The sequence below is a fragment of the Nocardioides solisilvae genome, from assembly GCF_003194625.1.
In the GTDB taxonomy this organism is placed as follows: Bacteria; Actinomycetota; Actinomycetes; order Propionibacteriales; family Nocardioidaceae; genus Nocardioides; species Nocardioides solisilvae.
The window spans coordinates 1,011,002-1,103,360 of record NZ_QHKX01000002.1 but is presented as its reverse complement, the minus strand read 5'-3'; the positions used below and the strand labels follow the sequence as shown (position 1 = coordinate 1,103,360).

The window sequence follows — 92,359 nt, the reverse complement described above, 5'->3', positions numbered from 1 at the left end:
CGCAGCTCCTCACGGTCGGCGTCGGTCTGACCGGGACGCCGGCCGTCTTCGATGTCAGCCTGCTTCATCCAGTTCGCCAGGGAGCCTTCGGAGATGCCGAAGTCCTTCGCGATCTGCTTCAACGAGGACTGGCCCTGACGGGCCACGGCCACGACGTCGTCGCGGAACTCTTGGGGGTAGGGCTTTGCCACGGGGACATCCTTCCAGCGAGGAAGATCCTCACAGGTCAGGTGTCAACCAAACTCGGGGCAGACCCGCCTACGGTCTCGAACGCCTTGCGGTTGTCCTCAATGACGCCGACGTCGACGAGGTCGGACGTCCCGAGGTGGGCCTGGGCGGTAGGCGTAGAGCCGGTCCTCCAGCGCCTTGACGACGGTCTCGTTGTCCTTGGCGGACATGCCCGGCACGTTGTAGCCGGTGGTCATCTGGTCACCCCCTGTGGTCGTTGTACGACGACCGCAGTACCCAGTGCCGCGCCCGCTGAAGGAGGACGATGGACCGCGCGATCGAGAAGGCGACCCGGCAGCCGCTCGCCGTAAGAGGCGGATTGCACGATTCAATACCTGTCGGTCCGACATCCAAGGCGGCTACGACACGAGCCCAACTCGTGCAAGCGGTCGCATCGTGCCGCGATACCCCGTCGGTGGCTATCGGATCTTCAAGGCGATCCACAGTGTCGGCGTGACATAACGTTCTTAGTGACGGCAACGACAACTTGCTTCCGCAGCAACAAGAAGGCGCCACATCCAACGCAGAGCAGCATGCACAAAGCGCTCACGGCGATCCTCGTGAGCGCATGACTACCATAATCGGTCAAGAATACGAGACACCCAGCGGTCACCGCTAGGCAGACACTCAAGCGACCCAGGACCTGGAGTATTTCAGGCAGCGCCAAGTCCTCTTGGAGTCCTGCACGGCGCGCCGACCACGTGCACGTCAGTATTACAGCCACGAAGGCGCCGAAAACTTGAGCGCCTGCAACCCCCAGCGCTCCGAAATGGCGACCGAGAACAACAGAGAGCACCACCGTGATCATCGCATCCGCCAATGGAGGAAAGATCACACGATGATGGGTGCCTCGCGCAATAAAGGCCATGCTTAGGGGCGTCATTGTCAGCCGAATGGTCATAGCTAAAGGGACAAGAAGAACGGTAGCAATCGAAGTCTGCGTCGACGCAAGGCCATCGCTCCCAGCCAGAACGAATAATCCGATCGCCCAACTGCCGACGCAGCACGCCAAGAGCAGAAGCGCGTTGACACGCGTCGACTGGGCGAGAAGCTTTCTAAACCCTTGCCGGTCCAATGTAGAACTCAGTTCTGGCAACAGAGGAGCGATCGCCGCGTTAGAGAAGCCCGATACCGCCAAAGCCATCGAGGTCGCTACCGCAAACGTCGCAACGCCGGCGAAATCCAGTGCGCCCACGAGGCTTGTTCCGAGCCCGTTCACCGCCAATACGCAGGCACTCCAGACGATCAAGGGACCCGAGTAGCCAAGGATCACGCGAGAAGATACGCGTGCTGGGTCTTGGTCGGCACGAAGGGACACGCCCTGCCGCACTCTCCAATACTTGGCAGTCAAAAAGACCGTTCCCAGAATGCTGGGAAGGGAGTAGGCGGCGGCCAGAATCGCGAGGTCTGCGGTAAACAGAGTTGATCCCAAGACGCATGCCATAGACAGAAGTCTGCTAGCAGTAGCGACGATAGCGGGAAAAGCCGACTGCTGCAGGCCCGCGAAGTAAGAGGACACTCCGTTTAGAACCAGCAAGGATGCCTGGCCCGCCACCAGTATGACTAGCGCGCTTGCCGGTTCAGCACGGCCGTTGTCATCAATTTCGGGGAAGACGTAGTAGAGGAATGGCGCCAAGAGTATAGAGGCGGATACTCCCAGTGCGGCAACAGACGCCAGGACCCTGTTTCCCGCATCTGCCCACGCGACCGCTCGAGTCGGGCTTCCTTCAGAATGCGCCCTAGCGACACGCGCGCGAACGGTGGCATAAAGACCTAGATCGAGGTAGAGAACGATAGTGCTTGTCGAGAAGACGATCGCCCATGTGGAAAAGGCGGTAGTTGGGAGTAAGAATACTAGAAGAATGGGTAGCGCCACGACCACGGCACTGTTGGACACCGCCCTCAGCAAGTTCCATAGCGAATTTGAAACGAGAAGGCGTGACCGGGATTCATTCATCGGTGTCAAGAGTCGAAGGACTTGATCACCCGTGCAGGCGCGCCGACCGCAATAGAGTTAGGAGGGATGTCGCGGGCGACTACCGAATTGGCGCCGACGATACTATTCCTCCCGATGGTAACATTGGGAAGAATTACAACATTCGCTCCGATGAAAACCCTTTTCTCGAGCCGCACGTATGATGTCCCTGGCGCCAACTGCCTGGCGCGATTCCCATCCGCAGCGGTCCCGACCGGATGGGTTGCATCCACAATGGTGACGCGGGGAGCAATGGCCACTTCGTCATCAAGGTGGACCTCGCAGGAGGCAACAATATGAGCGCCTTGTTCAATTGTGACATTGTCGCCGATCCAAAGGTGCCCGGGTTTCTCGTTCGGACGGTTAACAACCTCAAGGCGCGCGCCATCTCGAATCATGCAATGCCTCCCGATGTGAATCTGCTTCGGGTAACGGAGCAGTAGCGGCTTGCGAATCCAACTGCGGCGGCCCATCGAACCAAAGCGCCGGGTATACCAAAGGACAGACATAGCTTTCCAGTACAGGTTTCCCAAGCTCACGCTTAAACTCCATCCCATTGTTCTGCCCAGCGCCCTTCGTCGTGTGGCCAAGATTCCAGGGAGGGTGGCTGGAATACAGCTAATTGCAATCCCTCAAGAAAGGCTCTCACTCGATTCGTAGTAGCGGAGATAGGGTCAGCCCTTACGAGCAGACGCGCCAAAGTCCATACCGTCATGTAGCACAGGGCGCTGAACTGTTGCACCCTAGAACAGTGGATGCGACACGCGAGAACCCAATTTCTAGTGATCCATCGGGTCGAAAAAGGGCCTGTGTATTCACCCGTCAGTGAACTCGCTTTGTGGAAGAACACGGCGGAACCAGTCGACCACAGTGACAGCCCTGCCCGGCGTGCGCGTATGGCGAAGTCAACATCATCACCGTAGACGAAGAATTGGGGATCCATGAGCCCGACATTCTTGAACACGGAACTGTGAACGAGCAGAACACAAGTCGAGGCATACGAGACAACCTTCGTCTCCCTAGGGACAGCCGAGAGTGGTCGGCCCATGCCCACGTGCTTGACCTTCGCCCCTCTCCATAGGTAAAGATGAGCATCGGTATACCAGACTGAGTGCGGGGGCTCCTCAGCTTCGATGAAGGGCGAAATTATCGAGGCCCCCACGCGCTCGGCCTCTCGGACTAGTGAATGAAATGCTTCGGCATTGAAGCAGGTGTCGTTGTTGATCAGCAGAATCCAATCAAAGCCCTCCTTGAGGGCCGCAACAATCCCTTGATTGTTTCCGAACGCGACCCCCCTATTGCCGGAATTGCGAATGATTTCCGCCGGGCGAGATTCGGAGTAGGTGGACAGAACGTCTACGGTGGTGTCCTTTGACGCGTTATCTATCGCGAAGAGTTTTGTCTTGACGGGATCTAGCTCGGACACGCTGGTCAGAAAGTCTGCCAGAACGTCTTCGCTGTTATAGGTGACGGTCACAAGCGCAACTCGCGGCGAACTCACGGCAGTTCCTTCTCGACCCAATCGAGCACCTGAGACAAACCTGCAACGAGAGTCACCGAACTACTGTGCCCCAGGACGTCTCGCGCCCTTGTGACGTCCGCGCTGGCTGCGCGCACGTCTCCAAGCCGGTACTCATTCGTGACATGGGGTTCAGGGGCCCCTGCAATCTCGGCGATCTGTCGAGCTACGTCTAGAAGAGTCGTGGATCGTCCAGAACCAACGTCAAATCGGTCCTCAAGAGAGCCTCGTGCATCAATTGCATTTCTAATCGTTCGTGCTACGTCCGACACGTGAACGAAGTCTCGGATGATGTTACCGCCCTCAAAGACTCGAATTTGTTCATTCGCTATCGCTTGGCGCGCAAAATATGTGAGGACGCCGGTATAGCTATTCTTGACCGATTGTCCAGGTCCGTATACGTTCTGCAACCGCAAAATGCACAGATCCACTCCCAAGGCCGAGCACCATGCGCTCATGAGATGCTCTTGCGCCAACTTCGTCGCAGCGTAGATATTGCTGGGTCGTGGCTCTACCGTTCGTGCATCCTGTGGCAAGGGTGTCCCCGCAGCGCCATTCTTGTCCACTGGTTCCCATCGTGCAGAAGCAAGATGCTCGACACGTCGGGGCGGCGCGTAATACGTGGAGCCGTCTAGGTGTTGCCACTTGCCTTCCCCGTAGACGGCCCTGGAGGAGGTCAGGATCATTCTGTCGGGCATCCAGCCGGATCCTGAAATCGCATCGAGCAACGTCGCCGTCCCATTGACGTTCACGGATGCGTGACGAGAAGACTGAAGTAGGGACTGTCCGGTGCCAGTCTCGGCTGCAAGGTGAACGAGTGTATGCGGCTTGAATCGCGCCGCTCGATCGACCACGTCCGGATCCGTGATGTCACCTTGTAGAAACTCGACTCTAGCTGGACTGTCGGCTGACCAATGGTCCACCGAATGCACCTGCGGATGCAGATTATCAACCACAAGGACCTTGTCGGATGGGGCCAGCTGCTTAAGCAGGGTGGAACCGATGAAGCCGGCTCCGCCGGTGATGAGCAGGCGTCGCGACATGGTGTCTCCTGTTTGCTTGCGAGCTGTCGGTTGGCCGTTGGACGCGGCGCCGATGACGTTACATCAAGCACCGGATGCCTCCAGTTGATGTGCGGTATGGGCGCGGACGACGAGACGGACGGTCAGCGCGGACTGCCACGTAGGGCGCCTCTGCGCTCGTAGAACGAGCCTCGGCGCACATGGATCGTCTCGGGTGTTGCCACCCCTCCCGCTCCGAAGCAGGCGCGCGCGGGGTGGCGGTGGGAGGGCGATCCCTCAGATCAAGCCATGGAGGGACGTGCGAGGGACATCGTTTCAGCGGCTACGGTTAGAGCAAGTCTAGGTTGGCGACGCTGTCGGCCGGCGGACTCGGTACCTGAGCGTCGAAGGGACAGTCAGAATGGATCGGCAAGAGAGCATTCGGGTGATTCATATCATCCGAGCTCCCGTAGGTGGCGCCTTCCGACACGTGCGAGACCTGATCAAGGGACTAGGGGCGCTCGGGGATACCAACATTCTTATCACCGATCCTAGGCATGCCCAGAAACTGGGCGTTCAGGTATCCGGCGATGCGGCCAGCGTTCTCTTCGCTCGCATGGGGAGATTGCCAGGTCTAGGCGACCTGCTTTCCCTCGCAAGAGTTCGAAAACTCGCTGCTCCGCAACGGGCGCAAGTGCTTCACTGCCACGGCGCCAAGGCAGGACTATACGGGAGATTGATTGCTCCTACTCTGCGACCCAGACCGCTGGTCATATACACGCCGCACGGCGGGGTCTCGCATATTCGAGGGTTAAAGTCTCGCGTGCTTGGCCTCGTCGAGCAGATGCTCCTGCCTCTGACGCACAGGATCATTTTTGTCTCCGCGGCGGAGAAGGAGATGTTCAACGAGTCAGTTTCTCGAATCCCCAGCGGGCGTGCGGTCGTTGTGTACAACGGCCTGTGGGAGTCTGAATTTGAATACTTTGGCAGCCTCAGCGAAAAGGACATCGACGTCTTGTTCTTGGGGGAATTGCGGCACATCAAGGGCGTCGACGTGTTGCTGCGTGCACTCGCACACTTGAGCGATAAGGGCGTGCAGTTGCGGGCGGTAATCGCGGGCCCGGGGGACCCTCGCAGTCGAGAATATTTCGTGGACATGGCCCATTCGCTCGGGCTTCGAGAAGTAGCGTTTCCGGGATGGGTTGAGGCGGAAGAGACGCTTCGGCGCTCGCGTCTCCTTGTGTTGCCCTCGCGGGGAGAGGCCCTGCCATATGGCGTCCTAGAAGCGGTGGCGCACGGCGTTCCGACGGTAGCTAGTCGGGTCGGCGGAATTCCCGAGGTCATTCTGGACAACGAGGATTTGGTTGATCCAGACGACTGGTTGGGTCTCGCGAATGCTATTGAGCACGCGACGACTCACTACGGCGAGGCACTCCACCGAGCCGCCAAACGGCGGGAGAGGGCTAAGGAACTCTTTCGTGCTCAAGATTGCGTGGCCGCCACCCGAAGGATATATTCGGAATGTGCCTACGAGTAGCCAAGAATGTTGACATAATCTCTCAGTTGGGGCTGTAACGAGAGTACGTAGGCGGAACGTCACCCCCGCCAGTCACACCGTATAAGTCTAAGGGGAACTGTGAAGATTGTAATGGTCACCAACCAGGTGGCGCCCGACAAGATGGGTGGCCTGGAGCGGTACGTCCGCGAGTTGTCGTCACAACTCGTCCTGGACGGGCATCATGTGTCGATAATTGCGAAAAGTGCCGTGGCGACTTTCGCGGATGCGGAGGTGATGAGAGAAGACGATGGCGTCGAGGTCATCCGGTACGCAGCACCTGCAAAGACGAATCCGCTCTTCGCCGCCGCCTACCCTGTGTCGGTTTATCGAAGCGTGCGTCAAGCCTTCGCGCTGGCTGGACTGGATGACAGTCGCGCCGCGAGGGATACGGTGGTGCACGGGCACTTTCCCATCCCGATTCTCCCTGCCATTGCCAAGAGCCTGCCCTACCTGTACACGTTCCACGCGCCGTTGCACAAGGAGATCCTAGGCGAACGACAGGACTCCTACCTCCTGCCGCGGCCCGTCCAGAGGCCCGCCACTGCAGCAGTTAAAATGCTTGACGCACTCGTACTGCGGAGGGCCCGCCGCGTTACTACCTTGAGTGAGTACATGCGTGGTGAGGCGCTGAGTCTGCTACGCAACGGCGATGAAAAGATTCGAGTTATCCCAGGCGGCATGGACACGTCTCACTTCTCGCCAGACTCCAGTCAGGCAATGCCTCGGATTTTACCGGCAGGGCCAGTCATCTTGACTGCGCGTCGACTTGTTGAGCGGACTGGGGTAGAAAATCTGGTACGTGCGATGCCGCAAATCCTGGGCCGCATTCCGACGGCGCAACTGGTGGTCCTGGGAGAGGGGCCGCGTCGCCCCGCGATCGAAGAGTTTGTAGCCCGACATGGACTGGATGCGTCCGTTCACCTGCTTGGCCGCGTCTCTGAGGAGGAACTGCTTGGGTGGTACCGGTCCGCCACTATTGCGGTGACTCCAACCTATGAGCTAGAGGGCTTCGGCCTCGCAACCGCCGAGGCTCTTGCTTGCGGAACGCCTGCGCTGGTCACGCCCGTTGGCGCGAATCCGGAAGTCGTATCGGGTCTCGGCCGCGACTTCATCACCAACGGATACGAGGCCGACGAGATAGCGGCCGCAGTTACCAGTCTGCTGTCCGCACCCGAGAGGCTTGCGGAAGCAGGTGGTCGGGCTAGATCCCTAGTCCATCCTGCGTTGGGTTGGCCAGAGGTCGCCGACCGAATGGTCAGTCAGTACGACGAGTTGCTCGCTGGGCGGCACTGAGACGATCTCTATGTCCAATAGGCGAACCTCTGTCGGCGATCGCGCCGCCTGTCCGACCGCGCGTATGGTCGAGCCCAGCATTGGCGTGCAGGCCCGTTCCTATGAGTGTCCACAAAATGGGAGACGTGAAGTCGGCAATGGAGATGAAAGAGGCCGTCAGTAGGGCGGTCAGCGCCGCCATCTCCGCAAGGTTTCGTGCCCGCATACCATTGCGAAGGGCGAGGTAGCACAAACCAACGAACGTGCATACCCCCACCACGCCGATGGTTGAGGCAAGCATCGCGAGCATTGATGACGCCCGGTTGCTGCCTAGCCCAACGCCGAGACCGTACGTTTGAGCCGTGAGCTCCAGCGCGTGGAGGTCCGCAAAACTCCGGGTCGTGAGAGACATAGAGCCCTGTTTGGAGGCCAAGATGTTAGACACGAAGTCATACCCTGGTTGGCTCAGGAATAAGGCAATTCCCGTTCCTAAAGAAATGGCGACGAAACCCGGCAAAGATAAACGTCCGGTGCTAAGAGTCCGAATAGTCGCCGCCGCGAGAAGCAACGAACCTCCCACTGCAGCTCCAAGTACCGCTGTCCCAGCCTCTGAAAGATAGAGCGTGAGGGCGGCGACGGAAGCCATAAGGATATCACGGAGTCGATTGCCTGCGCTGCTCTGTGTCAGTGCACTAACGGTGAAGAATGCTAGTGCCGTAAGGCTGAAGGCTCCCAAGTGCGAAGGCTCGGATAGGTGTCCCCTCAGGCGAGTGTCCAACTCGGCATAGAAGAAGCGGGGATTTGTATCAAATAGTTCGTGCGGATAGTTCGCCCCGAGCAACGTAGCAGCGGCAGCCATTCCTCCTGCAAATGTCCCAGTTGTCAGGGCTACTCGGATGACGTCGCGACCTATCCCGAGGCGTTTAAGTACGAACGTGACAAGAATCAAGTTCACCGCGAGGTACATGACTTGCGCCACATTGGACGCCGAGTACGTCAGTTGGGACTGAAAGCGAACCTGCTCATCGAGCCCTGTCCCCGATGCCAGTACCGATAGCCCCGAGAATAGCCAAGGGGACGCAGCGGTCGTCAAGACTGAAATGCCGGCGAGGAGCAGGCACAACACCTCCCCGCGTGTCGTCGGGGTGCCAGGGCTCCTGAAAGTGGCCGCGAGCAGAATAAGGGCAATAATTCCGAGGTAGTGGGGAGCAACGCCGAACGGCCCAATGGTCAGAGCCGCGGAATCGTAAAACGGAAAACTTATGGCAGCTGCGACGCCGACACGCTTCGTTCTAGCTCGCGCATCAGGGCTGGGACTAGCAGCTGCCATCACTAGAAGGAGGGCAAAGACCCCTCCAAGGGGTGTGATGGACATGCGCCTTTCCTTAACGCCTTGTTGACTGAAGCGTAAGTCCGACCAGCAGCAATAGACGCGCGAGGAGCAGGTCAATGATGGATTGGCGCCACGTGGTTACCGTGCCCAAAGGACAGTCCTTCCGTTAGTGGAGAGAGAGAACCGTCTCGCCGCAGGGTTATGATCAGGCGCCGGAGTTGATCATCCCCGCTCCGACCGTCACCCCTGTGGCCTCGTCGATGAGGATGAAGGATCCGGTGGTCCGGTTCTTGGCATAGGGGTCGCACAGCAACGGCACGGTCGTGCGCAGCTGCACCCGACCGATCTCGTTGAGCCCGAGCTCCCTGGTGTCCTGGTCGCGGTGCAGGCTGTTGACGTCCAAGCGGTACTGGATGTCCTTCACCATGGCGCGGCCGGTGCGCGTCGTGTGCTTGATCGCCAGCTTCTGGCGCGGGCGCAGCGGCTCGTTGGTCATCCAGCAGATCATCGCGTCGATGTCCTGGCTCGGCTTCGGCGCGTTGTTGACGCGGGCGATCATGTCGCCGCGGCTCACGTCGACGTCGTCGGCGAGGCGGACCGTCACCGACATCGGCGGGAAGGCCTCGGAGATCTCCTGGTCGAAGAGGTCGATCCCCTCGATGGTGGAGGTCATGCCGCTGGGTAGGACGATCACCTCGTCGCCAGGCTTGAGGACGCCGCCGGCGACCTGACCCGCGTAGCCACGGTAGTCGTGGTAGGCGTCCGACTTGGGGCGCACGACGTACTGCACGGGGAAGCGGACGTCCTGGAGGTCGCGGTCGGAGGCGACGTGGACGTGCTCGAGGTGGTGCATGAGGGTCGGTCCGTGGTACCAGGGCGTGTTCTCGCTGCGGGTCACGACGTTGTCTCCCTGGAGCGCCGAGATCGGGATGACCTCGAGGTCCGGGATGTTGAGCTTGGTGGCAAAGGCCGTGAACTCGTTGTGGATCTTCTCGTAGACGGCCTCGTCCCAGTCGACGAGGTCCATCTTGTTGATGGCGAGCACGAGGTGGGGGACGCGCAGCAGCGAGAGCAGCACCGCGTGACGGCGGGACTGCTCGGTGAGGCCGTGACGGGCGTCGACGAGCACGAGGCCCAGGTCGGCGGTCGAGGCGCCGGTGACCATGTTGCGGGTGTACTGGATGTGCCCCGGGGTGTCCGCGATGATGAACTTCCGCGTGGGGGTCGCGAAGTATCGGTAGGCCACGTCGATGGTGATGCCCTGCTCGCGCTCGGAGCGGAGACCGTCGGTGAGCAGCGCCAGGTCGGTGTAGTCGTAGCCCTTGGACTGGCTGGTCGACTCCACCGCCTCGAGCTGGTCCTCGAAGATCGATTTGGAGTCGAGCAGCAGGCGACCGATCAGCGTCGACTTGCCGTCGTCCACCGAGCCGGCGGTGGCGAACCGGAGCAGGTCCATGGGAGCGCGGCCCTCGTGCTTCTCGGCGACGGGGGAGATCTCGGGGCTCATCAGAAGTAGCCTTCCTTCTTGCGGTCTTCCATGGCGGCCTCGGAGAACCGGTCGTCGCCGCGGGTCGCCCCGCGCTCGGTGACCCGGGCGATGGCGATCTCGTCGATGATCTCGGCGGTCGTCCTGGCCTCCGACTCCACGCAGCCGGTCTGGGACTTGTCGCCCACCGTGCGGAAGCGGACCATCTTGGTCTCGACCGTCTCGCCCTCCCTGGGCTGGACGGCGTCGGAGAGACTCAGCCACATGCCGTCGCGCTTGATGACCTGGCGCTCGTGGGCGAAGTAGATGGAGGGGATCTCGATGCCCTCGCGGTCGATGTAGTGCCAGACGTCGAGCTCGGTCCAGTTGGAGATCGGGAAGATCCGCATGTGCTCGCCCTCGTGCAGGCGGCCGTTGTAGAGGCTCCAGAGCTCGGGGCGCTGGTTCTTCGGGTCCCACTGTCCGAACTCGTCGCGGTGGGAGTAGACGCGCTCCTTGGCGCGAGCCTTCTCCTCGTCGCGGCGACCACCACCGAAGGCGGCGGTGAAGCCCTCCTCCTCGATGGCGTTGAGCAGGGTGCCGATCTGCAGGCGGTTGCGCGACGTCTTGCCGTCGTCGACCACGACGCCGTTCTTGATGGCGTCATCGACGCTCGCGACGATGAGGCGCACGCCGAGGCGGTTGACCCAGTTGTCGCGGGTCGCGAGGACCTCGTCGAAGTCGAGACCGGTGTCGACCTGCAGCACGGGGAAGGGGATCTTCGCGGGGAAGAACGCCTTCTCGGCGAGCCGCATCATGACGATGGAGTCCTTGCCACCGGAGAACATCAGCACCGGCTTCTCGAACTCAGCAGCGACCTCGCGGAAGATGTGGATCGACTCCGCCTCCAGCTGGTCGAGCTGACTCAACTGGTAGTCGGGATGGGTCTGGGTCATGACTGACTAGCGCCTCTCGTCGGAACAGCAAGCCCACATGCTAGCCGTGCCCTCGGGGGAGCCCGACATCGTGGTCCGGCGTGGGAGCCGTGTTAACAGTTGATGACGATGTGTCCAGAAAGCGTCGTCGATGTGCACGATCCAACCGGGTCACGTAAGGTCACGTCCAGACATCGCACCACCCACAGACTCTGACGCCTTTCACATGGGGGAGACGTACACATGAAGAAGCTCATCGCCGGCGCCGCTGCCGCGGGCCTGCTGACCGCTGGCCTCGTCGGCACCGCCGGGACCGCCAACGCCGCGCCCTACCCGGGCTCCGTCGTCACCGACACCAAGACCCAGGCGCCGCTGGTCATCAAGCGCAACAAGGTGAAGATCAAGGTCGACGTCGGCGTCGACGGCAATGTGACCCCCAAGGGCAAGCTGATCTTCATCGTCAAGAAGCCCAACGGCAAGAAGGTCAAGCGCGTCCAGCGCACCTACAAGGGCAAGAAGCGCTACAGCACCGGCGACCTGCCGCGCGGCAAGTACAAGATGGTCGTCAAGTTCGTCCCGAACAACAAGAACTCCGTCTACAAGCGCTCGCGCGACGTGGTCAAGTTCAAGGTTCAGCCGAACTGACCCCACTGTCTCATCCAGAAGGCCTCGTCTCCCTCGGGAGACGGGGCCTTCTGGCTACGCTGGCCTCTGCTCTTCCCCGACGAAGGAATCTGAGTGTTCACCCTGCGCCGTGTCCTGGGCCTGCTGGTCGTCGTCCTCCTGATCGCCCTCGGGGTGGTCGGCTGGGTCGGCTGGCAGCTGAAGAGCGATCTCGAGGCCGCGGAGGGGCATGCGCGCGACCTCCAGTCCGCGCTGCAGTCCGACGACCGCGACGCCGCTTCGGACGCCGCCGACGACCTCGAGGAGGCGAGCTCGTCGGCCCGGGAGCGTGCGGAGGGCGCGGTGTGGAGCGGCGTGGGACTGCTTCCCGTCGTGGGTGACGACGCGAAGGGGGTGCGGGCCCTGGCGCGGTCGTTGGAGGTCCTCTCCGCGGACGCCGTGCCCCCGCTGCTCGAGACCTCCGAGCTGCTCGGCGAGGTCAGCCGCGGAGACGGCGCCAACCTGTCGGCCGTGCGCTCCCTGCGCTCCCCGGTCGAGCAGGCCGCGACGGCCCTCGGGGCGGCGCGGGACGAGGTCACGGGCCTCGACAGCGCAGGGTACGTCGCGGCGCTGCGCGACCCGTTCGACGAGTACGCCGACCTGATCACGCAGGCGGACCGCGGCTTCGCCGCGGCGACCACCGCCACCGAGCTGCTGCCCGGGATGCTGGGCGGCTCCGGCAATCGGGACTACCTCGTGGTCTTCCAGAACAACGCGGAGGTGCGGGCGACCGGCGGGTTGCCCGGCGCCTGGGCCCACGTGCGGACGGATCGCGGCAGGGTCGAGATGGTCGAGCAGGGCTCGACCGCGGACTTCCCCGAGCGGGACGCGCCCGTCCTGCCTCTGACCCCCGCGGAGCGCAAGGTCTACGACGTCCAGCTCGGCACCTACTGGCACGACGCCAACTTCACCCCGCACTTCCCGCGCGCGGCCGACCTCTGGCGCGCGCATTTCGAGGAGACCCGGGAGACGGAGCTCGACGGCGTGCTCAGCCTCGACACCGTGGCCCTGGCCTACCTCCTGGAGGGGACCGGGCCGGTGAGTGCTGCCGGGGTGACCATCGACTCCGACAACGCCGTGGACGAGCTTCTCCACCAGACCTACCGCGAGCTGGAGGACCCCGCCGCCCAGGACGCTCGCTTCCAAGCCGTGTCCACGGCCGTCTTCGAGGCCGTGACGGGCGAGCCGCAGTCGCCGATGGACCTGGCCGCCGGCTTCGGCCGCGCCGGCCGGGAGGGGCGTTTCCTCGTGCACTCGTTCCGCTCCCAGGAGCAGCAGGAGCTCGCCGGCACGGCTGTGGCGGGGGAGCTCCCCAGCAACGACGAGGCCACCCCGTACGTCGACGTGACGCTCGACGACGCGACCGGGTCGAAGATGTCCTACTACCTGCGGCACGGGGTCAAGGTGCGGGCGGAGTCCTGCACCGGCGACGTGCAGCGGCTGGCCGGCTCGATGCGCCTCGGCTCCACGATCTCCGCCGACGAGGTGGAGGACCTGCCCGTCTACATCTCCGGGGGCGGCACCTACGGCACCGAACCCGGCTCCCAGCTCGTGGTCGTGCGGCTCTACGGCCCGGTCGGCGGCGAGATCAGCGACGTGAAGTTCGACGGGGAGCCGGTGGACGCTGAGACGATCGACCTGGACGGCCGGCCGGTCGCCAACCTCGTGGCGTTCCTGACGCCCACGGACAACGTCGACGTGACGTGGCGGATGACCACCGGCGAGGGCCAGACCGGCGACGGGGTGGTCGGGGTGACGCCCAGCATCGTCTCCGGTGACGCCGACACGACGTTCGAGTCCGGCTGCTGAGTCAGGCTTCCGCCGTGCGGCCCCGACGACCCTTCTTCGGCTGGACCTCGACGTCAGGGGCGTACCCGTAGCCGTAGCCGTACCCGTAGCTGCCCATCCCCTTGCGGCGCGGGACCATGTTGAGCACGAGGCCCACCGTGCGGGCACCGACCGCCTCGAGCCGGTCCACTGCGTGGGCGAGCTGGTCGCGGGTGGTCTTGCCGTGACGGGCGATCAGCAGCGCGCCGTCGGCCTGGGCGGCGATCAGCGCGGCGTCCGTGACGGGGAGCAGCGGCGGGGCGTCGATGATCACGAGGTCGAAGCGCGAGCGCAGGTCGGCGAGCAGCTCCTCCATGGCGTGCGACTGCAGCAGCTCCGACGGGTTCGGAGGCACCGCGCCGCTCGGCAGGACGGTGACGCCGGAGTCGTGGTCCTGGAGCGCGTCGTCGAGGGAGACCTTGCCGACCAGCACGGTGGTGAGCCCGATGGTGTTGTCGACGCCGAGCGCCAGGGCGAGCCGGGGACGCCGTAGGTCGGCCTCCACCACGACGACCTTCTGCCCGGTCTGCGCCATGGTGAGCGCGAGGTTCGCCGAGGTGGTCGTCTTGCCCTCCCCGGGCACAGAGCTGGAGACGACGTAGACCCGGCCGCCCGCCTGGTCGACGTCGACGAACTGCATGTTGGTGCGCAGCACGCGGAAGGCCTCGACGCGCGGCGCGTGCGGCTCGAGCGAGGTGACGAGCGGCCGCTTGGGGGCCTGGCCGTCGAAGGTGATGGAGCCGAGCACGGGGGCCTTGCCGGCCGCCGTGGCGTGCTCGGTGGTCTTGACCGTGTTGTCGAGGACCTCCCGCAGCACGGCGATGCCGAGGCCCAGCAGGAGGCCCAGCACGCCGGCGAGGCCGTAGTTGCGCACCGGCTGGGGGGAGACGGGGTTGTCGTTGAAGGAGGCGTCGTCGACGACGGTGGCCTTGACCGGGGCGCGGCTCTCGCCCGACGGGGTCTCGAGCTCGCGGATCAGGTCCTGCAGCTCCTCCACGTAGGCCTGCGCGAGGCTCTGCGCGGCGCGCGCGTCGGGGTCGGTGGCCGTGATGGAGAGGATGACGGTCTCGGGCACCACCGAGGCGGCCACCCGGTCGGGAAGCTCGCTGATCTGGTCCTCGTCCAGGTCGAGCCGCTGGCCCACGACCTCGGCGAGCTCGCGGCCGCCGACCAGGTCGGCGTACGACGACACCCGCTGGGTGGCGAAGAGGTTGCCCTGGTAGGCCTGCGAGGTGTCCGACTGGCTGGTCGAGACGAAGAGGCGGGCGGTCGAGGAGTACTGCGGCGTCGCGTTGAGCGTGAAGAGCGCGGCGATGCCCAAGCAGACCGCGATCGTCGCCAGGATGAACATCCAGCGGCGTTGGACGATGCGCCAGTAGTCGCGGAGTTCCACGGTTCCCCTTAGTCGTGGCAGACGATGTGCCCGGTCAGCCTAACGGCCCGGGTCCCTTTTCATGCCAACGAGACCGGGGCGGTAGGACGGGTCCTCCAGCTGGGCGACGGTGGGAGAGCCGAACATCGGCAGACCGGTCGTCCGGCGGATGACGCCCCAGACCAGCGGCACGAGCACCACCATGACCAGGCCCACGCCGGCGACGAGCATCGGCGACGTCTCGTCCTCGCCGGCGCCCAGCGGCGCCCAGCCCGCCTTGTCGAGCAGGGCGACGCCCGACATCGTCAGCACGACGACGATGGCCCGGCGGATCAGCGACTGCGGGACGCGTGGCGCCAGCTTGCTGCCGAGAATGGTGCCGGGCACCGAGCCCAGGACCAGCGGGATGAGGATCCCCCAGTCGAGGCCGTGGATCGCGATGTTGGAGATCGCCGCCGCCAGCACGAGCGGCACCGCCTGGACCAGGTCGGTGCCGACCAGCTTCACCGCCGAGAGGCCGGGGTAGAGCATGAGCAGCGAGATCATGATGACCGAGCCCGAGCCGACGCTGGTGACACCGACGAGCAGCCCGCCGGCCATGCCGACGAGCAGGGTGGGGATCGGACGGATGGTCGGGTTGTCGTCGACCTCGTGGCGGCCGGCGCGCACGCGGAGCAGGTTGATGTAGAGCCGGAGCGCGTAGGTGAGCGCGGCGAGGAGCAGGGCGAAGCCGATGCAGAGCTTGAGGGTCCGGTCGAGGTCCTCCGGACTGTCGGTCAGCCACTTGATGAGGTAGGGCCCGAGCAGGGCCGTGGGGACCGACCCGATGATCAGCCACATCGCCAGCTTGAGGTTGGGGGAGCCCTCCCGCTTGTGCACGATGGCGCCGCCGGTCTTGTAGACCGCGGCGGCCGTCAGATCGGCGGTGACGACCGTGGCCGTCTCGCCGACGCCGAGGAAGATCAGCGCCGGGGTCATGAGGGCGCCGCCGCCCATGCCGGTGAGGCCGACCACGACGCCGACGATGAACCCGGCGGCCAGGATGCCGAAGAAGGCCCCGGTGAGGACGTCGAGATCCATCAGGCGCCCCTGCTCTCGGTGAGGGCGGGGACCACGACGTCGAGGTGACGGTCGATGAGGTCGGCGCAGGCGCGAGCGGCCTCGGGGCCGCGACGGTAGGGGTCGGGCACGTCCAGGGAGGCGTCCGGGACCGCCCGGCGGCGACCCAGCTCCTCGACCAGGGCGCGGCCGCGCAGGTCGCTCTGCTTCGCCGCCTCGGCGAACTGGCCGATCGTGAAGACCTTGCGGAAGGCCTGCGGGTGCTCCTCGAGCAGGAACGCCCGGTGGGTGCTCTCGGCGGTGAGAATCACGTCGGCTCCCTCGACCACGTCGCGGGAGAGCGGCCGGCTGGCGAAGGCGTCGTACGTCGTGCCCTCGGCCAGCACCGCGGCCATCTCGGCGTTCAACGGCTCGCCGTCGTGGCCGTGGGTGCCGGCGCTGGTGAACTCCAGGTCGGTGCGGTCGCCCAACAGACGGCGGGCGGCCACCTCGGCGTAGGCGGACCGGCAGATGTTGGCCGTGCAGACGAAGAGCACCTTGAGCGGGCCGGGGGTTGAGGAGGGCGTGCTAGCGCCCGTCGGTTCCTGAGGAGGTTGCGCAGCAACCGTCTCGAAGGGCTCGAAACCACCGCCGGTTCGGGTCAAATCGAGGTGACCGGTCCTCGCCAGCGCCACCAGCACGTCGTCCAGCGCCTCGTCGATGCTGCGCCCGGTGGTGTCCACCCGGACGGAGGCGTCCTCGGGCTCCTCGTAGGGCGAGGAGATGCCGGTGAACTCGGGGATCTCGCCGCGGCGGGCCTTGGCGTACAGCCCTTTTCGGTCGCGGCGCTCGCACTCCTCGAGCGGGGTGGCTACGTGGACGAGGAAGAACTCGCCGCCGGCGTGCTCGACCATCTCGCGCACCTGCTGCCGGGTGGAGTCGAAGGGGGCGATGGGGCTGCAGATGGCGACGCCGCCGTGGCGGGCGATCTCGGCGGCGACCCAGCCGATCCGGCGGATGTTGGTCTCCCGGTCCTCCTTGGAGAACGTGAGACCGGCCGAGAGGTTCCGGCGGACCACGTCGCCGTCGAGGGAGGTGACGGTCCTCTCGCCCTGCTCGAGCAGACGGTCCATCAGGGCGCGGGCCAGGGTCGACTTGCCGCTGCCCGAGAGGCCGGTGAAGAAGAGGACCAAACCCTGCCGGCCCGGGGCGGGGCGGTCGAAGTCGACGATCGCGGCGACCTCATCCGGCCTGTCCTCGCTGGTGTCGGCGACCAGGGTGTGGACCGGGTCGCCCTGCGCGTAGTTGTCCACCACGGTGACGGAGAGCTCGTGATCGAGGTCGGCGTCCCCGTGGGAGGGGAACGGGACGACGACCACGGCGGCGTCGGGCAGCAGTCGGGCGGCGGCGAGGCTGGCGCGGACCAGCCCGACCGGGGAGAGCGACGGGGTGCCGTGGCCGGCCAGCGCGAGCAGGACCAGCGGCCCCAGCCGCTCGAGCTCGGCGAGCTGGGCGCTGGTGAGCGCGTCGGTCACCGGGACGAAGGTGCGGCCGGCGAACCGCTCCCGCGTCTGCGCGGGGGTGAGGTAGTGGTCGCGGAACGGGCCGAACTGGGCGTGGGTCAGGGGCTCGATGCGGAGGGGTGGTTTCGAGACAGGCGCTAGCGCGCCTTCCTCAACCACCGAGTCGGTCCCTGAGGAGGGCGTGAAGCGCCCGTCTCGAAGGGCCCGGGCGAGGGGAAGGCCCTCGGGGTCGACGAGCTCGACTGCCTCGGCCTCGCGCAGCGCGGGAGGCAGGGTCAGCGTGATTGCGCTGCCCGGCTCGTTGAAGCCCGTCGTCGGCGCGTAGGCGCCCGACACGAGGAGCTCGAGGTCGTCGAGCTCCACCGGGGTGGGGCAGTGCTGGGGCAGCGAGGTGTCAGGCACGCCCGGCATCCTCTCAAATGTCGAGTAGTTAGCCTCGACAACATGTCCAGTGTTGCTGTCGTGGCTGAGGTCGTCCGTTCCGGGTTCGTCGAGGGCCATCATCGCGGGTCCGTGGTGGCCTTGGCCGCCGACGGCTCCGTCGACTGGTCGGTGGGCTACGTCGCGAGCCCCGTGCTGCCACGCTCCTGCAACAAGCCGGTCCAGGCTCTCACCATGGTCCGGCTCGGTCTCGACCTGCCGCCCGACCTCCTCGCGCTGTCCAGCGCGTCGCACTCGGGGGAGCCCTTCCACCTCGAGGGAGTCCGCCGGATCCTGGCTGGAGCCGGGCTCGCCGAGGAGGCGCTGCAGACCCCCGCCGACCTCCCGCTCGACGACGCCGCGAAGGAGGCGGTCCTGCGTGAGGGCGGCCAGCGGACCCCGGCCCGGATGAACTGCTCAGGCAAGCACGCGGCGATGCTCGCCACCTGCGTGCAGCGCGGCTGGGACACCGCGACCTACCTCGAACCCACCCACCCGCTCCAGGTCGCGATCGCGGAGACCTTCGCCGAGCTGACCGGGGAGCCCGTCGAGGTGACCGCGGTCGACGGCTGCGGCGCGCCGCTCCTCTCCGCGTCGCTGACCGGGTTGGCCCGGGCGTTCCGGACGCTGGCCGTCGCGACCTCGGGACCCGAGCGGCAGGTCGCGGACGCGATCCGTCAGCACCCGACGTACGTCTCCGGCACGACGCGCGACGAGGCGGCGCTGCTGCGCGCGCTGCCCGGCGCCATCGGGAAGGCGGGGGCGGAGGCCTGCTATGCCGTCGCGCTGCCCGACGGGCGCGCCTTCGCGCTCAAGATCGACGACGGCGGCACGCGCGCCCGGCCCGTCGTCATGGCCGCGGCGCTGGAGAGGTCCGGCGTGCTGGAGATGGACGGCGTGGACGGTGACGCGGTGCGTGAGACCGGGAAGCACGTGCTGCTCGGCGGTGGGCGGGTGGTGGGAAAGGTGCGGGCTCGGCTGTAGTCCCTTCGAGACGGTTGCTGCGCAACCTCCTCAGGGACCTGGGGGCGGTGCTGGGCAACCTCCTCAGGGACCGAGGGACGGTGCTGCGCAACCTCCTCAGGGACCGAGGCGTACCCAGTTTGGGAGTGGTTGGGCTCACGCCGGATCTGCTTGCAAGTGCTAACTCTTGCAAGCACACTGGAGGAGTGGCCAAGGGAAAGATCGGAGGGCTCGGGGACTACCTGAGGGAGCAGCGGCTCGCATCCAAGCTGTCGCTCCGCCAGCTCGCAGACCTCGCGGGCGTCTCGAACCCCTACCTCAGCCAGATCGAACGCGGTCTGCGCAAGCCCTCGGCCGACGTGCTCCAGCAGATCGCCAAGGCGCTGCGGATCTCGTCGGAGCAGCTCTACGTGCAGGCCGGGATCCTCGACCCGCGCGAGGGGCTGGAGGGCACCACCGAGACCGCGATCCTGGGCGACCCCAGGCTCACCGAGCGGCAGAAGCAGTCGCTGCTCGACGTCTACACCTCCTTCCTCGCGATGAACGCGGGGGAGGGCACAGCTCGACCGCCGGAGACTCCGACCGCCGAGGCTCCATCCACCGAAAGGGAGTGAACGAGATGGCCAAGACCACCACGAAGTTCGACGTACGCACCGGGGCCGCGAAGGTCTTCTACGCCGGGGTCGGCGTCAACGACCTCGCCGTCGAGAAGGTGCGCACCTACGTCGCCGACGTGCAGACCAAGGTCGCCGACGTCCAGAAGGACGTGCAGGCGCGGGTCGCCAAGGTGCAGAAGGACGTCAGCGGCTTCGACCTCGACCTCAACGCCCTCCGCGCCCGCATCGAGGCCCGTGTGGCCGAGCTGCAGGCTGACGCCGCGGCGTACCCGGCGAAGGTCCAGGCCCTGCTCGACGAGAACGTCGACACCGCCACCGCCACCTACGCCGACCTCGTCAAGCGCGGCGAGGTCCTCGTCGGCCGCATCCGTCGCCAGCAGTCCACCCAGGCCACCGTGAGCCAGGCCAAGGCGACCACCACCAAGGCCAAGACCACGACCACGCAGGCCAAGAAGACCGGCAGCGCGGCCAAGAGCACCGCCAAGAAGGCCGTCAAGAGCACCCCGGCCAAGAAGAAGGCGGCCACCACGAAGTCGTCGGCCAAGGCCACCGCCACCACCGCCGCCAAGACCGCGTCGGCTGCGACCACCGCCGTCGCGGACGCCGCCCAGAAGGTCGGCGACTGAAGGACGGGTGACGAGGGGCAGATGACGCTCTTCTAGCCGGACCCCGCATCGGGACAGCCCCGGACGCCCCGGCGTCCGGGGCTGCTGCGTGCCTGCCCGTATCCTGAACGCGTGGACTTCTTCGCGTTCCAGGGCGGCGTCATGCTCCTGGTCTTCTTCGCCCTGCTGCTGGTGAAGGGCTTTGTCTTCGTCACCGCGCTGATGTTTCCCGCCGAGGCCTACGAAGCCGCCGGGAAGCTGACCAAGGTCGCGTGGTGCCTCATCCTCGGGCTCGGTTTCGCCGCCGCACTCGTGCTGCCCGGTGTGCTGGGGCTCATCAACATCGCCTTCACGATCGCCGCGTTCGTCTATCTCGCCGACGTCCGGCCGGCCCTGCAGAGCCTCACCAGGCGTCGCTGAACGGATTCAACCCGGACCGCCGGCACGGGATACGGTTGTCGCTGTCATTGTCATCTGACGACGAACGAAGCGGGGAGAGACAGATGCTGGCATCCGAGGAGCGCCCCTGGGGCTCGTGGCACGTCATCGACGACGGCCAGGGCTACAAGGTCAAGCGAATCCACGTGAACCCCGGCCAGCGGCTCTCGTACCAGACCCACGAGCACCGCTCCGAGCACTGGGTCGTCATCTTCGGCATGGCCACGTGCGTCATCGACGGTGAGACGATCGTGGCCGGGCCCGGTCACTCGGTCGACGTGCCCCAGGGCGCGGCTCACCGAATCACGAACATGCACTCCGAGGAGCTCGTGATCATCGAGGTGCAGCACGGCAACTACACCGGCGAGGACGACATCTGCCGACTCGAGGACGACTACGGTCGCGAGGAGCCGGCCGCGGCCGACGCCTGACCGACCCTTGCTGGTTGAGGCTTGGTCCCTTCGAGACCCTCGCTGCGCTCGCTCCTCAGGGACCGGTGGTGGCATCGAGACGGCGCTGGCGCGCCTCCTCAACCACCGAGGGCCGCAGGTGGCACCGCTGGTTGAGGAGGGCCGCCAGGCCCGTCTCGAAACCGGCACTTCTCCACAGCCGTCCCCGCTCACCCGGCGGGCGACGCCATCCTCGACGCATGCCCTACGCCTACCTCCTCCGCTGCGCTGACGGCAGCTACTACGCCGGCAGCACTCGCAACCTCGAGCGCCGACTCTGGCAGCACAACCACTCGCCTGAAGGTGCGGCCTACACACGCCGCCGGCGGCCCGTCGTGCTCGTCTGGTCGGCGGAGTTCGAGCACATCGGGGAGGCGTATGCCTGGGAGAAGCGGATCCAGGGGTGGAGTCGTGCGAAGCGTGAGGCGCTGCTCCGTGGGGATCTCGACGCGTTGGTGGGGTTGTCGCGGCGGCGGGGGTAGGTGGTTTCGAGACGGCGCTGGCGCGCCTCCTCAACCACCGGAGTGGGTGGTTTCGAGACGTTCGCTGTGCTCGCTCCTCAACCACCTTTGGTCGGCGGTTGAGGAGGGCCGCCAGGCCCGTCTCGAAACCGAAGCCGCTCAGCCGGCCAGGTAGCGACGGAGGGCCTCGGAGGCGTCCTCGGGCTCGAAGCCGGTGGCCCGGATCTTGGCCAGGTCAAGCGCGCTGTTGAGAGGGCGCGGGGCGATCCCGTCCTTGCTCGCGAAGTACTCCTCCGTCGTGGTGCCCGAGACGTCGTCGCGGCTGCGGCCGGAGAGCTCGAAGACCTGCTTGGCGATCTCGCACCAGGAGGCGGCCGGACCGCCGTTGGAGAGGTTGTAGGTGCCGTGGTCGGCGCCGGTCTCCAGCAGGTGCTTGGTCGCGCGGGAGAGCTCGGTGGTGAAGGTGAGCCGACCGACCTGGTCGTCGACGACGCTGGGGGACACGCCCTTCTCGGCGAGCGACCGCATGGTGCGGACGAAGTTGTTGCCCTCGCCGATCACCCACGAGGTGCGGAGCAGGTAGTGCTTCGGGGCGAGGCCGACCGCGATGTCGCCCGCGGCCTTGGACTGCGCGTAGACCCCCAGCGGGGAGAGTGGCTCGTCCTCGGAGTGGCCGGGGTCGAGCGGGGCGGTGCCGTCGAAGACGTACTCCGACGAGTAGTGGACGAGCGTGAAGCCGTGCTCGCGCGACAGTCGCGCCAACGTCGCCGGGGCGCTCGCGTTGGCCGCCCAGGCGGTGACGCGGCCCTCGGGAGTCTCGGCGGCGTCGACGGCCGTGTAGGCCGCGGCGTTGAGCACGACGTCGTACTGCTCCCAGGGCCACGCTGAGACCTGCTCGGCGTTGGTGACGTCCAGCTCGTCGAGGTCGACGAGGTCGGCGCCCGGGAAGTCGGCCTGCAGCGCCCGGCCGAGCTGGCCCTTTGCGCCGATGATCAGCGTCTTCTGCCGCGCGATCGCGGTGCCGCGGTCGAGCTGAGGGTTGTTCTGGTCCTTCTCGGAGATGATCGCCTCGGCCAGCGGGATCGGCCACGGGATCGCGACCGTGGGGTCGTCGAGCGCGAGTGCTGGGTAGGTGATGCCCGGACGCCAGTGCTGGTTGACCAGGTAGGTGTACGCCGTGTTGTCCTCGAGGGTCTGGTAGCTGTTGCCGACGCCGCGCGGGACGAAGATCGCCACCGAGGGGTCCATCTCGAGGGTGAAGGTCGCGCCAAAGGTGTCGCCCTCGCGCATGTCGACCCAGGCGCCGAAGATGCGGCCGGTGGCCAGCGAGACGAACTTGTCCCACGGCTCGGTGTGGATGCCGCGGGTGACGCCCCGCTCGGAGTTGAAGGAGACGTTGTTCTGCACCGGCCCAAAGTCGGGGAGCCCGATGGCGAGCATCTTCTCCCGCTGCCAGTTCTCCTTGAAGAAGCCGCGGGCGTCCTCGCGCAGGTCGAGGCGGACGACGACCATGCCCGGGATGGGGGTGGTCTCGAGGGCGGGGAGGGACATCAGGCTCCTTGGTTTCGACAAGCTCAACCGGCGGTGGCGGGGGCGGCGGGGTGGTTTCGAGACGCTCGCTGCGCTCGCTCCTCAACCACCAGGGGTGGGGCTACTGGCCCTTGGCCGCGTAGGCGGCCTCGGTGGCCTCCTTGGCGGGGCGCCACCACTCCTGGTGGTCCTGGTACCACTCGATCGTGCGGGCGAGGCCGTCCTCGAAGTCCTGGAACTGCGGCGTCCAGCCGAGCTCCTCGCGCAGTCGGGTCGAGTCGATCGCGTAGCGCAGGTCGTGGCCGGCGCGGTCGGTGACGTGGTCGAAGTCGTCCTCCGAGCGCCCGAAGTGCTTGAGGATCATCTGGACGACCTCGAGGTTGTTCTTCTCCCCGTCGGCGCCGATCAGGTAGGTCTCGCCGATCTGGCCCTTGTTGAGGATGGTCCAGACGGCCGAGGAGTGGTCGTCGGCGTGGATCCAGTCGCGGACGTTCTCGCCGGAGCCGTAGAGCTTGGGACGGCGGCCGTCGATCACCTCGGTGATCTGGCGGGGGATGAACTTCTCGATGTGCTGCCACGGGCCGTAGTTGTTGGAGCAGTTCGACAATGTCGCCTGCACCCCGAAGCTGCGCACCCATGCCCGGACCAGGTGGTCGGAGGCTGCCTTGGAGGCGGAGTAGGGGCTGCTCGGGTTGTAGGCGGTGGACTCGGTGAAGCGCTCCGGATCGTCGAGCTCGAGGTCGCCGTATACCTCGTCGGTGGAGATGTGGTGGAGCCGCACGCCGTGCTTGCGGACCGCCTCGAGGATCGTGAACGTCCCGATGATGTTGGTCTGGATGAAGGGGCTCGGGTCGTGCAGCGAGTTGTCGTTGTGCGACTCGGCTGCGTAGTGGACGACCGCGTCGTGCTCGGCGACCAGCGGGTCCACCACCGCGGCGTCCGCGATGTCGCCGACGACCAGCTGAACCCGGCTCTCGGGGAGCCCGTCGAGCGCCTCGCGGCTCGCGGCGTAGGTCAGCTTGTCCAGCACCGTCACCGAGGCGTCGGTGTGCTCGAGCAGATAGTGGACGAAGTTGGAGCCGATGAAGCCGGCGCCGCCGGTCACGAGAAGACGCTGCATGGGCAGGGAGTCTAGAGGGAGAGGATTTCGCGACGCTCGCTGCGCTCGCTCCTCAGTCCTCGGAGTGTGGACGCTGTGAGCACAGGGTGAGCCTCGGATTCCTCTAGGGTGGCGCGCATGCGTGGAATCATCCTGGCCGGTGGGACCGGCTCGCGGCTGCACCCGATCACCCAGGGCATCAGCAAGCAGCTCGTCCCGGTCTACGACAAGCCGATGATCTACTACCCGCTCACCACGCTGATGCTCGCGGGCATTCGCGACGTTCTGGTGATCACCACCCCGCACGAGGCCGAGGCGTTCCAGCGGCTGTTGCGGGACGGTTCGCAGTTCGGCATCAACATCACGTTCGCCGTCCAGCCCAGCCCCGACGGCCTCGCCCAGGCGTTCCTCATCGGCGAGGAGCACATCGGCTCCGACACCGCCGGTCTCGTGCTGGGCGACAACATCTTCTACGGCACCGGTGTCGGCCACCAGCTCTCCGAGTTCGCGGAGATCGACGGCGCTGCCGTCTTCGGCTACCACGTCGCCGACCCCACCGCCTACGGCGTCGTCGAGTTCGACGATCAAGGCCGCGCCATCTCGCTGGAGGAGAAGCCCACCGAGCCGAAGAGCTCCTACGCGGTGCCGGGCCTCTACTTCTACGACAACGACGTAGTCGGCTACGCCAAGGAGCTGATGCCGTCGCCACGCGGAGAGCTCGAGATCACCGACCTCAACCGGCGCTACCTCGAGGAGGGCCGGCTGCAGGTCTCGGTGCTGCCGCGCGGTACGGCGTGGCTCGACACCGGGACCTTCGACTCCCTCAACGACGCCTCCAACTTCGTGCGCACGATCGAGAGCCGGCAGGGGTTCAAGGTCGGTGCGCCTGAGGAGGTTGCGTGGCGCATGGGGTGGCTCAGCGACCAAGACCTCCTGGAGTGCGCCGAGCCGCTGCGCAAGAGCGGCTACGGCGCCTACCTGGCCGGGCTGCTCGACGACCGATGAGGTCGGAACTCAGTAGGCGCCGTCGGAGCCGAAGACGGCCTTGACGGTGCGGGCCAGGATCGACAGGTCCTGCACCATCGACCAGTTGTCGACGTAGTAGAGGTCCAGCCGCATGGCCTCCTGGGCCGTGAGGTCGCTGCGGCCCGAGACCTGCCAGAGGCCGGTCATCCCGGGGCGCACGCGCAGGCGGCGGATCATGCCGCCCTCGTAGAGGTCGACCTCGCGCTGCACCTGCGGGCGGGGCCCGATCAGGCTCATGTCGCCGCGCAGCACGTTGAAGAGCTGGGGCACCTCGTCGACCGAGAACCGGCGCAGCCACTTCCCGGGCTTGGTGATCCGGGGGTCGTCCTTCATCTTGAACAGCAGCGCCTGGGCACCCTGCTCCTCCTGGAGCTTCGCGACGAGGGCCTCCGCGTCCACCACCATCGTGCGGAACTTGAGGCACTGGAACGGCACCCCGTCCTTGCCGATCCGGGTCTGGGAGAAGAAGACCGGACCCCCGTCGTGGAGCTTCACCCGCAAGGCCGCGAAGAGCAGGACCGGACTCAACGCCAGGATCAGCATCAGGGAGCCGAAGAAGTCGAAGGCTCGCTTCCCGCTCCGGGTGGCCAGGTGACCGCGCGGACCGTCCACGTGGATGAGCGGCAGGCCAGCGACCGGGCGGAAGCGAATTCGCTCCCCGGAGACGTCGGTGAGGCTGGGCGCCACCACGAGCTGGATGTCGTGGTTCTCGAGAGCCCAAGCCAGCTCCTTGAGCTGGGTCGCCGTGCCGAACGCGCCGCCCGCGATGAAGACGACGTCGGAGCCGGACTCGATGGCGATTTGAGCCAGGTCCTCGATGTCGCCGAAGACCGTGATCCCGCTCCGGGTGGTCTCGTTCATGTCGTAGGCCGGCGTCACGGCGCCGATGACCCGGTAGCCAAGGCGCTTCTCGCGGGTGAGGTTGAGCGCCAGCTCGTCGGCGTGGGAGCGGGAGCCGGCGATCACCACCTTGTGGTGGAGGTGACCCCGCTTGCGGAGGGCGTAAGCGACATGCCGCAACAGGAAGCGACCGAGGAGGAGGACGACCACGCCGCAGCCGAAGGCCAGGACGAAGAATCCGCGGGAGAGGTCGTACTTGAAGAGGTAGCACCCGATGCCGACCACGGCGGCCGCCATCAGCGTGCCGCGGGAGACGCGCTTGTACTCGTCCAGACCGGTGTCGAACACCTCAGGCCGGTAGCCGCCCAGGAACGCAATGCCCCCGAGCCACCCCATGGCGATCAGCGGCGCCAACCACGTCACCTCGTTGGTGATGTTGCTGTCGATGCCCCACGTGACGTGGTCGCGGAAGACGGCCGCCGAGACGAGGACGAGCGAGATCAGGAGCGCGTCGACGAGGAGGACGAGGTAGGGGATGGCGCGGATGAGTTGGCTCTGGCTTTTCACGCGCCACCGGCGAGGACGGCTCCGTTCGCCGTTCCGCGCGCGTGGCACGCGCTCTGGCCGCGCGTCAGTCACGACGACTTGCGACTGTCCCATGTGGCATCCCCCGCCGCTGATTCCCGAGAACGATCAGCCTTTCGTCCAGAATTGTCGCCGAAGTTTCGGCCAGTACCACATGCATGCCTATCACTACTCGCGGGTAGCGCACATCGCGAAGCACATCATGCGAAACGGTGAGCGTCAGCGCGGGCGGAGATCGCTTTCAACCATGGCCAAGATCACATCTGCGAATGCCTTGGTCGGTCGCCACCCGAGCGCGCTGCGAGCCCTCGTGCTGTCTCCTCGGAGGTCGGCCGCGTCGACCGGACGCACCAGGGTGGGGTCGATCCTGACTCGGGACTCCCATCCGGTGACCCCCGCTGCGGCAAACGCCGCCGCGACGAACTCCCGCACCGAGTGGCTCTCGCCCGTGGCGACCACGTAGTCCTGCGCGAGGTCATGGCGACCGGCCAGCACCATCGCCCCCAGGTGGTCGGGAGCCCAACCCCAGTCGCGTCGTGCCTCGAGGTTGCCGAGCACGAGCTCGTCGGCCTCGCCGCGGGCGATTGCTGCGACGGTCCTGGTGATCTTGCGGGTCACGAAAGTCTGCGGGCGGCGTGGTGACTCGTGGTTGTACAGGATCGCGCTGACCGCGTGCAGGCCCCGCTCCCGGGCCTCGCCGACGGCGAGGTGGGCGCGGGCCTTCGCCTCGCCGTACGGGTTGGTCGGCGCGATCGGCGTGGACTCGTCCTGCGGTGCGGTCGCGGGGGAGCCGAAGATCTCCGCGCTGGAGGCCTGGACGAGCCGGACGGGTCGGCCGGTCCGGTCCTGCAGGGCGAGTGCGGAGTCCATGAGGGCGGTCGCGGCGTCGCCGTTGACGGCCCGGACGAGCTCCGGCTCCTGCCAGGAGCGGGCCACCGAGCTGACGGCCGCCAGGTTGTAGACCTCGTCGGGCGCCACCTCGAGGAGGAGCCGTCGGGTGGCGTCGTGGTCGGTGACGTCGCCGGGGTGGAGCACGACCTCGGGCGGGCAGAAGGGCGGGCGGACCGGCGTACGGATCAAGCCGTGGACCTCCAGGCCATCGGCGAGGAGCTGTTCGGCGAGGTAGGAGCCGTCCTGGCCGGCGAGACCCGTGATGAAGGCGCGCGTGGGGTGGTTTCGAGACGCTCGCTGCGCTCGCTCCTCAACCACCGGGGGTGTGGGGCGGTTTCGAGACGCTCGCTGCGCTCGCTCCTCAACCACCGGGGGAGACGCTCGCTGCGCTCGCTCCTCAACCACCGGGGTCACTTCCAGCCGGCCTTGAGCGCCTCGACGTCGGCGTCGACCATCATCCGCACCAGCGCCGGGAAGTCGACCTTCGGCTCCCAGCCCAGCCGCTCGCGCGCCTTCGTCGCGTCCCCGACCAGGGTGTCCACCTCTGCGGGGCGGCGGAAGCGCTCGTCCTGGCGGACGAAGCGGGACCAGTCGTCGATGCCGATGTGGGCGAACGCCAGGTCGACCAGGTCGTGGATGGAGTGCGAGACCCCGGTGGCGATGACGTAGTCGTCGGGCTCGTCCTGCTGGAGCATCAGCCACATCGCCTCGACGTAGTCGCCGGCGAACCCCCAGTCGCGGCGGGCGTCGAGGTTGCCGAGCACCAGCTCGTCGGCGAGCCCGAGGTGGATCTTCGCGACCGCCTTGGTCACCTTGCGGGTCACGAACTCCTCGCCCCGTCGCGGGGATTCGTGGTTGAAGAGGATCCCCGAGGAGGCGTGCATGCCGTAGGACTCGCGGTAGTTGATCGTCATGTAGTGGCCGAAGACCTTGCTCACGCCGTAGGGGGAGCGGGGCCACAGCAGCGTCGTCTCCCGCTGAGGGGTCTCCTGCACCTTGCCGAACATCTCCGAGCTCGACGCCTGGTAGAAGCGGACCCGGCCCGGGTCGTCACCCGTGTGGAGCCGCAGTGCCTCGAGCATCGTCAGCACCCCCTTGCCGGTGACGTCGGAGGTGAGGGCGGCGTTCTCCCACGAGTAGGCGACGAACGAGATCGCGCCGAGGTTGTAGACCTCGTCGGGCTGCGCCTCGGTGAGCGCCCGCATGAGGCTCGACATGTCGGTGAGGTCGCCGTTGTGCTGGTGGACCTGGGGGACCAGCTGCTCCACCAGCTCGCGGCGCGGGTTGTTCTGGCCGCGGATCACCCCGTGCACCTCGTAGCCCTTCGCCAGCAGGAGCTCGGCGAGGTAGAGGCCGTCCTGTCCGGTGATGCCGGTGATCAGGGCGCGGGGCTTCGTCATGGGCGGAAGTCTCCCAGTCGCGGCGCGGAGGGAGTGCTCCGGCCCGATAGTGTGCGGGACCATGAAGATCCTCGTGACCGGCGGCGCCGGCTACATCGGCACGATCACCTGCAAGGCGCTCGAGCAGGCGGGCCACACCCCCGTCGTCCTCGACTCCCTCTTCAGCGGCCCGCGGGTCTTCGTGGGTGACCGGATCTTCTACGAGGGCGACATCGCCGACCGCGAGCTGCTGCGACGGGTCTTCGCCGACCACCCCGACATCGAGGCGACCATCCACATGGCGGCGCGGATCGTCGTGCCGGAGTCGATGGAGGTCCCCTACGAGTACTACCGCGACAACGTCGCCAAGTCGCTGGAGCTCTTCGACGAGCTCGTCGCGCTCGGCAAGCCGCGGGTGCTCTTCTCCTCCTCGGCGTCGCTGTACGCCGAGAAGGCCGACTTCGAGGTGACCGAGCTCGACCCGCTCGCGCCCGCGTCGCCCTACGCCCGCACGAAGCGGATGATGGAGCAGGTGCTGGAGGACATGGCCGAGGCGACCTCGCTGCGCGCGATCATCCTGCGCTACTTCAATCCGGTCGGCTCCGACCCCGACCTCGAGTCGGGCATCTACGTCCGCGAGCCCTCCCACGTGCTCGGCCAGCTCGTCATGGCCGCCCGCGGGCTCAAGGACGCCTTCACCATCACCGGCGTCGAGCACCCCACCCGCGACGGCACGGGCATCCGCGACTACATCCACGTCTGGGACCTCGCCAAGGCGCACGTGCGCGCCGTCGAGCGGTTCGACGCCGTCCTCGCCGAGGAGGGCACGCCCAGCACCGTCATCAACGTCGGCATGGGCCAGGGGACGACGGTGCGCGAGCTCGTCGCCTCCTTCGAGCGGGTCTTCGGCCAGGAGGTGCCCGTCCGCGAGGCGCCGCCGCGGCCCGGCGACGCCGTCGGCGCGTTCGCCAATGTCGACAAGTCCTCCAGGCTGCTGGACTGGAAGACCGAGCTGACCCTCGACGACGCCATCGCCTCCGCGCTGGCGTGGGGCGAGCGCCGCAAGGAGATCCTCGGCTACGAATGAGCCGTCGCGGCGCGCGGTTGGGGGGTCGGCCGGGTCTCCTTGGCGACGGCCCGGTCGAGGTAGTCGGCCAGGAGGACGGCCACGAACCCGATCAGGCCGGTCCACGGACTGAGGAAGTCCGGGTCGTCGATCGCCCACCACGCGTAGACGAAGAGGAGACCGGCCGCGAGACCGCCCGCCCAGCGCATGGTCCTCCGCAGGAGGACCGGTTGGTGTGCCACGGCCGCCAGCCCCAGGGCATGACTGCCCGTGATCACGAAGACGTAGTGAGCCCCGAGGGCCGTGGCGATGTTGGTGCCCCAGAAGGTCGGCGGAAGGACCGCTGCCAGGATCGGGAGCGACGCAAGGAGCAAGAAGGCGAGGAGGACGTGACCCTTCTCCCTGCCACTGAGCTCCCCTCGGGGCCCGATGGGGTGAGCCAACTTCACGATGAGGAAGGCGGCGACGACGAAGAACGCCGCCCCGGCGATGGGCACCTGCTCGTTCATTTCTCTCCTTGTGTCGGGTCGTCCCGTGCGGTCAGCGGACGAGGGTGGGGCGGGCCTCGAGCACGGTCAGCGTCTGTTCAGTGCCGGTGATGGTGCGGGTGGGCTCGATCTCCTGCCAGGGGCCGTCGCCGACGCGGTACCTGCCCGCGTAGGTGACGTCGAGGCGTGGGTGGACCTTGACGCCGGCGCGCGTGTAGCGGTGGGTGATGGTGTGGCGGGGGTACGCCGCCCCCCCGTGGTCGGTCCTGAGTTCCGTGGTGTCGGCCGGGGTCGCCCGCCCCTTCTCGGCGTCCTCGTCGGAGGCCCAGCGCCAGGTGAAGGTCTGGGGTGTGGCCTCGATCGTGACGTCGCGCCCGAGCAGCTCGACCGACTGGCTCACCGGGGCGGTGGAGTCGGTGTGGAAGATCGTGTCGAGATTGACCAAGGTCTCGCCGTCCCGAGGCTGGATGAGCAAGGTGGCCGCCGGCCAGTCGAGCTCCTCGAAGGCCCGGGCGGCCATCTCGCCGCTGATCTGTCGGCCGTCGATCTCGAGCTGCTCGTCGCGGCCGAGGCAGACGGTGCCCACCACCTCCCACTCGGTGTCCGGGCCCGCGCTGCGGAGGCGCCGCTCGAGGCGGTACTGGAACGTGTCGGGCGGGGCGACGCACTCGAGCTGTGCCTGGATCGCGACGCAGGCGTTGTTCTGGTCCATCTCCTTGCAGATCGGGTGGTAGGCGTACTGGTAGAGGGCGACCGTGCGGTCGATCTCGGTCTGTGTCTCCTCGAAGCCGCTCTTGCATTCGAGCGCTGCGACGTTGAGGTCAAGCGTCTCCCCGCAGTCCGCAGCGACTGGGAACGTGTCGGGTGGTGCGGACGGAAGCAGAACGGCTGTCGCAAACGACAGGATGAGCGCTGCTGTCTTCACAGTGGACGCTGCGCGAGGTCGACCAGGACGTAGCCGTCGCCCGAGTCTGCCAACACCAGTTGGTATTTGACGCGCCCGCCCGGCAAACGCTTCTCCGATGCGGACGCGGAACGTCGATAGCGGGTGGGTTTCGACGTCGTCCAGACATCAAAGGCTCCTCCGGACAGCGTCTTGATGCGTTCAACAGTCATACCGCCCCACTCGACTGATCCACCCGCGGCGTAGATGCCGGAGATGTTGTCTGCTGTGTCTTGGCACGGCCTACACCCCTTGGTGATAGCCAGGTATGCCTCGGTGTCGCCTGTGTTCTGCATGTCGGTGGAGAGTTCGGCCCAGCGGCGGATGAACTCCTCGGGCGTCTCGGCCGCAGCCTGCGTGGCCGACTCGGAGGGTGAGGCACTGGCCGCCTCGGTCGGCTCGGCGAACTTCGGCTCCGGGTCGTCGGCGCAGCCGGCGAGCAGGAGGAGCGCCGCCACGAGCGTCCCGACCCCGGCGGCGGGTGAGTGTCGCGCGGACGCCCGCGGTCGTCGTACGGACATGGTGTGTCTCCCCCCGAGAAGCCGTGCGTCGGCGACGAGAGTAGGGGGACCGCCCTCCCCGACAGGCGGTTGTCCACAGGCGTCCGCGGGCCGGTGCGGCACGGATCGCGAAGATCCCCCATCTGGGGGACGGGATGGCCGTGCGGGTTGTGCTCGACGCCCATCTTCTCCACAGTGTGTCTCGTGCCTGCGTCGATCCGTGCCCGACTCGTCCGCCTCACCGCCGCCGTGGTGACGGCGGCCCCGGTGGCGGTCCTCGGCGCCACGACCCCCCACACGGCGACCGCGGCCGGGCCCGCTCCCACCGTGACGGCCCGCCTCTGGGAGCCCCCCACGGACCTCGAGCCGCTGGACGCCGCGCTGGACCAGCGGCGTACCAAGCCCGTCCGCCTCGTCTTCCTCGGCTCCTCGACGACGCAGGGCCTCGGCGCGAGCGACCCGGCGAGGGCCTACGCCGCCCAGGTCGTCTCGAGGCTGTCGCTGGTCAAGCCGACCTACGGCGTCGCCGACAGCACCGTGGCCCTCGGGGCGGCGCCGACCGCGAGCAAGGGGATCGAGGGGTTCAACGGCGGCCAGGGGGGCACGTGGGTCGGCAACTACCTCTCCGACGCGGCCCTCCAGTCCATCGCCGCCACGCGCCCGGCATGCGTCTTCCACATGATCGGCTCCAACGACTCGGTGCTCGGGGTGTCGCCCGCCACCTACGAGTCCTACCTGCGCGCCAACCTCGCCCGGATCGACCGCGCGGTCGACACCCCCGTCTGCCACGTGCTGGTCCACACCTTCCGCCGCGACGGCGTGGCGCCCGAGGTCTGGGCGGAGTTCGGCACTGCCCTCGACCGGATCGACGCGTCCCACCCGCGGGCCTTCGCCGTCGACGCGTCCAGGGTGTTCGCGCGCCGCGGCGTACCCGGAGCGGACCCGTTCGGCCTCCTGGCCGCCGACGGCGTGCACCCCAGCGACGCCGGGCACGCGCTGCTCGCGCGGGTGGCGGTCGGCCGCGTCGCGAAGCGGCTCGCCCTCACCCGATGACCTGACCGAGCGGACCCGGTGCGGGGCTGTCGGGGGCCTTCCCTAGGCTGAACCCCGTGAGCGATCCCGAGCTGTTGGTGACCAAGGCGGACGGCGTCGTGACGGTGGTCTTCAACCGTCCGCAGCGCCACAACGCCTTCACGAAGGCCATGTACGCCGACCTGCGCGACCTCTGCGACGAGCTGCAGGCCAGCCCCGACGTCCGGGCGCTGGTGCTCCGCGGCGCGGGCGGCCGGGCGTTCGCGGCGGGCAACGAGATCTCCGACTTCCTCGAGGCCGACGCGGTCGCCTACGAGGAGTGGATCCGCGAGCTGCTCGGCAAGCTCTTCGCCGTCCCGCAGGTGACGATCGCCGCGATCGACGGCTTCTGCGTCGGCGGCGGCCTCGCGGTGGCGACCCACTGTGACATCCGGATCGCCACCCCCGAGTCGCGCTTCGGCTACCCGATCGCCAAGACGCTCGGCAACGCGCTGGCCGCCCCGGTGGTGCACCGCTGCGCCGCGGTCTTCGGGGAGTCGCTGACCCGCAAGATGCTGCTCACCGGCCGCCTCGTCGACGCCGACCGGGCCTACTCCGTGGGCGCGCTCACCGAGATCACCGAGGACCTCAACGGCACCCTCGACGAGCTCGTCGACGAGGTCCTCGCGGCCTCGGCGACCACCCAGCGCGCCACCAAGCGGCAGCTCAACGCCCGCGCGGTCGAGCAGGAGCGGGCCCCCGACTTCGACGACGACCTCCTCCGCGAGGTCTACACCGGCGCCGACTTCAACGAGGGGGTCCGGGCCTTCCTGGCCAAGGAGAAGCCGAGCTTCGCCACCCACGCGCAGGCCGACGCCGCGGACGAGGAGTAGGACGATGGACAGGCTGGTCAACCTCCGCGACCTCGGCGGCCTCCCGGTCGCCGGCGGCGGCACGACCCGCCACGGGATGCTCTACCGCAGCGACGCGCCGCACCCCGACGACCGCGACCCCGACCACGTCGCCCACTGGCCCCCGGCCACCGTCGTCGACCTGCGCATGGAGCGCGAGGCCAACCGGGTGCCCTACACCCTCGAGGGCGCCGACCGCATCCTCCACCCGCTGCACGAGGCCGCTGCCCCCGAGAACATCCGCGACGCCGCCATCGGCGACCTCTACCGCCACATCCTGGAGACCGCCGCCGACCGGGTCGCCTCCGCGGTCGAGATCGTCGTGACCCGACCGGCGCCCGCGCTGGTGCACTGCACCGCCGGCAAGGACCGCACGGGCATCGTCGTCGCCTCGCTGCTGCTCAGCGCCGGGGTGACCCGCGAGGACGTCGTCGCCGACTACGCCCGCACGGGCGACAACATGGACGCCGTCGTGCAGCGGATCAGCAAGCACGCCAACCCCAACAAGCCGGTCAACCCCCAGTGGCTGCTCACCTCCGCCGAGGCGATGACCGAGGTGCTCGCCGTGCTCGACGACCCCGCCCACGGCGGGGCGCACGGCTGGCTCGTGACGCACGGCGCCACCGAGTCGGCGCTCGAGGACTGGGTGGGGCGCTTCACCGAGGCCTGAGCCGGCCCACACCCGGTGCCTCAGACGAGCCTGATGGTGCGCTTGACGGTCTGCTTGTTGCCGGCGGCGTCGGTGATGGAGAGGGTGAGGACGGCCTTGACGGCCAGTTTCTTCTGTTTGGCCTTGGGGGCGTTGCGGTAGCGGGTCAGGGCCTTGAGGACCTGTGCGACGAGCTTCTTGCTGGTGACCCGGAGGGTGAGGCGGGCCTGTTGTCCGGGGGCGGCCTGGGTGGGATTGCCGCGCAGTGCGATGGGCTTCTTGGAGCCCTTGAGCTTGATCTTGCCGGTGGCCGTGGCGGTGATGGCCTCGTCGGCGCCGACGCGAGTGGTGAGGGCGACCTTCTTGCGAATCTTCTGCTGCTTGGGTGCGGCAGCCTGGACGCCGGTCACGGCGGTGTCGGGGTCGGGGGGTGGCGCGGTGGTGGGTCCGGCCGTCGGGCCGGCCGTGGGCGCGGTCGTGGGCGGCGCGGTGGGGGCTGCCGTCGGCCCCGACGTGGGGCCGGGGGTGGGTCCTGACGTGGGGCCGGAGGTGGGCGTCGGCTCCGCGGACGGGGTGGGCGGATCTGAAGGGTCAGGGGCCTCACCCCGTGGCACGACCGACCACAGTTCCTTGCCGCGGAGGGCGTCGTCGAAGGTCAGGAGGAGGGTGTCGGCTCCGCTGTGCATCTCCAGGTCCCTGGAGTAGCGCGGCGGGTCCGGCAGGGCGACGAGCTCCCGTGTGCCGGCCCGGCTGCCATCGGTGCGCCACAGCGCGCGGTTGTCGTCAGCGTCGGTGACGGTGAAGTAGAGCCCTTCGCCGAAGGAGGTCAGGTCGTTGGGATAGCCCACGCTCGAGATCCCGAGGTCCGTCGTGCCGGCCGTGGTCCCGTCCGAGGCGAACAGCGAGTACCGTCGCTCAGCGGTACGGGCGCTGAAGAAGAGCGTGCCGCTCACCACGGAGAACTGGCGGGCGTAGCTGGGCTCAACGGTTTGGTTGGTGTCCACCAACAAGGACGTGCCTCGTGCGGTTCCGTCGGTCCGCCAGAGCTCGCGCCCGTGCGTCCCGTCGTCTGCCGTAAAGAAGAGGGTGCCGCCGATGGACACCCCTTGGTTCAGGTACGGATCGCTGTCGCCGGTCCCCGGCAACACGTCGGCCACCATCCGTGGGTTGGCCCCGCTCGCCTCGACGTGCCAGAGCTCGCGTCCGTGAGCGGCGTCCCCAGCGGAGAAGAACAGGCCACCTGCCACCTCCGTCAGGCTCCAGGGGGCGTTTGCGTCGTACGTGGAGAACGGGGAAGAACGGAGCGCGACTTCCAGGTCGGTCACCCGCGTGGTCCCTGCGGCCGTCCCGTCCGACCGCCACACCTCGCTGCCGTGGACGCCGTCATCTGCCACGAAGAACAGGGCGTCGCCGACCTTTGTCAGCTGTTCGGGAAAGCTCGAGGACTCGCCTGCTCGCAGGTCGATCACTCTCTCGGTGCCGGCCATGGTGCCGTCGGAGGTCCACAGCTCGCGGCCCATGCCCCCCGGTCCGTACGCGGCGAAGAACAAGGTGTCGCCGACCGCCGCCAGCTGGGACGGCCAGTCCTCCGCGTAGCCGGACTGCAGGTCCGACACCCGCCTGGTGCCCTGCGTCGTGCCATCAGTAGCCCAGACGTCGAGCGTGCCGTTGGCCGCTTGAGCCGTGAAGAACAGGGTGTCCCCCGCCACGGTCATCTGACGCGGCCAGCCCGCACCGGGTCCCGGCTGTAGGTCGGCCACCAAGCGTGTCCCGGCCGAGGTGCCGTCGGTCGCCCACAGCTCGTCGCCGTGCACCCCGTCGTCAGCGGCGAAGAAGGTGGTGCGGCCGATCGTCACGAAGGCGTAAGGGTCGCTCCCCGTGGGACCTGCGTTGATGTCGCCCACAAGGGCGAGGTCCACGGGGGGAGTGTCGACAGCTTGCGACTGCACGGGCACCGCGAGGGCGACCGTGCCGACCAACGTTCCAGTAACCAAGACCTTCCCGCGGACCGACCGCGCCCTGCTGGTCGCCGCTCTGCGGCGCCGGAGACGACGTTGCCGTTGCCGAGCAGTCATGGATGTTCCTTCCCGAGGGCGGGGAGCTGGTCTCAGACGAGCCTGATGGTGCGCTTGACGGTCTGCTTGTTGCCGGCGGCGTCGGTGATGGAGAGGGTGAGGACGGCCTTGACGGCCAGCTTTTTCTGCTGCGCCTTGGGCGCCTTGCGGTAGCGGGCGAGGGCTTTGAGGACCTGGGCGGCGAGCTTCTTGCTGGTGACCCGCAGGGTGAGGCGGGCCTGCTGTCCGGCGGCTGCCTGGACCGGGGTGCCGCGGAACGCGACGGGCTTCTTGACGCCCTTGAGGGTGATCTTGCCGGTGGCTGTGGCGGTGATGGCCTCGTCGGCGCCGATGCGGGTGGTGAGGGCGACCTTCTTGCGGATCTTCTGCTGCTTGGGCGCGGCAGCCTGGACGCCGCTCACGATGGTGTCGGGCCCGGGTGGTGGCGCGGTGGCGGGGCCGGTGGTGGGGCCGGTGGTGGGCCCTACGGTCGGGTTCGTGGGCGGCGGCGAGGTGGGTGTCGCGGTGGGCCCGGACGTGGGAACCGGGACCGTGGGGGTCGGGACGGGCGGAGTGGGTGTCGGCGGCACGTAGCCGCTGGCACCCACGCGCCACAGCTCACGCCCGTGCGTGCCGTCCTGGGCGGTGAAGAAGAGGACGCCGTTGCTCTCGGTGAGGTAGTAGGGGTTGCTCCCGTAGACGCCGGGTCGGACGTCGCCGACCATCCGGGTGCCTCCGGCGGTGCCGTCGGACGTCCACAGCTCCCTGCCGTGCTCCGTCCGGGAGGCAGTGAAGTAGATCCGCGAGTCGGTGCCGATCGCTTCCCGGGGAGACAGCCCCGCGACGTTCGCGACTCGCTCGGTGCCGGCCGCCGTGCCGTCAGAACGCCACAGGTAGGTCTCGTAGGCCTCGTCGTAGGCGGCGAAGAACAGGTCGTCGCCCGACGCCACGAGGGAGCGCGGGTAGCTGCCGCCGGGCCCCGGGTAGAGGTCGGTCACCTGCTGGGTCCCCGCGGCGGTGCCGTCGGTGCGCCACAGCTCGTCGCCGCTGACGCCGTCGTTCGCGGTGAAGAAGAGGGTGCCGCCGACCTCCGTCAGCTCCTGGGGGTAGCCGCTGTCCGCCCCGCGCAGGTCCTGGAGGGGAGCAGTGCCGGCGACGGTGCCGTCGGAGGCCCACAGCTCCCTCCCGGTGGCGGTCTGCTCGGTGATGAAGACGAGGCGGTCACCCACGGCCGTGAGGTCGCTGAAGAGGCTGTACTCGGTGTCCACGTCGACGTCGGTCAACCGGCGCGTCCCTGCGGCGGTGCCGTCGGAGCTCCACAGCTCGCGGCCGTGCACACCGTCGTCGGCGGTGAAGAAGAGGGTGTCCCCGACCCCGGTGAAGTCCCGCATGTAGGCGCCCCCCTCGGAGGCCCGCACGTCCGCGACCGGCCCGGTTCCGGCAGCGGTGCCGTCCGACCGCCAGAGCGCCTCCGAGTCCCCGACCCCGCGGGTGAAGAAGAGGGTGTCGCCCGCGCCGGCCAAGCGCGAGATGTAGGAGTATTCGTAGGCGTCGTCGAGATCCGTCACCTTCCGGGTGCCCGCTGCGGTGCCGTCGGAGCGCCACAGCTCCTGCCCGTCCTCGTCGTAGGCGGTGAAGAAGAGCGTGCCGCCCACCGCGGTGAGCTCGTCCGGGTAGCTGCCGGAGTCCCCCGGGACGATGTCGATCGCGCGGGTGCCCCCCGTCGTCCCGTCGCTCACCCAGAGCTCGCGCCCCACGCTGCCGTCATCGGTCGCGGTGAAGAACAGGTGCGAGCCGGTGGACGTCAGGTTGTCGGGCTCGCTCGAGAGCGCGCCGGGGCGGATGTCGCGCATCATCGAGGGTGCGCCGGGGTCGACCGGGTCAGCTGCCTGGGTGGCCACCGGCACTGTCAGGGCGGCGACGCCCAGCACGCTCCCGGTGACGAGGGCGCGACCGCGCCGGGGGCTGGTGCGAGCCTGGGCTGCGGCCGCCTTGCGGCGACGGAGACGGCGCTGGCGCTGACGAGTGGTCACGACGGACCTCTTCCCCCTAGAAGTGACGGAGCGACACTAGGGGGCCTGGAGGTCGCGGGGAAGACGGTTCACACACTCTTTACCGAGGAGGTCACCGACCTTCGATCAGGGGGAACCGGGCACGAACCACGACGTCCGGACAATCTCGCTGCCCGGCTCCGCGACCTCGGGAAATCTCCTCCCCGCGAGCACGGCGACGTCGAAGACCTCCTGGATCCGGTCCTCGAAGCGAACGGAGCCCAGGACCCGTCCGGAGTCGAGGTCGACGGCCCAGACCCCGCACTCGCGACGGGGGAGGGCGGCGACGGGCAACCCCCCGAAGGTGGCGGTCTCCCGGACCTGCGAGGTGCCCACGAAGGCCGTGCGACCGGAGAAGGAGAGCCCTCGGGTGAAGCCGGGCAGCTCGGCGACCGTGCGGGTCGCCCCCGTCGCTGGGTCGACCTCGAGCAGCCGGCCGCGACCCGACTCCAGCACGTGGAGACGCCCGTCGTGCCATCGCGGGGAGTGCGGCATCGAGAGCCCCTCGACCACCACCCGCCCGCTCGGGACCTCCATCAGCACGCCGCCCGTGGCCTTGTCGGGACGCCACCCGCCGGGCTCGTCGGAGACGCCGAGGGCCGTCACGTAGCGCGGCACCCCGTCGACCAGTGCCAGTCCGTTGAGATGGCAGCGGTCCTCCGGCGCGAGCCGGGAGACGAACGGCGGGCGCCAGCGCGGCACGAAGCTGTGGACGGTGTCGAGGGTGGCGAGACAGCTGAAGCTCGTCGCCACCACCCACAGGCCGTCGCGACCCACGGCCAGGTCGTGCACGGCGATGTCGCCCGTGACGTGGGAGTTGCGCGGCACGAAGCAGGCGTCGTGCCTGCCCTTCGGCTCCAGGGTGGGCGCCACGCCGGGGAAGTCCCGGTAGTCCAGCACCTCGGTGCGGACGCCGAGCGCGAAGCCGTCAGGAGTCGGGGCGATCCCCATCGGGCGGTCGAAGGCGCGCAGGTGCACCCCCAAGCCACCCCCGTCGGCCCGCAGCACGACCAGCCGGTTGGACTGGTAGGTCGAGACCGCGAGCGAGGAGCCCAGCCGGCGCAGCATGGCCGCGAGGCCGTGGTCCACGGCGGTCAGGCTGCCCGGCGGGGTCTCCGGGGCCAGGCTCGGCTCGATCCGCAGGAGGTGGGGGCGGACCCGCTCGGCCAGGACCAGGTCGTCCTCCGTCGCGTTCTCCTGCGCTGCCTCCTCCGAGCGGGCCGGAGCAGCGCTCCGCGCGGCCTCGCGCCACGGGCGCGAGCAGCCGGAGTGCCAGCCCAGGCCGAGGACGCCGAAGACGGCCTGGAGCCCGTTCTCCGGCTCTGCGAGCAGGTCGGCCTGGGCCACCACGACCCTGCGCTCAGGCGGAAGGACGGCCAACGCGTCGAGGGTCGCCTCCGTCGTGGCGCGCCAGTTGGCCGTCGGGTCGTCTCCTTCGTCCGGCTCCCGGTGTAGCAGGACGAAGTGGGCGTGGGGGTACGCCGCGGCCAGCGCCGGAGCCTGTTCGACGGCGGTCAGGACGGCGACCGCCCGGGGCTCGGCGCGGACGGCGACCGCCGGAGGCGCGTAGCGCGCGAGAAGGTCGCTCGCGTCGGTTCCGTCTCCGGCTGCCGCGTCCCAGACTCCCGCGTCCCACGCGCCGGGAGCAGCCAGCAGCGAGGCAACGAGCGTCGTACGTCCCGCACCCGGCGGGCCGAGCACGACGACGGGACGGGCGAGGGGCGAGGGCTGCTCGGTGGCGTCCACGGCGGGATCCTTGCACGCGACGAGAACGGCGGGATGGCCGCCGGACGCAGGGGAGACTAGGCCCCCTGGCACAGCCCGGGTGATGGCTGGCCGCAAGTTTTGCCGTCACAGTCGTTCGAGGGGCGCCGAAACCGCACGGACCGAGCCCCGGCATCCCTACGCTCCCGACGTGAAGCCCTCCTCGCGCGCCCGTCGCGGCGCCGCACTCCTGGCCCTCTCGCTCGTCGGCGCGGGGGTCTCGGTCGTCACCGGCCCCCTCGCCCAGGCGGCCCCCGCCGCGGAGAAGCCCCGCCCCGGCGACGTCGCGGCGGCGTCCGCACCGCTCCTCGACAAGCCCCTGCGGGGGCGCAAGGCGTTGCGAGGGCTGGGTGACCGGGTCGCCGAGGCCGCCGCCCGCAACGACCTCACGACGTCCGAGCTGCGCACGCTGCTCCGCGAGGACGACACCGTCTGGGTCGACCAGAAGGGCTCGGTCTTCTTCGTGGACCCCGCGCCCGCACCGCAGACCGGCACCCCCGAGCCCGCCGTGGCGTCGGCGCCGCTGGCGGAGACCTTCGCCCTGCACAGCAACCCCGACTCGTCGCTCACGATCCTGCTCGACTTCGACGGCGCCCAGGTCTCCGGCAGCCCCTGGAACAGCAGCCCGTACAACGTGACCCCCGGCGCCCACCCCGCCTGGGACCCCGACGGCAACGGGGCCGCCTTCTCCGACGCCGAGCTGCGGAAGGTCCAGCAGGTCTGGGCTGCCGTGGCCGAGGACTTCGCGCCCTTCGACGTCGACGTCACCACCGAGGACCCCGGCACCGCCGGGCTGGTCCGCAGCTCGCTCGCCGACGGCGAGTACGGCATCCGGGTGCTCGTCACCCCCAGCGACGACCCCTTCGCCAAGATCTGCGGGCGCCAGTGCGGGGGCGTCGCCTACCTCGACGTCTTCGCCCGGGTGAACAGCGTCGCCCAGCCCGCGTGGGTCTTCCCGCAGGCGCTGGGCAACGACCCGAAGAGCGTCGCGGAGGCTGTCTCGCACGAGGCCGGGCACAACCTCGCCCTGGACCACGACGGCACCGCCAACAGCGGCTACTACCTGGGCCACGGGCTCTGGGCGCCGATCATGGGCGCCGGCTACAACAGGCCGCTCTCCCAGTGGAGCGCCGGCTCCTACACCGACGCCGACAACCAGCAGGACGACCTGTCGATCCTGCGGAGCCGCCTCGGCTCACGGGCCGACGAGGCCGGCGACGCGGTCGCGACCTCCTCGCCCCTGCCGGCCGGGACGGCGTACATCGGGACCACCGACGACGTCGACAGCTACCTGCTGGGCACGTGCGAGCAGGGCGCCCTGGTGGACGTGCAGCCGCCCGGCGCCGCGCCCAACGTCGACGTGCGCCTCGCGGTCCACGACGCGACCGGGACGCGCGTCTCCACGCACGCGCCGGGCTCCTCGATGGTCAACCGGACCACCGCGGCCGGCCTGGGCGCGACGATCGCCGTCCCGGCGGCGGGCTCGGGGTGGGTCCTCACGGTCGAGGGCGTCGGGCAGGACACATGGGCGACCAACGGGTACGACGACTACGGCAGCCTCGGCGCCTACACCGTGCAGGTGACGGGGTGCGACGGCGCGCCCGACACCGGCGTGCCCGGGGCGCCCGGCGGGCTCACGACCGACGGCGGCGCCGCGACCACCTCGCTGACGCTCTCGTGGTCGGCCCCCGCCGACCCGGGCGACGGGCCGGTCACCGGCTACGTCGTCGGCAGGCTCGGCACGGCCGACATCGTCACCGTGGGCCCCGAGGTCCGCAGCCACACCTTCACCGGCCTCGAGGCCGGCACGACCTACGACCTCTCGGTGCGCGCGGTCAACGCCGCGGGCACCGGTCCGGCGGCCTGGGTGAGCGCCCGCACCGCCGAGCCCGGCCCGCCAGCCAACGACGCGGTGGCCGACGCCGAGGTGCTCGTCGGGGACGCGGGCAGCGTGGCGGGCGACAACACCCGCGCCACCGGCGAGGCGACCGACCCGACCCCGCCCAGCAGCTATGCGGCGGGCGGCCACTCGGTCTGGTACGCGTGGACCGCGCCGGCGCGCGGCTCCGTCAGCATGAGCACCTCGGGCGGGGACGACAACCGCGACACCACCCTGGGCGTCTACACCGGGGTCCCCGGAGCGCTCACCGAGGTGGCCGGCAACGACGACGCCGACTCCGGTGGCCTCCACGCGGCCGTGACCTTCGACGCGGTCGCCGGCACCCGCTACCTCGTGGCCGTCGACGGCTTCGAGGAGCTGGCCGGGGGCAGGGGACCCTTCACCCTCGGTTGGTCGCTCACGAGGACCCGGACCGCACCCGCGGCGCCCCACGACGTCGTCGCCCACGCCGGGGACGGGGCGGCGGTGGTCAGCTGGGGCACTCCGGACGACAACGGGTCGCCCCTCACGTCGTACGCCGTCACCCTGCGCGCCGACGGCCAGCCCGACCGCACCGAGACCGTCGACGCCTCCCGGACCGGCACCAGCGTCACCGGGCTCGCCAACGGCACCACCTACCGGGTCACGGTGCGCGCGACCAACGACGTCGGTACGTCGCCGGAGTCGGCCGCGGCCACCGTCGTGCCGGTGGCCCCCGTCTCGCCGTCGCCGTCGCCGTCGCCCACGCCCACGGAGACGCCGACGGCCGGGCCGACCGAGACCCCGGCGCCCACGGCGGGACCGACCATGGGGCCGACCGCTGGGCCGACCGCTGGGCCGACCGTCGGGCCGACCGTCGGGCCGACCGCAGGACCGGTCATCCCGTCGCCCGGGAAGCCGCGGCCCCCGAAGGTCCGGGTGCGCGGGAAGCGGGTGACCCTCACGTGGGCGGTCGTGCCGGACGCGCCCGTCACCTCCTGGGTGCTCGACCTCGCCAAGGGCCGGGACCGGAAGGTGAAGGGCAAGGTCAGCAGGGCCCAGCTCAAGCTGAAGCCCGGACGGCACAAGGTCCGGATCGGTGCCGTCACCGCCGGGGGGAAGGTCTCCTGGAGCCGGTGGGTGAAGGTCCGCGTCCGCTGAGCCAGGACGCGGCCTCCACCCGCCGCCTCAGATGGTGGCGCTGAGCCCGCCGTCGACCACGAGGGACTGACCCGTCATGTAGGACGACGCCGGGGAGGCGAGGAAGAGGAGCGCGGAGTCGAGCTCCTCCTGCTCGCCGAACCGGCCGAGGATCGACGTCTCGGCGACCATCGTCCGCAGGTTGTCGGCGCCCTCGGCCGAGGTGATCTCGGAGTCGAAGAAGCCCGGGCAGAGCGCGTTGACCCGGATGCCGCGGCGCTGCGACCACTGCTGCGCCAGGTCGCGGGTGAGGCCGATGACGCCGGCCTTGCTGGCGCTGTAGCCGGCCTGCGGGTAGCGGCTGGCCGCCCACCCCAGCACGCTCGCGACGTTGACGACCGAGGAGCCCTCGGGCATGTGGGGCGCGCAGGCCCGCGCCATCCAGTAGGTGCCGTTGAGGTTGATCTCGATGGTCCGCCGGTAGTCGTCGGGGTCCTGGCGCAGCGCGCTGCCCGCCACCCCGATCCCGGCGTTGTTGACCAGCACGTCGATCCGGCCGAACTCCTCGACCGCCGCGGCCGCCAGGGCGTCGCAGTCCTCCAGGACCGAGACGTCGGTACGCCGGGTGAGGACGGCGGTGCCGCCCGCGCGGAGCTCGTCGGCCAGCGCCTCGAGCCTGTCCTCGCGGCGCGCGGCCAGCACCAGGGTGGCGCCGACCGCGGCGCAGGCGCGGGCGAAGCCGACGCCGAGGCCCGAGCTGGCGCCGGTGACGACGACGACCTTGTCGTCGAGGCGGAAGCGGTCCAGGGGGTTGGTGCTCGCGGGGTTGCTGCTCACGGTGCTGGTCACGGGGGCCTCCTCAGCCGACGTAGGGCGGGGTCTTCTTCATCTCCACGCGGGCGACTGTGCGGCGGTGGACGGCGTCGGGGCCGTCGACGATCCGCAGCACCCGGGCCCAGGCGTAGAAGTAGGCCAAAACGGTGTCGTCGGAGACGCCCATCCCGCCGAAGACCTCGATCGCGCGGTCGATGACGGTGGTGGCCATGGCGGGGGCGGAGACCTTGATCTCCGAGATCTCGGACCGGGCGCCCTTGGCGCCGTGCTGGTCGATCAGCCAGGCGGCGTTGTAGACGTGCAGCCGGGCCATGTTGATGTCGATGCGGGACTGGGCGATCAGGTCCTGCACGTTGGCGTAGTCGGACAGGTGCTGGCCGAAGGCGACGCGGGACTTGGCGCGGTCGACCATGAGGGCCAGGGCACGCTCGGCCATCCCGATGGCGCGCATCGCGTGGTGGATCCGGCCGGGGCCGAGGCGGGCCTGGGCGATCTTGAACCCGTCGCCCTCGCCGGCGAGGAGGTTGCTGACCGGGACCCGGACGTCGCGGAAGACGATCTCGCAGTGGCCGTGCTGGTCGTTGTAGCCGAAGATCGGCAGGTTGCGCACGATCTCCAGGCCGGGGGTGTCGCGGGGAACCAGGACCATCGACTGCTGCCGGTGGGGCTCGGCGTCGACGTCGGTCTTGCCCATCACGATGAAGACCTCGCACCGCTCGTCGGCGACGCCGGTGATCCACCACTTGCGGCCGTTGATGACGTAGTCGTCGCCGTCGCGGGTGATCACGGTGGTGATGTTGGTGGCGTCGGAGGAGGCCACGTCGGGCTCGGTCATCGCGAACGCCGAGCGGATCTCGCCGCGCAGCAGCGGCTCGAGCCAGCGCTCGCGCTGCTCCGGGGTGGCGAAGAGCTCGAGGGTCTCCATGTTGCCGGTGTCGGGGGCCTGGCAGTTGATCGCCTCGGGGGCGATCACCGGCGACCAGCCCGAGATCTCGGCCACGGCGGCGTACTCGAGGTTGGTCAGCCCCGAGGTCTTGGGGAGGAAGAGGTTCCACAGGCCTCGGCGCTGCGCCTCGGCCTTGAGCTCCTCCATCACCGGCGGGTGGGAGTTCTCGCCGTGCTCGCGCAGCTGGGAGGCCCAGACCGGCTCGGCCGGGAAGACGTGGGAGCGCATGAAGTCCCACATGTTGTCGCAGGTCTCCTGCGCCTTGGGGGAGAGGGCGAAGTCCATCGGTCGTGCTCCTTGCTCGGGTGGTGAGGGGGTGTGTCGGGGTCCGGGATGGTCAGAGGAGGGCCAGGCCGGCGTGGCCCAGCTCGCGAATCTCGTCGTCGAGGTCGCCGAAGTCCTGACCGCCCATGGCGCCCGACTTGGCCCGGACCTGGACGCCCTGGGCGATGGCGGCGAACTTGAAGTGGGAGAACGCCAGGTACCAGTCGATCTCCCCGAGGTCGGCGCCGGAGGTGGCGGCGTACCGCTCCAGCAGGTCGCGGCGGGTGGGGAAGCCGGGCAGGTGGGTGACGCCGGGGATCAGGCTCATCGTGGTCTCGCCGGGCTCGGTCCAGTAGAAGGTGAGCAGCGCGACGTCGGTCAGCGGGTCGCCGAGGGTGGAGAGCTCCCAGTCGAGGACGGCGTTGATCCGGCCCGGGTCCTCGGCGGCGAGGACGACGTTGTCGAGGCGGTAGTCGCCGTGCACGAGCGTGGTGCGCGCCTGGGGCGGCACGGTCTCGGCGAGCCGGCGGCCCAGCTGCTCCATCTCGGGGACCTCGTGGGTGCGGCTCGCCTCCCACTGGCCGGTCCAGCGCCGCACCTGCCGGGCCATGAACCCCTCCGGACGGCCGTAGTCGCCCAGCCCGACCGCCTCGTGGTCGACGGCGTGCAGGTGGGCGAGGGTGTCGGCGAAGGCGAACCCGAGAGCGTGCCGCTCCGCGGGTGTCGCGGCGTACGACGGGGGGAGCTCGCCGCGGACGATGTGACCGGGGACCTTCTCCATCACGTAGCAGCGGATCCCGACGAGGTCGCCGTCGTCGACCAGCACGACCGGGGCGACGGGCACCTTCGTCCCGGCCAGCGCCTGCTGGACCCGGGCCTCGCGCGCCATGTCGTGGGCGCTCGGCAGCAGCTCGCCGGTGGGCGGGCGGCGGAGCACGAGCTCGCCGGCCTCGCTGCGGAGCAGGAAGGTGAGGTTGGACTTGCCGCCGGAGATCAGCTCGACCTCGGGGGCGGCCCAGCGGTCGTCGCCGGTCGCCGCGACGAGGGCGGGACCGAGCCGGTCGGTGGGGACGAGTTCCGAGGTCATGGTGCTCCTTGCGGGCGGACAGGATGCGGCTGGACGGGCTACCGAATGCTCGTACGGTAACTGTTCAGCATGCGGGCTGCAAGCGTGCGAGTGTGTGCGCGAGACGCCCGCTCGGCGTACGCTGTTTGACATGACTGAACATGCGGCGAGCGTCGGCCAGGCCGTGCGGCAGGCCCGCGAGGCTCGCGGCATCTCCCTGCGCCGGGCCGCCGCCGAGCTGGGGGTCAGCCCCGCGACCCTCAGCGCCGTGGAGCGCGGCCGCACCCCGATGACCCTCGCCCGGCTGCACGAGCTGGCCGACCTGCTCGGCGTCCCGGCCGCGCGGCTGCTCGCCGGCCAGGGCGCCGAGCCGGACGCCGGGGATGACGCCGCGGGCGGGGACGCCGGTCGGCCGGGCACCGACGCGACCTCCGGGGGAGCGGCGGGTCAAGCCGACGCGCACGGCGACTGGCGCGACTTCTCCGGCATCGACACCGGGCCGATCCTCGAGGCCGCCACCCGCGTCTTCGTGCGGCGCGGCTTCCACGCCGCCGGGATGCGCGAGGTCGCCGCCGAGGCGGGGCTCAGCGTCGCCGGCGTCTACCACCACTACCCGAGCAAGCAGCAGCTGCTCGCTGCGCTGCTCGACGTGACGATGGACGAGATCGGCTGGCGGATCGCCGCCGCCCGCGACGAGGGGCACGACCCCGTCGAGTCGTTCTCCCTCATGGTCGAGGCGCTCGCCCTCTTCCACGCCGTCCGCGGCGACCTCGCCTTCCTCGGCGCCAGCGAGATGCGCGGGCTCGAGGGCGAGGAGCGGAAGCGGGTCGTCGCCCTGCGCGACGGGGTCCAGCACGCGCTCGACGCCCAGGCGCGGGTCTGTCTCGACGCCGGCCTCTTCACCTGTGAGGACCCCCGCACCGCCGGGCGCGCGATCGCCACGATGTGCACCGCGCTGCCGAGCTGGTTCCGCCTGCACGGGCCGCTCACGCCGCAGCAGGTGGCCAGGCAGTACGCCGCCTACGCGCTGGCGCTGATGGGTGCGGCCCCCGTCGCCGAGCGGCCGGGTGCGGAGTGGTCACGCGGATCCGGAAGTGGTCAGCCGGAGGGCTCTCGGAGGGCTCTCAACCCCTCCGAGTGACCACTTCGTTCCCCGCGTGACCGGATCCGCCTTCCGGCGATGACAGGGGCCGAGTCCGGGTGCAGGCCCGTCGCCGACCCGCGGCGCGGGAGCACGCCTCACGCCAAGGCGAGCCGGGCCAGCTCGGTGCCGGCGAGCAGCGCGACGCTGAGCGCGAGGGCCAGCGGCGCGCGACCCCCGCGCGGCCGCACCCGGCCGCGGGCGCCGCTGTCGTCGTCGTACCGGCGGCGGCTCTCGACGAAGACCCACACCGCGAGCAGGCAGGAGGCCAGCAGCGGCAGGCTGCCGGCCGGCCCGAGGTCGGACCAGCCCAGCCGCGCGACGACCCCCGCGCCCGCGACGAGCGAGAGCGACGTGCGCTGCCAGGCCAGCGCCGTCCGCTCGTCGGCCAGGCCCTCGTCGACCTGGCCCTGGTCGGTGGCGGCCGCGCTCACCGCAGCGACCCGATCCCGACGGCGACGAGGACCAGCCCGACCCCGACCACCACGAGGGTGACCACGGCGGCCAGGCCCAGCGACGGGAGCGGCTCCCGGCTCCGCATCGCCCGCTCGGCGCTCGCCCAGCGCAGCCACGCCGCGAGGGCCGCGACCAGGGCCGCCGCGACCAGCACGAGGGCCAGCACGTGCTGCGCGGTGTCGGGGACCGACAGGTCGACCACGTCGAGGGCGACCCCGGCGGCCAGCAGCGCCAGCGAGGTGCGGACCCAGGCCAGGAACGTGCGCTCGTTGGCGAAGGAGAACCGGTAGTCGGGCTCCTCGCCGCGGGCGTAGACCCACGCCGGCCAGCGCCGGCGCGCACCGGTGCGCTCCGTCCTGCTCATCCGCCCAGTCTGGCCCACCGTAGGCTGGCGGGGTGATCGAGGACTGGTTCGCGCGGCACACCCACCGCTGGCAGGACTGGTCGCTCCCCGAGCTGCGCGCCGCCAAGGGCGACACCCGGGTCAGCCTGGTCGTGCCGGCCCGCAACGAGGCCGCCACCGTCGGCGACGTGGTCTCCCGCTGCCGCGAGGTGCTGATGGAGACCGCCGCCCTGGTCGACGAGGTGGTGGTGGTCGACTCCGACTCCACCGACGCGACCTACGACGTGGCCGCCGACGCCGGCGCCGTCGTCCACCGCAGCGCCGAGATCCGCCCCGACCTCGGCACCCGCCCCGGCAAGGGCGAGGCGATGTGGAAGTCGCTCTTCGTCACCACCGGCGACGTGCTGGTCTTCATGGACGCCGACCTCACCGACTGGGACACCCACTTCGTGCCCGGCCTGCTCGGCCCGCTCCTCACCGACCCCGAGGTGCAGCTCGTCAAGGGCTTCTACCAGCGCCCCGGCGGCGACGCCTCCGGCGCGGTCGGCCCCTTCGAGGGCGGCCGGGTCACCGAGCTCGTCGCCCGCCCGCTGGTCGCCCTGCTCTTCCCGCCGCTCGCAGGGCTGGTGCAGCCGCTGGCGGGGGAGTGGGCGGTGCGCCGCGACCACTTCGCCGGGCTCGAGGTGCCGACCGGGTACGCCGTCGAGCTCGCCGCCCTCGTCGACACCTGGCGCGCCCGCGGCCTCGACGCGATCGCCCAGGTCGACCTCGGCCGCCGCGCCCACCACCAGCAGCCGCTGCTCGACCTCGGCGCCATGGCCACCCAGATCCTCACCACCGGCTGGGCCCGCTCCAGCCACAGCCACCACGCCGACGCGATCGCGCTCACCCAGTTCCTGCCGGCCGGCGACCGGCCGGGCGGCGGGGGCGGCGTACGCCCCCATGTCACGCGCGTGCCGGTCGACCAGCGGCCGCCGGCGCGACCGCACCTCGAGGCCGGCCCCGACACAGGAAGGCAGGCCTGATGCTGCGGCTGCGCTCCCGCGACTTCGACGACGACGCCACGCTGATGATGGCGATCGTCAACCGCACGCCCGACTCGTTCTACGACAAGGGCGCCACGTGGGCGGAGGACGCCGCCTTCGAGCGGGTGGCGCTCGTCGCCGGGCAGGGCGCCGAGATCGTCGACATCGGCGGGATCAAGGCCGCCCCCGGCGTCGAGATCTCCGAGGCCGAGGAGAAGGCCCGGGTCGTCGACTTCGTGGCCCGGGTGCGGGATGCCTTCCCCGACCTCGTGATCTCGGTCGACACCTGGCGGGCCTCGGTCGGCGACGCGGTCTGCGAGGTCGGCGCCGACGTGCTCAACGACGCCTGGGGCGGCGCCGACCCCGAGCTCGTCGACGTCGCCGCCCTGCACGGCGCCGCGCTCGTCTGCACCCACACCGGCGGGGTGCAGGTGCGGACCCGGCCGCACCGGATCGAGTACGACGACGTGGTCGCCGCCGCGATCGCCGACACCACCGCCTACGCCGAGCGGGCCCTGGCCGCCGGGGTGGCCGCCGAGTCGCTGGTGATCGACCCGGCCCACGACTTCGGCAAGAACACCTTCCACTCCCTCGAGGTGACCCGCCGCCTCGGTGAGATGGTGGCGACCGGCTGGCCCGTGCTGGTCTCGCTCTCCAACAAGGACTTCGTCGGCGAGAGCCTCGACCTCCCCGTCGGCGAGCGGCTCACCGGCACGCTGGCCGCCACCGCCGTCTGCGCGCTCGCCGGGGCGCGGGTCTACCGGGTGCACGAGGTCGTCGAGACGCGCCAGGTCGTCGACATGGTGCGCACCATCGCCGGGCTCCGGCCGCCGGCCCGCGCGATCCGGGGGCTCGCATGAGGTCTCGACAGGCTCGACCGGCGTGGGAGTGGCTGGCATGAGGATCGTCGTCGCCCCGCCCGCGCCCGCGCTGCTGCCGGCGTACGCCTCCCTCGTCGACCCGGTGCCGCGGCTGCGGGCCGCGACCCGGGCCGCGGTCGACTGGCTCGGCCCGTCGGTGAAGGTGCTCGCCGACGACCTCGACGACCAGCGGGTGGCCGAGAGCCTGCTGGGTCGGCGCTCCGACCTCGACGGCCACGACCTGCTCGTCATGGCCAACGGCAGCGCCCGTCGCTCCGAGAAGGCCCCGGGCCACCTCGACCCGCGGGCCGCCGGGTACGACGAGTGGCTGCGCCAGCTGCTCCGGCTCGGCGACCTCGAAGGGCTGGCCTCCCTGGACGTCGACGAGGGCGAGGACCTGCTCGCCGCCGGGCTGCGCTCCCTCGCCGTGACCGCACGACAGCTCGCCGACCGCGGGGTGACGGTCCGCGACGTGCAGGTCGACCACGACGACTGCCCCTACGGCGTGCAGTACTGGGTGGTGAGGTGGCAGTGCGGGTCCTGATCCCCTCGCCCGCCCTGGTGGTCGAGGAGGGCGCGCAGCGCCCGTCTCGAGACCCCTCCGACGAGGAGCTGGCCGCCCTCTACGCCGCCCCGCGCCTGCCCTGGCTGCGGGTCAACATGGTCTCCACCCTCGACGGCGCCGCGCAGGGCGACGACGGGCAGAGCGGCGGCATCAACAACGCCGTCGACAAGCGGGTCTTCCACGCGCTGCGCCGGCTGGCGGACTGCGTCGTCGTCGGCGCCGGGACCGCCCGGACGGAGGGCTACGGCCCGGCCGACGTCCCCGTGGTCGTGGTGAGCCGGTCGGGTTCCGTCCCCGAGACGCTGCGTGGGGCCGAGCCGGGCCGCGTCGTGCTCGCCACCGCCGCCTCGGCGTCCGGCCTGGCGGAGGCCCGCGAGCTGCTCGGCGCCGACCACGTCTGGACCCTCGGCGAGGAGACCGTCGACCTCGTTGCGCTCCGCGAGCGGCTCGTCGCCCGCGGGTGGCGCTCGATCCTCGGCGAGGGCGGACCCGGGCTGCTGCGCGACCTGCTGGCCGTGGGCGTGGTCGACGAGCTCTGCCTCACCTGGGTGCCGCGGCTAATCGCCGGGGACCACCTGTCGATCACCGCGGGCGGCCCCGTCGACGTACCCCTCGAACCACTGCTCCTCCTCGAGGAGGATGGGACGCTCCTCGGTCGCTGGGCCGTGCGCCGCTAGGTTTCCGGGCATGACGACTCCCTCGACCCGACCTGCCCGCGACGTCGCCGCGCTGGCCGCCCTCTTCGCGACCTCGGGCACCGTGCACCTCGTGAAGCCCGAGGTCTTCCTCCCGATCGTGCCGAAGTCGCTCCCGGCCCGGCGCGAGCTGGTCACCTGGTCGGGGGTCGCCGAGCTCGCCTGCGCGGCCGGGCTGCTCCACCCCCGCACCCGCCGCGCCTCGGGCTGGGCGAGCGCCGCCCTGCTGCTGGCGGTCTATCCCGCCAACGTCAAGATGGCCAAGGACGCCCAGCGCTCCCGGCGTACGGCGCTCAAGGTCGGCACCGTGCTGCGGCTGCCCCTGCAGGTGCCGATGATCCGGACCGCCCTGCGGGCCGCCCGCGCCTGACCGCCCGCCACCGGAGCCCGACTCGGTACGAGTGGTCGCGGAGAGGCAGGAGTGGTCACGCGGAGACGCAAGTGGTCACTCGGAGGGGTTCTGGGGCCCTGGAAACCTCTCCCCGTGACCACTTCCGTGTCGGTGTGGCCGGGGGTGGCGCCCGTCCCGCCGCGGCCGGCCGGGATCAGCGCAGGGTGCGGCGGACCGTGGAGGCCAGCACCCGGGGCCGGCCGACGGAGGGCAGCAGGACCAGGCTGGTGAGGGCGTGGGAGCGGGTGCCGATCGTCATCGAGTGCACGGTGACCAGCAGCCAGCTCCCGCCGTCGACGGCGACGAGGAAGCGTCGCTGGTCCGCGTCCGGCCACGCTACGACCTCCGGCGGGTAGAAGAGGGGCACGAGCTCGTCGCGCAGCGCCTCGGTGAGGTCGTCGACGATGAGCTCGGCGGAGGAGCCGTCCTCCCACCAGGCGTCGACGAGCTCCGCGGCCGCCGCGCCCGCTTCGAAGGCCGCGCGGTCGACGGGCTCGGGGGAGGGGTCGGGCTCGGGGACGACACCCCAGCCGACGTCGACCGCGGCCGTGGCCAGCCACGGCTCGGCGAACCGCTCCCGGGTGAAGACGACGAGCTGGCGGCCCCCGCCCTGCTCCTTGACCTCGACGGCGCCCCACATCGGGTAGTCGCGGAAGAGCGGCGCGTGCACCGCCTCGGCCGCGAGCACGGGCCGCGGGACCGGGGTGTCGTTGCGCTCGATCCGGTCGGCGATCGCCTGCCACTGGGACGACGCGACCAGCGACCCCGTCTGCGCCTTCACCCAGAGTGCCCCGTCGTAGCGAGGAGCGCTCGCCCGGCGGGCCGCCCGGGTGCGGCGGGTCGTGTAGTCGGCGAGCAGCTCGTCGACCACCCGCGGCTCGAGCCCCGGCTTCTGGTCGGAGTCGTCGCCGTCGGGGGCGAGGCCGCAGCCCCCGAGCAGTAGGGCGAGCAGGAGGAGGAACGTCGTCCCGCGTCGTCGGGCGCGCCGCCAGCGGACCCAGCCGCCCAGGGCCAGGGCCGCGACGCCCACGGCGACCCCCGCGCCCACCGCGGGGCTCGGGCGGGCCTGGCCGGGCGCAGGCCGGTGCGCGGGCGGCGTCGCGGCCGCGGGCTCGACCACGGGCACGGCCGCGGGCTTGGCTGCGGGCACCGGCTCGGCCGCGGGCAGCGACTCCCGCTCCGACTCCGGCTCCGGCTCGGGCTGGGGCTCGTGCTGGGGCTCGGGGTCGGGCACCGGCTCCGGCTCGACGGCTGGGACCTCGCCGAGGTGGTCAATGTGTGGGGGACTATCGACTGAAGGGACGCCGCGGGAGGCGCGGCGACCGAGGGCCCAGAGCAGCACGAGCCCCAGGCCGAAGCCCGTGATCGCCAGCGCCTTGGTGAAGATACCGTCGACGTGGACGCCGAGCGACATGGTCACGGGCGCCCGGGGCTCCACGGGGACGGCAAGCACGTCGACCGGCGGGCCGTCGAGGTCGACGCGGACCTCCCGGACCCCGGTGCCCGAGGAGCGCTCCCACCAGCCGAGGAGCGGGTCGGGCGCCAGCGCCACCTCGAAGCCCTCGACGAAGGTCGGCTCGCTCATCCCGAGCGAGTCCTGCTCGACGTACCGCAGCCCGTCGAGCAGGTCGGTCACGTCGACCCGGTGGGTGGCCCCGAGGAAGAGCCCGCCCGGCGCCTCGGCGCGGACCACCAGCTCGGCCCCGCCGAAGGCGGTGGAGACCGGGTGCACCACGGTCGGCAGGCCGGCCGACGGCGCGGGCTGCACCTGCTCGCCGAGCATCACCGTGTCGTCGGGGCCGTGCACCAGCGCCCCGAGCGCCCCGAGCACGGCCATGAGGACGCCCACCACCAGGACCGCCCGCCGGTGGAGGTCGGCGAGCCGCGGTCGCGGAAGTCGCGGCATGGCGTCCCCCCCTCGAAACGGCCGGTGGACCGGTACGGCGGACCGTCCCTCCCGGCGCCGCCTGACGGGGCAGGCTAGCGCAGCGAGGCCGGCGTCGCGGATCGTGGTGGATCCGGCGCACCAGGTGCGCCACAACCACCACGATCCGGGGCCCGGGGGCGGGGCTAGGGGGTGCGGAGCCGGGACAGGACGTCGTGGGCCTCGAGGAGCGAGGGGCCGTACCAGGTGACCAGCCGCCCCTCGACCAGCTCGGTCGGGGTGCGGGTGAAGGCCTCAGGTCCGTCGTCGGGGCCGAAGACGTAGGGCTCGTCGGGCAGCAGCACGAGGTCGGCCCCCGCCGCGTCGAGCTCGTCGACCGGCACGGCGGGGTAGCGGTCGGCGTGGCCGGCGTACACGTTGGGGAGCCCGGCGCGGGCCAGCAGGTCGCCGGTGAAGGTGTCCCGGCCGACGACCATCCACGGGTCTCGCCAGATCGCGGTGACCGTGCGGGCGCGCGGCGGCAGCGGCTCGCCGCACCACAGTTCGCGGGCCTCGCCGAGCCAGGCGGGGCGCTCCCAGCCGAGGGCGACGTCGAAGAGCCGCTCCATCGAGGCCACCGCCTGCGGCACGCTCTCGATGTCGGTCACCCAGACGGGTACGCCGGCCTCGCGGAGCCGGCGTACGTCGAGCTCGCGGTTCTCCTCCTTGTTGGCGACCACGAGGTCGGGCTCGAGGGCGACGATCGCGCGGGTGTCCGGGTTCTTGGTGCCCCGGACCCGCGCGACGCCGGCCGCGTCCGCCAGGTCGCCGGGGTGCGTGCACCAGTCGGTCACGCCGACCAGCGCGCCCCGGTCGACGCTCGCCATCGCCTCGGTGAGGGAGGGCACGAGGCTGACCACCCGGCGTACGACGGCGGGCAGGGGCGTCTCGACGCCGAGGTCGTCGGTCGCAGGCATGCCGCAACCCTGCCACGATCGTCCGCGGGGCGGCCGCCGAGGTTTCGGGGTGGAGCCGTCGGGGCAGGAGCAGCCGGTGTCACGGGGGAGGGAGCACGACGTGCGAGGACGACGGGGGAGGCACGCCCTGCGGGGCGGGCGCCGGGCGAGGCGGGCGTCGTCGTGCGCCGTGCTCGCCCTTGTTCTGGGCCTGACGCTCGCAGGTTGCGGCGACGACGGGCCCGGCGGGCTGGGCACGGTCGACGACGACGCCGCGTGGCGCACCAGCACCGACCCGGTGACGACGGAGGGGTTCGCCTGGGCGACCGGCGAGACCGTGCACCTGGGCGACGGGACGACGATCGACACCGGCGTCCCGGTGGGGGCCTTCGTGGTGGCCGGGGACGGGGTCTTCGTGGTGCCCGGCGAGAGCGATGACGGCAGCCCCTTCGCCGGCCCCGGGCTCAGGTTCGCGGCGCCGGGCGCCGACCCGGTGGACACCGGGCTGCTGGTGGGCCGCGACGGCCTCGTCGCCACCGAGGACGGCAGCACCCTGGTCGTGCTCGAGGCCGACTACGACACCGGAGCCGCCGCGATGCGCTTCTTCGACCTCGCGACCGGGGAGGCCCGCACCTCCACCGACGGGATGGAGCACGAGAGCAGCGACCCGGTCAACGAGCTCCTCGAGTCGGAGGCCCAGATCTGGGGGATCGACGGGGAGACGGTCCACGTCGCCACCCTCGACGGGGACTACGTCTACGACGTGACCACCGGCGAGGGGCGCAAGGACGAGGGGGACCGGGCGGACTGGCCGTTCGGCACGCCCGACGAGCCCGAGGTGAGTCCCGACGGCCGGTGGCGGATCGTGGGGTCCGCCGAGGAGGGCTTCGGGGTTGTCGGGTCCGACGGCGAGCCGGTCGCGCTCGACGTGGAGGGGGAGCGCTGGAGCCTCAGCTGGTGGGTCGACGAGCAGACCGCCGTGGGCTCGGTCGCCGAGGGGCCGGGGGAGGGCCCGCGGATGGTTGCCGGTGACACCGCCACGCTGCTCTCGTGCGTGGTGCCCTCGGGCGAGTGCACCCTGTACCCCGAGTCCAGCGCCCGTCTCGTCTCCTTCCCGGTGGGGTTCCCCGTCGGCGGTCTCGACCTCCGAGGGGTGACCTCGTGACCGACCCGGAGATCGAGTACCGCCGGCTCGTGGGCGGGGATCCCGTGGGCGACGTGGTGACGAAGGTCGTCCGCGCCACCTCACGGGCCGCCCGGACCGGGGGCACGGCGGTCAGCGCCACGACCGACCTGCTGCGCTCCAGCGCCCAGGACTACCGCCGGGTGGACGAGGGCGTGGGCGGCGGGATGCGCCGGATGGGCCCCGGCTGACGGGGCGACCTGAGAGGATCGGCCCCGTGGAGTTCGCCGACGTCCTCGCCGCCCGCCACAGCTGCCGCGCCTTCACGGGCGAGGAGGTGCCCGAGGAGACGCTGACCGAGCTGTTCGCGCTGGCCCAGCGCACCCCCTCGTGGTGCAACACCCAGCCGTGGCAGGTCCACCTGGTCTCCGGGCAGGCGGCCAAGCGGTTCTCCACCGAGCTCACCGAGCACGTGCTCGCCCAGCCGCAGAGCCACGACCTCGAGATGCCGGCGGGCTACTCCGGGGTCTACGCCGAGCGGCGCCGCGAGTCGGGCTACGCCCTCTACGAGGCGGTCGGCGTCGCCCGCGACGACAAGCTCGCCCGCGGCGCGCAGGCCCTGCTCAACTACAGCTTCTTCGGCGCCCCGCACGTCGCGGTGATCACCACCGACCGCGACCAGGGGACCTACGGCGCCATCGACTGCGGCGGGTACGTCGCCACGCTGACCGCCGCTGCCACTTCGCTGGGGCTCGGGTCGATCGCCCAGGCCGCGCTCGCGATGTACTCCGACAAGGTGCGCGACTTCCTCGGCCTGCCCGACGACCGGCTGGTGGTCTGCGGGGTCTCGCTGGGGTACGCCGACCCCGAGCACCCCGCGAACCGGTTCCGGACCTCGAGGGCCTCGGTCGGCGAGGTCGTGACCCGGGTCGACGAGTGACCGCCCGGGTCGACGAGGTCGTGACCCGGGTCGGCGAGGTCGTGACCCGGGTCGGCGAGTGACCGCGGACCCGGGCCTCGGGGCGTGCCCTGCTACGCCTCCTCGCCGGCCGCCAGGTCGGCGTGGGCGGTGCGCAGCTCGCGCTTGAGGATCTTGCCGCTCGGGTTCTTGGGCAGCCCCTCGGCGATGACGACGTACTTCGGCGCCTTGTAGCCGGCCAGCCGGCCGCGGGCGTGCGCGACCACCTGCTCGGGGGTCAGCGTCGCGCCCTCCTTGGGCACCACGACGCAGGCCACCGCCTCGACCCAGCGCGGGTGGCTCACGCCGAAGACCGCCACCTCGGCGACCCCCTCGAGCTCGTAGACGGCCTCCTCGACCTCGCGGCTGGCGACGTTCTCGCCGCCGGTCTTGATCATGTCCTTCTTGCGGTCGACCACGTAGAGCCGGCCGCCCTCGTCGACGTAGCCCAGGTCGCCGGAGTGGAACCAGCCGTGGCGGAACGCCTCGGCGGTCTTGGCCTCGTCCCGGTAGTAGCCGAGGGTGGCGTGCGGGGAGCGGTGCACGATCTCGCCCACCGTGCCGGCCGGCACCTGCTCGTCGTTGTCGTCGACGATCCGGGTCTCGACGTTGAGCGCGGCGCGGCCCGCGGAGCCGGCGTACTCCATCTGCTCCTCGGGGGTGAGGATCGTGGCGAGCGGCGACATCTCGGTCTGCCCGTAGAAGTTCCACAGCCGCACCTCGGGGAGCCGCTCCTGGATCTCCTTGAGCACCTCGACCGGCATCGCCGAGGCGCCGTAGTAGCCCTTGCGGAGGCTGGAGAGGTCGGTGCGGTCGAAGTCGGGGGAGCGCAGCAGGCCGATCCACACGGTCGGCGGCGCGAAGAACTTCGTCACCTTGTGCTTCTCGATCGCGGCGAGCACGGCCGCCGGGTCGGGGCCCGGCAGCACGATGCTGGTCGCGCCGAGGTAGACGTCGGGGCCGAGGAAGCAGTCCAACTGGGCGCAGTGGTAGAGCGGCAGGGTGTGCAGCTCGACGTCGTCGCCCGACATCCCGCCGTCGACGGTGCAGGAGACGTACTGCCACATGAGCGAGCGCGAGGAGAGCAGCGCGCCCTTGGGTCGCGACTCGGTGCCGGAGGTGTACATGAGGCGCAGCGGGTCGTCGTCGTCGACGTGGACCTGCGGCGAGGTGCCCGTGTGCTCCAGCCAGTCGCTGAGCGGCTGCCAGCCCTCGGGGGTCGCGCCGCGGGTGATCGCGAGGCGGCGTACGACGCGACTCTCGGCGGCAGCCTCGACCGCGGCGTCGGCGGTGCCGCAGAGCGCCTCCTCGGCGACCAGCGTCTCGGCGCCGGAGTGGTCGAGGATGTAGGCGAGCTCGTCGGCGCCGAGCATGAAGTTCATCGGCACCAGCACCGCGCCGATCCGCGCCGAGGCGAAGACGAGGACCGCGAACTCCCAGCAGTTGCGGGAGAGCAGGGCGACCCGGTCGCCCTTGCCGATCCCCGCCCCCGCCATGGCGGCGGCGGTGCCGTCGACGACGGCGTCGAGCGCCGCGAAGGTCAGCACCTTGTCGCCGTCGACGAGGGCGACCTTGTCGGGGTGGCGCAGGGCGGTGCGGCGGGGCAGGTCGCCGACCGACTGGCTGCGGGCGTGCTGGACCAGGGGCGTGGACCCGGTGGTGTCGTGGGGGGCGTCGTTCCTCATGGAGCCACGTTAGGTCGTGGCTCGGACGGGCGGGAGGTGTGGGCGCCGTCACCTCGCCGTCTGCCGCGGGCTATCGTGGTCGGCGATCACCCCGGCGCCTCCATGCCCGGGGGGAGTCGGACCCGGATTGGGGCGACGGATCGACGCGGCGACTGCCCGCGCCCCGTCCCTGCACGCCTGCCCGGAGGTCCTCCCGCATGTCGCCCGCCCCGTCCCGCCCCTCGCTGCGCCCCTCGCTGCGCCGTGCCGTCCCGGCCGGCCTCGCCGTCCTCGCGCTCGCCCTCGCCGGCTGCGGCCAGTCGGACGCCGACGCCGACACGGGGGCGTCGAGCGGCTCCGCCGGCTCTGAGACCGAGGGCTACCCGGTCACCGTCGACAACTGCGGCATCGAGGTCACCCTCGACTCCGCGCCCGAGCGGGTGGTCGCGATCAAGTCCACCTCGGTCGAGCTGATGCTCGCGCTGGGGCTCGGCGACAACGTCGTCGCCCACGCCTTCCCCGACGGCCCGGTCCCCGACGAGTGGGCCGACGCGGCCGCGGGGATCACCCTGCTCTCGGAGAAGGCGCCGAGCCAGGAGGTCGTGCTCGAGCAGGAGCCCGACCTCGTCCTCGCCGGCTGGGAGAGCAACCTCGCCGCCGACACCGCCGGCGAGCGGGACGACCTCGCCGACCTCGGGGTCGCGACGTACGTCTCCCCGGCCGCCTGCCAGGAGGCGCCGTACGCCCCCGACCCGATGACCTTCGGCCTGCTCTTCGACCAGCTCGAGGAGGCCGGCGCCGTCCTCGGCGCCCCCGAGGCGGCCGCCGAGCTGGTCGCCGACCAGCGCGCCGAGCTCGAGGGGGCCGGGCGGGCCGCCGACGGCACCACCGCCCTGTGGTGGTCCTCGGGCACCGACACCCCGTTCGTCGGCGGCGGCACTGGCGCGCCCCAGATGGTGATGGAGGCCGTCGGCCTCGACAACGTCGCGGGCGACGTCGACCAGGCCTGGACGTCGCTGGGCTGGGAGTCGGTGATCGAGGCCGACCCCGACGTCCTCGTCCTCGTCGACGCCGACTGGAACCAGGCCGCCACCAAGATCGACTTCCTCGAGTCGAACGCCGCCACCAAGGAGCTGACCGCGGTGAAGGAGAAGCGCTACCTCACCGTGCCGATGCCCGCCGCCGAGGCCGGGGTCCGGTCCGTCCCGGCGGTGCTCGACCTGGCCGATCAGCTCGGCGCGCTGGGGCTGCTCGCGGGCGACGGGGAGGGCGACGACGGGTGAGCCTCCTGCAGCGCAGCACCCTCGACCCGACCCGGACCCCCGGGCCGGGCGGGGGAGCGGTGCCCGCCCGGCGCCGCAGGCCCGACCCGTGGGTGCTCTGGCTGCCGGCCCTGCTGGTCGTCCTGCTGGCCTCGATGAGCTGGACGGTCACCCTCGGCGCCGCCGACCTGTCGGTCCGCGAGGTGTGGGGCGTCATCGGGGAGCGGCTCGGGCTGGGTGGGGTGCTCGGCGACAGCGGCCTCACCGTGCTGCGCGAGGGGATCGTCTGGGAGCTGCGGCTGCCGCGGGTGCTCACCGCCGCCGCGGTCGGCGGGGGGCTGGCGCTCAGCGGCGCGGTGATGCAGGCGCTGACCCGCAACCCGCTCGCCGACCCCTTCCTGCTCGGCCTCTCCTCGGGCGCCTCGACCGGTGCGGTCCTCGTGCTGCTGCTCGGCCTCTCGGTGGTGCTCCCGGTCGCCGCCTTCGCGGGCGCGCTGGCGGCGCTGGCGGCGACCCTGCTGCTGGCCCGCTCCCTCGGCGAGATCACGCCCAGCCGCACGGTGCTCGCCGGGCTCGCCGTCTCGTCGTTCGCCGGCGCCGTCACCTCGATGCTGGTCTTCTGGCACGCCGACGGCGACTCCTTCCGCGAGGTCCTCAACTGGATGCTCGGCTCGCTCGCCGGCGCCGACTGGGCGGCCGTGGCGATCGCCTGGGGCGCGCTGCTGCTGGTCGGGCTGCCGGTGCTGCTGCAGGGGCGGGTGCTCGACGCCTTCGCCTTCGGCGACTCCGCGGCCGCCGGGCTCGGCGTCGACGTCGGCCGCACCCGCTGGCTGCTGCTCGGCGGCACCGCCCTGCTCACCGGCGCGATGGTCTCGGTGAGCGGCGCGATCGGCTTCGTCGGCCTCGTGCTGCCCAACGCCGTCCGGCTCGTCGTCGGCTCCCGGCACCGCCGCCTGCTGCCGCTCTCGGTGCTGACGGGCGCGATCTTCATGGTCTGGGTCGACACGGTGGCCCGCACGCTCTTCGAGCCGCGCGAGGTGCCGGTCGGGATCATCACCGTGCTGGTCGGGGCGCCGGTCTTCGTGCTCGTGCTGCTGCGGCACCGGGGCCGCGCGTGAGCGTGCTCAGCGTCCGGGGCCTCTCCCGGGTGGAGGGGCGGGCCGTCCTGGTCCACGACGCCTGCTTCGAGGTGCCCACCGGCGGGGTGGTCGCCCTCGTCGGCCCCAACGGCGCCGGCAAGTCGAGCCTGCTGCGCCTGGTCGCCGGGACGGCGTCCTCCGACCGGCTGCCCGCTGGCTCGCCCACCGACGGCGGCCGGGACGGCGTACGCCCCGCCGTCACCCTCGACGGCGTCGAGCTGCTCGGGATGCGCCGCCGCGAGCGCGCCCGGGTGGTGGCGACCGTCGAGCAGGAGGCCCGCGCGGAGTTCCACCTCACGGTCCGGCAGGTGGTGGCGCTCGGGCGGATCCCGCACGAGTCGCCCTGGGCGGTGGCCGGCGCCGACGACGCCGGCGTCGTCGACGCCGCGATGTCCCGGACCGGGGTGACCGACCTCGCCGACCGCTCGCTGGCCACGCTCTCGGGCGGCGAGCAGCAGCGGGTCCAGCTCGCCCGGGCGCTGGCCCAGCAGCCCCGGCTGCTCCTGCTCGACGAGCCGACCAACCACCTCGACGTGCGGGCCCAGCTCGACACGCTGGGCCTGCTCCGCGAGGTCGCCGCCACCGGGATCACCGTCGTCGCCGCGCTGCACGACCTCAACCTCGCCGCGGCCCACTGCGACCACGTCGTCGTCCTCGCCGGCGGGCGGGTGCGGGCCGTCGGCGCGGTCGACGAGGTCCTCGTGCCGAAGCTGATCGAGGAGACCTACGGCGTGGTGGCCGACGTGGTGGCCCACCCGCGAACCGGGCGGCCGCTCATCGCCTTCTCCTCGGCGAACCTAGACTGACGCGCAGCCCGCGCCCACCCTCGCGCGCGGGGGCGTCGGGACGGGAGGCAGCGTGTCGGAGCAGCGGACGCAGCGCACGCAGGGGCCCGCCGCCGTCGCGGGGCGCGTCGGGTACGTCGTCCCGGTCGACGGCGTGACCCCGCGCGAGGCCGTCGACCTCGCCGTCCTGGCCGAGCACTGCGGCTTCTCCGGCACGATGGTCGCCGACACCTTCCAGCCCTGGCTGCCCGGGCTGGGGCAGGCGCCGCACGCCTGGACCCTGCTGGGCGCGCTCGCCGAGCACACCACCGGCGACTTCGGCGTCGGGATGGCCGCCTCCGGCGGACGGATGCACCCCGCCTCCCTGGCCCAGGCCTCGGCCACGCTCGGCGCGCTGCACCCGGGTCGGCACTGGGTCTCCCTCGGGGTGGGGGAGGCGCTGCACGAGCACGTGGTCGGCGACTACTGGCCCGAGCCGCCGCAGCGGGTCGCGCGGCTCTTCGAGGCAGTCGAGCTGGTCAAGCGGTTGTACGCCGGCTCGGCCGCCGGGCGCGACGTCCGCTACGACGGCAGCCACTTCCGGCTCGAGACCTCCCGGCTCTGGACGATGCCCGAGCAGCCGCCCGGGGTGCTGGTGGCGACCAGCGGGCCGCAGACGGCGCGCCGGGCCGGTCGCAGCGCCGACGGGCTGCTGGCCGTCGCCGTGCAGCCGCAGCAGGCGGCGCTGCTGCTCGAGCGGTTCCGCGAGGGCGCGCAGGAGGCCGGCAAGGACCCGGCCTCGATGCCGGCCTGGCTGCACCTCAACCTCAGCTGGGCGCCGACCACCGAGGAGGCCGAGCGGCACGTCGTCGAGCGCTACCCGATGGCCGCGATGCGGTTCGCCCGCGGCGACCTGCGCTCCCCGCACGTGGTGGAGCAGATCGCGCGGCTGGTGCGGCCCGAGGACTTCGCCGGGCGGCTGCCGGTCTCCGCCGACCCCGCCGTCCACCTCGCGGAGGTCCGCGCCTACCTCGACCTCGGCTACGACCGGGTGCTGCTCCACCAGGTCGGGCCCAGCCAGGCCGCCTTCCTGCGGTGCTTCGGGGAGCACGTGCTCCCGGCCCTGTCGTGAGGGGCGCGGGCACCCCCGTCTGGAGGGGCGCGGGCACCCCCTGTCGGCGCCGGCCAACCCGGCCTATAGTGAGCGAACGCTAAGTAGCCGCACCCACCACGCCCAGGAGGCGCTCGTGACGTCGTTGTTCTCGCTCGAAGGAAAGAAGGCCCTGGTCACCGGGGGAGGGTCGGGCATCGGCCTCGCCATGGCCCGGGCGCTCGCGGAGGCGGGAGCCGAGATCACGATCTGGGGACGCAACGCCGAGCGGCTCGAGGCGGCCCGCGCCACCTTCGCCGACGGCGCGACGGTGCACACCGACGCGGTCGACGTCGCCGACCCCGACGCGGTGCGCCGCGGGGTGGCAGCCGCCGTCGAGCGGATGGGCGGCCTGCACACGGTCGTGGCCAACGCCGGCACGGGCGGGGCGATCAAGCCGGTCCACGAGGTCGACGACGACGAGCACCGCCGGGTGCTGGCCACCAACGTGGACGGCGTCATGTGGACCGTCCGCGAGACCTCGAAGGTGATGGTGGAGCGGGCGAAGGCCGGCGAGCCGGGCGGCTCGATCATCGCCATCGCCAGCCTCGCCGCGATCGAGGGCGCCGGGCGCAACTCCTCCTACGGCGCCTCCAAGGGTGCCGTGCTCGCGCTCTCCAACGCCGCGGCGGTCGACCTGGCCCGCTACGGGATCCGGGTCAACACGATCCTGCCCGGCTGGATCGCCACCGACATGACCGACGACATGCAGGACTCCGAGGCCTTCGAGAAGCACGTGATCTCGCGGGTGCCGGTGCGGCGCTGGGGCCGCCCGGAGGAGTTCGGCGGGGCCGCGGTCTACCTGGCCAGCGACGCCTCGACCTACCAGACCGGCAGCCAGCTGGTCATCGACGGCGGCTACGCCATCTTCTGACCCAGCGGCAGGGGCGGCGGCAGGGGCAGCGGGGGCCGGCCCTGCGCGGCCGGCCCCCGCTGCCGTCTTCTGTCCCGGGTCCGGGTTCAGCCGACCAGCTCGGCCATCGTGCGCAGGGTCTCGGGCGAGGAGCCCGAGACCAGCAGGGTGGTGACCAGGGAGTCGTCCCAGGCGGCGAGCTCGTCGGCGACCTTGGCCCGCGGCCCGACCAGCGCGACCTTCTCGACCAGCGAGAGCGGCACGGCCCGCACCGCCTCGTCCTTGCGGCCCGCGAGGTAGTGGTCCTGGATCCGGGCGCACTCCTCCTCGAAGCCCATCCGGGCGAAGACCTCGTAGTGGAAGTTGACCCCACGGGCGCCCATCCCGCCGATGTAGAGGGCCAGGTGCGGGCGGACCCGGTCGGCGGCCGCCTCCACGTCGTCGTCGAGCTCGACGGTGACCATGCAGGGCACCTCGAAGTCGTCGGGCCGGCCGCCCTCGCGCCGGCCGAAGCCCTCCGCGAGCGAGGCTCGGTAGTGCGCGTCGTCGTACGGGGAGTAGAAGAGCGGGATCCAGCCGTCGGCGATCTCGGCGGCCATCGCGACGTTCTTGGGGCCCTCCGCGGCGAGCAGGATCGGGATCGTCGGGCGCACGGGGTGCAGCGTCGAGCGCAGCGGCTTGCCCAGGCCGGTGCCGCCGGGGTGCGGCACCTGGTAGTGGTCGCCGGAGAAGGTGACGACCTCGCGCGCGAAGGTGCGCCGCAGGATCTCGACGTACTCCCGGGTGCGGGCCAGCGGCCGCGGGTAGGGCTGGCCGTACCAGCCCTCCACCACCTGCGGGCCCGAGGCGCCGATGCCCAGCACCATCCGGCCGCCCGACAGGTGGTCCATCGTCATCGCCGCCATCGCGGTGGCCGCCGGCGTGCGGGCGGAGAGCTGGACGATCGAGGTGCCCAGGCGCATCGAGCGCGTGCGCGACCCGAGCCAGGCCAGCGGGGTGAAGGCGTCCGACCCGTAGGCCTCCGCCGTCCAGATCGACTCGTAGCCGAGGTCCTCCGCCTCCGCGACGAGCTCGGGGAGCCCGTCGGGCACGCCCGACCCCCAGTAGCCGAGTGCCAGTCCGAGTCGCATCGATCCCCTCCGGTTCCGTTCGGGTGGCCCCGCGCGGGTCGCGGAGCCTTGACAGCAGTCTGCACCCTTCCTACGGTATTAGCGAGCGCTAAGTAGGTGCGTGTTCGGCCGCCGCGCGCGACGACCCGCCGCCCACCCCGACGAAGGGAACGACATGACGGACCCCGTCCTCCAGCAGGAGCGGATCGGCCACGTCGCCGTGCTCCGGCTCAACCGGCCGCAGCAGCGCAACGCGCTGAACGTCGAGCTGGTGACCGCCCTGCGGACCGCGCTCGCCGAGCTGGCCGTCGACGACGACGTCCGCGCCGTGGTCCTCACCGGCAACGGCAAGGCGTTCTGCGCTGGGCTCGACCTGGTCGAGCTCGAGACGACCGGTGCCAACCTCGAGCTCGGCGGCAGCCACGACGACGGCTCGCCCAACCAGCCGTGGGACCCGTTCCCCAAGCCCCTCGTCGGCGCCGTCAACGGCCCCGCCGTCACCGGCGGCCTCGAGGTCGCCCTGGCCTGCGACGTCCTCGTCGGCTCCGAGGCCGCGTGCTTCGCCGACACCCACGCGCGGGTCGGCGTCATGCCCGGCTGGGGCCTGTCGGTGCTGCTGCCGCAGGTCGTGGGCCGCGGCGTGGCCCGCCGGATGAGCCTCACCGGCGACTACCTCTTCGCCGACGAGGCGCTCGCCCGCGGCCTGCTCACCGAGGTGGTCCCGGCCGACGAGCTGGTGGACGCCGCGGTCCGGGTGGCCACCACGATCGCCGCCAACGACCCCGCGATGGTGCAGGCCTACCTGGCCTCGCACCGGCGTACCGAGCTCGCCGCCGTGGGGGAGGGGTACGCCGCCGAGTCGGCCGCCTCCGCCGCCTGGATGGCCTCCGGCTTCGACCGCGACGGCTCCCGCCGCGGCGACGTGATGGCCCGCGGCCGCGCCCAGACCAGCGTCACCGAGAGGAACTGAGATGAGCACCGAGTTCGAGTGGAGCGAGGAGCAGCGCACGCTGCGCGGCGTCGTGGCCGACTTCTGCCGCAGGCGCCCGCCCGCCCACGACGGCGAGCCCGGCTTCGGCCGGGAGACCTGGCGCGCGCTGGCCACCGGCCTGTCGGTCGCCGGGCTGACCGTCGACCCCGAGCTCGGCGGCGCCGGCGCCTCCCTGCTGGAGGCCGGCGTGGTCGCCGAGGAGCTGGGCCGGGCCCTCCTGCCCACCCCGCTGGTGCCCACGGTCGGCCTGGCCGTGACGGCGCTGGCGCACTGCCCGCAGGACCCCGACGCCCGCGCGCTGCTCGAGCAGGTCGCCGCCGGCGAGGTCGTGGCGACCGCGGCGCTCGCCGACGGCGCCGGCCACCTCGACCCCCGTGTGCCCCCGCTCGCGGCCCGCGAGGAGGACGGCGTCTGGTACGTCGACGGCACCTCCGGCTTCGTGCTCGAGGGCGGGGTGGCCGACGTGGTGCTCTGCCACGCCGCGGCCGGCGAGGACGCCGAGCCGCTGCTGCTGCTGGTGCACACCGACGCCCCGGGGCTCACCCGCGAGGAGGTCGTCCCGCTCGACCAGGGGCGCACCCAGGCCCACCTGGTCTTCGACGGGGTGCCCGCCACCCGGCTCGCCACCGACCGCCCCGCGACGGAGGTCGTGGAGACGGCCCTCGACGCGGCCGCCGCGCTGCTGGCCGCCGAGCAGACCGGCATCGCCCGCGCGATGCTCGACCTCTCGGTCGAGCACGCCGCGACCCGCGTGCAGTTCGGCCGGGCGATCGGCTCCTTCCAGGCGGTCAAGCACCGGATCGCCGACATGTACGTCGCGGCCGAGGACGCCCGCTCCACGACCTACCACGCGCTGTGGGCCCTGGCCGAGGGCGGCGACGACCCCGCGCTCGCCAGCAGCCTCGCCCTCACCGCGGCCACCGACGCGGCCCGGCAGGTGACCCGGGGCGCCGTCCAGGTGCACGGCGGGATCGGCTTCACCTGGGAGCACCCGGCCCACCGCTACCTCAAGGCGGCCCAGTCCAACGGCACCCTGCTCGGCGGACGGCGGCTGCACGGCCGGCGGCTGGCCGAGAAGGCCCTCACCCTGACCCTGACGGAGGTGGACGCATGAGCGCCCAGCAGACCGTCCCCGCGACCGGGGAGGACGAGGCGCCGGTGACGGTGAGCCGCCGCGACGGCGTCGTCACGGTCGTGCTCAACCAGTCGCGCCGCAAGAACGCGATGACCCTCGAGGGGTGGCGGCTCCTCGGCGAGGCGCTCTCCTCCGTGACGCTCGGCGAGGATCGGGTCGTCGTGGTGACCGGGGCCGGGGAGGACTTCTGCGCCGGCGCCGACCTCTCGTCGCAGTCGGGGGAGACCCACTCGCTGGTGAACATGGAGGTCGTCAACGCGGCCTGCCTGGCGCTGCACCGCTGCCCGGTGCCCACCGTGGCCCGGGTCGACGGCGTCGCCGTCGGCGCCGGCATGAACATCGCCCTCGCCTGCGACCTCGTGGTCGCCTCCAGCCGCGCCCGGTTCTCCGAGATCTTCATCCGCCGCGGCCTGTCGGTCGACTTCGGCGGCGCCTGGGTGCTGCCCCGCCTGGTCGGCCTGCAGAAGGCCAAGGAGCTCGTCCTGCTCGGCGACATCCTCTCGGCCGAGGAGGCGTCCCAGGCCGGCCTCGTCACCCGGGTGGTCGCGGCCGACGCGCTCGACGCGGAGGTCGACGGCCTCGTCGCCCGGCTCCGGGCCAACCCCCCGATCGCGGCGTCGCTGTCGAAGCGGATGCTCAACGCCTCCTTCGAGATGGACCTGCCGCAGGCGCTCGACACCGAGGGCGCCAACCAGTCGGTCAACATGGTGATGGACGACGCCAAGGAGGCCTTCGAGGCCTTCCTCGCCAAGCGCGAGCCGCACTTCCGCGGCCGCTGAGCCGCGCCCGCCGTCCCCATCCAGCAAGCACCCAGCCAGCCACCCAGCCAGCAACCCGCCTGCCAGCACCAGACACCAGGAGCTCTTCCATGCACTCAGCCGTGATCGTCGACGTCGTCCGCACCGCCTCGGGCAAGGGCAAGCCGGGGGGAGCCCTCTCGGGCACCCACCCGGGCACCCTGCTCGCCACCACCCTCGCCGCGCTCGTGGAGCGCAACGGCCTCGACCCGGCGCTCGTCGACGACGTCATCGCCGGCTGCGTGAGCCAGGTCGGCGACCAGGGCCTCAACGTCGCCCGCACGGCGCTGCTGGCGGCCGGCTTCCCCGAGCACGTGCCGGGCACCAGCATCGACCGCCAGTGCGGCTCCTCGCAGCAGGCCGTGCACTTCGCCGGCCAGGGCGTGATGGCCGGCGTCTACGACGTCGCCATCGCCTGCGGCGTGGAGTCGATGAGCCGGGTGCCGATGGGCATGGCCGGCCAGGGCGGCACGCCCTTCGGCCCGCTCTCCGAGCGCTATCCCGACGGCCTGGTCAACCAGGGCGTCTCCGCCGAGATCATCGCCGCCCGGTGGGGCCTCTCCCGCGCCGAGCTCGACGACTACTCCGCGCGCTCCCACCAGCTGGCCGCCCAGGCCGGCGAGTCGGGCGCCTTCGACCACGAGATCATCCCCGTCGAAGTGACCGACGCCGAGGGCGGCACCCACGTCCACCGCGTCGACGAGACCGTGCGGCCGAGCACGACGGCGGAGGGCCTCGCCGGCCTCAAGCCGTCGTTCTTCGACGCCGCCCTCGAGGAGCGGTTCAGCGAGATCACCTGGGCGATCACGCCGGGCAACTCCTCCCCGCTGACCGACGGTGCCTCCGCCGCGCTGATCATGAGCGAGGAGAGGGCGGCCCAGCTCGGCCTCACCCCGCGGGCCCGCCTGCACACCTTCGCCGTCACCGGCAGCGACCCGCTGCTCATGCTCACCGGCGTCATCCCGGCCACCGAGAAGGCGCTGGCCCGCTCGGGGCTCAGCCTCGACGACATCGACGCCTTCGAGGTCAACGAGGCCTTCGCCCCCGTGCCGCTGGCCTGGGCCAAGGAGCTCGGCGTCGACCTCGCCAAGGTCAACCCGCGCGGCGGCGCGATCGCCCTGGGCCACCCGCTCGGCGGCTCGGGCACCCGCCTGATGGCGACGATGCTCAACCACCTCGAGGCCACCGGCGGCCGCTACGCCCTGCAGACCATGTGCGAGGGCGGCGGCATGGCCAACGCGACGATCATCGAGCGGCTCTGACCCCGCGCCGACCGTCGCGCAGCACTCCCCGACGTACCTCCCGACGTACCCCCTGACGCAGCACCGAAAGGCACATCCATGGACATCGCAGGCAAGTCAGCCCTGGTCACCGGCGGGGCCTCGGGCCTCGGCCTGGCCACCGTGCGCAAGCTCGTGGCCGAGGGGGCGAGGGTCGTCGTCGTCGACCTCCCCTCCTCCGACGGCAAGAAGGTCGCCGAGGAGCTGGAGGGCGTCGTCTTCTCGCCGGCCGACGTCACCGACGAGGCCGAGGTGCAGGCGGCGGTCGACGCGACCCGCGAGCTCGGCCAGCTGGCCGCGGTGGTCAACTGCGCCGGGATCGGCAACGCCTTCCGGGTGGTCGGCAAGGACGGGCCGTTCCCGCTCGACGCCTTCCGCAAGGTCGTCGAGGTCAACCTCGTCGGCAGCTTCAACGTGATCCGGCTGGCCGCCGCCGCGATCATCGACCAGGAGGTCGAGGGCGAGGAGGCCGGCGTCATCGTCAGCACCGCGTCGGTGGCGGCGTTCGAGGGCCAGATCGGGCAGACCGCCTACTCGGCCTCCAAGGGCGGCGTCGTCGGCATGACCCTGCCGATCGCCCGCGACCTGGCCCAGCACCGGATCCGCGTCAACACGATCGCCCCGGGCCTCTTCCTCACCCCGCTCTTCGAGTCGATCGGCGAGGAGGGGATCACCTCCCTCGGCGCCCAGGTGCCGCACCCGGCGCGGCTGGGCGACCCCGAGGAGTACGCCGCGCTGGTCGCGCACGTCATCGCCAACCCGATGATCAACGGCGAGACCATCCGCCTCGACGGCGCGATCCGGATGGCACCCCGATGATCAGCACGCCCTTCACCGAGGTCTTCGGCGTCCGGCACCCGATCGTCCAGGGCGGCATGCAGTGGGTCGGCACGGCCGAGCTCGTCTCGGCCGTCGCCAGCTCGGGGGCGCTGGGCATGCTCACCGCCCTGACCCAGCCCACCCCCGAGGCGCTCACCGCCGAGATCGCCCGCACCCGCGAGATGACGGACCAGCCGTTCGGGGTCAACCTCACGATCCTGCCGTCGATCAAGCCGATCCCGTACGACGAGTACCGGCACGCCATCGTCGACGCCGGGATCACCGTGGTCGAGACCGCCGGCTCCAACCCCGAGCCCCACATGCCGTTCTTCCGCGAGCACGGGGTCAAGGTGCTGCACAAGTGCACCTCGGTGCGGCACGCGGTCAAGGCGCAGGCGGTCGGGGTCGACGGCGTCAGCATCGACGGCTTCGAGTGCGCCGGGCACCCCGGCGAGGACGACGTCGCCGGACTGGTGCTGATCCCCGCCGCGACCCGGGTGCTCGACATCCCGGTGATCGCCTCGGGGGGCATCGCCAACGCCCAGGGGCTGGTCGCCGCGCTCGCGCTCGGCGCCGACGGCGTCAACATGGGGACGCGCTTCATGTGCACGCAGGAGGCGCCGGTCCACGACAACGTCAAGCAGGCCATCGTGGAGGGCGACGAGCTCGGCACCGAGCTGATCTTCCGCACCCTGCGCAACACCTCGCGGGTCGCCTCCAACGCGGTCTCGCGCAAGGTGGTGGAGGTCCTCGCCGGCGGCGGCGCCTTCGAGGACGTGCGCGACCTCGTGGCCGGCGTCCGCGGTCGCACGGTCTTCGCCGACGGCGACCTCGACGCGGGGATCTGGACCGTGGGCCAGACCCAGGGGCTGATCCACGACGTCCCGACCGTCGCCGAGCTCGTGGAGGGGATGGTCTCCGAGGCGGAGGAGCTGATCGCCACGCGCCTGCGCGGCCTGGTGACGGGCGCGGCGTGACGAGCGGCGGCGGGGGTCACCGGGCGGACGCCCGCCGCTGGCTACCATCTCCCCGGACGGTGAGTGGGGCGCGCGCACGCGGTCGGGCCGCCCCGGTGCGAACGGAGCAGCGATGACCGAGGACGTCACGACCGTGGAGGTCAGCAGCTGGCGGGCCGCCGACGAGCTCGAGCTCCCGCCGATCCTCGCCGCGTCCCGGGACGCCTTCTACGAGGCCGGCTACCACGGCACGTCGGTGCGCGACATCGCGCGCCGGGTCGGCGTCACGGTGCCCGCGCTCTACTACCACTACGAGAACAAGGAGGCGCTCCTCCTCGCGATCCTCGACGCCTCCATCAACCACCTGACGGCGCTCTGCCGGGCGGCCGTGGAGGAGGCCGGGCCCAAGCCGGTCGACCGGTTCCTCAACCTCGTCGAGTGCATCGCGCTCTTCGAGGCCAACGCCGGTCGCACGGCGAGCGTCGACCGGGAGGCCCGGCTGCTGCCGGCCGACCTGCGGGCGGCCTACACGCAGAAGCGACGCGCCATCGAGGAGCTCCTGCTCTCGGCCGTCGAGGCCGGGGTGGAGGCGGGCGTCTTCGACACCACCGACGCGCGGGACACGACGCGGGCGATCCTCGGCATGCTCCAGGGAATCCCGGTCTGGTTCCGGGTCGGCGGCGAGCTCTCCCCCGAGGCGGTGGCGGCCCGCTACCAGGACATCTGCGCGCACACCGTGGGCGCCAGTCCCGCCGTGATCCGCAAGGTCCGCGAGCGGGCCCGCGACTGACGCCGTACGACGTCCCCCCGGCCGGGTGTCCGGCGTCCTGCCGACGCCCTCCGGGCGTGCGCGGGCGTTGACCGTCCCGGCACGCCGGGTTATCTTGAACGAGCGCTAAGTCAGCATCCCAGGACCGGAGGACCAGATGACCGTGACCGCCGACGCCCCCGCCCGGACCCACGAGGAGGGACGCCGCCTCGTGGCCGAGCGCGCCCACCGCGTGCTGGCCGAGCACCCCCCGGCCACCACCGGGCTGCGCGAGGTCCTGGGAGCGGTCTACGACGCCGGTCTCGCCTGGGTGCACTTCCCGCCCGGCCGCGGGGGGCTCGGGCTCGACGCCGGGCTGCAGGAGGTGGCCCAGCGGATCCTGGAGGACGCCGGGGTGCCGCCCGTCTTCGAGCTCAACCCGATGGGCTACGGGATGGCCGGACCCACGATCGTCGAGCACGGCAGCGACGAGCTCTGCGAGGCCCTGCTCCGCCCGCTCTACACCTGCGAGCACCTGTGGTGCCAGCTCTTCAGCGAGCCGGGCGCCGGCTCCGACCTGGCCGGCCTGGCCACCCGGGCGGTGCGGGACGGCGACGAGTGGGTGGTCAACGGGCAGAAGGTCTGGACGAGCCTGGGCCACGTGGCCCGCTGGGCGATGCTGCTGGCCCGCACCGACCCCGACGCCGCCAAGCACAAGGGGCTCAGCTACTTCCTCGTCGACATGACCTCCCCGGGCGTCAGCGTCCGCCCGCTGCGCCAGATGACGGGAGAGGCCGAGTTCAACGAGGTCTTCCTCGAGGACGTGCGGATCCCCGACGCGCAGCGCCTGGGCGACGTCGGGGCCGGCTGGTCGGTGGCGATGACCACCCTGATGAACGAGCGGACCGCCATCGGCGGCGGCTCCAGCGTGCGCGGCTCGGGCCTCGTCGGCACCGCCCTGCGGCTGTGGCAGGAGCGTCCCGAGCTCCGCACGCCCGCCCTCGAGGAGCGGCTCGTCGGTCTCTTCGTCCGGGCGGACGCTGCCCGCCTCACCGGCGACCGCCAGCGCGTCGAGCGCGGCGACGCCCCCATCGGCCCCGAGGGCTCGGCCGCCAAGCTCGTCTGGGCCGAGCTCGGCCAGGACGTCCTCGACTTCTGCATGGACCTCCTCGGCCCCGAGGCGTCGGTCTACTCCGGCTACGACCTCGTGCGCGAGCCCGAGGACCTGGGCGACGGCGTGCTGCGCCGCGCGACGATCTCGTCGGCCGAGGACGTCCAGCGCGCCTGGCTGCGCAGCCGCGCCTTCACCATCGAGGGCGGCACCTCCGACGTGCTGCGCAACATCGTCGGCGAGCGGCTGCTCGGGCTGCCCGGCGACCTGCGTGCCGACCGCGGGCCGTGGAGCGAGGTCCCGCGCGGCTGAGCGGGCCGGTCCGCGGACCGGCACCCGGACCGCCGGAGGCCGGGCACTCCCTCGCGCAGGGAGTGCCCGGCCTCCAGCCTCAGGGGCTCAGGGGCTCAGCGGCCCTCGTAGCGCGGGGCGCGCTTCTCCAGGAACGCGGCGGTCGCCTCGGCCCGGTCCCGGGTCAGGGCGGTGACCACCTGCTGGCGGTTCTCCAGCTCGACGGCCGTGGCGAACGACGGGGTCTCCAGCGCCAGCCACATGCCCTGCTTGGTCAGCTCCACCGAGAACGGCGGGTTGAGCATGATCTCGGCCGCCTTCTCCAGCGCCGCCTCGAGCAGCCGGTCGGGCTCGTGGACCTCGGTCACCAGCCCGATCCGGTGGGCCTCCTCGCTGGAGCACCGGCGCCCGGTGAGCATCAGCTCGTGGGCGCGGCCGGCGCCGACGACGCGGGGCAGGAGCCAGGAGACCCCGATGTCGCACGCGGAGTAGCCGGCCCGGATGAAGGAGACGGCGAAGACCGCCGACGGGACGCAGACCCGCACGTCGCTGGCCAGGACGAGCGCGAGGCCGCCTCCGGCAGCCGCGCCGTTGACCGCGGCGATGACCGGCTGCGGGAGGGAGTGGAGCTGGTGGGCCAGCTGGGCGATCTCGCGCTGGCGCGCGAGGATCGCGACCGGGTCGGGCGCACCCGCACCACCCGCGGCGCCCCCGTCGTCCGCGTCGCCCGCCTCGCCGTCGGCGGCGTCGTACCCCGTCAGGTCGAGCCCGGCGCAGAAGCCCCGTCCGGCGCCGGTCAGCACGACGACGCGGCAGTCCCGGTCGGCGGCGACCTCCCGGAGCGCCGCGGAGAGGTCGCGGACCATCCCGGCGTCGAGGGCGTTGAGCCGGTCGGGCCGGTTCAGGGTGATCTGGGTGACGTGCGGTGCGGGGGAGTGCACCTCGACGGCTGCCATCAGTCCTCCTAGACTTAACGAGCGCTAATTCATAAGGTAGCGCTGGAGAAGCCCCGCCACAACGGCCGGGGCCGAGGCGAAGGAGCGGAGATGGGTCGACCACTGCAGGGAACGAGGGTGCTCGAGCTGGCCGGCATCGGTCCGGGTCCGCACGCGTGCATGCTGCTGGCCGACCTCGGCGCCGAGGTGGTCCGCGTGGTCCGGCCCGGTACCCCGGAGGCCGAGGTGGCGCGCCAGGGGCACACGTCCCGGGGGCGCACCACCGTGGTCGCCGACCTCAAGGACCCCGGGGACCGCGAGCGCGTCGTCGCGCTCGCCCGGCTGGCCGACGTGCTCGTCGAGGGCTTCCGCCCCGGCGTCGCCGAGCGCCTCGACCTGGGGCCCGACGCGCTGCACGCCGTCAACCCCGGCCTCGTGCACGCGCGGATGACCGGCTGGGGCCAGGACGGCCCGTGGGCCTTGACGGCGGGCCACGACATCAACTACATCTCCGTCACGGGGGCGCTGCACGCCATCGGCGGGCGGGACCGGCCGGTGCCGCCGCTCAACCTCGTCGGCGACTTCGGGGGCGGCTCGATGGTCCTGGTCCAGGGGATCCTCGCCGCGCTGCTGGAGCGCACGCGCACCGGTCAGGGCCAGGTGGTCGACGCGGCGATGGTCGACGGGGCGAGCGTCCTCGCCCAGTCGATCTGGGAGCTGCGGAGCCAGGGGCTGTGGACCGACGGGCGGGAGGAGAACCTCCTCGACGGGGCGGCGCCGTACTACCGCACCTACACGTGTGCCGACGACCGGCACGTGGCAGTCGGCTGCATCGAGCCGCAGTTCTACGCGGTCATGCTCGCCGGCCTCGGGCTCGACCCCGCCCGCCTTCCCGGCCAGGACGACCGGGCCCGCTGGCCCGAGCTGCACGAGGCCCTTGAGGCGGCGTTCGCCAGCCGGACCCGCGACGAGTGGGCGAAGGTCTTCGACGGCACCGACGCGTGCGTCACCCCCGTGCTGCGGTTCGACGAGGTCTCCGCGCACCCCCACTTGGCCGCCCGCGGCTCCGTCGTCGAGCGCCCGTGGGGCCCCGAGGCGAGGCCCGCCCCGCGGCTCTCGGGCTCGCCGGACCGCGACGGCTCCGACCCGAACGTCGTGGGCGACCTCGACGCCGTCCTCGCGGACTGGAGCTGAGCGGCATGGCGACCGAGGAGCGCGGGCACGTCGTCGTGACCGTCGCCGACGGCGTGGCCGACGTGCGGCTCAACCGCCCCGAGAAGCTCAACGCGCTCGGCCCGGCGACGATGCAGGCGCTCGTCGACGCGGGCCGGCGCCTCGCCGCGCTCGGCCCCGACGAGCTGGGCGCCGTGGTGCTCAGCGGGGAGGGGCGGGCGTTCAGCGCGGGCCTCGACTTCGCCGAGTTCGAGCGGATGGGGGAGGAGGACGCCTCGGCGCTGCTGGCCCCGGTCGAGCCGCTGGGCGCCGCGGAGGCGCTGGGCCAGCAGGCCGCGCACGTCTGGTCGCTGGTGCCGGTGCCGGTCGTCGCCGCCGTCCACGGGGTCGCCCTGGGCGGCGGCCTCCAGGTCGCGCTCGGCGCGGACCTGCGGATCGCCGCCCCCGACGCGCGGCTCTCGGTGACCGAGGTCCTGTGGGGCCTCGTGCCCGACATGACGGGCACCCAGGTCCTCCCCGGGCTCGTCGGCCGCGACGTCGCCCTCGACCTCGCCCTCACCGGGCGCACCGTCGACGGCGAGGAGGCGCACCGGCTCGGCCTGGTCACCCGGCTCGACCCCGAGCCGCGGGAGGCGGCCCTGGCCCTGGCCCGCGAGGTGGCCGGGCACAGCCGCAGCGCCACCCGCGGGATCAAGCGCCTGGTCGGCCTGGCCGACGGGCGTGGGTCCAACGGGGGAGGAGCCGACGGCGGACTGGCCGAGGGGCTGCGCGCCGAGCAGGAGGTGATCACCGCCCTCATGGGGAGCGAGGAGCAGCTGGCCGCCGTCGCCCGGCGGATGGCCTCCCTGGGACGCCGTCCATGACCCGAGCAGCGCACCGCAGGAGCCGTCGACGACGTCTCCGTCAACGCCAACCGAGGAGCCCAGCATGGACAGGAATCTCTACACCGAGGACCACGAGGCGTTCCGCGTCGCCGCCCGGGAGTTCGTCTCCCGCGAGGTCGAGCCGAACCTCGCCGCGTGGGACGAGGCCGGCATCACCGGTCGCGACGTCTGGGTCGCCGCGGGCAAGCAGGGCCTGGTCGGGCTGTCGGTGCCCGTCGAGCACGGCGGCGCGGGGATGCTCCGCGACTACCGCTACCGCAACGTCGTGATCGAGGAGCTGCACCGGGTGGGCGCCGCCTCCCTGGTCTCCAGCTTCTCGCTGCAGGACGACATCGCCGTGCCGTACGTCGCCGAGATCGGCACCGAGGAGCAGCGCGAGCGCTGGCTCCCCGGGATGGCCAGCGGCGAGATCATCGGCGCGATCGCGATGACCGAGCCCGGCACCGGCAGCGACCTGCGCGGCATCAAGACCTCCGGCGTGCGCGAGGAGGGCGGTTGGCGGGTCAACGGCGCCAAGACCTTCATCACCAACGGCATCCAGTCCGACCTGGTCATCACCGTGGTCCGCACCGACCCCGAGGGCGGCCCGCAGGGCTTCACGCTCATGGTCGTCGCGGAGGGCATGGAGGGCTTCGGCCGCGGCCGCAAGCTCGACAAGATCGGCCTGGTCGCCCAGGACACCGCCGAGCTCGTCTTCGAGGACGTCTTCGTCCCCGACGCCAACGTCCTCGGCGAGGTCGGCGGCGGCTTCGGTCAGCTCATGCAGATGCTGCCGCTGGAGCGCCTCTCGATCGCCGCCGGCGCGGTGGCCGGGGCGACGCAGGTGCTCGCGGACACCGTCCGCTACACCAAGGAGCGGGAGGCCTTCGGCCAGCCCGTGGCCTCCTTCCAGAACACCCGCTTCCAGCTGGCCGAGATGGCCACCGAGGTCGACGTGACGCGCACCTACGTGGACGCCTGCGTGCGGGCCTGGAACGACGGCACCCTCACCGCCGTCGAGGCCGCCAAGGCCAAGATGTGGGCCTCGGAGGTGGTCAACCGCGTGGTCGACCGCTGCCTGCAGCTGCACGGCGGCTACGGCTACATGAAGGAGTACGCCGTGGCCCGCGCCTTCGTCGACTCGCGGATCCTGCGGATCTTCGGCGGCACCAACGAGATCCTCAAGACCGTCATCGCCGGCGAACTGCTGGGCCGCCGCGCCTGACGGCGCCCCGCGCCGGCCGCCACGTCGAAAGGCCCGCCGCGACCCCCTCGGGGGATCGCGGCGGGCCTTCGTCGTGCCGGTGGGGCTGCCCGGGTCAGGACCCGGTCAGGGCGCCACGCTCTCGGCGCGGCGCTCGACGACCATCTGCCGCAGCGGCGGCTTGGTGATCTTGCCCGAGGCGTTGCGCGGCAGCTCGTCGAGCACCACGACCTGCGTCGGCTTCTTGTACGACGCCAGGCGCTCGGCGCAGAAGCGGATCACGTCCTCCTCGATCGGCGGGTCGGCCGGGTCGTAGGGCACCACGATGGCGACCGGGGTCTCGCCCCACTTGGGGTGCGGCGCCCCGACCAGGGCGACCTCCTTGACCTTCGGATGGTCGGCGACGACGGCCTCCACCTCGGCGCTGTAGATGTTCTCGCCGCCCGAGATGATCATGTCCTTGAGCCGGTCGACGACGTAGTAGAAGCCGTCCTCGTCGACCCGGACGAGGTCGCCGGAGTGGAACCAGCCCCCACGGAAGGCGTCGGCCGTCGCCTCGGGGTTCTGCCAGTAGCCGATCATCGTCTGCGGACCGCGGTAGACGATCTCGCCGATCTCGCCCGGCTTCACGTCCTCCATCATCGGGTCGACGACGCGCACGTCCACCAGCGGGACGGGGCGGCCGATCGAGCCGATCTTGCGGATCGCGTCCTCGCCGGTGAGCACCGTGGTGACGGGCGACATCTCGGTCTGGCCGAACGTGCAGACGTTGTCGATGCCGGGGAACGCCTCGGCCATGGCGCGGAGCACCGAGGGGGTCGCGGGCGCCGCACCCCACGCGAGGTTGCGGAGGTTGAGCTTGCGGTCCTTGATCGTCGGGCTGGCGCAGACGGCCTGCCACTGCGTGGGCACGAGGAACGCGCTGGTCGCCCCCTCCGACTCGATGAGGTCGAGGAAGCTCTCGGCGTCGAACGAGCCGGTCGGGGTGATCACCGAGGTGTAGCCGAGGATGAGCTGCGGCACGAGGGCGCCCACCGCGGCGATGTGGAACATCGGCGACGTGATGGCCCCGACCTCGTCCTGCCGGACGAGCCTGAAGGCCTGGATGAGGGTGATCGTCTGGCCGAGCAGGTTCTCGTAGGTGAGCATCGCCCCCTTGGGCAGCCCGGTGGTGCCGGAGGTGTACATGATGAGCGCGCAGGCCGACAGGTCCTGCGGGCCGTCGCCCGGCAGCGGCTCGGCCGAGGCGATCACGTCCTCGTAGGCCTCGGCCCCGCGGCCGGCACCCGTTGGGTCGCCGGCCACGACGAGGCAGGGGAGGCGGTCCTCCTTGCCCGCCCGCACCTTGCTGACCAGGTCGGAGAGGGACTCCTCGACCACCACGGCGCAGGAGCCCGAGTTCTCCGCGAGGAAGGCGACCTCGTCGGCGACGAGGCGGAAGTTCACAGGGACGGCGATCGCGCCGAGCCGGTTGATCGCGACGAGCGACTCGACGAACTCGGGGCGGTTGGTGAGCAGCACGAGGACGCGGTCGCCCTCGCCGACGCCTCGCGCCCTGAGCGCGGACGAGAGACGGCGGGTGCGGTCGTCGAGCTGGGCCCAGGTGGTGGTCTCGCCGCGGAACCGCAGGGCCGCGTGCTCGGGCTTGCTCCGGGCGTGCTTGCTGACCTGGTCGACCCAGGAGAGCCGGGTGTGCGGCGTGGGGGTCTCGGTCTGGGTGTGCATGGGGTTTCCTCCCGGAAGGTGTGGGGGTCAGTGGGCGGCGGCGGAGCGCGGGTCGTCCGCCACGTCGTCGTCGAGGTACTTGGGGTTGGCGACCGCGAGCCGGTCGACGGTGGCGGTCCAGAGAGCGTCGACCACGTCCGCGTCGTCGTCCGCGAGCTCGCCGGCGCGGATCTTCAGCGCCAGCTCGTCCTCGTCGGCGACGCCGAGCTGCTCGAGCCAGGCGGCCAGCCTGGCCTCGCCGGGGGCGCCCTGCTCGAGCTCGCGGCCGAGGGTGTCCAGCAGGTTGGCAGCGACTCGGGCGTGGAACGAGAGGGCCCCCTCGGTCCGGGGCATGACCTCGTCACGCAGGAACTCGGTGACCGCGGTGACGATCTCGCGGGCATCGGGGTAGGTGTGCAGCATCAGGAGCTCCTGCTCGTGCGGAGGCGGGGATGGAGCATGCGGAGTAGGTCGTGCTCCTGCTCGGCCGTGCGTCGTCCGATGGCGGCCAGCTCGACCGACCGGGTCGCCCCGGAGAAGTGCCGGTGGGCCTGCTGGAGACAGCCGACAGCCCACGAGAGCGTGCCGAGCACCTGCCACCAGAAGACGACCTCGGGGTCAGGACGGACCCCGCTGGCCTCCTCGTAGGCGTCGAAGAGCTGGTCGAAGCCGCCGACGCCTGCCACCGGCAGCGGGCCGCCGAAGCGCCAGGCGCGGATCGAGAGGTAGCCGAGGTCCTCCATCGGGTCGCCGACGTGCACCAGCTCCCAGTCGAGCACGGCGGCCAGGCCCTGCTCGTCGACGATGACGTTGCCCAGCCGGAAGTCGCCGTGCACGAGCACGGGCTCGGGCGTGGGCGGCGGGCGGTGCTCCTCGAGCCAGCGGAAGGCGAGCTCGATCGCCGGCCGCAGCACCCCGACGGAGGCGTAGCGGGCGCGCAGCTCGGCGAGCATGTCGAACGTCGGGAGGCCGGCGACCTCGGCGGCCGGCACCTGGTGGATGGCCGCTGCGGCCCGCCCCAGGTCGGCGACGAGGCGCGAGCGGGCCACGGCGAAGCGGTCGTCGCGGAGGATCTTGCGGGCAATCGTCTCGCCCTGCACGAACGTCATGAGGAGGTAGGGGGCGCCGAGCACTCCCGGGTCGGTGCTCGCGTCGACGAGGTCCGGGCCCGGGACGCCGTGGCGCCGGGCGGCCCGCAGCGCGACCGCCTCGCGGGCCATCTCCTCGGGGCGGGGTTCCGACGGGGGGTCGCGGCGCAGCACGAGGGCCTGCTCCGCGCCGTCGGGGGAGCGCACGTCCAGCGCCCAGGTCTGACGGCTGGCGCCGCCCGAGACGCGACGCAGCCCGGTCAGGCGGGTGCCGTCGCCGAGCAGCGCGCACAGACGCTCCTCGAGGCGGTCGACGAGCTCCTGCTCGGTGCCGCCGCGGGGCGGGGAGGGGGCCATGGTGTCCAACGGGGCAACTCTCGTCGGGCGGGGCGCCGAGGCGGCCCCGACGGGGTTGGTGGGAGACGTGCGACACAGTAACTGAACGAGCGCGCGCTCGGAAGGCTAAACCTTTTTCAGTTCGTTCGGTGAACTGGATCACACTTTTTCAGGCGTGGCTCTTGACTGAGTGCCCGTTCAACGTGTTCGCTGTGGAGCGATCGATCGGTATGCAGTGAACTTTCGACACCGACCCCGGTGTGCGGACCAAACGTTTCCCGGAGGCATCATGAACCGCCGTCTTTCCGTCCTCGCCGTCTGCGGCGCCCTGGTCCTGTCCGCGTGTGGCGGGCGTGACGACTCGAGTGCCTCGGGTTCCGGGGGCTGCGACACCGGCATCACCGACTCGACGGTGAAGATCGGGTCGAGCCTGCCGATGTCCGGCGCGGCCGCCGTCTACGGCGCCATCGCCCGCGCCAGCGACGCCTACTTCGACGACATCAACGCCGCCGGCGGCGTCAAGATGGGCGACGGCAAGACCCGCAAGGTCGAGTACAAGGCCATGGACGACGCCTACGACCCGGCGCGCACCGTGAGCAACACGCGCAGCCTCGTCGAGGAGGACGGCATCTTCGCGATGATGAACGTGCTCGGCACCTCGCCCAACCTGGCGATCAGCGACTACATGCAGGGCGAGGGCATCCCCAACCTCTTCGCCATGACCGGCACCGACGAGTTCCTCGACCAGGAGGAGAACTGGTCGATGGCCTTCCTGCCGCAGTACGAGTTCGAGGCCAAGGTGATGGCCGACTACGTGCGGGAGAACGCCCCCGGCGCGAAGGTCGGGATCCTCTACCAGAACGACGGCTTCGGCAAGGGCATGGTCGACAACTTCGAGGCCGAGTTCGAGGGCAGCGACATCGAGATCGTCAGCACCCAGGCCTACGAGCAGTCGGGCGGCTCGGCCGACTCCCAGGTGGTCAACCTGTCGAGCTCCGGCGCCGACGTCTGGCTCAACTACGCCACCGGCACCTTCATGACGCAGTCCCTGAAGAAGGCCAACGAGATCGGCTGGAAGCCGCTCACGCTGGTCACCTCGGGCACCAACCACGCGAAGAACATCATGCAGCCGGCCGGCGCGGGCGCCGTCGACGCGGTCTCGTTCACCTGGCTCAAGGACGTCTCCGACCCGAGCTGGTCCGACGACGAGGGCATGAAGGCGTGGATGGAGTTCGCCAAGAAGCACAGCTCCGACGTCGAGGCCGCCGACTCCACGGCCGCCAACGGCTACACCACCGCCCAGATCATGGTCGCCGTCCTCGAGGGGATGGAGGGCTGCACCCGCGAGGACATGCTCGAGAGCGCGCAGAGCCTCGAGGGCGTCGCCCCCGACCTCTTCCTCCCCGAGGTGACGGTCAAGACCGCCGAGGACTACCCCTTCTTCACCACCCAGGTGCAGATGATGGAGTTCGACGGCAAGACCTGGCAGCTCACCGGCGACGTGCTGGAGCGTGGGTGACCCATGGCCGAGTCCACGACCCGCGGTGGGTCGGCGGAGCCGTTCCTCTCGGTCCGCGACGTCCACCTCCGGTTCGGCGGGGTGACGGCGCTCGACGGGCCCTCGTTCGACCTGCGGCGCGGTGAGATCTGCGGGCTGATCGGGCCGAACGGGGCCGGCAAGACCACCCTGTTCAACTGCATCAGCCGGCTCTACCAGCCGGACTCCGGCTCGATCACCCTCGCCGGCGTCGACCTGCTCGGGCTCCGCACCGAGCAGATCGCGTCGGCGGGGATCGCCCGGACGTTCCAGAACCTGGGCCTCTTCGGCTCGATGACGGTGCTGGAGAACGTCCTGGCCGGTGGCTACCACCGGACCCGCTCGGGCTTCGGCCCGAGCGGGCTCGGCCTGCCGCTGGTCCGCCGCGAGGAGCGCAAGGAGGTCGCCGCGGCCCGGGAGCTCCTGGCCGACCTGGGCCTCTCCGACGTCTCCGACAAGCTCGCCGCCGGGCTGCCGTACGGCACCCTCAAGCGCGTCGAGCTGGCGCGGGCCCTCATGGCGTCCCCCGAGCTGCTCATGCTGGACGAGCCGGCCAACGGCCTGATCCACGAGGAGGTGCTCGAGCTGGCAGGCACGATCCGCCGGCTCTGCGACGAGCGCGGTCTCTCCGTGCTCCTCGTGGAGCACCACATGGCGATGGTCATGAGCGTCTCCGACCAGGTCGTCGTCCTCAACCTCGGCCGCAAGATCGCCGACGGGCGGCCCGACGCCGTCCGGTCCGACCCCGCCGTCATCGAGGCCTACCTGGGAGGTGCCGCATGAGCACGCTGCTGGAGGTGCAGGGCCTGCACGCGGGCTACGGCCCCGTGGAGGTGCTGCGCGACGTCAGCCTCACCGTCGAGCAGGGACAGGTCGCGGTGGTGCTCGGCGCCAACGGCGCCGGGAAGACCACCCTGCTCCGCGCGCTCTCGGGGATCATCAAGGGTCGCGGCCGGGCCACCCTCGACGGGCGGCAGCTGCTCGGCCTGCCCAGCGAGCGGATCGCCGCGCTCGGGGTCTCCCACGTGCCGCAGGGCCGCGGGACCTTCGCCAACATGACGGTGGAGGAGAACCTGCGGATCGGGGCCCACCTGTCCCGCGGCGACGAGAAGGCGGAGATCGGCAAGTGGTACGAGATCTTCCCCAGGCTCGGCGACCGGCGCACCCAGCAGGCGGGCAGCCTCAGCGGCGGTGAGCAGCAGATGCTCGCCGTGGCCCGGGCCCTGATGCCCGGCCCCCGGCTGCTGCTGCTCGACGAGCCGTCGCTGGGCCTGGCGCCCAACACGACCCGGGACCTCTTCGCGTCCCTGGGCCGGATCAACGCCGAGACCGGGACGGCGATGCTGATCGTCGAGCAGAACGCGCACCTCGCGCTGGACATCGGGAGCACCGCGATGCTGCTCGAGGCGGGCCGCATGGTCTCCTCCGGCACCGCCCAGGAGCTCCGCGACAACGACGACATCCGTCGTGCCTACCTCGGCTACTGAGGCAGCCGTGCCCCTGCGGCCGGCGACCCCCACGAAGGAGTCTTGAGATGGAGCTCTTCCTCCAACAGCTGCTGGACGGCCTCGCCACCGGCGCGCTGTACGGCGCGCTCGCGCTGAGCGTCGTCCTGGTCTACCGGGCCTCCGGCATCGTCAACTTCGCCCAGGGCGAGATGGCGATGTTCGCGGCCTTCCTCACCTGGCAGGCCCACACGTGGGGCGTGCCGCTGGTCCTGGCGATCGGGCTCTCGATGCTCATCGCCTTCGCCTTCGGCGCCGGCGTGGAGCGGGTCCTGATCCGCCCCTTCGGCACCACTGCGGCCGCCCACCTGTCGCTGATCATCGTGACCCTGGGGCTCATGCTCGTGCTGACCAGCGGGGCGGGCTGGACGTGGGGCTACCTCACCAAGCAGGTGCCGCCGGTCTTCGGCGAGGGCGTGGTCGACGTCGGCGCCTCCGCGATGTCGCGGCAGGCGCTGGGCATCATCCTGGCCGTCGCCGTCATGTCGGTGCTGCTCTACTTCCTCTTCCAGAAGACGCGGCTGGGCCTGGACATGCGGGCCGCGGCCAGCAACCCGGAGTCGGCCCGGCTCTCGGGCATCCCGGTCGGCCGGATGCTGATGCTCGGCTGGGGCCTGGCCGGGGCGATCGGTGCCCTGGTCGGCGCGCTCGCGGCGCCGCAGCTCTTCCTGCAACCCAACATGATGGCCGCGATGCTGCTCTACGCGTTCGCCGCCGCGACGCTGGGCGGCTTCGACAGCCCGGTGGGAGCGCTCATCGGCGGGCTGCTGGTCGGCGTGCTGGAGAACATGGCCGGCACCTACATCGACATCATCGGCAACGACTTCAAGCAGGCGGTCGCCCTGATCATCATCATGGCGGTCCTCCTCTTCAAGCCTGAGGGGCTCTTCGGGAGCAGGACGGTGGCACGGGTATGAGCGACGAGCGCAGGACCTCAGGCGGGATGGGGGCGTTCGGCGCCGTCCGCCAGCAGCTGGCGCGGCTGCGCGAGCCGCACGCGCCGTTGGACGCGCCGACCTGGCTGCGGGTGGCGACCTTCTGCCTCGTGGCGGGAGTCGCGGCGCTGCTGCCGCTCTACGTGCAGCCCTACGTCAACTTCGACCTCAGCATGGTGATGATCTACGCGATCGTCGGCATGGGGCTCAACCTGCTGACCGGCTTCAACGGCCAGATCTCCCTGGGCCACAGCGCCTTCTTCGCCACCGGGGCCTACGTGGCGGCCGTGGCGATCCAGGACGGCTGGCACTACCTGGCGGTGCTCCCGGTCGCGGTCGTGGTCACCTTCGTCCTCGGCTACCTCTTCGGGCTACCGGCGCTGCGGCTCCAGGGCCTGCAGCTGGCGCTCGTCACCCTGGCCCTGGCCATCGTGACGCCCTCGGCGATCAAGCGGCTCGACGACTTCACCAAGGGCCAGGAGGGGATCAACCTCTACACGGCCCAGCCGCCGGAGTGGACCGGCCTGGAGCGCGACCAGTGGGTCTACCTGCTGTGCCTGGTCGGCGTGCTGGTGGCGTGGATCCTCACCCGGCGCCTCTCCACCGGCCGGATCGGCCGCTCGCTGGTGGCGGTCCGCGACAACGAGACCGTCGCCCGCACGCTCGGGGTGCGCAGCTCACGGACCAAGACCATGGTCTTCGCGATCAGCGCCGCCTACACCGGCGTCGGCGGCGTGCTCTACGTCTACGTCGTCCAGTTCGTCGGGCCCGACTCCTTCGGCCTCGTGATGGCGATCGCGTTCATCTCGCTCATCGTCGTCGGCGGCCTCGGCACGATCAGCGGCGCGGTCTTCGGCGCCTTCTTCATCACCTACGTGCCGGAGTGGACGGCCGGGATCAACCAGGCGGCCGCGGGCATGGTCTACGGCCTCTCGCTGATCATCTTCATGTTCGTGATGCCCTTCGGGATCGCGGGCCTGGCCCGGGCCGCGCTGCGGCCCGTGGTCGACCGGGTCCCGGGCAAGCGCGGCCTGCTCAGCGGGCAGGGGGCACCCACCGTGGGCGGCCGGTCCGCCGCGGTCGACGAGGAGGAGCTCGTGGGCAGCTGAGCCGCCCCACGCACGACGTACGGCTCACGACGAAGGGGACGGACCACGCGGTCCGTCCCCTTCGTCGTGCCGTGCCGGGCGGCGCACCGCTCAGGCGTCGTGCGGTCGCACCACGATCTTGCCCACCGTGCCACGGTCGCCGAGGCGGGCCAGCGCCGCCGGGGCCTCCTCCATCGCGACCTCGCCCCCGATCAGCGGGTCGATCAGGCCGTCGGCCCACAGCCGGGCCAGGTCCTCCTGGATGGTGCGGGCCAACGTGGGCTCGTAGCGCCGGTAGAGGCCGTGGTGCAGCCCCACCACGCTGTAGTTCTTGATCAGCACGTGGTTGACCGCGACCTCGGGGATCCGCCCGCCGGCGAAGCCGATGACGAGGATCCGGCCCTCGAACGCGATGCACTTGCGGCTGCGGTCGAAGACGTCGCCGCCCACGGAGTCGTAGACGACGTCGGCGCCGCGCCCGCCGGTGGCCTCCTTGACCACCTCGACGAAGTCCTCGGCGAGGTAGTCGACCACCACGTCGGCGCCCAGGTCGCGGCAGACCTGCACCTTCTCCGGCCCGCCGGCGGTCGCGATCACCGTCGCGCCCGCGGCCTTGCCCAGCTGGATCGCCGCGCTGCCGACGCCGCCGGCGCCCGCGTGGACGAGGAGGGTCTCCCCGGCCTGCAGCGCCGCGCGACGGTGCAGGCCCGACCACCCGGTGTGGTACGTCGTGAGCATGGCTGCGGCCTTGACCAGCGGCATCCCCTCGGGAACGGGGAGCACGTCGGCCTCGGGGACGCAGATCAACCCGGCCAGGGCACCGCGGGGGAGCCCCGGGGCGACGACGACCTGCTCGCCGGCGCGCGGGCCCTCGACGATCGTCCCGGCGGCCTCGAGGCCGGGGGTGAAGGGCAGCTCGGGCTTCTCCTGGTACTTGCCCCGGCACAACAGCAGGTCGGGGAAGTTCAGGGCGGCCGCGTCGACCCGGACCAGCACCTCGCCGTCCGCGGGCCGCGGATCCGGCACCTCGACCAGCCGCATCACCTCGTCGGGCTCTCCCAGGTCCTGCACCTGCCATGCGCGCATCGTTCGTCCGCCTTTCCGTGGGTGTCTTCTCGTGTGGTGTCGTGCGTGGTGCTCGCCACGCACCTCGGCCCCCGCCACCGCGCCGTCCTGGGTGACCAGGGGGGTGCGGGCGACGGGGGCCGGGGCGTGGATCGGGTCAGGCCTGCTGCTTGCGGCGTCCCATGAAGCCGAAGAGGGTGCCGGCGACCTTGCGGATCTGGATCTCCTCGGCGCCTTCGGTGATGCGGTAGCGGCGGTGGTGGCGGTAGATGTGCTCGAACGGCTGGTTGCGGGAGTAGCCCTCGCCGCCGAAGACCTGCATGGCGCGGTCGGCGGCCTCGCAGACGAGGCGGTTGGCCCGGTAGTTGGCCATGGAGACGTACTCGCTGACCTCGGTGGGGTTGCCGGCTCGGTCGAGGGTCCAGGCGGCCTTGCGGACCAGGCCGCGGACCATCTCGGCCTCGGTGTGCAGTTCGACCAGGGGCCACTGGACGGCCTGCTTCTTCGCCAGCGGCTCGCCGAAGGTCTTGCGCTCCCGTGCCCGCTCGACGGCGCGGTCGATGCAGTACTGGGCGGCGCCGAGGCTGGAGGCGGCTTGGCGGATCCGGTTCTCGTGGAGGAAGTGCTGGGCGATCATGAGGCCCTCGTCCTCGGCGCCGAGGATGGCCGAGTCGGGCACCCGGACGTCGTCCACCGACACGTTGGCGTGGTCGGTGGGCATGTTGAAGGTCCAGTCGTAGCTGGTGACCTCGAGGCCGGGGGTGTCCATGGGGACGATGAACGCGGTGATGCCGCGGGCGTCGCCGTCCTTGCCGCTGGTGCGGGCGAAGACGACGTCGTGGGTGGCGCTGTGGACCCCGGAGTTCCACTTCTTGCGGCCGTTGATGACCCAGTGGTCGCCGTCCCGCTTGGCGGTGGTCTCCATCCAGGTGGCGTCGCTGCCGTGGTCGGGCTCGGTGAGGGCGAAGGCGACCCCGCGGGTGCCGGTGATCATCCCCTCGATGAGGTCGTCCTTCTGCTCCTGGGTGCCGAACTCGTGGACGATCAGCGCGAAGGGGAGGTTGGCGACGATCGACGACTCGTTCTGGAGGTCGTTGTGCAGCCCCAGGCCCTTGGCGGCGAGGTGTTCGCGGACGACGGCCATCTCGAGGTTGCTGGCGCCGCGGCCGCCGAGCTCCTTCGGCAGCGCGTAGCGGAAGAGACCGGCCTGGTCGGCGCGGCGCTTCATCTCGGCCAGCAGGTCCTCCCATTCCTGGGCGGGGACGCCGTCGGCCTCCCAGTTGGTCCTGGCCCACTCGCGACGGTGGTCGAAGTACTGCGGGTGCTTCTCCTCCAGCGGCTTGATCTCAGATTCGATGAAGGCGTCGAGCTCCGCGAGGAAGTCCGTCAGCGCGGGGGGCAGGTCGAAGTCCATGGCATTCCCTTTGTTTAGCGATGACTGAGTGATCGCTAGATTAAGCCGAACGAAACCGTGTGTCTAGGCCCACACGACTAGAGTTTCTGTTCAGTTCGCCCGAGCGTCTGATCTTCAAGTGCGGTACGGTCTGAACGTGACCGATCTGTCGACGTCCGCTCCGCCGGGCGCCCCCCAGGAACCGGGCGGCGCAGGCGAGGCCCTGCGCGCCGTCCGCAAGGAGCGCGGTCTGAGCCTGCGCGAGCTCGGCGAGCGTGCCCGGGTGAGCGCCGCGACGCTGAGCCAGCTCGAGACCGGCAAGACGGCGCTGAGCGCCGAGCGCGCCCTCTCCCTGGCCACCGCGCTCGACGTGGACCCCCGGCGGTTGCACCCCGAGCTCGCCGTCGACGGCGGGCCCCGTCCCGCGCCCGACGAGCAGCTGCAGTGGCGCGACTTCCCGCCGCTGGACCTCGACGTCGCCCTCCGCGGCGCGCTCCAGTCCTTCACCGAGAAGGGGTTCCACGGGTCGTCCGTGCGCGACATCGCCCGGCGGGCCGGCCTGTCGGTCCCCGGGCTCTACCACTACTACCCGGGCAAGCAGGCGATGCTCAGCGCGCTCTTCGACCTCGGCATGGACGACCTGCTGGCCCGCAGCCACGCGGCCCGCGAGGAGGGCACGAACACGCGGGAGCGGTTCGTCCACCTCGTCGAGGCGCTCTCGCTCTTCCACGCCCACCGGCCGGAGCTCTCCTTCCTCGGCACCAGCGAGATGCGGGCGCTCCCGACCCGGGACCGGCGCCGGCACGCCGGAATCCGCAGCGAGCAGCAGCACCTGGTCGACGACGAGGTCGAGCTCGGCGTCGAGGAGGGCGTCTTCACCACCACGGAGCCCCGGGCCGCTGCCCGCGCGGTGGTCACGATGTGCCAGGGGATCGCCAGCTGGTACCGCCCGGGGGGCCTCTACACCCCCGAGCAGGTCGCCGCGCAGTACGTCGCGTTCAGCCTCGGGGCGGTCGGGGCGGTCGGGGCCGGGAAGTGACACCAGCCGTCCCCGTTGCCCCCGGGGAATGCGGCCGGCGCCTTCCCCGTTGGCCTCCGGCGTGACCCCGCTCCAGGACGCGCGCCGCGTCTCCCTGCTGCTCGGCCTCCTCTTCGGGCTGGCCGGCATGGGCTCCTCCTCGGCGGCGATCGCGCTGCCGGCGGTGGCGTCCGAGTTCGACACCTCCGTCGGCGTCGCCGCCTGGACGATCAGCGCCTACGTCCTCTTCCTCGCCGTGGCGACCCCGGTCTACGGGCGGGTCTCCGACCTGGTCGGGGTGCGGATCCCGCTCCTCGTGGGCGTCGGGCTGATGACCGTCGGTGCCCTGGGCGCCACCGTGGCCACGTCGTTCGAGCTGCTGCTCGGCGCCCGCGTGCTGCAGGGCGCCGGGGCGGCCGCCGTACCGACGCTGGGCGTCACCGTGCTCAGCGCGCGCTACGAGGGGGAGGTGCGCGGCCTCGCGCTCGGGCGGCTGGCCGCCGTGGCCGCGGCCGTCAGCTGCGTGGGTCCCCTGGTCGGGGGCGCCGTCGAGCACGCGGTCGACTGGCGGGCCGTGATGGCGTTGCCGGTCCTCGGGCTGCTCGTGCTGCCCTTCCTCTGGCAGACGGTCGCCGGCGGCGGCTCCGGCGCGCGGCTCGACCTCGTGGGTGCCGTGCTCGTCGCCGGCACCTCGGCCGGGCTCGTGATGGTCGTGCAGTCGCCCTCCACCGGTGTCGTCGTCGCGGCGGTGGGCGCCGCGCTGCTGGTCCTGGGCACGCCGCTGGTTGCCCGCCGGGTGCGCCGGCACCCGCACGGCTTCCTGCCGGCGTCGGTGATCCGCAACGGGACCGTGGTCCGCTCGGCCCTGGCCGCGGCGGCGATGCCGGCCTCGTGGTTCGCGATGCTCGTCGGGGTGCCGGCCGCGCTGGTCGACGACGGCTGGGCCGCCTGGGAGGTCGGCGTGCTCCTGCTGCCGAGCGCCGTGGTCGCCCTCGTCGTCCCGCGCGCCACGTCGCGGCTGCTCGCGGCCCGCGGGGGTCCGCAGACCCTGGTCGTCGCGGCGCTGGTGGCCGCCGGGTCGCTGCTCGTCTCGGCGCTGGCGACCGCCCAGGCGTGGCCGGTCGCCGTCTCGGTCGCCGTCGTGCTCACCACCTTCGCCTTCGGGCTCGGGCAGCCCGCGATGATCGCCACGGTCAGCGACACGGTCCCCGACGTCGTCCGCGGAGCCGCGTTGGGGATCGCCTCCCTGGTCTTCCTCGTCGGCGGCAGCGTCGGGTCGGCCGTCGTCGCCGGGCTCGGCGAGGTGCTGGGCATCCCGGGCAGCCTGCTCGTCCTGGCCGTGCTCCCGCTGCTGGGCATCCTGGCGATCGCCCCCGACGTACGCCGTGATCGTGCTGGTGCCGTGGCTCCGCGGTAGTCGCACCCCGCTGGCCGCGCCTAGGGCCGGCGGAGCAGGATGGGGGTCCACCGGCAACGAGGAGATCGAGATGGACCTGGGACTGAAGGGTCGAGCGTTCGTCGTCACGGGCGGCTCCGACGGGCTCGGACTGGCGACCGCGCACCGGCTCGCCGGCGAGGGGGCGGGCGTCGTGGTCTGCGGCCGCGACGAGAAGCGGTTGAGCCGCGCCGTCTCCAGCCTCGACGGGCTGCCCGGCAGGGCGGTCGGGGTGCGCGCCGACGTCCGGCAGGTCGCCGACCTGGAGCGGCTCGTCGACCGCGCGCTGGAGCAGTTCGGCCGGCTCGACGGGATCATGAACAACGCGGGGGCGGCCGCCGCGGGCTCGTTCGAGGGGCTGGGCGACGGCGAGATCCTCGCCGACCACGAGCTCAAGGTGATGGCGATGGTCCGGCTCACCCGGGCCGCGCTGCCGCACCTGAAGGAGCGCGGGGGAGCGGTCCTCAACAGCCTCGCGGTCTCGGCGAAGGCGCCCGTCGCCGGGAGCCTCCCGACCTCGGCCTCGCGGGCGGCCGGGCTCGCCTGGACCAAGGCGATGGCCCAGGAGCTCGCGCCCACCGGGGTCCGGGTCAACGCGATCCTCATCGGCTACGTCGACAGCGACCAGTGGGTGCGCGCTGCCGAGCGGTCGGGCCAGGAGTACGGCGCCTTCACCGCCGCGCTGGCCGAGCGGCTGCGGATCCCGATGGGCCGGCTCGGCCGCGCCGAGGAGTTCGCCGACGTGGCGTCGTTCCTGCTCTCGCCCCGGGCGTCGTACGTCACCGGCGCCAGCGTCAACGTGGACGGCGGCTTCTCCCCGGTCCCCTGACCCCGGTGTGGAGATAGTCCCCCACGTTCTGACCGGCGGCACGCCGCGGGGGATGGTCAGTTTGTGGGGGACTATCGAGCTCTCGGGGCGCAGTGAGCCGACGCCGTACGACGCCTCCGTGCGCCCGCCTACACCTTCAGGTCGTCGACGGTCCGGGTGATGCCCTCGCCGTCCTTCTCGAGGAAGACGATCTGCCCGAACTCCAGCATCGACCAGTCCTCGGTCTCGTCGGTCAGCGGCTCGGAGGCGAAGATCGCGGACGTTGCGTCCTCGTCGCCGCACTCGTCGAAGCCGTAGGTGCCCTGCTCCGTCTGCAGGTGGCGACCGGTCAGCATGTACATCGGCTCCAGCAGCATGCCGAGGGAGAGGTCGTCCGTGCCCGGCTCCGCCTTCCTCAGCTCCCGCCAGTCGCCCCGGGGGTCGGTCTCGCCCTGGTGTCCGAGGCCGGTGTTGATCCCGATGACCCGGCGGGGGGAGACCAGCGCCATCTTCATCTTGGTCAGCCCCGGCTCGCCGAGCTTCTCGCGCGCGTCCGCGACGAGGCGCACGACCTCCTCGACGGCACGCTTGACGTCCTCGTCGCTGTCGCTCTCCATCACCGAGAGCAGCAGCACGGAGAGGAACTCGGTGTCGGTGGTGCCGGTCATCTGCGTGAGGTACTCGTCCTTGCAGTGCGGCAGCAGCTCGCGCTGGAGGACCTGCCAGCCCGGGACGAAGCCGTTTTGCGCGATGGTCCACGGGGAGCCGTCGAAGACGAACGGGTGGCAGTTCTCGTCGGCGAGCACGACGTGCGCGTTGTAGGAGGCCGCGCGCACGTGGGCCAGCATCGTGTGGGCCTGTAGCGCCGGGACGACGGTCGGGACGTTGTCGTCGTAGAACGCGGCCATCGGGCGGCGGTAGACGAAGGGCTTCTCGGGGTCGCAGAAGTTCTCGCTCCACGCGGCGAAGCCCCAGCCGGCCAGCTGCAGCTGGGGGTGCCGCTCGGGGTCGAGGGTCTGGTTGAGGAGGCTGTTCTCCGGGGTGAGCAGCAGGCTCTTCAACGGGACCTCCGGCCCGACGTAGGCGAGGACTCGGCACATGGGGGTTCCTTCCCTGACGGGGGCGTGGGTGTCGGCGTGGGCCGTGGCGGTGCGTGACCGCGTGCGGCGGCCCCGGGTGAGTGCCCGACAGGACCCCGCGTCATGCGACCCACCCGCCTACCGCCGCCCGGGAAAGGAGATAGTCCCCCGCGTTCTGACCGGCGACACG

At 71.2% G+C, this 92,359-nt stretch carries 88 protein-coding genes; 49 read left to right on the top strand and 39 right to left on the bottom strand.

From position 1 onward, the window contains the following. From DNK53_RS11315 to DNK53_RS11300, 6 genes are all read right to left on the bottom strand, one after another. Positions 1 to 191, bottom strand: a 191-nt coding sequence (locus tag DNK53_RS11315) for a transposase (protein WP_204163862.1), incomplete at its 3' end; no start/stop codon positions are given. 96 nt (positions 192 to 287) lie between these two features. Continuing rightward, positions 288 to 425: a hypothetical protein gene (locus DNK53_RS17535; protein ID WP_162599902.1), complete on the bottom strand. Its 138-nt coding sequence runs from the start codon at positions 423 to 425 to the stop codon at positions 288 to 290. Between the two features lie 233 nt (positions 426 to 658). Further along, complete coding sequence (locus DNK53_RS17530; protein ID WP_162599901.1) at positions 659 to 1,672, bottom strand: MATE family efflux transporter; 1,014 nt, start codon at positions 1,670 to 1,672, stop codon at positions 659 to 661. A 518-nt stretch (positions 1,673 to 2,190) separates the two neighbouring features. Then, positions 2,191 to 2,742 carry an acyltransferase gene (locus DNK53_RS18380; RefSeq protein WP_275425749.1) on the bottom strand — a complete coding sequence of 184 codons (552 nt, stop codon included), beginning with the start codon at positions 2,740 to 2,742 and terminating at the stop codon, positions 2,191 to 2,193. 2 nt (positions 2,743 to 2,744) lie between these two features. Beyond that, entirely contained in the window at positions 2,745 to 3,680 is a 936-nt protein-coding gene (locus tag DNK53_RS18490) for a glycosyltransferase family 2 protein (RefSeq protein WP_420846499.1), read from the bottom strand. 20 nt (positions 3,681 to 3,700) lie between these two features. Next, entirely contained in the window at positions 3,701 to 4,765 is a 1,065-nt protein-coding gene (locus DNK53_RS11300; RefSeq protein ID WP_110182326.1) for an NAD-dependent epimerase/dehydratase family protein, read from the bottom strand. A gap of 379 nt (positions 4,766 to 5,144) precedes the next feature. On the opposite strand from DNK53_RS11300, the gene DNK53_RS11295 reads away from it, so the two are divergent. Together DNK53_RS11295 and DNK53_RS11290 are read left to right on the top strand one after the other, a co-directional pair. Next, entirely contained in the window at positions 5,145 to 6,260 is a 1,116-nt protein-coding gene (locus DNK53_RS11295; RefSeq protein ID WP_110182325.1) for a glycosyltransferase, read from the top strand. 111 nt (positions 6,261 to 6,371) lie between these two features. Continuing rightward, the gene (locus DNK53_RS11290; RefSeq protein WP_110182324.1) at positions 6,372 to 7,574 is read left to right on the top strand and encodes a glycosyltransferase family 4 protein; all 1,203 of its coding nucleotides are present in this window, start codon (positions 6,372 to 6,374) and stop codon (positions 7,572 to 7,574) included. Here the strand turns inward: DNK53_RS11290 and DNK53_RS17525 are convergent. From DNK53_RS17525 to cysD, 3 genes are all read right to left on the bottom strand, one after another. After that, positions 7,537 to 8,928, bottom strand: coding sequence for a hypothetical protein (locus DNK53_RS17525; RefSeq protein WP_162599898.1), 1,392 nt, complete (start codon positions 8,926 to 8,928; stop codon positions 7,537 to 7,539). The genes DNK53_RS11290 and DNK53_RS17525 overlap by 38 nt on opposite strands. A 163-nt stretch (positions 8,929 to 9,091) precedes the next feature. Continuing rightward, the gene (locus tag DNK53_RS11285) at positions 9,092 to 10,393 is read right to left on the bottom strand and encodes a sulfate adenylyltransferase subunit 1 (protein WP_110182323.1); all 1,302 of its coding nucleotides are present in this window, start codon (positions 10,391 to 10,393) and stop codon (positions 9,092 to 9,094) included. Next, the gene (cysD, locus tag DNK53_RS11280; protein WP_110182322.1) at positions 10,393 to 11,307 is read right to left on the bottom strand and encodes a sulfate adenylyltransferase subunit CysD; all 915 of its coding nucleotides are present in this window, start codon (positions 11,305 to 11,307) and stop codon (positions 10,393 to 10,395) included. The genes DNK53_RS11285 and cysD overlap by 1 nt, the downstream gene beginning before the upstream one ends. Positions 11,308 to 11,529: 222 nt before the next feature. Between cysD and DNK53_RS11275 the strand changes: the two genes are divergently transcribed. Next, complete coding sequence (locus DNK53_RS11275; protein ID WP_110182321.1) at positions 11,530 to 11,931, top strand: hypothetical protein; 402 nt, start codon at positions 11,530 to 11,532, stop codon at positions 11,929 to 11,931. A gap of 93 nt (positions 11,932 to 12,024) precedes the next feature. Beyond that, positions 12,025 to 13,758: a DUF4012 domain-containing protein gene (locus DNK53_RS11270; RefSeq protein ID WP_110182320.1), complete on the top strand. Its 1,734-nt coding sequence runs from the start codon at positions 12,025 to 12,027 to the stop codon at positions 13,756 to 13,758. A 1-nt stretch (position 13,759) separates the two neighbouring features. On the opposite strand, the gene DNK53_RS11265 is transcribed toward DNK53_RS11270, so the two are convergent. The 3 genes from DNK53_RS11265 to cysC are packed head-to-tail and all read right to left on the bottom strand — an operon-like array spanning position 13,760 to position 18,111. Beyond that, positions 13,760 to 15,169, bottom strand: coding sequence for a tyrosine-protein kinase domain-containing protein (locus tag DNK53_RS11265; protein WP_110182319.1), 1,410 nt, complete (start codon positions 15,167 to 15,169; stop codon positions 13,760 to 13,762). A 39-nt stretch (positions 15,170 to 15,208) separates the two neighbouring features. Next, entirely contained in the window at positions 15,209 to 16,228 is a 1,020-nt protein-coding gene (locus DNK53_RS11260; protein WP_110182318.1) for a sulfite exporter TauE/SafE family protein, read from the bottom strand. Beyond that, on the bottom strand, positions 16,228 to 18,111 hold the full coding sequence (gene cysC, locus DNK53_RS11255; RefSeq protein WP_239456483.1) for an adenylyl-sulfate kinase: 1,884 nt from the start codon (positions 18,109 to 18,111) through the stop codon (positions 16,228 to 16,230). Before cysC ends, DNK53_RS11260 begins: the two co-directional genes overlap by 1 nt. 42 nt (positions 18,112 to 18,153) lie before the next feature. On the opposite strand from cysC, the gene DNK53_RS11250 reads away from it, so the two are divergent. The 6 genes from DNK53_RS11250 to DNK53_RS11225 all read left to right on the top strand — a co-directional run bounded on the left by DNK53_RS11250 (position 18,154) and on the right by DNK53_RS11225 (position 21,683). Continuing rightward, positions 18,154 to 19,113, top strand: a complete 960-nt coding sequence (locus DNK53_RS11250; protein WP_110182316.1) for an asparaginase — start codon at positions 18,154 to 18,156, stop codon at positions 19,111 to 19,113. Between the two features lie 185 nt (positions 19,114 to 19,298). Further along, entirely contained in the window at positions 19,299 to 19,706 is a 408-nt protein-coding gene (locus tag DNK53_RS11245) for a helix-turn-helix domain-containing protein (RefSeq protein ID WP_110182315.1), read from the top strand. Between the two features lie 5 nt (positions 19,707 to 19,711). Further along, complete coding sequence (locus DNK53_RS11240; RefSeq protein WP_162599897.1) at positions 19,712 to 20,335, top strand: hypothetical protein; 624 nt, start codon at positions 19,712 to 19,714, stop codon at positions 20,333 to 20,335. Between the two features lie 111 nt (positions 20,336 to 20,446). Continuing rightward, positions 20,447 to 20,734 carry a DUF2516 family protein gene (locus DNK53_RS11235; protein WP_110182313.1) on the top strand — a complete coding sequence of 96 codons (288 nt, stop codon included), beginning with the start codon at positions 20,447 to 20,449 and terminating at the stop codon, positions 20,732 to 20,734. 83 nt (positions 20,735 to 20,817) lie between these two features. Beyond that, positions 20,818 to 21,183 (top strand): phosphomannose isomerase type II C-terminal cupin domain, encoded by a 366-nt coding sequence (locus DNK53_RS11230; protein ID WP_110182312.1) that lies wholly within the window; start codon positions 20,818 to 20,820, stop codon positions 21,181 to 21,183. Positions 21,184 to 21,401: 218 nt separating this feature from the next. Continuing rightward, the gene (locus DNK53_RS11225) at positions 21,402 to 21,683 is read left to right on the top strand and encodes a GIY-YIG nuclease family protein (protein WP_110182311.1); all 282 of its coding nucleotides are present in this window, start codon (positions 21,402 to 21,404) and stop codon (positions 21,681 to 21,683) included. Positions 21,684 to 21,821: 138 nt separating this feature from the next. On the opposite strand, the gene DNK53_RS11220 is transcribed toward DNK53_RS11225, so the two are convergent. Together DNK53_RS11220 and rfbB are read right to left on the bottom strand one after the other, a co-directional pair. Beyond that, on the bottom strand, positions 21,822 to 23,213 hold the full coding sequence (locus DNK53_RS11220) for a sugar nucleotide-binding protein (RefSeq protein ID WP_110182310.1): 1,392 nt from the start codon (positions 23,211 to 23,213) through the stop codon (positions 21,822 to 21,824). A gap of 100 nt (positions 23,214 to 23,313) precedes the next feature. Beyond that, on the bottom strand, positions 23,314 to 24,312 hold the full coding sequence (rfbB, locus tag DNK53_RS11215; protein WP_110182309.1) for a dTDP-glucose 4,6-dehydratase: 999 nt from the start codon (positions 24,310 to 24,312) through the stop codon (positions 23,314 to 23,316). Positions 24,313 to 24,429: 117 nt separating this feature from the next. On the opposite strand from rfbB, the gene rfbA reads away from it, so the two are divergent. Further along, positions 24,430 to 25,296 (top strand): glucose-1-phosphate thymidylyltransferase RfbA, encoded by an 867-nt coding sequence (rfbA, locus tag DNK53_RS11210; protein WP_110182308.1) that lies wholly within the window; start codon positions 24,430 to 24,432, stop codon positions 25,294 to 25,296. A gap of 9 nt (positions 25,297 to 25,305) precedes the next feature. Here the strand turns inward: rfbA and DNK53_RS11205 are convergent, their stop codons facing one another. The 3 genes from DNK53_RS11205 to gmd form a co-directional block, all read right to left on the bottom strand. Continuing rightward, complete coding sequence (locus tag DNK53_RS11205) at positions 25,306 to 26,724, bottom strand: sugar transferase (RefSeq protein WP_162599896.1); 1,419 nt, start codon at positions 26,722 to 26,724, stop codon at positions 25,306 to 25,308. Positions 26,725 to 26,961: 237 nt separating this feature from the next. After that, positions 26,962 to 27,951: a GDP-mannose 4,6-dehydratase gene (locus DNK53_RS11200; RefSeq protein WP_110182306.1), complete on the bottom strand. Its 990-nt coding sequence runs from the start codon at positions 27,949 to 27,951 to the stop codon at positions 26,962 to 26,964. Between the two features lie 92 nt (positions 27,952 to 28,043). Beyond that, the gene (gmd, locus tag DNK53_RS11195; protein WP_110182305.1) at positions 28,044 to 29,033 is read right to left on the bottom strand and encodes a GDP-mannose 4,6-dehydratase; all 990 of its coding nucleotides are present in this window, start codon (positions 29,031 to 29,033) and stop codon (positions 28,044 to 28,046) included. 61 nt (positions 29,034 to 29,094) lie between these two features. On the opposite strand from gmd, the gene galE reads away from it, so the two are divergent. Next, the gene (galE, locus tag DNK53_RS11190; RefSeq protein WP_110182304.1) at positions 29,095 to 30,099 is read left to right on the top strand and encodes a UDP-glucose 4-epimerase GalE; all 1,005 of its coding nucleotides are present in this window, start codon (positions 29,095 to 29,097) and stop codon (positions 30,097 to 30,099) included. Here the strand turns inward: galE and DNK53_RS11185 are convergent. From DNK53_RS11185 to DNK53_RS11175, 3 genes are read right to left on the bottom strand one after another with little or no spacing between them, the layout of a single operon-like run. Further along, positions 30,090 to 30,587 (bottom strand): hypothetical protein, encoded by a 498-nt coding sequence (locus DNK53_RS11185; protein WP_110182303.1) that lies wholly within the window; start codon positions 30,585 to 30,587, stop codon positions 30,090 to 30,092. The two genes, galE and DNK53_RS11185, sit on opposite strands and share 10 nt — an antisense overlap. 31 nt (positions 30,588 to 30,618) lie before the next feature. Next, positions 30,619 to 31,491: a hypothetical protein gene (locus DNK53_RS11180; RefSeq protein WP_162599895.1), complete on the bottom strand. Its 873-nt coding sequence runs from the start codon at positions 31,489 to 31,491 to the stop codon at positions 30,619 to 30,621. Beyond that, positions 31,488 to 31,967 carry a hypothetical protein gene (locus DNK53_RS11175; RefSeq protein ID WP_110182301.1) on the bottom strand — a complete coding sequence of 160 codons (480 nt, stop codon included), beginning with the start codon at positions 31,965 to 31,967 and terminating at the stop codon, positions 31,488 to 31,490. The genes DNK53_RS11180 and DNK53_RS11175 overlap by 4 nt, the downstream gene beginning before the upstream one ends. A 246-nt stretch (positions 31,968 to 32,213) precedes the next feature. Here DNK53_RS11175 and DNK53_RS11170 point away from each other — a divergent pair, with 246 nt between their 5' ends. From DNK53_RS11170 to DNK53_RS11160, 3 genes are read left to right on the top strand one after another with little or no spacing between them, the layout of a single operon-like run. Continuing rightward, entirely contained in the window at positions 32,214 to 33,062 is an 849-nt protein-coding gene (locus DNK53_RS11170) for an SGNH/GDSL hydrolase family protein (protein ID WP_162599894.1), read from the top strand. Positions 33,063 to 33,118: 56 nt separating this feature from the next. Next, on the top strand, positions 33,119 to 33,913 hold the full coding sequence (locus DNK53_RS11165) for an enoyl-CoA hydratase-related protein (RefSeq protein WP_110182299.1): 795 nt from the start codon (positions 33,119 to 33,121) through the stop codon (positions 33,911 to 33,913). 4 nt (positions 33,914 to 33,917) lie between these two features. Beyond that, a complete protein-coding gene (locus DNK53_RS11160) occupies positions 33,918 to 34,601 on the top strand; it encodes a tyrosine-protein phosphatase (RefSeq protein ID WP_110182298.1) in 684 nt (227 codons plus the stop codon). A 20-nt stretch (positions 34,602 to 34,621) separates the two neighbouring features. On the opposite strand, the gene DNK53_RS11155 is transcribed toward DNK53_RS11160, so the two are convergent. The 3 genes from DNK53_RS11155 to DNK53_RS11145 form a co-directional block, all read right to left on the bottom strand. Further along, positions 34,622 to 36,499, bottom strand: a complete 1,878-nt coding sequence (locus DNK53_RS11155; protein WP_162599893.1) for an ELWxxDGT repeat protein — start codon at positions 36,497 to 36,499, stop codon at positions 34,622 to 34,624. 188 nt (positions 36,500 to 36,687) lie between these two features. Continuing rightward, on the bottom strand, positions 36,688 to 38,667 hold the full coding sequence (locus DNK53_RS11150) for an ELWxxDGT repeat protein (protein WP_162599892.1): 1,980 nt from the start codon (positions 38,665 to 38,667) through the stop codon (positions 36,688 to 36,690). A gap of 105 nt (positions 38,668 to 38,772) precedes the next feature. Next, positions 38,773 to 40,431: a TIGR03032 family protein gene (locus DNK53_RS11145; protein WP_110182295.1), complete on the bottom strand. Its 1,659-nt coding sequence runs from the start codon at positions 40,429 to 40,431 to the stop codon at positions 38,773 to 38,775. A 169-nt stretch (positions 40,432 to 40,600) separates the two neighbouring features. On the opposite strand from DNK53_RS11145, the gene DNK53_RS11140 reads away from it, so the two are divergent. Further along, on the top strand, positions 40,601 to 43,468 hold the full coding sequence (locus DNK53_RS11140; protein WP_110182294.1) for a fibronectin type III domain-containing protein: 2,868 nt from the start codon (positions 40,601 to 40,603) through the stop codon (positions 43,466 to 43,468). 27 nt (positions 43,469 to 43,495) lie between these two features. Here DNK53_RS11140 and DNK53_RS11135 read toward each other — a convergent pair whose 3' ends face one another. The 3 genes from DNK53_RS11135 to DNK53_RS11125 are packed head-to-tail and all read right to left on the bottom strand — an operon-like array spanning position 43,496 to position 46,578. Next, positions 43,496 to 44,296: an SDR family NAD(P)-dependent oxidoreductase gene (locus DNK53_RS11135; protein ID WP_204163861.1), complete on the bottom strand. Its 801-nt coding sequence runs from the start codon at positions 44,294 to 44,296 to the stop codon at positions 43,496 to 43,498. 10 nt (positions 44,297 to 44,306) lie between these two features. Continuing rightward, the gene (locus DNK53_RS11130; protein ID WP_110182293.1) at positions 44,307 to 45,512 is read right to left on the bottom strand and encodes an acyl-CoA dehydrogenase family protein; all 1,206 of its coding nucleotides are present in this window, start codon (positions 45,510 to 45,512) and stop codon (positions 44,307 to 44,309) included. A gap of 52 nt (positions 45,513 to 45,564) precedes the next feature. Next, positions 45,565 to 46,578 carry a phosphotransferase family protein gene (locus DNK53_RS11125; protein WP_110182292.1) on the bottom strand — a complete coding sequence of 338 codons (1,014 nt, stop codon included), beginning with the start codon at positions 46,576 to 46,578 and terminating at the stop codon, positions 45,565 to 45,567. 130 nt (positions 46,579 to 46,708) lie between these two features. Between DNK53_RS11125 and DNK53_RS11120 the strand changes: the two genes are divergently transcribed. Continuing rightward, positions 46,709 to 47,698 (top strand): TetR-type transcription factor C-terminal domain-containing protein, encoded by a 990-nt coding sequence (locus tag DNK53_RS11120; protein ID WP_110182291.1) that lies wholly within the window; start codon positions 46,709 to 46,711, stop codon positions 47,696 to 47,698. 98 nt (positions 47,699 to 47,796) lie between these two features. On the opposite strand, the gene DNK53_RS11115 is transcribed toward DNK53_RS11120, so the two are convergent. Together DNK53_RS11115 and DNK53_RS11110 are read right to left on the bottom strand one after the other, a co-directional pair. After that, positions 47,797 to 48,132: a DUF202 domain-containing protein gene (locus DNK53_RS11115; RefSeq protein ID WP_110182290.1), complete on the bottom strand. Its 336-nt coding sequence runs from the start codon at positions 48,130 to 48,132 to the stop codon at positions 47,797 to 47,799. Then, the gene (locus DNK53_RS11110) at positions 48,129 to 48,518 is read right to left on the bottom strand and encodes a YidH family protein (protein ID WP_110182289.1); all 390 of its coding nucleotides are present in this window, start codon (positions 48,516 to 48,518) and stop codon (positions 48,129 to 48,131) included. The genes DNK53_RS11115 and DNK53_RS11110 overlap by 4 nt, the downstream gene beginning before the upstream one ends. 32 nt (positions 48,519 to 48,550) lie before the next feature. Between DNK53_RS11110 and DNK53_RS11105 the strand changes: the two genes are divergently transcribed. Genes DNK53_RS11105 through DNK53_RS11085 form a run of 5 tightly spaced genes read left to right on the top strand, consistent with a single transcriptional unit; the run spans position 48,551 to position 52,012 of the window. Continuing rightward, a complete protein-coding gene (locus DNK53_RS11105; protein ID WP_239456482.1) occupies positions 48,551 to 49,522 on the top strand; it encodes a glucosyl-3-phosphoglycerate synthase in 972 nt (323 codons plus the stop codon). Further along, complete coding sequence (folP, locus tag DNK53_RS11100) at positions 49,522 to 50,382, top strand: dihydropteroate synthase (RefSeq protein ID WP_110182288.1); 861 nt, start codon at positions 49,522 to 49,524, stop codon at positions 50,380 to 50,382. The genes DNK53_RS11105 and folP overlap by 1 nt, the downstream gene beginning before the upstream one ends. A 37-nt stretch (positions 50,383 to 50,419) precedes the next feature. Continuing rightward, on the top strand, positions 50,420 to 50,926 hold the full coding sequence (locus DNK53_RS11095) for a class III extradiol ring-cleavage dioxygenase family protein (RefSeq protein ID WP_110182287.1): 507 nt from the start codon (positions 50,420 to 50,422) through the stop codon (positions 50,924 to 50,926). Then, on the top strand, positions 50,908 to 51,624 hold the full coding sequence (locus DNK53_RS11090; protein WP_239456481.1) for a dihydrofolate reductase family protein: 717 nt from the start codon (positions 50,908 to 50,910) through the stop codon (positions 51,622 to 51,624). The genes DNK53_RS11095 and DNK53_RS11090 overlap by 19 nt, the downstream gene beginning before the upstream one ends. 10 nt (positions 51,625 to 51,634) lie before the next feature. Further along, positions 51,635 to 52,012 carry a DoxX family protein gene (locus tag DNK53_RS11085; protein WP_110182286.1) on the top strand — a complete coding sequence of 126 codons (378 nt, stop codon included), beginning with the start codon at positions 51,635 to 51,637 and terminating at the stop codon, positions 52,010 to 52,012. Positions 52,013 to 52,187: 175 nt separating this feature from the next. Here the strand turns inward: DNK53_RS11085 and DNK53_RS17520 are convergent, their stop codons facing one another. Next, on the bottom strand, positions 52,188 to 53,939 hold the full coding sequence (locus DNK53_RS17520; RefSeq protein ID WP_162599891.1) for a hypothetical protein: 1,752 nt from the start codon (positions 53,937 to 53,939) through the stop codon (positions 52,188 to 52,190). Between the two features lie 164 nt (positions 53,940 to 54,103). Then, the gene (locus DNK53_RS11065; RefSeq protein WP_110182282.1) at positions 54,104 to 54,874 is read right to left on the bottom strand and encodes a helical backbone metal receptor; all 771 of its coding nucleotides are present in this window, start codon (positions 54,872 to 54,874) and stop codon (positions 54,104 to 54,106) included. Positions 54,875 to 55,043: 169 nt separating this feature from the next. Here DNK53_RS11065 and DNK53_RS11060 point away from each other — a divergent pair, with 169 nt between their 5' ends. The 3 genes from DNK53_RS11060 to DNK53_RS11050 are packed head-to-tail and all read left to right on the top strand — an operon-like array spanning position 55,044 to position 56,916. Further along, positions 55,044 to 56,018, top strand: coding sequence for a hypothetical protein (locus tag DNK53_RS11060; protein ID WP_110182281.1), 975 nt, complete (start codon positions 55,044 to 55,046; stop codon positions 56,016 to 56,018). Continuing rightward, positions 56,015 to 56,227, top strand: a complete 213-nt coding sequence (locus DNK53_RS11055; RefSeq protein WP_110182280.1) for a hypothetical protein — start codon at positions 56,015 to 56,017, stop codon at positions 56,225 to 56,227. Before DNK53_RS11060 ends, DNK53_RS11055 begins: the two co-directional genes overlap by 4 nt. A 26-nt stretch (positions 56,228 to 56,253) precedes the next feature. Continuing rightward, positions 56,254 to 56,916 carry a nitroreductase gene (locus DNK53_RS11050; RefSeq protein WP_204163860.1) on the top strand — a complete coding sequence of 221 codons (663 nt, stop codon included), beginning with the start codon at positions 56,254 to 56,256 and terminating at the stop codon, positions 56,914 to 56,916. Between the two features lie 92 nt (positions 56,917 to 57,008). On the opposite strand, the gene DNK53_RS11045 is transcribed toward DNK53_RS11050, so the two are convergent. Continuing rightward, positions 57,009 to 58,619: a fatty acyl-CoA synthetase gene (locus DNK53_RS11045; protein ID WP_110182278.1), complete on the bottom strand. Its 1,611-nt coding sequence runs from the start codon at positions 58,617 to 58,619 to the stop codon at positions 57,009 to 57,011. Between the two features lie 197 nt (positions 58,620 to 58,816). Here DNK53_RS11045 and DNK53_RS11040 point away from each other — a divergent pair, with 197 nt between their 5' ends. From DNK53_RS11040 to DNK53_RS11020, 5 genes are all read left to right on the top strand, one after another. Then, positions 58,817 to 59,881 carry a putative F420-0 ABC transporter substrate-binding protein gene (locus DNK53_RS11040; protein WP_110182277.1) on the top strand — a complete coding sequence of 355 codons (1,065 nt, stop codon included), beginning with the start codon at positions 58,817 to 58,819 and terminating at the stop codon, positions 59,879 to 59,881. Beyond that, positions 59,878 to 60,978 carry a putative F420-0 ABC transporter permease subunit gene (locus DNK53_RS11035; protein WP_239456480.1) on the top strand — a complete coding sequence of 367 codons (1,101 nt, stop codon included), beginning with the start codon at positions 59,878 to 59,880 and terminating at the stop codon, positions 60,976 to 60,978. The genes DNK53_RS11040 and DNK53_RS11035 overlap by 4 nt, the downstream gene beginning before the upstream one ends. After that, on the top strand, positions 60,975 to 61,805 hold the full coding sequence (locus DNK53_RS11030; protein ID WP_239456479.1) for an ABC transporter ATP-binding protein: 831 nt from the start codon (positions 60,975 to 60,977) through the stop codon (positions 61,803 to 61,805). Before DNK53_RS11035 ends, DNK53_RS11030 begins: the two co-directional genes overlap by 4 nt. Before the next feature lie 52 nt (positions 61,806 to 61,857). Next, positions 61,858 to 62,895 (top strand): TIGR03557 family F420-dependent LLM class oxidoreductase, encoded by a 1,038-nt coding sequence (locus tag DNK53_RS11025; protein ID WP_110182275.1) that lies wholly within the window; start codon positions 61,858 to 61,860, stop codon positions 62,893 to 62,895. 115 nt (positions 62,896 to 63,010) lie between these two features. After that, positions 63,011 to 63,787 carry an SDR family NAD(P)-dependent oxidoreductase gene (locus tag DNK53_RS11020; protein WP_204163859.1) on the top strand — a complete coding sequence of 259 codons (777 nt, stop codon included), beginning with the start codon at positions 63,011 to 63,013 and terminating at the stop codon, positions 63,785 to 63,787. An 86-nt stretch (positions 63,788 to 63,873) separates the two neighbouring features. Here DNK53_RS11020 and DNK53_RS11015 read toward each other — a convergent pair whose 3' ends face one another. Further along, the gene (locus DNK53_RS11015) at positions 63,874 to 64,896 is read right to left on the bottom strand and encodes an LLM class F420-dependent oxidoreductase (RefSeq protein WP_110182274.1); all 1,023 of its coding nucleotides are present in this window, start codon (positions 64,894 to 64,896) and stop codon (positions 63,874 to 63,876) included. A gap of 154 nt (positions 64,897 to 65,050) precedes the next feature. Here DNK53_RS11015 and DNK53_RS11010 point away from each other — a divergent pair, with 154 nt between their 5' ends. The 8 genes from DNK53_RS11010 to DNK53_RS10975 all read left to right on the top strand — a co-directional run bounded on the left by DNK53_RS11010 (position 65,051) and on the right by DNK53_RS10975 (position 73,024). Continuing rightward, a complete protein-coding gene (locus DNK53_RS11010) occupies positions 65,051 to 65,845 on the top strand; it encodes an enoyl-CoA hydratase (RefSeq protein WP_110182273.1) in 795 nt (264 codons plus the stop codon). A gap of 1 nt (position 65,846) precedes the next feature. Then, complete coding sequence (locus tag DNK53_RS11005; RefSeq protein WP_110182272.1) at positions 65,847 to 66,980, top strand: acyl-CoA dehydrogenase family protein; 1,134 nt, start codon at positions 65,847 to 65,849, stop codon at positions 66,978 to 66,980. Further along, positions 66,977 to 67,780 carry an enoyl-CoA hydratase/isomerase family protein gene (locus tag DNK53_RS11000; protein ID WP_110182271.1) on the top strand — a complete coding sequence of 268 codons (804 nt, stop codon included), beginning with the start codon at positions 66,977 to 66,979 and terminating at the stop codon, positions 67,778 to 67,780. Before DNK53_RS11005 ends, DNK53_RS11000 begins: the two co-directional genes overlap by 4 nt. An 89-nt stretch (positions 67,781 to 67,869) precedes the next feature. Then, a complete protein-coding gene (locus DNK53_RS10995) occupies positions 67,870 to 69,060 on the top strand; it encodes a thiolase family protein (protein ID WP_110182270.1) in 1,191 nt (396 codons plus the stop codon). Positions 69,061 to 69,138: 78 nt separating this feature from the next. Continuing rightward, complete coding sequence (locus DNK53_RS10990) at positions 69,139 to 69,897, top strand: 3-hydroxyacyl-CoA dehydrogenase (RefSeq protein ID WP_110182269.1); 759 nt, start codon at positions 69,139 to 69,141, stop codon at positions 69,895 to 69,897. Further along, entirely contained in the window at positions 69,894 to 70,874 is a 981-nt protein-coding gene (locus DNK53_RS10985; protein ID WP_110182268.1) for an NAD(P)H-dependent flavin oxidoreductase, read from the top strand. Before DNK53_RS10990 ends, DNK53_RS10985 begins: the two co-directional genes overlap by 4 nt. A 112-nt stretch (positions 70,875 to 70,986) precedes the next feature. After that, positions 70,987 to 71,643, top strand: a complete 657-nt coding sequence (locus DNK53_RS10980) for a TetR/AcrR family transcriptional regulator (RefSeq protein ID WP_110182267.1) — start codon at positions 70,987 to 70,989, stop codon at positions 71,641 to 71,643. A 136-nt stretch (positions 71,644 to 71,779) separates the two neighbouring features. Beyond that, the gene (locus DNK53_RS10975; RefSeq protein WP_110182266.1) at positions 71,780 to 73,024 is read left to right on the top strand and encodes an acyl-CoA dehydrogenase family protein; all 1,245 of its coding nucleotides are present in this window, start codon (positions 71,780 to 71,782) and stop codon (positions 73,022 to 73,024) included. A gap of 95 nt (positions 73,025 to 73,119) precedes the next feature. On the opposite strand, the gene DNK53_RS10970 is transcribed toward DNK53_RS10975, so the two are convergent. After that, positions 73,120 to 73,959, bottom strand: a complete 840-nt coding sequence (locus DNK53_RS10970; protein WP_110182265.1) for an enoyl-CoA hydratase/isomerase family protein — start codon at positions 73,957 to 73,959, stop codon at positions 73,120 to 73,122. Between the two features lie 90 nt (positions 73,960 to 74,049). Here DNK53_RS10970 and DNK53_RS10965 point away from each other — a divergent pair, with 90 nt between their 5' ends. The 3 genes from DNK53_RS10965 to DNK53_RS10955 all read left to right on the top strand — a co-directional run bounded on the left by DNK53_RS10965 (position 74,050) and on the right by DNK53_RS10955 (position 77,199). After that, positions 74,050 to 75,132, top strand: coding sequence for a CaiB/BaiF CoA transferase family protein (locus DNK53_RS10965; protein ID WP_110182264.1), 1,083 nt, complete (start codon positions 74,050 to 74,052; stop codon positions 75,130 to 75,132). 5 nt (positions 75,133 to 75,137) lie between these two features. Beyond that, on the top strand, positions 75,138 to 75,974 hold the full coding sequence (locus DNK53_RS10960; RefSeq protein WP_110182263.1) for an enoyl-CoA hydratase-related protein: 837 nt from the start codon (positions 75,138 to 75,140) through the stop codon (positions 75,972 to 75,974). A gap of 64 nt (positions 75,975 to 76,038) precedes the next feature. Further along, a complete protein-coding gene (locus tag DNK53_RS10955) occupies positions 76,039 to 77,199 on the top strand; it encodes an acyl-CoA dehydrogenase family protein (protein ID WP_110182262.1) in 1,161 nt (386 codons plus the stop codon). A gap of 105 nt (positions 77,200 to 77,304) precedes the next feature. Here DNK53_RS10955 and DNK53_RS10950 read toward each other — a convergent pair whose 3' ends face one another. From DNK53_RS10950 to DNK53_RS10940, 3 genes are read right to left on the bottom strand one after another with little or no spacing between them, the layout of a single operon-like run. After that, positions 77,305 to 78,903, bottom strand: a complete 1,599-nt coding sequence (locus DNK53_RS10950; RefSeq protein WP_110182261.1) for a long-chain-fatty-acid--CoA ligase — start codon at positions 78,901 to 78,903, stop codon at positions 77,305 to 77,307. A 27-nt stretch (positions 78,904 to 78,930) separates the two neighbouring features. Then, positions 78,931 to 79,305 (bottom strand): DUF6285 domain-containing protein, encoded by a 375-nt coding sequence (locus tag DNK53_RS10945; RefSeq protein WP_110182260.1) that lies wholly within the window; start codon positions 79,303 to 79,305, stop codon positions 78,931 to 78,933. After that, positions 79,305 to 80,327 carry a phosphotransferase family protein gene (locus tag DNK53_RS10940; RefSeq protein WP_239456499.1) on the bottom strand — a complete coding sequence of 341 codons (1,023 nt, stop codon included), beginning with the start codon at positions 80,325 to 80,327 and terminating at the stop codon, positions 79,305 to 79,307. Before DNK53_RS10940 ends, DNK53_RS10945 begins: the two co-directional genes overlap by 1 nt. Positions 80,328 to 80,595: 268 nt before the next feature. On the opposite strand from DNK53_RS10940, the gene DNK53_RS10935 reads away from it, so the two are divergent. From DNK53_RS10935 to DNK53_RS10915, 5 genes are read left to right on the top strand one after another with little or no spacing between them, the layout of a single operon-like run. Continuing rightward, positions 80,596 to 81,825: an ABC transporter substrate-binding protein gene (locus DNK53_RS10935; protein WP_110182258.1), complete on the top strand. Its 1,230-nt coding sequence runs from the start codon at positions 80,596 to 80,598 to the stop codon at positions 81,823 to 81,825. A gap of 3 nt (positions 81,826 to 81,828) precedes the next feature. Then, the gene (locus DNK53_RS10930; protein WP_110182257.1) at positions 81,829 to 82,626 is read left to right on the top strand and encodes an ABC transporter ATP-binding protein; all 798 of its coding nucleotides are present in this window, start codon (positions 81,829 to 81,831) and stop codon (positions 82,624 to 82,626) included. Beyond that, on the top strand, positions 82,623 to 83,330 hold the full coding sequence (locus tag DNK53_RS10925) for an ABC transporter ATP-binding protein (protein ID WP_110182256.1): 708 nt from the start codon (positions 82,623 to 82,625) through the stop codon (positions 83,328 to 83,330). Before DNK53_RS10930 ends, DNK53_RS10925 begins: the two co-directional genes overlap by 4 nt. A gap of 47 nt (positions 83,331 to 83,377) precedes the next feature. Continuing rightward, positions 83,378 to 84,265 carry a branched-chain amino acid ABC transporter permease gene (locus DNK53_RS10920; RefSeq protein ID WP_110182255.1) on the top strand — a complete coding sequence of 296 codons (888 nt, stop codon included), beginning with the start codon at positions 83,378 to 83,380 and terminating at the stop codon, positions 84,263 to 84,265. Next, positions 84,262 to 85,392 carry a branched-chain amino acid ABC transporter permease gene (locus DNK53_RS10915; RefSeq protein ID WP_204163858.1) on the top strand — a complete coding sequence of 377 codons (1,131 nt, stop codon included), beginning with the start codon at positions 84,262 to 84,264 and terminating at the stop codon, positions 85,390 to 85,392. The genes DNK53_RS10920 and DNK53_RS10915 overlap by 4 nt, the downstream gene beginning before the upstream one ends. Positions 85,393 to 85,482: 90 nt before the next feature. On the opposite strand, the gene DNK53_RS10910 is transcribed toward DNK53_RS10915, so the two are convergent. Both DNK53_RS10910 and DNK53_RS10905 read right to left on the bottom strand, forming a co-directional pair. Beyond that, a complete protein-coding gene (locus tag DNK53_RS10910; RefSeq protein WP_110182253.1) occupies positions 85,483 to 86,457 on the bottom strand; it encodes an NADPH:quinone oxidoreductase family protein in 975 nt (324 codons plus the stop codon). Positions 86,458 to 86,593: 136 nt separating this feature from the next. Beyond that, positions 86,594 to 87,850, bottom strand: a complete 1,257-nt coding sequence (locus DNK53_RS10905) for an acyl-CoA dehydrogenase family protein (RefSeq protein WP_110182252.1) — start codon at positions 87,848 to 87,850, stop codon at positions 86,594 to 86,596. Between the two features lie 136 nt (positions 87,851 to 87,986). Between DNK53_RS10905 and DNK53_RS10900 the strand changes: the two genes are divergently transcribed. The 3 genes from DNK53_RS10900 (at position 87,987) to DNK53_RS10890 (ending at position 91,111) form a co-directional block, all read left to right on the top strand. Next, entirely contained in the window at positions 87,987 to 88,868 is an 882-nt protein-coding gene (locus tag DNK53_RS10900) for a TetR-type transcription factor C-terminal domain-containing protein (RefSeq protein ID WP_204163857.1), read from the top strand. A 61-nt stretch (positions 88,869 to 88,929) separates the two neighbouring features. Next, the gene (locus DNK53_RS10895) at positions 88,930 to 90,264 is read left to right on the top strand and encodes an MFS transporter (RefSeq protein WP_162599890.1); all 1,335 of its coding nucleotides are present in this window, start codon (positions 88,930 to 88,932) and stop codon (positions 90,262 to 90,264) included. Between the two features lie 70 nt (positions 90,265 to 90,334). Further along, positions 90,335 to 91,111, top strand: coding sequence for an SDR family NAD(P)-dependent oxidoreductase (locus tag DNK53_RS10890; RefSeq protein ID WP_110182250.1), 777 nt, complete (start codon positions 90,335 to 90,337; stop codon positions 91,109 to 91,111). A 128-nt stretch (positions 91,112 to 91,239) separates the two neighbouring features. Here the strand turns inward: DNK53_RS10890 and DNK53_RS10885 are convergent, their stop codons facing one another. Then, complete coding sequence (locus DNK53_RS10885; RefSeq protein WP_110182249.1) at positions 91,240 to 92,190, bottom strand: class II glutamine amidotransferase; 951 nt, start codon at positions 92,188 to 92,190, stop codon at positions 91,240 to 91,242. Between the last annotated feature and the right edge of the window lie 169 nt (positions 92,191 to 92,359).

Coding starts and splice junctions, on each gene's coding strand:
- DNK53_RS17535 (WP_162599902.1), bottom strand. CDS start 425: ATGACCACCGGCTACAACGTGCCGGGCATGTCCGCCAAGGACAACGAG.
- DNK53_RS17530 (WP_162599901.1), bottom strand. CDS start 1,672: ATGGCATGCGTCTTGGGATCAACTCTGTTTACCGCAGACCTCGCGATT.
- DNK53_RS11300 (WP_110182326.1), bottom strand. CDS start 4,765: ATGTCGCGACGCCTGCTCATCACCGGCGGAGCCGGCTTCATCGGTTCC.
- DNK53_RS11295 (WP_110182325.1), top strand. CDS start 5,145: ATGGATCGGCAAGAGAGCATTCGGGTGATTCATATCATCCGAGCTCCC.
- DNK53_RS11290 (WP_110182324.1), top strand. CDS start 6,372: ATGGTCACCAACCAGGTGGCGCCCGACAAGATGGGTGGCCTGGAGCGG.
- DNK53_RS17525 (WP_162599898.1), bottom strand. CDS start 8,928: ATGTCCATCACACCCCTTGGAGGGGTCTTTGCCCTCCTTCTAGTGATG.
- DNK53_RS11285 (WP_110182323.1), bottom strand. CDS start 10,393: ATGAGCCCCGAGATCTCCCCCGTCGCCGAGAAGCACGAGGGCCGCGCT.
- cysD (WP_110182322.1), bottom strand. CDS start 11,307: ATGACCCAGACCCATCCCGACTACCAGTTGAGTCAGCTCGACCAGCTG.
- DNK53_RS11275 (WP_110182321.1), top strand. CDS start 11,530: ATGAAGAAGCTCATCGCCGGCGCCGCTGCCGCGGGCCTGCTGACCGCT.
- DNK53_RS11260 (WP_110182318.1), bottom strand. CDS start 16,228: ATGGATCTCGACGTCCTCACCGGGGCCTTCTTCGGCATCCTGGCCGCC.
- DNK53_RS11250 (WP_110182316.1), top strand. CDS start 18,154: ATGTCCAGTGTTGCTGTCGTGGCTGAGGTCGTCCGTTCCGGGTTCGTC.
- DNK53_RS11240 (WP_162599897.1), top strand. CDS start 19,712: ATGGCCAAGACCACCACGAAGTTCGACGTACGCACCGGGGCCGCGAAG.
- DNK53_RS11230 (WP_110182312.1), top strand. CDS start 20,818: ATGCTGGCATCCGAGGAGCGCCCCTGGGGCTCGTGGCACGTCATCGAC.
- DNK53_RS11225 (WP_110182311.1), top strand. CDS start 21,402: ATGCCCTACGCCTACCTCCTCCGCTGCGCTGACGGCAGCTACTACGCC.
- DNK53_RS11220 (WP_110182310.1), bottom strand. CDS start 23,213: ATGTCCCTCCCCGCCCTCGAGACCACCCCCATCCCGGGCATGGTCGTC.
- rfbB (WP_110182309.1), bottom strand. CDS start 24,312: ATGCAGCGTCTTCTCGTGACCGGCGGCGCCGGCTTCATCGGCTCCAAC.
- rfbA (WP_110182308.1), top strand. CDS start 24,430: ATGCGTGGAATCATCCTGGCCGGTGGGACCGGCTCGCGGCTGCACCCG.
- gmd (WP_110182305.1), bottom strand. CDS start 29,033: ATGACGAAGCCCCGCGCCCTGATCACCGGCATCACCGGACAGGACGGC.
- galE (WP_110182304.1), top strand. CDS start 29,095: ATGAAGATCCTCGTGACCGGCGGCGCCGGCTACATCGGCACGATCACC.
- DNK53_RS11185 (WP_110182303.1), bottom strand. CDS start 30,587: ATGAACGAGCAGGTGCCCATCGCCGGGGCGGCGTTCTTCGTCGTCGCC.
- DNK53_RS11160 (WP_110182298.1), top strand. CDS start 33,918: ATGGACAGGCTGGTCAACCTCCGCGACCTCGGCGGCCTCCCGGTCGCC.
- DNK53_RS11130 (WP_110182293.1), bottom strand. CDS start 45,512: ATGGACTTCGCCCTCTCCCCCAAGGCGCAGGAGACCTGCGACAACATG.
- DNK53_RS11125 (WP_110182292.1), bottom strand. CDS start 46,578: ATGACCTCGGAACTCGTCCCCACCGACCGGCTCGGTCCCGCCCTCGTC.
- DNK53_RS11120 (WP_110182291.1), top strand. CDS start 46,709: ATGACTGAACATGCGGCGAGCGTCGGCCAGGCCGTGCGGCAGGCCCGC.
- DNK53_RS11110 (WP_110182289.1), bottom strand. CDS start 48,518: ATGAGCAGGACGGAGCGCACCGGTGCGCGCCGGCGCTGGCCGGCGTGG.
- folP (WP_110182288.1), top strand. CDS start 49,522: ATGCTGCGGCTGCGCTCCCGCGACTTCGACGACGACGCCACGCTGATG.
- DNK53_RS11095 (WP_110182287.1), top strand. CDS start 50,420: ATGAGGATCGTCGTCGCCCCGCCCGCGCCCGCGCTGCTGCCGGCGTAC.
- DNK53_RS11085 (WP_110182286.1), top strand. CDS start 51,635: ATGACGACTCCCTCGACCCGACCTGCCCGCGACGTCGCCGCGCTGGCC.
- DNK53_RS17520 (WP_162599891.1), bottom strand. CDS start 53,939: ATGCCGCGACTTCCGCGACCGCGGCTCGCCGACCTCCACCGGCGGGCG.
- DNK53_RS11065 (WP_110182282.1), bottom strand. CDS start 54,874: ATGCCTGCGACCGACGACCTCGGCGTCGAGACGCCCCTGCCCGCCGTC.
- DNK53_RS11045 (WP_110182278.1), bottom strand. CDS start 58,619: ATGAGGAACGACGCCCCCCACGACACCACCGGGTCCACGCCCCTGGTC.
- DNK53_RS11040 (WP_110182277.1), top strand. CDS start 58,817: ATGTCGCCCGCCCCGTCCCGCCCCTCGCTGCGCCCCTCGCTGCGCCGT.
- DNK53_RS11015 (WP_110182274.1), bottom strand. CDS start 64,896: ATGCGACTCGGACTGGCACTCGGCTACTGGGGGTCGGGCGTGCCCGAC.
- DNK53_RS11010 (WP_110182273.1), top strand. CDS start 65,051: ATGACGGACCCCGTCCTCCAGCAGGAGCGGATCGGCCACGTCGCCGTG.
- DNK53_RS11005 (WP_110182272.1), top strand. CDS start 65,847: ATGAGCACCGAGTTCGAGTGGAGCGAGGAGCAGCGCACGCTGCGCGGC.
- DNK53_RS11000 (WP_110182271.1), top strand. CDS start 66,977: ATGAGCGCCCAGCAGACCGTCCCCGCGACCGGGGAGGACGAGGCGCCG.
- DNK53_RS10995 (WP_110182270.1), top strand. CDS start 67,870: ATGCACTCAGCCGTGATCGTCGACGTCGTCCGCACCGCCTCGGGCAAG.
- DNK53_RS10990 (WP_110182269.1), top strand. CDS start 69,139: ATGGACATCGCAGGCAAGTCAGCCCTGGTCACCGGCGGGGCCTCGGGC.
- DNK53_RS10985 (WP_110182268.1), top strand. CDS start 69,894: ATGATCAGCACGCCCTTCACCGAGGTCTTCGGCGTCCGGCACCCGATC.
- DNK53_RS10980 (WP_110182267.1), top strand. CDS start 70,987: ATGACCGAGGACGTCACGACCGTGGAGGTCAGCAGCTGGCGGGCCGCC.
- DNK53_RS10975 (WP_110182266.1), top strand. CDS start 71,780: ATGACCGTGACCGCCGACGCCCCCGCCCGGACCCACGAGGAGGGACGC.
- DNK53_RS10970 (WP_110182265.1), bottom strand. CDS start 73,959: ATGGCAGCCGTCGAGGTGCACTCCCCCGCACCGCACGTCACCCAGATC.
- DNK53_RS10965 (WP_110182264.1), top strand. CDS start 74,050: ATGGGTCGACCACTGCAGGGAACGAGGGTGCTCGAGCTGGCCGGCATC.
- DNK53_RS10960 (WP_110182263.1), top strand. CDS start 75,138: ATGGCGACCGAGGAGCGCGGGCACGTCGTCGTGACCGTCGCCGACGGC.
- DNK53_RS10955 (WP_110182262.1), top strand. CDS start 76,039: ATGGACAGGAATCTCTACACCGAGGACCACGAGGCGTTCCGCGTCGCC.
- DNK53_RS10950 (WP_110182261.1), bottom strand. CDS start 78,903: ATGCACACCCAGACCGAGACCCCCACGCCGCACACCCGGCTCTCCTGG.
- DNK53_RS10945 (WP_110182260.1), bottom strand. CDS start 79,305: ATGCTGCACACCTACCCCGATGCCCGCGAGATCGTCACCGCGGTCACC.
- DNK53_RS10940 (WP_239456499.1), bottom strand. CDS start 80,327: ATGGCCCCCTCCCCGCCCCGCGGCGGCACCGAGCAGGAGCTCGTCGAC.
- DNK53_RS10935 (WP_110182258.1), top strand. CDS start 80,596: ATGAACCGCCGTCTTTCCGTCCTCGCCGTCTGCGGCGCCCTGGTCCTG.
- DNK53_RS10930 (WP_110182257.1), top strand. CDS start 81,829: ATGGCCGAGTCCACGACCCGCGGTGGGTCGGCGGAGCCGTTCCTCTCG.
- DNK53_RS10925 (WP_110182256.1), top strand. CDS start 82,623: ATGAGCACGCTGCTGGAGGTGCAGGGCCTGCACGCGGGCTACGGCCCC.
- DNK53_RS10920 (WP_110182255.1), top strand. CDS start 83,378: ATGGAGCTCTTCCTCCAACAGCTGCTGGACGGCCTCGCCACCGGCGCG.
- DNK53_RS10915 (WP_204163858.1), top strand. CDS start 84,262: ATGAGCGACGAGCGCAGGACCTCAGGCGGGATGGGGGCGTTCGGCGCC.
- DNK53_RS10910 (WP_110182253.1), bottom strand. CDS start 86,457: ATGCGCGCATGGCAGGTGCAGGACCTGGGAGAGCCCGACGAGGTGATG.
- DNK53_RS10905 (WP_110182252.1), bottom strand. CDS start 87,850: ATGGACTTCGACCTGCCCCCCGCGCTGACGGACTTCCTCGCGGAGCTC.
- DNK53_RS10890 (WP_110182250.1), top strand. CDS start 90,335: ATGGACCTGGGACTGAAGGGTCGAGCGTTCGTCGTCACGGGCGGCTCC.
- DNK53_RS10885 (WP_110182249.1), bottom strand. CDS start 92,190: ATGTGCCGAGTCCTCGCCTACGTCGGGCCGGAGGTCCCGTTGAAGAGC.